The sequence below is a fragment of the Umboniibacter marinipuniceus genome (assembly GCF_003688415.1).
Classification (GTDB): Bacteria; Pseudomonadota; Gammaproteobacteria; order Pseudomonadales; family DSM-25080; genus Umboniibacter; species Umboniibacter marinipuniceus.
The window spans coordinates 230,687-346,029 of record NZ_REFJ01000003.1 but is presented as its reverse complement, the minus strand read 5'-3'; the positions used below and the strand labels follow the sequence as shown (position 1 = coordinate 346,029).

Here is a 115,343-nt window from a genome sequence, read left to right as displayed (position 1 = left end):
GAATCGCTGATCTACGTGACAACATGACTGACCCACGCTTAACGATTGCCGAGCGTTTCCGTCAGGTCTTGGAAGCTTACAAGATTGAAAACGAGTACGGTCGTAAGATTGATCATTACTCGGAAGTTATTGACTTCGGTCAAGGTCCTAAGGAAATGAACGTCCTACAGATTGGCCGTGTCGCCCTTATGGCTCAGTCTTCAGATCAGAAGACTTCTATCGCATTCAACAGCAACTCGGGTCAGTGGGAAGTTCTAACGGACGACGCATACCGTTCTGCAATTATTCAAGGTCTACGTATTGCTAAGAAGCAGGCTCCTGCAGATCTTATGACAATCCCGGCTATCGCACCGGAGGCAGCACAATGAAAAAGAACTTCCTAGTATCAGCTGCGCTAGCCGTAGCAACGACATTTGGTGCCAACGCGATCGCGCAGGACAATGAAACTGCGGTAACGTTTGACCAGCTACTTAACGATATTCGCAACAACCGCTATGCGTTGACTCAAGAGCACCAAGAGCGTGAAGCTCGTTTTGCTCGTGAACGTAACAATCAGCAAGCGCTTCTTCGTCAAGCTCGTGCTGAAGAGACACGTCAGCAGCAGATTCTTACTCAGTTAGAAGCTGAATACGAAGAGAATACTCAGAAAATCCGTGATGCACGTTCACGCTTGAACGAAGCAAAAGGTGATCTTGGTGAACTTTTCGGCCACCTACAGGGTTTCGCTGGTGATTCACGTGAGATCTTCAAGAACTCAATCACTTCGGTTCAGTATGGTCAGCGCGAGCAGGCAATTACTGACATGATCGCTAAGTTGGATACAACTTCTGATCAGCTCCCAACTATCGCCGAGATCGAAGCACTTTGGTTCGAAGTTCAGCGTGAAATGGTTGCTACGGGCGAAGTAGTAAGCTTCAACGCAGACGTTACTAACCCGAACGGTGAATCAAACAACCAAACGGTTACTCGAGTTGGTGTTTTCAACTTGGTATCGGAAGGTAAGTACCTTTCGTTCAACCCTACAACTGGTATCGTCTCTGAGCTACCACGTCAGCGTGATGACGCGCTAGCCGGTGCAGAGAATCTAGCTACTGCATCAGCTGGCTTAACCGCGTTCAAGGTAGATCCAACCGGTCCTACTGGTGGTACCTTGCTGAACGCATTGATCGATACGCCAACTATCGAAGAGCGTATCGCTCAAGGTAAAGAAGTTGGTTACATCATTATCTCTATTGGTGTGATTGGTGTGTTGATTGCACTGCTACGCATGATCGTACTTGTTGGTATGTCAGCGAAGGTTAATGCACAGGCTAAGTCTGAGACTATTGATACTAAGAACCCACTAGGCCGTATCCTACAGGTTGCTGCCGACAATGGTTCTGCTGATCTAGAAACGCTTGAACTTAAGATTTCTGAGCAAATCTTGAAAGAGCGTCCAGCGATTGAGAAGGGTGTAAACATCATCAAGATTATCGGTGCAGTGGCTCCGCTACTGGGTCTTCTTGGTACCGTAACGGGTATGATTATTACCTTCCAGGCAATTACTATCTTCGGTGCGGGTGACCCAACAGCAATGGCTGGTGGTATCTCTGCAGCATTGATGACCACAGTACTAGGTTTGTGTGTAGCGATCCCAATGGTTCTTCTTCACACTATCGTAGCAGGCCGCTCTAAGTCGGTACTTGCAGTACTTGAAGAGCAAGCGACTGGTATCGTTGCGACGCGCTCTGAGGCGAAGTAATTATGTTTTGGTTACAGATGCAAATGGAGGCACTAGGCGGCTTCATCGACAAGGGCGGTCCAATGCTCTTGGCGTTGGGAGTACTAGTGTTCATCCTGTGGACTTTGGTCTTTGAGCGCATCTGGTACTTCCAGACTGGTGTCAAAAAAGACATCAAAGCAGCTGTCGATGCTTGGGAAGAGCGTGCTGAACGCACTTCCTGGGCCGCTCACCAGGTTCGTGAGATGTTAATCTCGCGCGCCCGCCAACGCATTGAAGCGTTGTTACCAATGGTAGCAACCTTGGTTGCCCTAGCGCCGTTACTCGGTCTTCTCGGTACTGTTACCGGTATGATTGAAGTATTCCACGTGCTAGCCGTAACAGGCGGTGTTGCGAAAGCAACACTACCAACAATGTCTGGGATGGTGATTGCGATTTCTGGCTTATTTGCTAAAACGTACCTTGAGCAGAAGGCTGAAGTTACAAGCAAGATGTTGGAAGACCATCTGACCATGGATCATTAACATAGTTGCCGCTCTCGGGCGGCTCTATGACCTAACGAGGTATTACCATGCGCAGAAATAGCTTATCGAAAGCGACCAAAGATGAAGAGCAACAGATTGATTTAACACCGATGCTAGACGTCGTGTTCATTATGCTGATCTTCTTCATTGTTACGGCGCAGTTCGTCAAAGAGCCAGGCGTGGATATTGAACGTCCCGCAGCACTGACGGCAATTTCGAAAGATAATGCGAACATTCTGATTGGTGTTTCTAAGGAAAACCAAATCTGGATGGATAAAAAAACAGTAGAAGAAGACGCACTACGTCTTACTATCGAACGCATGCTAGTAGATAACCCGGATTCGCAAGTCGTGATCCAGGCCGACGCTACTTCAGACGTCCGCTTGTTGGCTTTAGTCCAAGATGCGGCGAAAGAGGCAGGCGCAGTCGATATTTCCGTTTCAACGTTACATAATTGAGGAGAATGCGATGAATTTACGATTGTTACCGTCCGTTGCGCTATCCGTTGTAGTGGCGTTTGGTCTGTTTATGCTTATGGCTAAGCTGATTGACCAAGAAATTGAAATGGACGACAAAAAACGTATGGCTATCCCCGATATCATGATGACCGAACCGGAAATCAATGACATTGTGGAAGAAGAAAAGCCAGAGAAACCAGAAGAGCCAGACCAGCCACCACCAGACCTTCCAGAGCCTGAGTTTCAGGATCCGGATCTCGATGCGGGTTTAAATACCAGCGGTGCCGGTACAGGTATTGAGCTTGGTTTTGATGCCGGCGGTTTAAACGTCTCCGATGGCGAGTACTTGCCAATCGTTAAGGTAGCTCCACAGTACCCACGTCGAGCTCAGTCTCGCGGTATTGAAGGCTACGCGATTGCTCAGTACACGGTTACCGAGGCGGGTACGACTGAAGATTGTGTGGTGATCGAGGCGGCAACGACTTCGGGCAATCCTACCACTATCTTCAACAGTGCAGCGTGTCGTGCGGCGGCGAAGTTTAAGTATCGTCCGCGGGTAGTTGATGGCGTAGCCATTAAGGTACCAAACGTACGCAACCGTTTTACGTTTGAATTCGGCGACGACTAAGGAGTAAAAAATGACAACATTAGTTACAAAAATGTTTCGTGTTACCGCTCTAGCGTCGGCGATGTTCGTTGGTCCAGTGGTGCTGTCTCAGTTGCCCCAGACTACCGTAGTAGGCTTTTCAGCTATTGCTCAGGATGACGAGCAGCAGGAAACACGTCGCGTTCCGGCTATGTCTCCTCGAGTAGGACGCTACTTTGAGCCAGTACTCGAAGTCTTTGAAATGGAGAACCCAACGACTGCTGATTATGAAGCGGCGTTAGAGCTTCTTCAGAGCTACGACATCGAACGTTGGAATGGCTACGAGAAAGCGATGTTCTGGCGCTACCAGGCAGGCATCTACGCCACAATGGAAGATTATAGTAACGCTAAGCGTTGTTATGTCGAGATGATGAATCACCGTACTGATATTCAGCCGCGTATGGAGCAAGAGACGTTGTTGATGCTCTCTAAGCTTGAAGCAGTTGATGAGAATTGGGATGGTGCACTCGGATTCATTGATGAGTGGTGGCAATTGATTCCAACGCCTACGATGGAAGGTTACAAGCTTCGAGGTACGTTTAAGTATCAGAAGCAGGACTTCCGTGGTGCGTTAGATGATATGAAAGTCGTTATTGCTGACTCTGAAGAAAAGCAGGGTAAAGCGAAGGAAGGCGATTACAACATGGAGTTTGCTATTTACTCCGAGTTGGGGCAGCCGAACGAAATGCTTCGTGTAGCGGAAGTGATGGTTCGCCATTACCCATCTGCAACCAGCTGGAAGCGCCTCTATTCCATGTACTTAGATCGCGAGCGCATTCCAGAAGCGCTTGCAGCTATGCAGGTTTGTTACGACCAAGGTTACTTTGATCGTGAGAGTCAGATCTCTACATTCGCTTCGCTTTGGAACTCTGAAGCTAACCCATACTTGGCTGCAAAGTACTTCCAAGAGGGAATTGACGCAGGCATTGTTGAAGAGAACCAGAAGAACTTCGAGTATCTTGCTAGCTGGTGGTATCAAGCACGTGAGTACATGAAGTCTATCGAGTCGCGTCGTAAAGCGGCAGAGCTCTCTGATGACGGCGAAAACTGGTCGTTACTGGCTCGCGCAGAACTTCAGGAGAGCATGTACGAAGAGACTATTTCTTCGGCACGTAAAGCTATCCAAGGTGGCGGTCTCCGTGACGTTGCACAGGTTCATATCCTTCAAGGTCAGGCTTATATGGCTCTGAAGCGTTTTGAGGAAGCGAAAGCGGCCTTTGAACGTGCTAAGAACTCAAGTGGTACGAGTCAGCGTTATGCTGACGGTTACATCAACTACGTTCAGCAGAAGATTGACCTACTGGCTTCATTGCAAAGCTAAACGCGCTTAGCATACCTAGAAACCCAGCCTTCGAGCTGGGTTTTTTTATGCCTTCCGAACTTGAGTTCCTCGATTTTATGAAGTGCTTCTTTTGATGTCGCAGCTGGTTGAGAGAATGAGCATCGATTAATAATTAGTTGACTTGACGATATATAAGTACTAATTTAAGTGAATGATAATTATTATCATTCACACTTTCTTTACCGCTTTACCGCTTTACCGCTTTACCGCTTTACCGCTTTACCGCTTTACCGCTTTACCGCTTTACCGAGGCTAGTTGAGAGCCGTTTAGGCCCTCTATAAATGGATCACTAAAAGGAATTTTTATGGATATATTACGTATTAGCTCAGTAGCTGTTTTAGCCGTCGCGTTGGTTTCAACGACACTATCAACGCAGGCACTCGATGAGGCGCTAAGTGTTGAGCCTTCAACGCAGTTTGTTTACTCACACCGTTCAGAAAAAACTGATATGCAATTTCAGCCGATGACTCCGCGGGTTGGGAGGATTTTTGAGCCCGTGCTTGAGCTGTTTCAGGCTGAATCTTCACAGCAACAGTTTGAAGCCGCTGTCGTTGAGATGAAAGGCTGGGATATTGACCGCTGGAACGCCTATGAAAAAGCGATGTATTGGCGTTACTTGGGTGGTATCCAGGCATCACTTGGCGACTATCAGGGAGCGGCAATTTCCTATCAGCAATTGTTAGCTCATAACGCTGCCATTCCTGTAGAGCTTGAGAAGGCAACATTATTAGCTCTTGCGAAGTTCGAAGTCAGTGCTGCTAATTGGGATACCGCTCTCGAATATTTAAGGTATTCAACCGAGTTGGGAATTGAGCCAACTGTCGACGAATTGCAGCTAGAGGCTGTAGCGAACTATCAGGTAGGGGACTTTAGCGAGGCGATTGATGCTATCTCTCAAGTTATATCAATGCGCGAAGTTGAAGCTGGACGAGCGCAAGAAAACAACTATAACATGCAGGTTTCGGCATACATGGCTGTAGAGAGCAATGAGTTAGCATTGGTTGCAGCACAACGACTTGTTGAGTTCTACCCTAGCGACAGAAGCTGTAGAATCGTGGAGCAGCTTAGTAAGGCGACCGAAACGACTATCGAGCCCGTGGAAGCCTGTGTTACAACGCAAGTTGACGCGTAGCTAGTAAACAAGTCGTCAGGAGGTTGGCTGGATTTTGCTAACTTTCGGAGTGCTTAGCAAGCCTCCTTACTTCCAGCGGCGAAAAAAAGCGATACAGCTAGCTGTATCGCTTTTCTATGTGCTGTCCAAAAACTCTGGGCTTAGAAATCAAGCTTACTAAGGTCCCGAACGGCTCCCTTGTCCGCACTAGTAGCCAGCATTGCGTAAGCCTTTAGCGCTGCACTCACTTTACGTGGGCGAGCTTTGGCAGGCTTGAAACCGGTTATTGCTTGAATCGCTCGGCGCTCAGCGAGTTCAGGCTCTGAAACCATCAGGTTAATGGAGCGATTAGGGATATCAATAATAATCTTATCGCCACTGTTAACTAGAGCAATTGTTCCGCCAGCAGCGGCCTCAGGAGAGCAGTGACCTATGGATAGACCAGAGGTCCCGCCCGAAAAACGACCGTCAGTTAGGAGCGCGCAGCTAGCTCCAAGCCCTTTCGACTTCAAATAACTCGTTGGGTAAAGCATCTCTTGCATGCCAGGACCGCCACGAGGCCCCTCATAGCGGACGATAACTACCGCTCCCGGTTTTACCCGATCATTGAGAATGTCATCTACCGCATCATCTTGAGATTCAACAACATGGGCGGTTCCTTCGAAATACCAAATCGATTCGTCAACACCGCTTGTTTTGACTACGCAGCCGTCTTCGGCGAGATTACCGTAGAGTACGGCTAATCCGCCCTCGTCACTGAAGGCATGGTTGTGGTGGCGAATACAGCCGTTTTCACGATCGGCATCCAAGCTTGTCCAACGGCAACTTTGGGAGAAAGCCGTTTGGGTAGGGATGCCAGCAGGCCCGGCTTTATAGAAGGTCTTAATTGCTTCATCGGCGGTAGTCATGATGTCGTACTGACTAATGGCGTCGCCAATCGTGTTAGCGTGCACACACGGGACTTGATCGTCGATCAACCCAGCTCGGCGCAGCTCAGCCAAGATGCCCATAATACCGCCAGCACGGTGTACGTCTTCGATATGATATTTTGGCGTATTAGGGGCTACTTTACAGAGCTGTGGCACCTGTCGACTTAGGGCATCAATGTCGCTGAGGTCGAAGTCCAACTCAGCTTCCTGTGCGGCGGCGAGTAAGTGGAGAATGGTGTTGGTGGACCCGCCCATGGCGATATCAAGGACCATCGAATTATTAAATGCGGCCTTCGAGGCAATATTGCGTGGTAAGGCGCTGGCGTCGTCTTCCTCATAGTAACGTTTCGCTAGCTTAACGATGGTTCTGCCAGCTTCTAGGAATAGTTCCTCACGATCGGCGTGGGTAGCCAGAACAGTGCCATTTCCCGGTAACGCTAAGCCTAATGCCTCCATTAAGCAGTTCATAGAGTTGGCGGTAAACATTCCAGAACAAGACCCACAGGTTGGGCAGGCTGAACGCTCATACTCGGCAACTTTTTCATCGCTAGCGCTGTCATCCGCGGCAATCACCATAGCGTCGACGAGATCGAGTTTGTTCTCAGACAGCTTGGTCTTGCCAGCCTCCATGGGGCCGCCGGAGACGAAGATTACGGGAATGTTGAGACGCAGAGCGGCGTTTAACATCCCCGGCGTGATTTTATCGCAGTTTGAGATACATACTAGGGCGTCGGCACAGTGCGCATTGACCATGTACTCAACGCTGTCAGAGATGATATCTCGTGACGGGAGTGAATAGAGCATGCCATCGTGACCCATGGCAATGCCATCATCTACGGCAATAGTGTTGAACTCCTTGGCCACACCGCCTGCGCGCTCAATTTCTCGAGCGACGAGCTGTCCCATATCCTTTAGGTGAACGTGTCCCGGCACAAATTGTGTGAACGAGTTTGCAACAGCAATTATGGGCTTGTGGAAGTCCGCATCTTTCATGCCAGTAGCACGCCAGAGTGCGCGAGCGCCGGCCATATTGCGGCCTTCAGTAGTAGTTTTCGAACGATAACGTGGCATATGTTAACTCACCCAGTAGCTGTTAAGAATGCTTGAAGATTACCACAGTACGTGGGCTTTAGCCGTATTTTTGCGACTGGGAGCTATGCGGATTGTTTATCTTAGAGGTGAACAACTGGCTATAGCTAAACGCCGTGAGGCGCTGAGCTAATCGCGACACCGGAGGCATTAAATTCAGCGCGGACGTTCATGGCGCGAGTTTACCGCTATAGCGTTTTAGCCATCAGTTTGGAATTACGCTGGTAGTTATACATATCGCGGCGTGAAGCCGGCAAATCGTCAAGCTGTGACGGCGAAAAACCCTGTTCCAAGAACCAATGCATACTTCCAGTGGTAAGGAGGAAAAGACGTTTAAGTTGCGCCTTCTTCGCTTCTATTTCAATATGCTTAAGTAGTTGAATGGTTACGCCCGTGCCGCGATATTCGGGGGCAGTGGCTACGCAAGCGATTTCAGCGCTTTGATCCTCAAAGGGGTATAGCGCGCAACAACTAATGATCATTCCATCCTTTTCAACCAGCGTGAAGTAGGGTAATTCAACTTCCAGCCGTTCGCGTGACCGACGAACCAGCGCTCCAGATTGCTCTAGAGGGCGAATGAGGTTAATGATAGCGTTGAGGTCATCAACACGCGCCGCGCGAATTATCCAATCAGGACAACTGGAAATCATTACCCCTTGACCATCGCGGGTATATAACTCCGATAGGAGGCTCCCATCAATATTAATATCAACCAGGTGAGCACGTTCAACACCTAAGCCAACCGCTCTTGATAAACTGGATATAAGCTGAGCTAATTCATGGGTGATTGTCTGATCAGTAGCGAGTTGCTCAGCCTCAGCGATACTCAGGCTGGATGAAATACTAGTTGGAACTTGATCGTAAACACTCACTAACTTCTCAGCCTTCAGTGACGATGCCAGCTGAACAGCGAGATCATCAGCCTCCAAATTAAAGCTCTCACCACTTGGGGAGTGACCAATTGGACTGATCAGAACAATGTTACCGCTATCTAACTGCTGCTTAATGGCTGGCGCATTGATCTTGCGAAGTTCACCTGTATGTAAATAGTCTATCCCGTCAACCACGCCTAAGGGTTTTGCAACCACGAAGTTACCGCTGACAACGGTGATGTTCGCCTGGTGCATGGGTGAGTTAATGAGTCCCATAGAGAGCTTCGCTTCCACATAGTTTCGAAGTCTACCCACTTCCGCCGCAATGACTTCCATTAGCTCATTTGATGTAAGGCGTTTACCAAGATGGAACTCGCTGGCGATACCCTGTTGTTGCAGCACCTTATCAATAGCCTGACGAGCGCCTAAAACCATCACAATTTTTACACCGAGGTTATGAGCAATGGCAAGATCATGCAGAAAGCCGCGAAAATGATCGTGACTGATGACTTCGCTTCGCAGATTGATCACCACCGTAGTTTGACGATGGAGGTTGATGTATGGAGACGACTGTCGGAACCATTGAACGAGTTCGTGTTGTTTCATAGCGGTGCAATACAATAGTGATGAATAAGTTTGCTAATTAAAGCGTATGCGGGCTCAAGTTGCGAGAGTTCTATGTACTCATTGGGCTGGTGCGCCACATCTATTGATCCAGGTCCCATCACAACAGTATCCATGCCCATGGCTTGTAAATACGGCGCTTCGGTGCCAAAGGCGACGGTTTCTGCGGTGTTCTCGGTGAGCTGTTCGCAGAGCGCTACAAGTTCACTAATACCCGCATCAAAAGATGGCACCGAGTTAATGAGAGGCCTGAGATGAATAATAGCGCCAGTCTTGCTCGCCAGCTTTGCGCAATACTCGGCAATTTCATTCCGAAGTTGGTCTTGGGTGAGATCAGGTAGCGTCCGAACGTCGAAGTGAAGATTTACTTCGCCGCAGATTCTATTTGGGCTGTCACCGCCGTGAATGCAGCCAAAATTCATGGTTGGATAGGAAATAGCAAAACGATTGTCCTGATAGCGAGCACGTAAACTTCGTTTCAAACGCTTTAGATAGTTAAGAAGCGTTGTTGCAATATCCATAGCATTCACACCAAGCTCAGGATTGGACGAGTGTCCCGACTGGCCAATAATGCGAATGGACTCCATCATCACGCCCTTGTGAGCGCGAATAGGAGTAAGGCCAGTAGGTTCGCCAATCACGGCGGCTCGGCTAATAGGATAGCTTTGATCGCGCAGTGCCATAGCGCCAGACATCGAAGATTCTTCATCGGCGGTAGCAAGAAGAATAAGAGGAGCTTGATATTGTTCAATTTTGAAGCGCTGCGCAGCGGCCAAAGCGAGTGGAAAGAAGCCCTTCATATCCGTGGCGCCTAAGCCAAAGAGAGCATTGTCACGTTGAGTGAGCTGCCAAGGGTCTTGCTGCCATTTTTCGGGGTTACAGGGGACGGTGTCTGAGTGGCCAGAGAGAATCAGTCCGCCGCTTCCAGTGCCTAGTGTAGCAACGAGATTAAACTTTCCGGGGTGGTTAGGTACCGGCAATTTCTCTACGCGAAAACCCAGCGCATGCGTCCACGATGCGAGTAGATCGATCACCCCTTCATTGGACTGATCATACTGGCTACTTGTGGATGACACGGATGGGATAGCCACCAGTTGGGCTAGTCGCTGTGTATAGTGTGCTAAATCCATAAGTTAATGATCCTTGCGGCGAACTCAGAGGGGCGATTAAGTGACTAATTTAACATGGAACTCGCTAGGAATCAGGTATCTGTTTCTGCGAAACCGCGCTGGTTGGGTAGGCGAGGCTATTGAGCACAAAAAAGGGCCTCCTAAGAGACCCTTTTGACGTTGAATTGCGTTGGCTGTGTTGTTAGCCAAACATACCTTTCAAGGTGTAGAAGAACAAAATTGATAAGCCTGCCCCAGCTGGGAGGGTGACAACCCAGCTAATACCAATGGTGCCAACAACACGTAGATCGAGTGCGCCAATACCACGGGCAAGACCTACGCCTAGAACCGCGCCCACCAAGCAGTGAGTGGTAGAGACTGGCAAGCCAGTACCCGACGCTAGCACGACGGTTCCGGCGGCACCAAGTTCTGCAGCGAAGCCGCGGCTTGGGGTTAGTTCAGTGATTCGCTTACCAATGGTTGCCATGACTTTGTAGCCATAGGTGGCTAGACCAATGATGATACCGACACCACCAATTAGCAGAATCCATGGTGGAACACCGGCTTTGCTAGCAATCACACCACCACTTTGAATGGTGCTGTATACCGCCGCCAAGGGGCCGATAGCGTTGGCAACATCGTTCGAGCCGTGCGCGAACGCCATTGCTGAAGCCGTAAAAATCATCAATACCGCAAAGATTTTTTCCACTCCGTCGAAGCGATGACCGGCTTCAAACTTAGGCTCCTGAACATTGCGCATGAGGAACTTACCCGTGGCCGCAATGGCTAGGCCAACTAGCGCTGCGTACAATGCCGCCTCGCCGTAACTCAGATCCAAGCCAACGTGTTTAAGACCTTTCACCATGGTCACCATCGAGATTAAAAATCCCGTAAGGAACATGTAAATTGGAATGTAACGCTTAGCATTTTGGAACGGCTTATCGGTGTTTAGAATGAATTTATGGGCCGAGAGGAATAGCAAAAACGCCATGGTGCCAGATAGCACGGGTGATACAACCCAAGAGGCAACGATACCTCCTACTTTACCCCAAGCAACCGCTTCAGCGGAAACACCCACTGCGGCGAAACCTACGATTGCGCCCACGATAGAGTGCGTTGTTGATACCGGCCAACCGAAACGACTGGCAATAAGTAGCCAAGTTCCCGCCGCTAAAAGGGCTGCTGACATACCGTAGACCAACCACTCAGGGTTATCTTCGAACACTAGCGGGTCAATAATGCCCTTGCGAATGGTTGACGTTACCTCACCACCGGCGAGGTAGGCACCAGCAAATTCCATCACTGCGGCGATAATAATCGCTTGTTTGAGTGTTAAAGCGCGCGAACCAACCGAGGTTCCCATCGCATTCGCGACGTCATTTGCACCAATACCCCAAGCCATAAATAGGCCGAAAGCACCCGCTAATAGTAAGAGGGTAAAACCGTGATTTGCAATAATATCCATGTATTAGACTCTTTTTAAGCGGTTAACGAGCGGTGAGGATTTGTAATCGAGATCCAACGCTTTGAGCGCGATCAGACAAATCACCAACACTTTCAATTGTGCGATAGAGGAAAATAACATCTACAGGAGGTAGATCTTTTTCGATTTCGAAGAGCTCGTAACGAAGATCACGCTGAAGTGCATCGGCATCGTCTTCGAGCTGGTGAATTCGTTCCACAATCTTGTCAACAATGGCCAGCTCGCGACCACGGAAGCCAGACTCTAACAAATCGCCTAATTCATCAATGGCTTTGCGGGTCTCGTTGACGCTCTCTACGGAAACCGCTACAAAGGCTTTGAACTTAGCCTGAAGCGGAGCTGGAATCTGCATACGACGACCAATGATGACGCCGGTTAAATCCTTCGCACAGTTGGCAATCTTATCCTGGCTGTGCAACATCTCTAAGATGTCTGAACGCGCTACTGGTAAAAACAGTGACTTGGGTAGGTTGTTGCGAATGTCCGCCTTCAACTTATCCGCTTCTTTTTCGGAGTCAGAGATGAAAGTCCGTGTTTTGGTTGCCGCATCCCAGTCTTCGTTAATCACTTGATCAAAAAACGAATCGGTTGCAGAAACACATTTGTCCACTTCAACCATGTGGTTGCGGAGAATGTGCAGCGGTGACCTGGTAAATAGGTTACCTAGTGCTTGACCAATAGCCATAGAAGGAAAAGTCCTCATCTATTAATAGTAGTTACCGAAGATTCGTTATCATTCGGAAGTTCGGCGCGATTGTTACAGGTTTGTGCCTTAACGTCACTTATTTTCAACACTGATTATAGTCGGTCATTGATAATCGAATGGTAAATAAGCAGTGCCTAAAGAGAATTGTGACAAGCTCAACGCAAATTGCAAATCTTTAGCGGCTTAACCCTTAGAGGATGGTGGTGGCTGATGCACGAAACTGCTACATTAAAGATAAGATTAAAATAAGAGAATTAGCTATGAGCAGTGCAGCAATAGCCCCGCCTAATCGGCCCGTTGCGGATCTCGAATGGTTGGTGAGTAGTTTAACGGCAGCGGGTATCTTTGATGAGTTATCACTCCTTCGGTTGCGTTCGCGTACTCGCGATACCGGTTGTGCGCGTTCAGACGTAGGCTATCTCGCAAGCGCCGATATTTTAGGCGCCGGTGGTGAAGTGTTAAGTGGTGAGAAACTTGCCCAATGGTTGGCGGAGATCGCGCAGCTTCCTAGCCAGCAGATTAACCCCCTAAAGGTTGATGTGGATCAAGTAACTGCCGTGATGTCGAAGGCCTATGCGTTAAATCATGAGGTTCTCTGTTTAGAGGTGTCGGCGGATGAGCTGCTCATCGCGGTAGCAGATCCGTTTCGTGAGGACTGGCAGGAGGGATTGCTTCACACTTCGCGCAAACGCATCCGTGTGGTTGTTGCCGATGCTACGGCACTGCAGCGCTACACCGAGGAATTCTATGCCTTGGCGCGTTCGGTAGCCGGAGCGGGTGCTCAGGCAAAGCAGGAGAATCGTCGGAGCGCACCTAAAGGGCTTGAACAGCTTGTTGATCTGAAGTCGCTGCAGTCGCCCGAGGCTAACGATCAGCATATCGTTAATATTGTGGATTGGTTACTTCAGTACGCCTTCGAACAACGCGCGTCCGATATCCATATTGAACCCAAGCGAGAACAGTCGCGAGTCCGCTTTCGCATTGATGGCGAACTACAGACAGTTTACGACTTGCCGAGTGAGGTAAATGCTGCCGTTACATCGCGTTTCAAAGTATTGGCGCGTATGGACGTAGCTGAAAAGAGGCGGCCGCAGGATGGGCGAATTAAGACCCGAACACCCAAGCAGCTTGAGGTTGAATTACGCCTTTCAACTTTACCCACTGCCTTCGGCGAGAAACTGGTAATACGAATTTTTGATCCAGAGGTTCTGTTAAGAACTTTCAGTAGTTTAGGCCTTCGTGGTGGTGATTTACGATCATGGGAAACCATGACTGCCAAACCTCATGGCATTGTTCTTGTGACTGGACCAACCGGATCAGGGAAGACCACAACACTCTATTCATCGCTCAAGAAGCTGTCAGTGGAGTCCGTCAATGTCTCTACCATTGAAGACCCCATCGAGATGGTTGAAGAAAGTTTTAATCAGATGCAGGTGCAAAACAATATTGGTTTGGACTTCGCCGCCGGGGTCCGTACGCTACTTCGCCAGGATCCCGATATTATTATGATTGGTGAGATTCGCGATCGTGAGACGGCAGAGATGGCGGTTCAAGCCGCCTTGACCGGGCATCTAGTGCTATCAACACTGCATACCAATGATGCGCCTTCATCCATTACTCGGCTGATGGAGTTTGGTGTACCGCACTATCTAATTAAATCTACTTTAATTGGCGTCATGGCGCAGCGCTTAGTCCGAGTGCTCTGCAGCGAATGTAAAACGTCGGCATCGGTGAGCGACGAAGCTTGGCAGACATTGTGTCAGCCCTTCAGAATTAAGAAGCCCACCGAAGTGTTCGAACCAAACGGCTGTAAATCCTGTCGACACACCGGTTTCCACGGGCGAGAGGGGATCTACGAAGTGTTGGAGTGGGAGGCTAATTTAACCAGCCTAGTCGGCTCAGATGGGGCCACCGAAGCACTTAGGACAGCGGCGTATAAGAACGGGATGAAATCGCTTCGCGCGGCAGGTGCGCTGAAGGTTGCGGCGGGCATCACTACGTTGGATGAGGTCTATCGCGTCACGCCAGCAGAGTCATGATAACAACCATGCAAACATTTGATCTAGCTCGAAGTGAAAAACTGGCTGAACAGCTACCCGAGCTCCAACACTGGCAAGCGTCTTCGCCCCAACTTCAGCTTGTATTGATGGGCTCGGACTATGTCTCCGGCTTGCTAGCTGCCGGGCGAGTTGAGCTCAGTCTGCTCAGTGCCATACTCGATGAATCTCTAACGCTGTCTGAGTTGTGTAGTGAGCAAGCTCGCGCAGAACTCATGGCGCTTAGTGATGAAGCCGAGTTTAATTGTGCGCTCCGCCAGCTTCGCCAAAGAACGCAAACACTTCTCATAGCGCGCGACTTAGCTAGGCTGTCGAATACCCAGCAAACCTGCCGGGAAATTAGTGAGTGTGCAGACTTCTTTATTGAAATTGCTCGTGATTGGCATCAGCAGCAGTTGAGCCAACAATTTGGTGAAGCTCGGTCAATTTCAGGCGAACCCTTGTCACTCGCCATTCTGGCCATGGGAAAGCTTGGCGGGCGTGAGCTAAATCTGTCCTCTGACATCGACTTGGTTTTCTGTTTTCGTGAGGCAGGTTATACCCAAAGCGAAAAGCAGATCGATCACCAACGCTACTTTACTAAAATTGGTCAGGGCATCATCCGTAGCCTAGATCAAACCACGGCTGAAGGCTTTGTCTACCGAGTTGATATGCGGCTTCGTCCGTACGGCTCGAGTGGCGCATTGGTGAGTAACTTCGATTCATTCGAACAGTATTTGCAATCGCAGGGAAGGCCTTGGGAGCGTTATGCCATGGCGAAAGCTCGCGTCATATCCTCCAGCGCTCAAGACCAGCAAATACTGCGTCAGCAGTTATCTTCCTTTGCGTTCCGGCGCTATATCGACTTTAGCGTTATCGATTCGCTGCGCGAAATCAAATCCCTCATTAAGAGCGAGAACAAACGCCTGAATCGTGTGGATAACGTGAAGTTGGGGAGAGGGGGGATTCGTGAGATCGAATTCATTTTTCAGAGCTTTCAAGTGGTTCGCGGCGGACGAGAGATTCGCTTGCAGTCGCCGAGTCTATTTGCGGTAGCGCCTCAGCTTGTTGAACTTGGCCTAATGGATGGGGAGACGGTTGATGCGTTGCTAAACGCCTACTGCTTCCTCCGCGATGTAGAGCATCGCATTCAAGCTTGGCAGGATGAGCAATCCCAGACGCTACCGGGTGATGAACGGGGTAGAGGGAGGATTGCTTGGTTGATGGGCTTCAGCGAGCTCTCTGAGTTTGAAACTGAGCTCGCTCGGCACCGGGAGCTGGCTAGTACCGTATTTAGTCAAACCATCACCGACGAGCCTAGAGATCAATCTTCACGCTTCAAACTCAGTCCCATCTGGTATTCGTTATGGAAAATGGATATTGCTGAGGCGGATTTAGATGCCTTTGGTTACCAGTCTATTCAAACGGTAGTGGAGCAGATTCACGCCGTTCGTAGTAGCCGAGTGATTGAACAGCTAACTCCTGAGTCTCGGCAGCGCTTAGATGAATTTGCGCCACGTCTGTTGGCGGCGTGTGCGGCAGCGGATAAACCCGATGAGACGCTGGAGCGAACTTGGCCGCTGTTGAAGTCCATTATTCGCCGCTCTGCCTACATGGTAATGATGTTAGAGCACCCGCAGGTGATGGGAGAGCTAATCAAGCTGGCGGCACTCAGCCCTTGGATTGCGGAGCAGTTTGTTCGTCATCCGGCGCTACTTGATGAGCTAATGAACGCGCAGCGACTCTATTCGCCGCCAACTCGCGAGAGCCTGCAGAGTGAGATTCGCGAACAGCTCATGCGCCTCAACTGGGATGACCTTGAAGGTCATATGGAGGTCCTAAGGTATTACCGTAGGGCGCATATTCTAAGGGTGGCGGCCTGTGAACTAACCGGGCGATTGCCGTTAACTCAAGTGAGCGATTATCTCACTTGGCTTGCTGAAGTGATTTTGGAGCAAGTGGTTTCGATTGCCTGGGCCCAGATGACCGCGAAACACGGGGCGCCAGTTGTTGACGGTGCGGAGATCTTAGAGGGCGATCATTTTTGTGTACTCGCCTATGGCAAGCTCGGTGGTATCGAGTTGGGCTACAGTTCGGATTTGGATATTGTGTTTATCCATGATACGGACGCTTTCTCCTCCACTCAGGGCGCCAAGCCTATTGACCACCAAACTTTCTTTAGCCGCCTGGGGCAGCGAATCATTCACATTCTGGCTACCGAAATGCCATCGGGTAGGTTGTATGAAATTGATACAAGGCTTCGTCCGTCAGGTAACTCAGGACCGTTGACGAGTAGCTATGTTGCCTTTGAAAAATACCAACTTAAGTCCGCTTGGGTATGGGAGCATCAAGCACTTGTGCGAGCTCGCCCAGTTGCTGGGTCGGGAGCATTGGCGAAGAAGGTCAACCGGCTACGGCATCAGATTCTTGGTATGAACCGTGATCGCGCTACGCTGCGCAGTGAAGTGGTGGGCATGAGAGATAAAATGAAAGCCCATTTAAGCAACAAGGACCCGCAATTATTTCACCTTAAACATGATAAAGGGGGGATGGTTGATATCGAATTTATGGTACAGTTCTTGGTACTCGCTTACGCGCAACAGCATGTAGAGATGGCACGATACACGGACAACATCCGTCTTATCGAGTCTTTTGTGGTAACTGGGATTTTATCCGAGACGCAAGCCGAGCAGTTAATTAGCGCTTACAAAGCCTATCGATCTGCGGGGCACCGATTGGCGTTGCAACAACATAGCCTGCAAGTATCTGCGCAGGAGTTTGCGGCGTCGCGGGAAGTAGTAACTGCGCTATGGCAGCAGTATTTGGATAACGAATAATTATTTTTTTGGAGTGAAGTATGTCGTTTAGCGACCGCGATGGCGTTATATGGTTTAACGGCGAGCTAGTTGATTGGCGAGAAGCCAAAGTTCATGTATTAACGCACACGCTTCATTACGGCATGGGCTGTTTTGAAGGCGTTCGAGCGTACCAAACTGATGAAGGTCCCTGTATTTTCCGGCTCAAAGAACACACCGATCGTTTATTCCGCTCGGCGAAGATTCTTGGGATGCCAATGCCCTACACGCATGAGCAGATAAACGAAGCGTGCCTTCAGGTTGTGCGCGAGAATAACTTGGAGGAAGCGTATCTTCGTCCAATGGTATTCTTTGGTGATGAAGGTATGGGTTTACGAGCTGAAAGCTTGTCAACGAATGTGATTGTTGCGGCGTGGCACTGGCCCAGTTATATGAGCCCTGAAGCGCTTACTGCCGGCATTAAAGTCCGCACCAGCTCGTTTACTCGCCACCATGTCAATATCACTATGTGTAAGGCGAAGGCTAATGGCAACTATATCAATTCAATGCTTGCGTTGCGTGAAGCCTTGTCGGGTGGTGCTGAAGAAGCACTCCTACTGGATCCTGAAGGTTACGTAGCGGAAGGAAGTGGCGAGAATATTTTTGTGGTGCGCGATGGTGTTGTTTACACGCCGGAGCTTACGTCCTGTTTAGACGGCATTACTCGTGCAACCATCATGCAATTCTGTCGTGACTTAGATATCCCTGTTGTCGAAAAGCGGATTTCGCGTGACGAAGTGTATATTGCAGACGAAGCTTTCTTCACCGGTACTGCAGCAGAAGTTTTGCCAATTCGAGAGCTGGATGATCGCGATATTGGTGCAGGCAAAGCAGGGCCGATTACCTTGAAGCTTCAACAGATGTACTTCGACCAGGTAAAGGGGCGTAGGGCTGAATACCCTGAGTGGCTGCACAACGTTAAGGCTTAAGCTAAGCTTGGGCGACCCTAAGTTGTCCGTTGCTGTCATGAACACAACGGACAACTTTGTTTTGATGAGCAAAATTCTTAAAGAGCACTGTTTCCTATGGACAGCGTCGCGCACGCAGAATCCACCAATTTTGATTTAGGCTCGCCAGAGAGTGGTCCCGCTATTACCTCTACGCCGTTGAAGATTTGCCTGCTTGGCTATCGAAGCGCGCCATTAAGTGGTGGTCAGGGTATCTATCTTAAGTACCTTTCCCAGGCACTGGTAGAGCGCGGGCATCAAGTTGATGTAATCTCTGGAGAGCCCTATCCTGAGCTTGACCCCCGGGTGAATCTCATCAAGCTTCCGGGGCTTAATTTATTTCAATATTATCCCAAACAATGGCAAGCTTTCCGCTGGAATTACTTACGCTCGCTTACGGATCTAAGTGAATATCTCTCGGTGGCAACCGGCGGCTTTCCCGAACCCAGAACCTTTGGCCGGCGCCTGGCCAAATACTTTCGTCAAAATAAACCACGTTACGACGTCATTCATGATAACCAAAGTCTATGTTATGGGCTTCTAGCCTTGGCAAAGCAGGGTTATCCATTGGTGGCAACCTTTCATCATCCAATTACTCGAGACCTCAAGCTAGCGCTTGCTGCCGAGGACGACTGGCGGATACGGCTGCTAATTCGTCGCTGGCATAGCTTTCTGCGGATGCAAAAGCGGGTAGTGCCGAAACTACGAAACGTGGTAGCCGTCTCCCAAGTATCTAGGGAGGATATCTGTAGCGATTTTAAGCTGACAGCGGATCATCTAGGTTTGGTTTATAACGGTATTGATACGGTAGTGTTTTCTCCCGATGAAACTAAGTCTCGTTTCGTTAATACTCTCGTCTGCACGGCGAGTGCGGATGCGCCGCTGAAGGGGTTGAAATACTTACTTCAGGCGCTCGCCAAGCTCCGCCACAGCAACCCAGATATTCGTTTGATTCTAGTGGGGCGGCCGAAGCCAGATGGCGATAATGCCAAGCTTATCAACCAGCTTGGGCTGACAGATATTATCGATATTCGCTCCCGGATTTCTACCGAGGAACTCGTAGGTCTGTATCAACAGGCAACAATAGTGGTATGTCCCTCGCTGTATGAAGGCTTTGGTTTGCCAGCAGGTGAAGCAATGGCCTGCGGAACGCCCGTAGTCAGTGCTCGCGGCGGTGCCTTGCCGGAGGTTGTTGGCGACGCGGGCGTATTAGTCCCCACGGCAGATGCCGAGGCTTTGGCAAGCGCGATTGAGTCGCTGCTCGCGGATCCAGTGCGACGAGATCGCCTGGGTGCGGCGGGACGACTTCGCATTGAACAGCAGTTCAGCTGGCAGGTGGCAGCGAGCCAATTCGAACAGTTATATGTAAGAGCGATGAACGATGCTAACAGTTGATTTTAAAACGATGGGGCTATCGGCTGGAGATCGGGTGTTAGATCTGGGTTGCGGCGAAGGGCGCCACGTCATTTCGCTCGCTTGCGAAGCCGAGATTGAAGCGGTGGGCATCGACCTAGGTTTCGGTGATTTGACCACGGCGAAATCACGCATGCAAGATTGTGCAGCGTTTCGTCATCCTCAATCGCAGTTTTTGATTAGTCAGGCTAACGGCCTGTCTCTGCCCTTTGCTGACGCATCGTTTGATCACGTCATCTGTTCGGAAGTGTTAGAGCATATCCCAGATTGGGAAGGCGTCTTGGCAGAGATTATTCGGGTATTGAAACCGTCGGGCTCTTTTGCTGTCAGTGTTCCTCGGGCTTGGCCGGAACGTTTTTGCTGGTGGCTATCATCGGCGTACCATGAAGTACCCGGAGGTCATATTCGAATATTCAAGGCGAGAGATTTGAATAGTCGTATTCAAGCAGAAGGGCTTCGTAGGTATGCCAAACATTGGGCTCACGCGCTACACGTGCCATACTGGTGGCTGCAGTGCTGGCGCTGGGATAAGCGAGAAACCAGTCGCTTAGTTAAGTACTATCATCGCCTGCTAGTTTGGGATTTAATGAAACGCCCTAGGGTGACTCGCTGGGCTGAGAAATTGCTAAACCCGCTAATGGGTAAGAGCGTCGTTATGTATTACACCAAGGATCAATGATCATGTCGCATGCGTTAATGGGCGAGTCGGTGGCCAATTTAGTGGCTGAATCATGTGAGTATATTCTAGCTAATCAACTTCCCGACGGTTCAATCCCCTGGTTTGAAGGCGGCCATTTGGACCCTTGGGATCATATTGAAGCGGCGATGGCGCTAAGCGTTGGCGGATACAAGAAGGAAGCAGAGCTAGCCTATCGCTGGTTGCGAGATCAACAGCTTGAAGATGGTAGCTGGGGCATTCGTTATGAGAACGGCGTTCTGGTTGATACCAGCAGGCGCGAGACCAACTTTTGCGCCTACATAGCCACCGGGATTTGGCATCATTTCAAGGTAACCCATGACTTTGGCTTCGTTGAAGCAATGTGGCCCTGTGTTCAGCGAGCACTGGATTTTGTGGTAGCACAGCAATCGGGTTTCGGTGACATCAGCTGGGCAGTGAATGAGCAATCCGAGGCGCTAGATGACGCGCTGGTTACCGGTTGCAGTTCAATCTATAAATCGCTTGAATGCGGTATTCGATTGGGTGAACTCCTTGCCGAGAATTGTGGTGACTATCGTAGCGCTTACTTTGCCCTGGGTGACGCTTTGAGAGAAATGCCGGAGCGATTCGATCGCAACTGGGAGAGCAAGGCGCGTTTCTCGATGGACTGGTTCTACCCGGTACTGTGTGGCGTGTTTGATAAGGCATCAGCCAAGGAACGGATTGCTGCGCGCTGGGATGAGTTTGTGGTGGATGGGATTGGCTGTCGCTGTGTGGCCGATGAGCCTTGGGCAACTGTTGCCGAAAGCTGCGAGCTAGTCATGGCGCTGCACTCGGCAGGTTTAACCGAGCAAGCCGAGCAACTTTTAGGCTGGCTACTTCAGTGGCGTGATGATGACGGAGTTCATTGGACGGGATGGCAGTTTGTGGACAAGGCCTACTGGCCGCTTGAAAAGCCAACCTGGACTGCGGCGGCTTTTGTCTTAGCCCTCGATACCACTTATCAGCTTACCGATGCCTCAGTGCTATTCTGTTCTACGCTTTCATCTAACGAGCACCTGTCACCGCTTGAATATCACGAATAGGAGCAGAATGTGGCGAATATAGTGGTTGTTGACCTAGAGGCCACCTGCAGCGAATCTCCCGATGAGATTGCGCTAGAGGCCATGGAAATTATTGAGATTGGCGCTGTTCGCTTAGCTGACAATTTGCAGGCCACTTCTGACACCTTTAGTTGCTTTGTTAAGCCGAAGCAGAATCCGCAATTAACGTCATTTTGCCGGCAGCTTACCAAAATTGAACAGCGAGATGTCGACGCCGCCGAGCACTTCGATGTGGCCGGCGAGGCGTTCTTTCAATGGTTAGGTGCTGATCCCATCATCCTGAGCTGGGGAGATTGGGATGCCGATCAATTGGCGAAGGAAGCCATGGCGAATCAGTTAGCATCGCCAATTGCCCAGAGTATTAATCTCAAGCGCGAGTTCTATCGGCTGCGGAAGATGCGTGAGGGTGGTTTGCGCGCCGCGATTGAACGTGCTGGCTTGTCGTTCATCGGTCAGCCACATAGAGCGTTGTCGGATGCGCTAACCACGGCGCAATTAGCCCCCTTAAGTGGCCTAAGCGATTACGACCCTCTATGGCAAAAACTCATGATGATTTCTGGAAAGACGGCGCTGCAACTTCGACCCTGGTTGCGAGAAAAGCACCCGCTACTAAATGGCCAGACGCCCATGCATTTAATGCTTAATGTAGCGGGGCGAAAGAAAGTTGCAAATATCTTGGCGGCTATCGATCTTGAGTTCGGACTGAGTTGAGCTTATCCGCGCTAACTTAGAAGTGGTTACCGCACTCAAAGTAATTGGTTTGGTCTACTTCGGAGAAAATGATGGCTCGATCGCCGCTATAGCCACGCTGTTTCAGCGCTTCGTCAAGAATTCGGGCGATCTTGTTTTTTACCTCCTGTCCGCGATCAAACCAGAGAAATTCCACGATCGGATAGCCGCCGTCTGGCGCGCCATCAACAATGAATTGCGTTTGAGTCACCTCCCAGCTCAAGTCCGAGACACTGCACTTACATAGTTCACTAATCTCGGCGCTAGTTATTCGGGAGAGTGTCTTAACATCATCAACAGTGGTACCGCGAGCACGAATATGAGGCATAGTATGTCTTTCCTTTCTACTGATATTAAGATGGGCGATACCCACAAAGTGACTTTGCTTTATTCGCCGTTATTAACGTAAGTTCAGTGTAGTTGGAAATTTGCGATAGACTCAAGGAAAAGCTTGAAGGGTTAAAATGAAATTATTCGATACCCATACACATTTTGACTTCCGTTGTTTTGACTCAGACCGATCTCAGGTCTGGTCTCGCTTTCAAGCGCTAGGTGGTCAGCGATTGTTAATGGCTGGGGTGAGTCAGAGTCAGTGGCAGCGTGCCGCTCAGCTGTGTGAAAGTAACCCAGCTTGGAGCATGTCGGTAGGCTACCACCCGTTGTTCTTAAGTGCTGAACCACACTCAACCTCTTACGATGATAGTGCCTCGGCTGACGCGACGACAGGAGTGCCTGCGCGAAGTCTAGCTGACGTTGATACTGTGCAGCTAAGCGCTCAATTAACGGAGGCGCTGTCGAGGTATGACGAGTATGTCGTTGCGATTGGCGAGTGCGGTTTAGATCGCTTTGCGGCTACTGCGATGCAGGAACAACAGCGGGTGCTGCAGATCCAACTAGCGATTGCTAAGTCAGTGCAACGTCCGGTTATTCTCCACTGCCGTGGCGCGCATAATGAACTTCTCCAGGCTATTGATCAGACCGGCGTTTCCTCAGGGGTGATTCATGCTTTTTCAGGGTCAGTTGAATTAGCGAGAGAGTACATTCGAAGAGGCTTTAAAGTAGGAGTAGGAGGCACTATTAGCTACGCGCGGGCAGCTAAGACGCAGCGCACCATCGCGCAACTTCCACTAACTGAGCTGTTGTTAGAGACCGATTCACCAGATATGCCCCATTCTGGGCATCAGGGCCAACGGAATGAACCTTCCTACTGTCGCAATACCATTGCGCAGCTGACGATGCTGCGAGAAGAAGATGAAGAGACCATTGCTGAGCAGCTGTGGCAGAATGCCCTAATACTTTTTGGAAAATAGCTATGAGTCAAGTTGAAGCCAATTTCAATGTTGCCAAATTAAGACGCGAGTTCCCTCAGCTTCGCAAGCGTATTGGTAATCTACCTCTCTGTTATTTTGATAGTGCAGCGACGGTGCAGAAACCACGAATAGTTGTGGACGAGCTAAACCATTGTTTACAGAAGAGCTATGCGAATGTTCATCGCGCCGCGCATTCACTTGCGACCGAAGCGACCAGCAGGTTTGAAGCGGCGCGAGCCGAGGTTGCTGAATTCATCCGTGGTGAGGCCAAGGAATGCATATTCACTAAAGGAACCACGGACGCGATTAATCTGGTTGCCCAATCCTGGGGGAATCTGCATGTACAAGAGGGCGACGAGATTCTGTTAACACAGGCCGAGCATCACGCCAATATTGTGCCTTGGCAACTGCTGGCGCAGAGAACCGGCGCCAAGATAGTGTTCGCCAAGGTGGATGAATGGGGTTGCTTAGATGTTGCCGATTGGCTGTCGAAGCTAGGTGCTAACACCAAGCTAGTTGCATTTGGCCACGCCAGTAATGTTACCGGCGCAGTGAACCCCGTAGCCGCGCTTACTGAAGCAGCAAAGTCCAATGGCAGCAAAGTGCTTATAGATGGCGCGCAAGCTGTCGCTCATCTCAGTGTTGACGTTCACGCGATTGGTTGCGATTTCTACGTTTTCTCTGGGCACAAGCTCTATGGGCCCAATGGCATAGGTGTGCTCTGGGGTAGGTACCCAGTGTTATGCGAAATGCCAGCGGTTAATGGAGGTGGCGAGATGATTAGTGAGGTTACTGAGGATGGCTTCACAACACAGCTGCCACCGTTACGTTTTGAGCCGGGTACTCCAGCATGGCCAGAGGCCTGTGCGCTAGCAGTGGCAATTCAATGGCTTAATATCCAGCGTTCGGAGGGGTTGGCAAGCTATGAATTCGAGCTGTATGGCTATCTTCGTCTTCGTTTAGCTGAACTTAGCGGTTTTCGAGTTCTGGGCGCTGATCAACCCAACGTGGGTATTGCTTCGCTCGTGAGTGATGATGCGGTACAGGATCTAGGATTTTTCTTAGATCAACAGGGCATTGCGGTCAGGGTTGGCCATCATTGTGCCATGCCATTGATGAAGGCGCTCGGCGTTCCCGGAACCCTCCGTATTTCCTTAGCCGCCTATAATACGCGGGCTGAAATTGATCATCTAATTGAGTGCCTAGCGCAGTGGGAACAGCAAGTTAGCCGCGCAAGAAGCCGGGTCTTCTCGCTGACAGAATTAACCGCAGCAAAAGCGTTGAATGCCGAAGCTATTGCTGAATATCAAGGCCTTATTGGGGATAGCTCAGAGGAATCCTTCCGAGCATTGATACACTTAGGACAAAGCAGTTCGCGCTTTGATGAAACAGTGCGGGCAACGAAGTATTTAGTTCCTGGCTGTGAAACGCGACTTTGGTTAGCGGTGGTCACCACGGTACCCACCTTGCAGTTTGCAGTAGATGCCGAGAGTGACACCATGCGGGGATTGCTTTCGTTACTTAGCCACGAATTACAGGGAAAAACAGGTCGAGATCTAGCCGATTTTCACTTGGATCAGTGGGTAGAAAGACTAGCTTTGTCGCGTTTCGTTACGGCAACGCGAGGCAATGGTGTCAATGCGGTTGTTGCGGCACTAAGCGCCCTATATGCGGCGGGCGACAAAGGCTAGCGCCGGTTGTATCGCGGTTTGCAGGGCGGCGGGATTTAAGGCTCGCGTAGGCCGCGCGCTGAAACTCAAGTGTCGTCAGGAACTTGAGGGCAAAAAAAATCCCCACCGAATGGTGAGGATTTCCTCTAGCGTGCTAACAAGGCTTACGCTTTCTTCGCTTTGTCGTCACGGCGACGCTCGTTTTCTTTGAGCTTCTTCTTACGAATACGAATGCTCTCAGGTGTTACTTCTACTAGCTCGTCATCATCGATGAAGTCTAGTGCCTGCTCAAGCGTATGGCGAACAGGTGGAGTAAGTGTCAAGGCTTCGTCTGTACCCGATGCACGAACGTTGGTTAACTGCTTACCCTTGGTTGGGTTAACGGTTAGATCGTTACTGCGAGAGTGCAAGCCAATGATCTGACCTTCGTAAACTTCAACGTTTGGATCAATGAACAAACGGCCGCGATCCTGAAGACCGAATAAACCGAAGGCCAAGGCTTTACCCTTAACCATTGATACCAATACGCCGTTGTTACGCTGAACTTTGTAACCTGCGTTAACAACACCATAGTGGTCAAAGATTGAAGTGAGGATACCTGAACCTGAGGTTAAGGTCATAAACTGGCTTCGGAAGCCGATAAGGCCGCGCGCTGGAATAACGTACTCAAGACGGATACGCCCTTTACCGTCTGGCTCCATGTTGGCAATCTGGCCACCACGGTTACCGAACTCTTCCATTACCGCACCTTGGTGATCGAGTTCGATATCTAGGACCACGCGCTCGAATGGTTCTTGTGTCTCGCCGTCAATTTCGCGGGTGACAACCTCAGGACGTGATACGCCCATTTCGAAGCCTTCACGACGCATTGACTCAATCAGTACTGAAAGGTGAAGTTCACCACGGCCAGAAACGCGGAACTTGTCAGGCGAGTCACCTGGTTCAACGCGCAGCGCTACGTTGTGAATCAATTCGCGGTCAAGACGCTCAGAGATGTTACGTGAAGTAACGAACTTGCCTTCAAGGCCAGCGAAAGGAGAAGTGTTAACCTGGAAGGTCATGGATACGGTTGGCTCGTCTACCGTAAGTGCCGGAAGCGCTTCAACATTGTTTGGATCACAGAGAGTATCGGAGATATTCAGTGGATCGATACCCGTGATACAAATGATGTCACCCGCTGAGGCTTCTGTTACTTCAACGCGGTCAAGACCGTGGTAACCCATTACCTGAAGTACTTTACCCTTGCGTGCGTGACCGTTGTGATCAGACACCACGATTTGCTGGTTAGGCTTAACCGAGCCGCGAGTGACACGTCCAATACCGATAACACCGGTGAAGTTGTTGTAATCCAGTGCAGAAATCTGCATTTGGAACGGACCTTCTGCATCAACTTGAGGTGCGTCAACTTTATCAACGATCATCTGCAGTAGCGGCGTCATGTCTTCGCTAAGCTCGTCAGGTTCAAGACCTGCTACACCGTTAAGCGCTGAAGCGTATACCACTGGGAAGTCTAGCTGCTCTTCGGTCGCGCCAAGGTTATCAAACAGATCAAAAACTTGATCTAGTACCCAGTCAGGACGAGCGCCAGGACGGTCTACTTTGTTGATAACAACAATTGGCTTCAGGCCACGTTCGAAGGCTTTTTGCGTCACGAAACGAGTCTGCGGCATTGGGCCGTCTTGGGCGTCAACCAAAAGACATACACAGTCAACCATAGACATAACGCGCTCAACCTCACCACCGAAGTCGGCGTGTCCCGGCGTGTCTACGATGTTGATTCGGTAGTCATTCCACTTAATCGCGGTGTTCTTAGCAAGAATGGTAATGCCGCGCTCACGTTCCTGATCATTAGAATCCATGATACGATCGGTGCCCACGTCTTTACGATCGAGTGTACCAGACTGCTCAAGCAGCTTGTCTACAAGAGTAGTTTTGCCGTGGTCAACGTGCGCAATAATTGCGATGTTACGTAAGTTACTGATATCCAAGGTTTTTTTCCTTTTAAGGTGCCGCGTAATGCTATCCTGATTACCCGTTGGGTATGTCATTCGAACGGCGATGCGACGCTTCGCTGAGTGTAGTTGCGCGACAGTGTATAGCAAATGACTAATTTGTGCATTCGCGTTTGTACCAACACCCCTACGAAAGTGAATAATACTCATGCTGATTAGCCGTCACCAGGCAAGCTTCGTGCGATCATCTCTCTCCTTCGCCTATTCCTTAGTTGCGTGCTTAGCGAAAGCAAGTAGACTCGTCCATTAGTTAAAAGCTAGCAAAATGCTTAGCTATCCAAGTCATTGCAAACCACAGGGACGGGTACCCACTCCACATGGCGCTAATAGAGTTAAGTAAGATCGACAAATATTTCAGCATGGGTGACCAACAGTTACACGTGCTTCGCGCTCTTGACCTGTCCATTGAGGAAGGAGAGTTCGTTGCCATTATGGGGCCCTCGGGCTCGGGAAAATCTACCCTAATGAATATTTTAGGTGGTCTAGACACGCCTAGCTCCGGAAGCTACCAGCTGGCGGGTGAAGCTATTGCGGATTACTCGGACGACACCCTGTCTGCGGTGCGCAACCGCTCTTTTGGTTTTGTCTTCCAGAGTTTTCATCTCATGCCGCGTTTATCGGCGTTGGACAACGTGCTACTTCCTATCCAGTACAGCAAAGATCCAGATTGGCCGGCAGCAACCGAACGAGCCACCAATTTACTCGGCTCGCTAGGGCTTGAAGAGCGGATACATTTTCGACCCAACCAAATGTCTGGCGGCCAGCGTCAGCGGGTAGCGATAGCGCGCGCACTTGTCAATGAGCCTAAAATCCTCTTTGCCGATGAACCAACCGGGGCGCTGGACTCGAAAACCGCGGTTGAAATTATGGCGCTGCTTACTCGTCTGAATAGCGAGGGGCAAACCATCATTTTGGTCACACACGAGCTCGAAATTGCCGAGCTAGCAAAACGGATTATCTTCCTGCGCGACGGCGTTATTCAGCGGGAGGATTTACGATGAAATATTTAGCGGTGTTGTGTTTATCATTGCTTGGCGTTTCGGCGTCGGCGGAGCGATTGTTATTGACCGCTGAAGTCACCTCCCTTCAACAGTCCATTGTTTCAACCCCTCGGCATCTTTATGCCGGTTGGTCGCGAAAGATTGTTTGGATGGCAGATGAAGGTGCGGTGGTAAAAGCTGGTGAGCCCTTAGTGAGTTTCGATACCGAAGCTCTGCAATCACGTTTTGATCAATTCGAAGAGCAACTCATTGCCGCCGAAGATAACGTTGCGGTTCAAGCGCGCACTGAAGCGCTAGCGAGTCTCTCGGCTCAGCGCCGTATTGACGTGGCGCGTTTGGAGTTGGAAAAAGCGAGGTTAATCGCGGAGCGCCAAACTAGTTTTTCAAGCCGCAAAGAGATAGCGGATGCCGAATTCGCCGTGCTTAGCGCTGAGCTTGAGTTGGAGAAAGCGCTTGAAGCAGCTGAATTTACTGCTGAGCGTAATCGTAGCCAAGCTCAGACGCGCGCGCTCAATATTGAGCGCCTGCGTGCCGAGTACGCGTTTGCTCAGGGTGAAATTGAGCGCAGTACCATCTTCGCGAACGAGGATGTGTTGGTCATTTATCAGCGCTCGCGATTCCAAGAAAGGGATGTTCAAATTGGAGATAGTCTTGATCCCGGCTCGAGTGTGCTAAAACTGCTTCCACTCGGTGGTTCGTCACTCCGAGCGTGGGTCAGCGAGGTTGACGCCAACTCAGTTGATACCGGCGTCAGCGTTGACATTCGTTTTGATAAAGATCCATCACAAACAGTTGAAGGCACCATTACTTCAGTGGGCGATGCGGGTGTTGAGCTCGAACGAAGAGGACTTGGCCGCTGGGTGCCGGTTCATATTGAATTCACCGGTCAAAGCACCATGGAATTAAGCCCTGGAATGAGTGCTCGCGTGGAGGTAGCTCAATGAACCGTCTTAGTATTTTAGTGGTCGGGATGCTATTAGCGGCCTGCGATAACTCGGCAATTCAATCTGGTGTTTCACGTGATGAAGGTTTGCGTTATACCGGCGAGCTGCGTTCCTTCAGAGAAACATTTATTACACCGCCGGCGATTGAACGCGTTTGGCAGTTTAAAGTGTTGCGGATGGCTCCAGAGGGCTCGCTGGTGAGTCAGGGGGATCCGGTGGTTTGGTTTGACCCAAGTGAACCAAGGCGTCGGCTTCAGGAACAGCAATCGCAGCTGGCTCAGCGCCAACAGAGTATTCAAGACAAAGCGCTGCAATTGGACCAGACCCTTCAGGAGCTTCGCCTTAACCTCGCTGAAGCGGAAATGAATCGTGATAAAGCGCAGCTCAAAGCTTCTATCAATGACCCTGTAATGCCTGAGGTTGAGCGCCGAATCTATCAGTTGGATGCGCAAATTGCCGCCGAGAAGGTACGAGAAATAGAGTCTTCAATCGAACAACAGGAAACGTCTGCAGCGGCTGAGCAAACGGTAGACGAAGCCGAGTTAGTCCGTTTACAAGCTCGGGTAGCATCGATGTCACAGGGTATCTCCCAGATGTCTTTAACCGCGCCTCAGGATGGCATCCTCCTTTATCAAAGTGGATTTGGGGGCGAGAAGTTTGCGGCCGGTTCGGACGTCTATCGAGCGCTTGCGGTGGTATCCATTTCTGATCTTAACTTTATCGAAGTAAGGGTGGCCGTGCCGGAGCGTGATCTCAGGGCGATTAATCTAGAAGAGCCGGTCAGTTTAAAGATTGATTCGGTTGATGATCGAAGTTGGCAAGGTAGAGTCAAGTCTGTATCTACGGTATACAGACAGCAAAATAGCGCGGTGTATGCCGACGTTGTGGTGGAAGTGGTTGATCCTGACCCTCAAGTGATGAGACCAGGTTTGAAGGCTCAGATTCGGTTTGAGGAGATAGGGCAATGACCAGGTTGACGAAGCTCAGTGAAGCGACGGGTGAGCGTTCCTATTTGTTGGGGGCAAGAAGTGTGCTATTGAGCATGGCTATGCTGGTTCTACTAGGCGGATGCACTGACTCCTCGCCCTCAGTACTCACACAGCCAGCTGTGCGAGGTGAATTAGCCCATACGGTCACCGCCGCGGGAGAAATCGTTAGTGCTCAGGCTACCAGATTGTCATTGCAGCCAGGCAATATACACACCATTGACTGGGTGGTAGAGGACGGTACTGAAGTTAAAGCCGGTGATGTAGTAGCTAGGTTGAACGGGGAGATTGCAGAGTTTCAATTCAATACCAACAAATTGAATGTAGCGAGTGAGTCTTCGCGAGGTGTCGCCGATAGTTCTGACTATGCCAAGCGGGATATCGAGATTGGCTATGATTTGCAGGTGGTGGAAGACGAGGTAGCGCTAATTGAAACCTTTAGCTCTGACTTGGACACGGTCTACTCGCGTATCGAGCAGATCGACAACGGGCGAAACTTAGCTTACACCCAAGCACGAGGAAGTTATCTTGAATGGGACCGCGACTCGAATGGTGAACGTCGAAGTTCAAAGGAGCGCCTAACTCAGATTCAGGTTGAACGCTTCGAGCGGGACGTAAATCGTTTTCAAGCACTGTTGGCGGATACTGAGATTCTTGCGCCGCACGATGGTGTAGTTAAACTGCTTCGCTCATCACGAAGTGGCGAGCCGGTTACCAGTGGTTCAGTGGAGTGGGGTGGTACTGCTATCGCCGAGATGCCCGACTTAAGCCAATTAGAGGGCGAGGTTCATGTTTTGGCCGGAGACTCGGCTGGAATTGTGGTTGGTACGCCGGTAAGCCTTCGCCTTGATGCCTATCCTGATGTGCAGTTAGCCGCCAAGGTAACCAGTATTGCTCAGCTCGCGGCAGAGCGAGAGAATCGTCGCGGTAAGTGGTTCAGTATTAAAGTGGGGTTTGATGAAATTCCTGCCGCCATTGCAGGCCGAATTAACCTTAGTTTTCAGGCCACGTTTATGATTGCTAATGTTAGCGATGCGCTGCAAATACCGCTCACCGCACTCACGCGCGAACAAGGTGTAAGTGTCGCCTATGTCAACAATAATGGTACTCGCGAACGGCGCGAGCTTGAGTTGGGCTTGCGTACCTTAAGTCGGGTTCAGGTTTTAAGTGGTTTAAACGAGGGCGATGAGGTGATTATCCTGCCATGATGATTCAACTAAATGAAATTAAGCAGGCGGTTGAGCAGATGCTACATCACCGCCTACGAACCTCGTTAACACTTCTTGGGATGATTTTCGGTGTTGGTGCGGTAGTGGCCATGCAAAACATAGGTGTTGGTGCCGAACGAGCAGCGCTCAAGGCGATTGAGACGTTGGGTCTTCATAGCGTGGTGGTGGATTACGTTGACCAGTCCGCTAGCGATGCAGACGCCCGCGAGCTAAGTGTTGGGCTGAGTCATCAGGACGTGTTGGCTGTGGCCGAGAGCTTTGATTTTGTTGAGGGTTTTTCCGCCTCATCAACGCTGGAGTTAGAGCAAGTATTCACTGACTTTGCGAAGGCCTCCCCGCAGGTGCTTGGGGTGACGGAGGCGTTTTTAGAGAACGCATCACTTGATGTTGATCAGGGCAGGACCTTTGATATTGAAGATTTTCAACGCTATCGGCAGGTAGCTGTGATTACCGATGAAGCGGCTCAGGCTCTGTTTCGTGATCAGCCCGTAATTGGGGGCTTAGTGAAGGTCAACCATCTGTGGTTCGAAGTAGTTGGGATTATCGCCTCAAAAACCGAATCAACACAGCGTATTGAGGGGCTTTCAACTGGTGGTGAGCGTTTTAGAATCTATCTACCATTTAGTACTTATCACACCAAGCTTCAGGTCTCCACTGACGCTAGCCCCTACACCCAGTTAAAGTTTCACATTGTACCAGGAACCGACCAAACTCAAGTTGCAGCGTTACTTGAACAGTTTCTCATGGCACGACATGGGGGGCTAAAGGACTTTAGCATCACCGTCCCAGCCGAACTGCTAGAACAGCACCGTCAAACTCAACGCGTCTTTAATTGGGTGATGTCAGCCGTGGCAGGTATTTCATTGCTGGTGGGCGGTATCGGTATTATGAATATCATGTTGGCTACGGTTCTTGAACGAACTCAGGAAATTGGTCTGCGGCGTGCAATAGGGGCTACACAAGCGGATATCACCCGTCAGTTTTTAGTCGAAACGGTTGTTATCACTTTGGTGGGCGCGCTAATGGGCGTGGTATTCGGCGTTATTCTTTCATGGGTGATTGCCTTTATGGCAGAGTGGGAGGTTGCCTTCTCCTTCATGGCAATTATTGGCGCGGTGGCAATCTGCTCCCTGGTAGGGTTGGGTTTCGGCATCTATCCCGCCAAACAAGCCGCTCGCCTCAATCCCATTGAGGCGCTACAACACGTTTAAGCGATGGCGGCTAAACTTGAGGTAGGCCATGGCGGCAAGTTTCGCCGCTGAGAGCGTTGCAGCAGAGAGTGAGTAGAAAGAGATGTTGAGAATTTCGTTTTTGATAGTGCTATGGGCGTTGGCGGGTTGTGAAGAAGCAATATCTCCGCTTGAGCAGGGCCAACCTGAGGCGCAGTATGAGGAAGCGTTATCATTGTATGAGTCCAAAGATCTCAATGATCGCCAGCGTGGCTTCTACTACCTCGAACAGTGTGCCGAGGTGCTGCCGGAATGCGCTCATTCATTAGCCACGGTCTTTCTTCACGGAATAGATATGGAACCTAATCCCACAAGAGCAACCGCCTGGCTACAGCGGGCGGCCGTAGCGGATTACAAACCTGCCATTAATGACTTAGCTTGGTTTTTGGTCACCACACCTGACGACCACTGGTATGATCCCCGCGAGGCCTTCCGGTGGCTACAGACTATGCTTCGCCTTGGCGAGCTAACCGCCGCTGAGCAAGACACTGCCGCCGCGATCTTTGCGGCGAACGGCGACTTCAGAATGGCGGTTCGTTATCAGACCGAGGCGATTGAATTAGCCAGAAATGATGATTTCGATGCCAGAGAGTTACGCGGCTTCGAACTTCGTCTAGAGGCATATCAACGAAGCCAGTGCTTTCGCGCTAATCGCGAGTGTACGCCCATCCGAAATTCGCATAATAATTCCGTTTACCTTTAGGTACACTTTGATCTCATCTGGTCATAGCGTTTAGGCCGCGGTCACAGAGTTTAGGCCGAGGTCATAGCGTTTAGGCCGCGCTAGTTTTTCCTCTATTCACTAGGCGGCGCACTGCGTTGTTACGTCGAATGAGTAATCTCGAATACGGCGTTCTCGGGTGAAATTTGATTGGCCTCAAATGAGTATTTATCAGGCTAAGGTCGTACGTACTTTAAGGTAGGCTTTGATATACTCAATATAATTTTAATAACAACGATAAGAGCTTCATGACTTCACTACTCTGGCAACCAAGTGCGGAAGCACTCGAAAATTCAGCGATGGCTAAACTGGCACAGCAGTTGGGGCCGTTCAATAACTATGCAGACTTCCATGACTGGAGCATTAATAACCTTGAAGACTTTTGGTCGGCAGTATGGGATAGCACCGGGATTGTGGGCACCAAAGGTGAAAAACCTTATTTGAGTTCGCACAAGGAAATGTTTAAGGCCCGATTTTTTCCTCAAGCACGCCTTAACTATGCTGAAAACTTGCTTCAAGGCAAGGACGAAGATCTTGCCATTATAGCGCTCTGGGAAGATGGCCGTGAACATAGCTTGAGCTTTGCTCAATTACGTGAGCAAGTGGCTTCGGCAAGCGAATTTCTTGCCCAGCAAGGCGTTGGTCAGGGTGATGTGGTCGCTGGCTTTGTGCCACATGGTATAACGGCTGTAGTAGGGTTGCTGGCAACTGCTTCATTGGGTGCGGTGTGGACCAGTTGTTCACCTGACTTTGGCGTAGCCGGCTTAGTTGATCGTTTTGGTCAGGTGGCTCCTAAAGCGCTCTTTACTATTAATGCTTATCACTACAACACGAAATTAGTCCCAATGAAGTCAAAGGTGGATGAAATCGTAGCAGCGTTACCATCACTCCAAGCGGTGATTGTTGAAGATTACGTAAGCTGCGAAGATAATTTTTCAGCTTACTACTCAATGGCCGAAGTGGTTGCCACCCCACACCAAGGTTTAAACTTCATTCAAGTGGGATTTAATGATCCCTTGTTTGTGCTCTATTCTTCCGGGACTACAGGTAAACCTAAGTGCATTCAACACAGTGTGGGTGGCGCGCTTATTCAGCATCGCAAGGAGCACGCGTTTCACGGTGATATGAAGGCCGGTGACCGACTCATGTACTTTACCACCTGCGGTTGGATGATGTGGAACTGGCAGGTTAGTGCTTTGGCCTGCGGTACAACCTTAGTCTGTTATGACGGATCGCCATTTGTAGGCGGGCCTAACAGGATGTGGGAGCTAAGCGAGCGCTATGACGTCACGCATTTTGGCACCTCCGCCAAATACCTCGCGGCGATCGAAAAGGCAGGCTACCATCCTCGTGAACATTTTCATCTTAAACCGCTTAGAGTGCTCTTCTCCACGGGTTCACCCCTAGCGCCTGAGGGCTTTGACTTTGTCTATCAGCATATTAAGGCAGATGTCTGCCTAGCCTCCATTATCGGCGGAACGGACCTGCTAGGCTGTTTTGCCTGTGGAAATCCCACAATACCGGTGTTTAAAGGTGAGATTCAGTGTCTTGCGCTAGGAATGGCGACTAACGTTTGGGATGACGAGGCCAATGCGCTTGTTGGTCAGAAGGGGGAGTTAGTGTGTACTCAGCCGTTTCCTTCAATGCCTCTGAACTTCGTGGGTGATGACGGTGATAAAAAGTATCATGCTGCGTATTTCGAACACTTTGAAAATACTTGGTCACATGGCGACTACGCGGAGATTACGCGGCAGGGCGGTCTTATTATCTTCGGGCGTTCAGATGCATTACTGAATCCGGGTGGGGTTCGAATAGGTACTGCGGAAATCTATAGGGAAGTCGAGAGTTTTTCCGAGGTAGAGGAGTCCATCTGTATTGGTCAGCAATGGGAAGATGATACCCGTGTGGTACTGTTTGTTCGTATGAAAGCAGGTGCAGTGCTTGATGATTCACTTAAGCAAGCTATAGCGAAGCGAATTCGAGAGCAGAACACGCCCCGACATGTACCAGCAAAAATCATTGCGGTAGCGGACATTCCTAGAACCCTTAGTGGAAAAATTACAGAGGTAGCAGTGCGTCAGGTGGTGCATGGTGAAGCGGTCAAAAATACCGATGCACTGGCAAATCCTGAGTCGCTCTCACTCTTTAAAGATTTACCGGCGTTGCAGAGCTAAGCAGCCAGATTAGTTGCCAACAGAGCATTTTTGCTAGTTATTCTAAGATTGTGACATACCCTATTGGGCATTCCGCTTCCAAGCTAATGCCCAATACGGGTAGCCTACCCCTTAAAGATTAAGCGTTAATACCAACACATCGTCCGCGTTTAGTTGTCGCTGGCCACGTATTTCAAAACCTCCACCACCTGTTCTGGCGATGTCGCCCAAGCAAGTGCGGCGGCATCTACCTCCTTCAACGGGTGAATAATATCTTCACTATGAAGGGTAATATAGGGTTTGCCCAGCGCGGCGCAGTATCCTGCATCAAAGGCCGCATTCCACTGTTTGTACTGATCGCCAAAGCGAATAATAGCGACATCACACTTCTCGATGAGGTTTTTAGTGCGAATCGCATTCACCTTCGCTGATTTGTGATCACGCCAAAAACTCTTCGCTTCGTCACCGAGGACATCTCCAGCGGCATCACTAGCTTCGTGGTTAGTTACTGCTGAACTAAAGCTGAAATCGAAGTCGCGACAGCCTTCGATAATACGCTGACGCCAGTCCGTATGAATTTCACCAGAAAGATAAATTGTTAAGCTCATGAAGGTGCTCCTAAGTCAGCGATGATTTTAATAGGAGTACAGCCTATCAGGTGGCGAGCACAGTTAAAATCGGTGACGCAGATAGTACTGATAAATGAGGTGAATTCTTGAAAGGTCCGCTGTTTGTGCTGAGTTGAGCTGAGTTGTGCTGAGTTGTGCTGAGTTGTGCTGAGTTGTGCTGAGTTGTGCTGAGTTGCGCCCACATTTCGGTAGACGAAATGTGGGCGTGTTAAGCGTCCTAAAACTGAGCTAGGCGCTTGGTGCGACGGTTAGATATCGAACTCAAAGCCAAGCGTAGCGCCATCGAAGTCCTGATCTGCAGTGATGAGGTCATCAAAGCCATCGTACTCGTAAGAAGTGAAACGGTATCCAGCCATTAAATGAAGGTCAATGGCTGAAAGCGAGAATGAATAGCTCAAGCCGGCCTGGATATCAGTCATCTTAATGTCGCTGAGTGACGCGGCAACGCCTTCGGCATAGAAACCTAGACCTTCGTCTCGATCAAAAAATGGAATTCGCGTGGCGGCATAAACTTCGGGCAGCGCGCCTTCAAATTCAACTCCGCCAATTTCACCTGAGCGGATGTGATGAGCACCTATACCTAGGTCCAGAGTGATAGCAGGATTGTCTAAAAGCTCGTAGTAAAGCAAGTAGTCTGCAGTTTCCAAGACCAGTGAGTTGTCTGCTGAGTCAAAGTTGTAAGCGCGAACTTTGACGTTTGGGATGATGGGGATTGGATGCTCAAAAGCGGCCCAGACAGCGACGCTTGTCTCGTCTGCTTCGAAGCTCCCGCTTTCAGCGCTAGCCAACCAACCTTGTCCGCCAAATTTTAGTGCTAACGCATCAGCCTGTACGCCGGTAGACGCTAAACCAAGCATTGCAGTGAGCAAAAGAGTCTTTTTCATATCAACCTCGATAAATCATTTTAGTTATGGAGGCAGATTATCATGATGTGCGCAAGCTGCGAACGATTAAATGGGAATAACTGCTATTTACTCATCGATATGGTGAATAAGTAATCAATTATGTGATCGAAAGCACGGTGTGTCCGCTGCTTGGAGCAAGCGGTGATGGCTATCCTGACGTAGCAGTTCACCAACGGACGGCACGTAGATTTCTGATGAAATGAACTAACTAGTCTGCTGTGAACCCTATTCTAGGGGCAAAAAAAATCCCAAACCGAAGGGGGGGTGGTTTGGGATCAAGATTCTCGTAGAGAGAATTGCTACTGCTTGCGGTATTAATAATGGCAAAGAGTGGGAAATAAAAATATCCGAAAAACTGCGTGATTAGGTAAGGGATACTGCCGAGTCACATTTATCGGTAAATATCTTGGAGCAATACAAATCCAACGTCTAAAGTTAAATAAGACGAATACGCTTATCTAGCACTGTGTCGACTGCGTCCAACTAGTGCACGCTTTAAGAGGGAAGCCATGTCAAATCACCACCACTTCGACCTTCATCGAGTCAGCGAAATCTACCGAACCTTGCCCGCTAGGCCTGAGGTTGTTAAGCCAGCCTTAGTTCTCGAAGGCGGAGGTCAGCGAAGTATTTTTTCGGCTGGAGTGGTAGACGCGTTTATGGATCATCAATTTGCGCCGTTTGTGCAGGTGTTGGGGGTCTCCGGCGGCGCCCACGTTGGCACTACTTATGCCATGGACCGAAAGGGAATGGCTAAGCGAATCATTGAGGAAGTGTCTACAAATGACCGATTCTATCGGCGACTTAATTGGTTTAGATCGGCACCAGTGATGGACCTTGATTGGTACTTTGAGGTCACCCAATCACATCCCGCCTACCGAATGGACGTGAGCGAACTAGCTAATACTGATATGCAGCTGCAACTGATGGCCACCCATGCCGATTGCTTCTCCCCAAGAAGATTCCACCACGATGACCACGATCTAGCCTTGCTACTTAAAGCTTCAAGTGCCATTCCCTATTTCTATGATGATGGCGTGGAGATTCATGGACATCACTTTGTTGATGGTGGCCTAGGTCATCCTATTCCAGTTCGTGAGGTGGTTGAACAGGGAGCAAACTATGTGGTGGCTATTCGCGTGGCACCCAAAGAGAGAGAGCCCGACCCCATATTTTCCCGAGGCTTACACCAATTTTTTAAGCGGACTAACGCCAACCCTCGTATCGGTGCAATGATGGATACCCATCAGGCAAACTATCAGCGCGACGAACAGTATATTAAGTCTCCTCCGCCCGGCGTGACGACGGTACAAATCGCGCCGCATCGAGCACTAGAGTCCGTCGTTCTCGGCAGTACTCCTGAGGCGCTGATCAAGGACTATAAGCTCGGCTACGAAACCGGGGTTTTGTTTGTTAATACTTGGGGAGCTGAATTGGTTCGTGGTTTGGGTAATCCAGCTCAGCAATCCGTGGCATGAAGGCCTATCCAACTATACATAACGGATTACACTAGCGCAGGCATACTGGCGCTAAAGCTTAGCAAAGAGGTGAAAAAAGCCCCGATCTATGTCGGGGCTTTTCTATTGAAAGATCCATTGCGCTCAGCGAGAAAGGCTGAGTGCGATCAGTCTAGGGCGTTAGCTGATTGGCAAACGCGTTGGCGCTGGGCTTAGCCGCTTCGCACAGGGAAATTCGCTCACTGGTTTGTGCCAGCGCGCGCTCGTATCCAGGCGTGAGTTCGCCGTACTCGTTAAATAAGGCCTGCAGCGCGGCGTTTTCCGATGCACTGCAGAAATCAGTCCCTAACAACGGCATACGACGGCGCCATTGTGCGGGAATCTTTTTGCTAATGGCTTCAAAGTTATTTTGCACAAAATGCCAATGGTCGGCGCGTAACTCAGGCACGGACATTGCTCCCGCGATCATTGACCACGCTTCGCGAGACTCAGTTGCGGCAGCTAAGACGAATGTATGCTGGGTTGTTACGAACTCCGCTGAGGTACTTGCCGACAGCGCAGTTACGGCCGCTGCCCGGAAACGGGAGTCGTCAAAGTTATCCGCAAAGCTAAGTAGGTGATTACTGAAGTCATCGCCAAGGTCTTCCACAGCCACCGTAAGCGCCATCTGATACTCATCGGTAGTAAGGGCTGAGCTATCCGATGAACCCCCCATATAGCCCGTGAAGGAAGCGGCTTGTTGAGCTAACTCGGCACGAAGTTCAAGGTTATCGAAGTGCTGGGCCAAGCTGCTGCGCAATTGATTGGTCAAGATCATCGAATCCTCATCACTTCCCTGAGCCCAAGTTTCAAGTAATGGTGAATACAGGGCATTGGCCCAACTTGCTAATCGCACTTTGCTCGCGTCATCACTTACGGCGAGTAAATTTCGCAAACGGCTGATTGCGGCGGCAACAACATGGCGATTGTTTGACTTAGTAGACGCTTCAACGAGCGATTTTAACGCTTCGGCAGAAAGCGTTTCCTGTCCGTAGGCGGCAAAGCCACTGTCAATCAACACCATGGCCTCGGGGGCTGAAAAGTCGCTGAAGTTAGCAATCAGGGCTGACCAGTTAGTGGAGTTGGTGTTGAATCGATAGTAACCCGCGCCGTTAGCATTGGGGAAAACCCAAGCTGGGCAAGTGCCTTCCCACTGCCAAGACGTTGTCTTTTGGCTGAGAATGTCGCAGTGCTGATGGCCATTTGCATCGGTGAAGCACATTGGGATATCCCATTGCTGAGCTTGAGTGTTTATCTCTGAACCAGGCGGTGCATAACGCTGCTGCTGAATGTTTACGGTCACCTGATCATTCGCGCAGCTAACTTGAGTGTCTATTTGCGGGAGTCCAGGTTGTTCAACAAAGCTGCGGAATGCTGCTACAAGACGGGGCTCGCCACTTTGTGTTGCGATTTCATCGTAGAATTCAGCCGCGTCAGCACGCCCTTCAGCGAAGCGAGCAACATATCGCCCTAGGGCGGGGCGGAATAGCTCAGGACCGAAGTAACTATCCATCATATGAATCACCCCAGTGCTCTTTGCGTAGGTGATGGCATCATAGGCATTACGGATGTCTTCATTCCGATCAATCGGTTCGCGAATCGCTCGGGTACTGGCTAAGGAATCCAAAGACATCGCACGAAGACCGTCTACGGTTGTGCCAATTTCGTGACCTGCTTTAGGTTCGAATTCTGCCATAGCGACGGGTTCCATCCAGCTTGAGAAGCCTTCTTTTAGCCAAAGATCATCCCACCAAGTAGGTGTTACTAAGTTGCCAAACCACATGTGAGCTAACTCATGCGCATGAATTGATAGCAGACCCAACCGTGCCTGCGGGGCAGGATTGGGACCAAGTAGGATACGACTCTCACGGTAGGTAATAGCGGCTGATAGCTCGGTGGCACCGCTAGGCCACGCGGGTGCGGCGATAATGTCTAGCTTGCGAAATGGGTATGGACTTTCCAGCTCGCGCTCGAAAATCGCAACGAACTCTGGAGTAATAGACAGGATATAGTCTAATTCAGCGCCGCGTCCTGCACGAGCGTATCCCACTAGCGGAATATTATTCTCTCGGAACTCGTTGGCGGGAATAGTAGGGCCTTCTACTCGATCAAAGGGACCTACCGCTAAGCTGAGAAGATAGGTAGGCATCGCAGGGGTAGGTAAATAAGTGACCTGCTTCATACCATTATCGAGCTGGATAACGCTAGCTTCAGGGGTATTGGTAATGGCGTGCATATCCGCAGGCACGGTGAGTGTAAATTCGAAGGGTGCTTTTAGACCCGGTTCGTCAAAGCCGGGGAGGAACTTCCGAGCTTGAACGGATTCAGACTTAGCCAAAGCGTAGTTTAGCCCTTGTTCCTCAACTTTGAATAATCCACTTAAGTTCAGATCAAATGCCGCACGATAGTGAATAACCACTTGGTAGTCGCCAGCTTCAAGCTTGGTAGGGAATCCAATTTTCGCTACACCGCTGGCAAGTACTTGCTCATAGGTTGCTGTATAGCTTTGTTCGCCGTTGATCAGCTCAACACGTTCAACCTGTAAGTTGTTGCCATGAAGCCAAAAATGCTCAGACGGACGATTTAAGCGAAATGAGAGCGCTACTGTACCGTAAAACTCGTCCGCGCGCGGATCAACCGTCAAATCGATGTCGTAATAGAGCGGCTCGGAGAGGTCTCCCAACAGACCGATTGGCGCAATACTGTCGTCAAACGTGGACGTGTTTGAGGCGGACGGCTCAGTGTTGCAGGCGCTGAGCAAGAATAACAAGGCGGGTATTGCTAGGATGTTTAGTAAACGCTTCATTGAGTGTTCTCTCGTTGTAGAGTTTGTAGATTGTAGCTGATGCTAATCTCAGTTACCCACGTTGCCTGTTAACTTTTTGAGTTGAGGGCACTGGGTAACCGCTGGATAATGGATGACCGAAGATAATTAATCTGCCAGAACTATAGCCGACGCAAAAGACCTAATGTTTTAGTCATACTGACAAGTTCAAATTGCCCTGATTTAAGGGCTAGTTGGTAAATGTTGTAAGGCGCTTGGCCGCCATCTTCAGGGTTTGGGAAGATATCATGGATTGCCAGTAAACCCCCCTTTCGTATGAATGGCGTCCAGCATCGATAATCGTCCAGTGCCGCTTGCTCGCTGTGCCCACCGTCAATGAATAACATCCCTAGCGGCGTTGCCCAGTACTTCGAGGCTACCCGAGTAGCCGCCACGATGGGGACAACAACATTCATTAATTTGGCGCGGTCTACCGTTTGACGGAACAGTTTGAAGGTGTCAACGGCGTTGATGTCAGTATCGTAGACGTCGCTATCAAAATACTCCTCGCCAAACTGGTGTTCTTCGCTACCACGATGATGATCCACCGCATAGATGATATTGTCTGAGTGTTGTGCAGCAGTTCCAAGGTAAACCGTTGATTTGCCGCAGTAACTACCGATCTCCATTATTGGCCCGAGTTGGGCAACACTTATAGCTGCGGTGAGGAGGGCTTGCCCTTCAGCGGGGTCTAAAAACCCTTTAACGGAATCGATATCAAGTGGAAGTGGTGGTGTGGTCACGTTGTCTCCGGACTAGCTAAGGTTTGAATGAGCTTATTTACTTCTAAATCAAGTGTGTGCTCAATAGGAGGTGAAAATTGGCTCACGATACGTAGCGAAGGATGCTCGCGATAAGTGAGACCGTTGGGTAAGTTCTCGCCAGTATGTTGGCCGAAGATAATATCTCCCGGCTGACCTGACTTCAGTAACATACCGGTATTACGATTCAACTGTGCTCGGCGATGGTTGTTGATGAGCGAACCATTCAAATTCAGCGAGGGAGCGTTTTGCACCGCAATACGTCGGTTAATGGAAACGCCTTGCTCGGCGGCCCAGAAGTTGGTTAAACGCTTTAACAGCAATGCCGCAGTGGTAGCGCGCTTTGAATGATCTTCGGAAAAGAACAAACCGCGCAGTACTGGACCTTGAGCTAGGTAGAGTTGGCCTCCTAGCGAATCGAACAGTGCTTCCACTTGGTTTTGCAGCTCACCGTATAAATTATTGATAGTATGGGTACTTAACTGATCCGCAAGGCCGGGTAGATCACCAAGCTCCAAGGTAACCAACGTACCGGAGTCTGGCTCAACTTTAATCTTAGGTTGTTGGCGGATGGTTGAGAAATACCCAGCTACGCTCAAGATCATCATCACCAGCGAGATGATTAGCAATGCCAGCACTGAGACAACCTGACTAGCTGGTTTAACGTATACCGTGACCTGACCGTATTCATCACCGGAAATAATTACCGAACTGGACACCGGAGTCCCCACTAGCTCGCCGCTAGCGCTCACGACCTCGAGGGCAGAATTAACGAAACTTGCTCCCGCTATTTTTTCGAGTTGCTCATAACTTGCCAGCGTTGCATTCAGAGCCAGCTCATCGTCGGCCAGAATGGCTTCTACGCTGTCATTAGCGAGCCGCTCTGCAAGCCCTTCGCCAAATCGTAGGTCTATCTCATGTTGTTGAGCGCTGAACAACCCGAAGAGCGTAGGGACTACGATCAGTATGGCAGCGGAACCAAGCAGGAGAAAGCGCAGCGCTAGTCGATCAATTTTTAACACGGGAATTACCTTAGTCGGAAACGCGGTTCTAGTTTACAAAGATTGGCCGTAGATTGGCAGCATTCATTTTTTTGGTATTGTTGCCAATACAACGGTTAGTGAATCACAATTTGTATAATCCTAAAAATACTAATTTAACCTGTTCAATGAGTAAATGGAGTCGCTATGCAGCGTTTGGTTTCAGTTTTTGCCTCCTCGTTTAGCACGATGGAACTCGCCGAGTTTAGCCAAGTTTTTGTTGCAGCACCGGAGGTTTCTACCCAGGCGGACGGTAGTCAACTCGCGCAATGGAAGACGAATACGGTTATGGGGCAGGATACGCTTAAGCAGATCAAGCCTGAGGCGGATATTTTTATGTTTGCCAGTCAGGAATTACTCAAGCTGGCCTGCTTTGATATGGATTCAACCTTGATTCAAGCAGAAGTGATTGATGAACTCGCTGCCGAACTCGGGATCAAGGATCAAGTAGCGACTATCACCGAGCGAGCAATGCGCGGGGAGTTGGACTTTAAAGCCAGCTTTCGTGAGCGCCTAGCGCTTCTCAATGGCCTATCCGCCGAGAAATTAGATGGGATTTTCAATCGTATTCAAATTATGCCTGGCGCTGAACTACTCATTGCAAAACTCCGTGCCGAGGGAGTGAAAACCGTGATCCTCAGTGGCGGCTTTGAACTTTTTGCTGCACGTTTAGCGGCCAAGTTAGGTATCGACGAGGTGTATTCTAATGTTCTGGATATTGTTGATGGTAAGTTAACGGGTACAGCGATTGAGCCCATCGTTGACGCCGAATTTAAAGCGCGACAGCTGGTAAAAATGGCAACCGAATTGGATTTGGCTAGCAGCCAAGTTCTCGCGGTTGGTGACGGCGCAAATGACCTGCCAATGTTAGCCGCAGCGGGTATTGGTATTGCCTATAAAGCCAAGCCCAAGGTGCAAGAACTCGCTCCGCTTACCCTTAATTATGGCGGTTTGGACGGTATTGCCAAAGCGCTCTACGGCGACGTTTAAACTGAACAACTTAACTAATCACTTATTTTCCACTAGAAAGTGTTATTGAAGTAGTGCAGAACCACCGTAGTTCGGTTTAAACTGGCTCAACGCATTAATTAACGCTCGCAAAATAAGGAACAAGATGAGTGAGTTAACTCTTTCGAATGATGGTATTGAACGAGTAGCGCTAAAGGACTACACCGAAAAAGCCTACCTCGACTATTCTATGTACGTCATCCTAGACCGCGCCTTGCCAAATATTGGTGACGGTCTAAAGCCGGTCCAAAGGCGCATCATTTATGCCATGAGCGAATTGGGTTTGCGCAACTCGGCGAAACCCAAGAAATCGGCTCGTACCGTTGGTGATGTGATTGGTAAGTTTCACCCCCATGGTGATTCTGCAGCCTATGAAGCGATGGTACTCATGGCGCAGGACTTTTCCTATCGATACCCTACAGTAGAAGGTCAGGGTAACTGGGGTTCTCCTGATGACCCGAAGAGTTTCGCAGCAATGCGATACACTGAGGCCAAGCTTGCCAAGTACGCGAATGTTTTACTCAGTGAATTAGGGCAGGGTACGGCTGACTGGATTGATAACTTTGATGGCACCATGACGGAGCCTCTTGTTCTACCCGCCCGATTACCAAATATCCTTCTCAATGGCGGTACCGGTATTGCTGTAGGTATGGCAACGGATATTCCACCGCACAATATCCGTGAGATTGTCGCCGCATCGATTGCTTGCTTAGAGCGAAGCTCAACTAGCCTCGAAGAAATTTTGGAGCATGTAAAGGGCCCTGACTATCCTACCGATGCGGAGATTATTACCCCAAAGTCGGAACTTCATAAGCTCTATAAAACGGGGCGTGGAAGCGTTCGTATGCGGGCTGTTTGGCAGGAGGAACAGGGCGAGATTGTCATTACGGCGTTACCTCACCAGACCTCTGGCGCAAAAGTTTTAGAACAAATTGCGGCGCAGATGCAGGCGAAAAAGTTACCGATGGTCTCGGACCTCAAAGATGAGTCGGACCACGTGAATCCCACTCGCTTTGTTATTGTTCCACGCTCTAATCGTGTGGACGTAGATCAACTCATGAACCATCTTTTTGCCACGACGGACCTTGAAAAGACGTACCGAGTGAATTTCAACATGATCGGTAACGACGGTCGGCCGGGTGTTAAGTCCCTCGATCAAATCATTAAAGAATGGTTACATTTCCGCGTTGAAACAGTTAGAAAGCGCCTCAACTTCCGTCTAGAGAAAGTGCTCGCTCGCTTACATATTCTCGATGGTTTAATGGTTGCCTTTCTCAATATTGACGAAGTTATTGCTATTATCCGAGAAGAGGACAAGCCGAAGCCCGTTTTAATGGAGCGCTTTGGTATTTCCGATATTCAAGCCGAAGCCATATTGGAGCTAAAACTTCGCCACTTAGCTAAGTTGGAAGAAGTCAAAATCCGCGGTGAGCAGGACGAATTGAACGAGGAACGGAAGAAGCTAGAGTTACTGCTGTCTTCGGAACGCCGTCTTAAAACACTTGTTAAAAACGAGTTGCAAGAAGCCGCGGATGAATTTGGTGACGATCGACGTTCGCCAATCATCGAGCGTGCCGAAGCTCAGGCTCTCTCAGAGATGGATTTGGTGAGTGTCGAAAACACCACGGTGGTGTTATCGCAAATGGGCTGGATTCGCGCTGCTCGGGGTCATGAGGTTGATCCTTCATCACTCAATTATAAGTCCGGAGATAGGTTTAAGCTCGCGGCAAAGGGCCGCACCAACGAATCCGTCTACCTATTAGATTCAACGGGCAGGTCCTATGTATTTCCTGCGCATGGCTTGCCTTCAGCCCGAGGGCAGGGCGAGCCAGTAACGGGTAAAGTGAATCCACCATCGGGCGCAAGCTTTGAAGGCTTGTTATTGGGTAAAGGTAGCGAACGACTGTTACTCGCCTCCGACGCGGGTTACGGTTTCGTCACGCAAATCGACAACTTGAGTTCACGAAATAAGGCCGGTAAGGCCATTATTAGCCTTCCTAAGGGTTCTCAAGTACTGCCGCCAATTGTCCTTCCTGAAGGCGAACAGCTTTGGGTGGCGGCAATTAGTAACGAGGGACGGATGTTAGTGTTCCCGTTAAGTGAACTTCCCGTGCTGGGCAAAGGTAAGGGCAATAAGATTATGAATATTTCTGCCGTCCGTGCCGCGGCGCGAGAGGAACTGATGCTAACCGCTGCTGTATTCCGCGAAGATCAGCGCGTGGTCATTAGCTCAGGAAAGCGTCATGTGAGCTTTAAGTTTAGTGAGCTTGAACATTATTTTGGTGAGCGTGGTCGACGCGGGCATAAACTTCCTCGCGGTTTCCAGAATGTTGATTCGGTGGAAATTGTTGATAGTTAAAGGCTTTGGTTAGCCAGTAGTTAGGTAAGCGGGCTAGTTCGTCTTTGCTTGTCTACGACTGGTTAGCCGATAGTTGTTTTTAGTGGTTAGCCGATAGTTGCTGGTTAGTCACTAGCAATGCAGGTTACTCGTTTAATAGTAAACGCGTAACCGCATCGCTCATCTCCTCAATTTGCTTGTAATCCACGTACACCCCGTCTATTAAGAGTCGTGCTAAACCATGGAGCATTCCCCAGCTAACTTGGGCGAGTTGCAAGCTGGGGATGGCTGCCTCAATGGCTCCGCTATCCTGCCAACGTTTAATTAGAATAACGTAATTTTGAAAACTGGTGCGCGAGATTTCGGTAAGACTTTCACTGGGCTCGCCGCTCTTCCAAATGGGCTTGCCGAACATCAGGTTATAGTGCGCAGGTCGCGCCGTGGCGCCCAGAAGATACTGCTTCGCGAAGGCTTTGATTTGTGTTTGCACAGGTGCTTGATCATCAAGCACATCAGTGAGCTGCTTTCCCCAGTGATTAAATTGCGCTTCAGTGATGGCTGACAACAATGCGTTCTTGTCACGAAAATGGTGATAGAGCGCAGTTCTTGATACTCCAACACTCTCTGCCAGTTTTCTCACTGACAGCGCATCAATACCTTCCGTTTCAATAATGTGGTCAGCTTCCAATAATAATGCTTGGCGTAAGTTGCCGTGGTGGTAAACGCTAGCCATAATTCAGTACACCTAGTTTAATCTTGACACTGTCAACATAGAGGCATAAGGTTCAACTGTAAAGTGATTTTTTAGAGGCTCACAATTATGTCGAATGCACATTTTCCCCACGTACTAGCTCCGTTGGACCTAGGTTTCACCCAGTTACGAAACCGCGTATTAATGGGTTCAATGCACACGGGGCTTGAAGAGGCGCCAAATGGATTTGAACGAATGGCTGCTTTCTATGCAGAGCGCGCTGAAGGCGGCGTAGGGCTTATAGTAACCGGTGGCATCGGTCCGAATAAGCGTGCTGCTACGGCCGCTCACGCCGCGTGTATGGAGAATCAGCAGGATGTTGATAATCATCGCATCATCACCAGCGCAGTTCACAAGGCGGGCGGTAAAATTGCTATGCAGATTTTGCATACGGGCCGATACGCCTTTAATGAATCACCCTTAGCACCTTCGGCAATTCAAGCCCCTATCAACCCATTTATGCCTCACGAAGTGACGGCGGAAGAGATTGAAGAGGAGATTCAATCTTTCGTAAATGCCACGGTTCTAGCCAAAGAAGCTGGCTACGACGGTGTTGAAATCATGGGGTCAGAGGGCTATTTCCTCAATCAATTTATTGCCGCACGCACTAATCAACGAACAGATGAATGGGGCGGAAGCTACGAGAACCGGATTCGCCTGCCAATTGAAGTGGTTCGTCGTTGTCGTGAAGCCGTTGGTGAGGCGTTCATTCTCATCTACCGACTGTCGATGCTGGATCTCGTAGAGGGCGGTTCAACGAAGGAAGAGATCGTTCAGTTGGGTAAAGCGGTTGAGGTAGCGGGAGCAACTATCATCAATACGGGTATCGGTTGGCACGAAGCGCGAATCCCTACCATTGCAACCAAAGTACCGCGCGCCGCTTTTACGTGGGTGACTGCTGAATTTAAGAAGGAATTATCGGTGCCGGTAGTGACTTCAAATCGTATTAATACGCCCGAAGTCGCTGAGGCGGTATTAGCTGAAGGTCATGCGGACATGGTTTCCATGGCGCGCCCATTTCTGGCTGATTCTCACTTCGTTGTTAAAGCTGAAGAGAACCGCTCTGACGAGATTAATACCTGTATCGGTTGTAATCAGGCTTGTTTAGATCATGTATTCGAGTTGAAGGAAGCAAGCTGTTTAGTGAACCCTCGCGCCTGTCATGAGACGGAGCTCGTGATAGAGCCAACAACGACTGCCAAGCGCATTGCAGTGGTTGGAGCCGGTCCAGCGGGTTTAGCTTTCGCAACTACGGCGGCCACCCGTGGCCATTCTGTTGATTTGTTCGATGTTGCAGAGGAAATCGGCGGACAGTTCAACATCGCCAAGCGCATTCCGGGTAAGGAAGAGTTTTATGAGACAATTCGCTACTTTGCGAAGCAGATTGAACTCACTGGTGTAAATCTTCACCTCGGTACCTTCATAACCGGTGACGAGCTTCGTGAGGCGAACTACGACGAAATTATTCTGGCTACCGGAATCTTGCCGCGGACTCCGCCTATCGAGGGTATCGATCACCCGAAGGTCCTGAGCTACCTTGATGTGATGTCGGGTGCCAAAGTGGGTAACGCTGTTGCGGTGATAGGCGCGGGTGGCATTGGTTTTGATATTAGTGAATATCTCGCACACGAAGGTCAGGCTACCAGCCAAGATATCGCCGCATTTATGAACGAGTGGGGCGTAGATATGACCATGGAAGCGCGAGGAGGTATTGAAAACGTGAAGGCAGGTCATTCGCCTTCGCCACGTGAAATTTGGCTGCTGCAGCGAAAGGCTTCCAAGGTGGGCAAAAACTTGGGTAAGACCACGGGTTGGATCCATCGCACGGGCTTGCAAAAGAAGGGTATTCAGATGGTACCTGGCTGTGAGTACACCAAGATTGATGATGCTGGACTTCATCTTTTGGTCAATGGCGAGTCGAAGGTGTTGGCTGTAGATAATGTCATCATTTGCGCCGGGCAGGAGCCTAACAACCTGTTGATGGATCCACTAGCTGGCCTTAGTGTGCATAAGATTGGGGGGGCGGATGTGGCGTCGGAATTGGACGCTAAACGCGCCATTGATCAAGGAACTCGATTAGCCGCTCAGCTTTAAGGCTAGTTAGGCTTGAAGTTCATCGTGAAGCGTCTGCGCTTTACGGTGGGCTTCAAGCGCATTTAATAATGCCTGCTTTTCATGGTAGTCGTAAGATTTCCAATGACGACCATCCAGTGCACCGGCTAGGGCCCAAAGCAGATTCTCGGTAGGTTTGCGTTCAGCATGAAACCAAACTCTATGAAACGCTTGAACAGCGCCTAATTGACGTAAGTCATGGGCGGTCACAATATCAACGCGCTCTAATTCATGAGCACTATAGGCGCCAATATTTGGCAAATCGATAAGGCGATGGTCCGTCATTTCACTAATTGCCTAAGCTACGTTTAACTGAATATAACAACAGATTCACGCTTTCGCAAAGAAATTGAATAAAAAATGACCGATCAGTTCAGGCTTTTTCCCGACGTTAGCTCTAATTTGTGATGTGTTAGCAGGTTTTTTTTGGTTTTTCGCCAGTAGTTAATTATGAACTATTAGGGAGGAGATCCTAAAACTCCAGTTGGAAAGTCACTGGCCCATCGTTAATTAGCGCAACTTTCATGTCGGCGGCAAACTGACCAGTAGCCACCTTTACGCCGCTTTCTTTGATGGCCTGTGATAATGATAGATACAGTTCCTGGGCAAGCTCCGGCGATGCGGCTGAAGAGAAGCTAGGCCGCAATCCTCGTTTAGTATCGGCGGCTAGGGTGAATTGAGAGACAACTAAAATACCACCCTCAATATCTTTCACGCTCAAGTTCATTTTTCCGTTCTCATCTGAAAACACCCGATACTTCGTGAGTCGCTGTGCCGCTCGCTGGACCGTTTCCTCGGTATCGTGAGCCTCGATGCCAACGAGTGCGAGTAAGCCTTTGTTGATCTTGCCTACCACCGAACCGTCAACCGTCACTGAAGCTTCAGAGACGCGCTGAATCAATACCTGCATTTAAAGTCGCTCTTCGCCAATGATTTTAAAGCTCGACTTACCCTCGTCAGAGAGTGATTCTGCCAGGCTTTTTAGCCATTCTTCACCCTCCTGAACAAGCGAATAGCTGGGATTAATGATTAACATACCGGAGCCATACATTCCGCGTTCACCTTCGGGATCGCGGACTGAAATCTCGCTTCTGATCATGGGTGGTAGGTCTGGCTTACTCAGTTCATCAATCATTTTGAGATGGTTATTGGCAGGAAGCAGCGGGTACCAAATTAGACAAACCGCTTTTTGCCACCTTCGGTATGCGCCTTTGACGCATTTAGCCACCCACTGATACTCCTCTTTTTGTTCATAGGACGGATCAATGAGGATCATCCCACGAGGCGTTGGTGGTGGGAACAACCCCTTGACCATCTCAAAACCGTCACGCTCATGAATATGAATAGGATCAATGTTCTTCAATAACTGGCGCAGTTGTTCAAACTCACCAGGGTGAGCCTCAGCAAGGTGAAGTTCATCTTGATCACGTAGTTGATCGGCAACTAACATTGGTGAACCAGGATAGGAATCGCCGGCACCTCCCGTGATATCTCGCACCAAATTCAAATAGCGTTCAATGGCTTCGGGATGATTGTGATCTATGTTGAGGCGGTTAATTCCCTCCAGATACTCGCCCGTCTTGTTGGCGTCCACGCCATCGAGGTCATACCAACCCCTACCAGCATGTGTATCGTAAAAGGTGATGGCCGAATTTTTACGTTGGAGATAACGGACGACATCCAATAAAATGGTGTGCTTATGGACGTCGGCGAAATTACCGGCGTGAAAACTGTGTTGATAACTTAACATAGGAAACTCTCGTAAGCGGAACACCGAGTATAACACTAGGCTTAGTTTTTGCGGATAGTTGAAACGGAGAAAAAGTTTGTCTGATAAGCAGCGCTTTGGCGGGATAGACCGTCTCTACGGAGGTGGTGTCACAGATTTGTTGGCGAAGCAGCATGTCATCGTTGCCGGTATTGGTGGCGTGGGCACGTGGGCGGCTGAGGCATTGGCACGCTCAGGCGTTGGCAAACTAACCTTGATTGACTTGGATGAGGTCTGCGAGACGAATATTAATAGGCAGTTACATGCCTTAGACAACACCATTGGTCAGAGTAAAATTGAGCTAATGGCCGACCGTATTGCTCTGATCAATCCTGATTGTGAGGTAGAGTTGGTCCATGACTTTATTACGCCGCATAACCTAAGCGAAGTCATAGATCTTAAGGCCGACTTAATGTTAGATGCCATTGATGCAGCAATGGTCAAGGCAGGCCTGATTGCGCACTGTAAACGGAACAAGTTGCCGATTATTACGGTGGGGTCAGCAGGCGGAAAGAGCGACCCTCGCTTGATTACTTCGGGGGACTTGAGTAAGACCATTAATGATCCCCTAGCGGCGAAGGTGCGGGGTACACTTCGTAACCGTTTTAATTTCAGTCGCAACTTATCACGGCGTTTCGGGGTGGAATGTATTTACTCAACAGAGCAGATTGCCTATCCCAAACCAGACGGCTCAGTGAACGGTAAGAAATATTTGCCCGAGGGTATAACCAAGATGGATTGCAGTGCTGGATTTGGCGCCTCAACAATGGTGACCGGAACCTTTGGCTTTATTGCCGCAAGCCGAACCATTGACAAGCTCATTGCTCGCGCGACGAATCGTCAAGCTTGAAGTTAATATCGTTAATGTCTTTTTAAGACAGGAGGAGTGATGATGACAACTTGGATTATCGTAGTAGTGGCTGTTAGCTGGGCGAGCTTGATGATTCGTTCAAGTCTTGCTGAATGGCGATACTATCGCTCCATTCAGACTAACGCCCCCGAAATTTGGAACCAGCTAGGCACTAAATACTACCCATGGATACCGTTCGTTTTAATTACCAAAGCGCGTAAACAACTATTGGAAAAAATTGATACCCCAGAAGTAGTGGCCAAAGCTCGGATGTACCAACGCGCAGGTAGGCAGTTCATCGCCTTCGTTATGGCGGTAATACTGGTTGCCGTTGGATACTTTAGCCTGGCTTCGTTTTAGGGGGCAAGTATTGCCCGAAGTTGAGCAGCTGAGGCCGGTAATGCAGCGTGGTTAGATGGGGTGTATTGACACATGCAAGGCAACTGCAGCGCATTAGTAACCCGACTATCTTAGTAACCCGACTATCCTAGTAAGATGATTTCGTCAGATGAAAAAAAACACCGCCAACAGAGCTGGCGGTGTTCTATTCACCCAAGGCTAAATGGGCGCAAAAAAATACTCAGAAGAAAGCTTGGAGGCCAGTTTGTGCACGGCCCATAATCAAGGCGTGGACATCGTGGGTACCTTCGTAGGTATTGACGGCTTCAAGGTTCATGGCATGGCGAATGACATGGAACTCATCAGAGATACCGTTACCACCGTGCATATCACGGGCGGTGCGGGCAATTTCCAAGGCTTTACCACAGGAGTTGCGTTTCACCATAGAGATCATAGTAGGATCCCAATCGCCAGTGTCAATTAGGCGGCCAACTCGAAGAGATCCTTGCAGGCCTAAGGTAATCTCAGTTTGCATATCGGCCAATTTTTTCTGAATAAGCTGTGTTTGCGCTAGCGGACGACCGAATTGAATGCGGTCAAGTGTGTACTGGCGAGCTGCATGCCAACAGAACTCGGCTGCGCCCAATGCTCCCCAGCTAATGCCATAGCGAGCTCGATTTAAACAGGAAAATGGTCCCGACAGGCCCTTGGCCTTTGGCAGCTGGTTCTCCGCTGGAACAAAGACGCGGTCCATGACAATTTCGCCTGTAACCGATGCGCGCAGGCTAAACTTGCCTTCAATTTTTGGTGCTGATAGACCTTTCCAATCCTTCTCAAGAATAAAGCCGCGGACGTCACCGGCTTCGTCTTTAGCCCAGACTACAAATACATCGGCTACCGGGGAGTTGGTAATCCACATTTTCGCACCCGTTAGCTCAAAACCGCCATCAACCTTTTTGGCTCGCGTTTTCATTCCGTTTGGATCAGAGCCCACGTCAGGCTCAGTCAGACCAAAACATCCAATCCATTCACCGGTTGCGAGCTTTGGCAGATACTTTTCCTTCTGCGCTTCGCTGCCCCATTCGTTGATAGGGTGCATCACCAGCGAAGATTGCACGGACAGCGCCGAGCGATAGCCTGAATCCACACGCTCAACTTCGCGGGCAACCAGACCATAGGCAACGTAGTTAACACCAGCACAGCCATAGCCTTGAATCGTAGATCCTAAAAGTCCTAACTCGCCCATTTCTCGCATGATATTGGTATCGAATGTTTCATGGCGATTTGCTTCGAGTACCCGAGGCTGAAGGTGGTTCTGAGCATAGTCGCGAGCGGTGTCACGAACCAAAATTTCTTCTTCGCTCAACTGTTGATCCAAAAGTAGGATGTCGTCCCAATTCTGTAAGATATGTTTACTGCTCATAACGTGTCCTAAAGTCATTGTTATTGTGGTGCGTAAAAGACGCGGCGCTATTTGATAGAAGTAATTATTCAAGCGACAAGTCGTTCGGTTGCTAGTGGCGAACTCGTGCGCTTTGTTCTCTATTCAGTTGGTTATATAGCATTGATACTAACCTTGCTGAATAATCAGTCAACGGCAAATTAGTTAGATTCGGTCAATTTGCATAATTCAGTAATTAATTCGAAAAAAAATGGTCTAAACGCGTCGTCTTTTGTTCCGTTAGTAGTCGGCTAGATAGTCTATAACTATAGAGCTAGTGGTAACTCTTTATTGGCGTAGCTACCTGTTCAAGGGGATAATAGGGCTATCAACCGTTAATTGAGAGTTAGGAAGCTATGGAAACGTTTACTATTTTTGGCCGTAAGGGATGTGGTTTTTGTGTTCGAGCAAAGGAATTGTGCGAGTTACGCGGCTTCCCATTTCGTTACATTGATATTCATGAGGAAGGGATTACTAAAGCTGACCTAGAAAAAACCATAGGTAAGCCAGTACTCACTGTTCCGCAGGTTTTTCATGGTGAAACGCATATCGGCGGCTTCACTGAGCTAGATGCCTACGTGAAAGATCAAGGTCTTTAAGCCTCTAGATTTGTAATGCTGTGTGAGGTTAGGACTTTGCTAACCTCGCACTAATTTGTTGTAATTGCTGAGCTTTAATCGCCAACCCCAGCTCTGGGCCACTATATCCTTCGGCTATCAGGCCTTTGCTACTCACTGTAGCCGCGCCAGCTAAACAGTCCATCAAGACTTCTGCGTTTGCTTGCCATTCCGGCATTAGCGAAATTTGATAATCTAGCCAACACCGCAATTTTGTCTCGTCTTTCAGCGCGCGGAAATACTGTAGCGCTTCCATGACCTGATCGGCAGACAATGTTGAAGTGCTAAACAGAGCATTCATGGTGACCACATCCACAGCAAAGTCGCGATAGCGATGGCTGGCACCGAGTAGTTGGTGCGCGGATTGAATCTGTTCTTTGGTTGAGCTGCTTAACATCAACGCCCATCGTTGTTCGCTGCGTGGTAGGGTGCGAGTGTGTTCTTTCAATACCCGCCAATCCAAAAGCTGAGATGCAGCAAAAAAGCAGTCTTCTAGTGCACCGATTCGCTGTAAAACCTCGAAGAAGATCGCTGGATTTTGCTCATTCAAGGCTTTTTCCGTTTCCCCCCATACTCGCTCTTTACTCAGTGTTTGTAATTCGCCAGACGCTGCGATCTCAGCCAGTAGTGATTCGGTCTCAGGGGCAATGGTGAAGTCCAGATGATGATATCTGGCGGCAAATCGAGCAACGCGAAGTACTCTTAAAGGGTCTTCAGTAAAGGCGTTCGATACATGCCGTAAGCACCTACGATTAATATCCTCAACGCCACCAAATGGGTCAATGAGCCGCCCAGCACTATCTTGAGCAATCGCGTTAACGGTGAGATCTCTCCGGCTGAGGTCCTCTTCGAGTGTTACGGAGGGTGCGGTGTTAAAGATAAAACCATGATAGCCCACGCCGTACTTTTTTTCGGTCCTGGCCAGCGCGTATTCTTCTTTGGTCTCAGGATGAAGAAAGACAGGGAAATCTCGTCCCACGGGCGTGAACCCAGCGGCCAACATCTCTTCAGGCGAGGTCCCAGTCACCACCCAGTCTCGTTCGTGGAATGGGTAGTTCATAAGTTGATCGCGGACTGCGCCGCCAACCAAATAGGTAGGCATAGGGTGATACTCGTGGTGGAATGATTAACTAAGTCTAAGCCATTGCTTTAAGGCTCACAATCACTGTTAATCTGAAGAAAGATCACTTCGTTCACGTTTAGCATAAAACGCGATCACATTCTCCGCCTGTGTTTACTGCTAATCTTTACCACCTCAATAGAGGTACGAATTGATGAACTTCTCCAGTATTACGCCGCGCTTTGTTGAGTGCAGCGAAGGAGCTCTGTTAAGAGCAAGCAGTCTGGTGGATGCCATAGGCAGCCGCCGGTGTTTTATTCTGACGGATAAAACAGCCGTCGCCATGGGCTATCATAAGCAGCTAGTGGACCATCTTGCCCAGGCGGGTGTTTATGCCGATAGCTTGACGATAGATCCTAATGAGAGCGTGGAAGGCTCGCTCAACTCTGTTAAGCAACATTATTTGAGGGCAAAGGCGGATCTACTTATCGCCTTCGGCTCCTCACAAACCCTTGTAAGGGCCAAGGTTACAAGGCATCTAATGTTCTATCGCGGTGAGAGCTCAGACTTAGCTCGTCCAAACGAGGTTTCGGGAAGTCGCGTACCGCTGCTGTTAATTCCGTCAACACCTTCTGCGGCCATTGAAATTGCTAAGCCAAGTGCGCTGAATACAGAGGCGGGAGTGCTAGAGTTTCAAGGCCATGGGCTCATGCCAACGGCGGTGCTGATCGACGCGAAGCTGTTTGCTAACCTAAGCCAAGCCAAGCTCGTTGAGTCAGGCATTGCCGCGTTAGCGCTCGCCATCGAGGCATTTCTTTCACGCCGTTCCTCGCTCGTTAGCGACTTGTATTCGCTAGAGGTAGTGAGTTACCTCTATGGCTTGCTAAAGAAATTGGCGCATCAGGATGGCATTAAGCTGAGCATTCAGGAGCGTTCACAGTTCCTGAACAGCTGCTATTGGTCTGGCTTAGCAATTACCAACTCATCACCTGCACTATTAACTGGCATGAGTACGGCATTGGTACAGCAGTTCAACCTGGGCTTTAGCTGGAGCGTGGGGGCGTTACTGCCGGGTGTGCTTCAATTTAGCTTGAGTAGCGCAACAGCAAGGTTGGAAAGACTCTGTGTGGCGGCGGGGCTTGCTATGAGTGGAGAATCTCGTAATCGCAGCGCGATGCGCTTTGTGCAAGAGATAACGAAGTTGGTTGATTCCATCTCGCTCCCCAGTTTGGCTGAGCAACGTTTAGATCGAACCGAAGTGCTGTCTCTTTCCTCACGGCTAACTCAAGCGGTGCAACACTCAGGTTTTCTTGCGAATCATCCGCGCTTGGCAACAAATACCGAGTTAACGCAGATCTATCGTTCACTCGCTTAGTAAAGAGCCTCTGATCGATGCTACTCATACTAAGTTGCATCGATCAATTTTCGGCTAGAGTATTAAGCAAGCAGTGAGAGAACACCGGCCAAGAGAGCAATCGTCAATCCAATAATTACTGCTGCGGCAAGAAGCAACAGTACTGAGATAATCAGTACGCCCAATCCTTTCCAAGCAGAAAAACCATTTACTTCACCAATCATCTTACACAGGATAACAAGTTGCCAGATTCCAAAGAACGAGGTGATGAGTGCTACCAAAAGCTCGATAGCGTCCATGTCAGTGGACTTAGTCACGAAGGTGTAGCAAATCAGAATAAGAATGCCTGCAACAAGTGATGGTACATTTCCCCACGCGGCCACGGTACGCAGGTTTCGCGCTGGCGCTTCGCCGCCTAGCCATTTACTGACCACCGAATAGAGCCAGCCAGTGAGGTAAAGCACCAAAACGAATACCACTGCGCCGATCAGCGCGCCAACGATCTTCATCATCATTTGATTTTCGGAAATTTCACCGGAAACGATTAGCTCCGTAACGCCCTGAAGGCCACTGATAGCACCGATAGCTAAGGCAAGAATAAGTACCATATAGCTTGGGTCAGTATCGACTAATTTACGGATTGTGGCGCGTGGTGCTGTCCAGAGGGAGAGCCAAGGGTTGAAGGTGTCGCTCATAGAGGAATTCCTTTACTTCAGGTGATTGAAGCAACAACTATAAGGAAATTTGGCGGCCTAGACAATTCCAGCGGCTGCCCAGCGCACATGGATTTCATTATTTGGGTGTCTGAGTTAGACTTTGGACTACTAGCTTAACGGGATAAATAGTGTGAAACGTGAAAAATCGGCCTTCTTAAAGTGGTTTTCAATGAGCCGTCATCAGCGTAAGCGTGGAGGTGAAAGCCTCACTCAGCAATTCGATGATAATGATTTCGCTCAGCTAAAGTTTGCCGTTATTCAGGGCGCTGCACCTACTTACACCCACGGGGCTGATAAAGACCTTTTATCACACCTAGAAAACCTGAAAAACGAATTCATCGGCCAAAGCGAACTTTGCTATCGTCACGCGCAACTTATTGTGCTCATTCGCCGCGAAGTAGAACTCGATGTGAATCTAGCCCACTTCTTTCGGCTGTGGTCAGAAGAGGCTGACTACCTAGTAGAAAATTTAAACACTCGCTGGTTGGTGTCGGCCGCAGATACCTTCGCTGATTTTAGTGAGGAACCCTTGGAGCAAGCCTATGCGCTGGCTACGGCCGGACTGATTAATGCCGTTAAACTCGCTGAGACAGAGCGTTGGCTCCGAAAAATAGATGAACCGTTGCCAGCCGTTGAAGATTTAGATATGGGCAGCAAACGAGTGGCGCTTTGGGACGGTACGTCGGCCTTTGCAGTGGGAACGGATGATACCTTAAGAAATTTTCACTGGCGGCTACTGCGAGTACGACAGAAGTCACCGCATCAACCAGCCTGCTTAGCTATCTATCATAGTGTGTTCAAACGCCTTAGCGAACATGATTCGGTATTTAGGCGTTTTCGCGATGCCCACACAAGAGCTCGGACTCAGTGGTGGTAACTATGAAGATCACTGTCATTAATTTACCCAGCGCCGTCGATAGGCGCCAATTTCAACTCAAGCAAGCCCAGTCACTTGGTCTAGCGTTGAGCTTTAAGGACGCAGTTAACCGTGAGCAGGTTCCTAAGGCCGTTGCAGAGGCCCTATCCGTTCAGTGGGAACGAAAAATGAGCCCTACTGAGGTGGCCTGTTATCTCAGTCACTTTCAACTTTGGGAGCAAATTTCTGCAACTAGCGAACCCATGCTGATCTTGGAAGATGACGCATTACTTTCCGCTCAACTGCCGACATTTTTACAGGAAGTAGCGCAATTAGTTGATATTGATCACATTTCCCTTGAAGTCAGAGCGCGAAAGAAGCTAATTGGCGATAAAGTAATCTACACTATAGCGAACACTGAACTGAGACGACTGTACCTAGATCGCACGGGCGCCGCGGCTTATATTTTATGGCCATCTGGAGCGCGGAAATTGTTACAGCTACACCGGTTAAGTGGTGCTGCCTTAGCCGATGCTCAGATCTGTAGGGCGCACCAACTGAATAGTTTTCAGACGGAGCCGCCGCTGTCCATTCAGCTGGATTGCTGTGAGCACTATGGAATTGAACCACCCATCGAAACTCAATCAACAATCTTGAATACGCGTAGAGAGGTTGAAGATGATAGGGGTAAATGGCGTTATAAGATTCGCCGCATACTATCGCAATTGCGAATGGCTAGGCGTCAACTGTTGTACTCGGTAGTCGCCACACGCCGACAACTTACGCCGCGAGTTAAGGATTTTAACGAATGAATAAGCATGTTTTGCTCGCTATATTTACGCTGCGCGGTGGTGGCGCCGAGCGCAATGTAATTAGCTTGGCAAAGCTACTCGTGGATGCAGGTCACCACGTTGATATTGTGGTGTTTAAAAATCAGATTGAACATGACATTCCCCCTGGTATTACCGTTCACTATTTTCCCTACGCTAAATACCGCTCTATTCCCCGATTTTTACGCGGAACCTGGGTAGCTAAGCGATTTGATCGCTGGGTTAAACGGTTCATCGGTCAGCCTGACCTCATTTTGTCGAATCTCTTTCCCGTTGACCTAGTGTTGTCACGAAGCAAGTTGGCTAACGTGGTATTAGTGCTTCACGCGGCATTGTCGGACGAAGTGAAAACCACGCTAAAAGCCTGGGACCCGAACGAGGTGTTGAAGGTTTATCGAAGTAAGCCGGTAGCCGGTAATTGTGAGGACGTTGTTGAGGACTTTGTTCGTTTTACGGGGTCGAGATTTGCCACTTCTGTACTGCCCACGCCCATAATAACTGAAGATATTGATCTCAAGTCGCGTGCCTTTAATCCTGGCGTCGAGGGCTATCTGGTTAGTGTTGGTCGTTTTGAAGCGAGCAAACATCTTGACCACCTAATTAATGCCTACGTAAAAAGCGGTATTAGCGAGAAACTGGTCATTGTCGGATCAGGTAAGGAAGAGCCAGTAATACGCGAGCAAATTAAAGCGCTCGGACGGAGCAAGGATATTATTCTCACTGGATTTATTGCCAATCCTTATCCGTTTATCCGCCATGCAGTGGGCTTTGTGCTTTGTGCCGAAAATGAAGCTCAGGGCTTAGTTATCAGGGAGAGTGCGATATTGAATACTGGGTTCGTCGCGCAGGATTCGGGGCTGGCAACCAAAGCGCTACTCGCCGATCATCAACGGGTTCCCTTTGGCGATGAAGAGGCGCTTGCCAGTAAACTCCGCGTCTTAGTTGCTTCGCCAGAACAATTTTCCGTGCCAAAGCTTAACTTCGTCAGCGCTGAGCAAATCGTCGACGCTCACCTTGATCTAATCAAATAGTAATCAACATGTTGCAGTCGCCTCCCGAATAATCGAAGGAGGCACTACCAAAAGACGTTCGCAGCTACCTAAGCTTCAGCGGGCAGTCCCAAACAATACTCAATGATTTCAGCATGTCGAGCTCTGCTTGGGTGGAGACATTGTCGGCTTGCGCGAGTTTTTCAAGTAAGTTGAGCAAGTTACGCTTAATGAGCGGCGTGGCGCAATTTATGCGTTGAACTGCATGCAAAAAATGACTGAATTCGACCGGCGTCGCTTCGCGCTTTGCGATGTCAAAGCCGAGGGCGTTGCGAGCGAGCTCGGCGATATTATCCTGCAGCTGAGTTGATGTTTCACCCAGCGTAAAGAAACTCCAAATAACTAAGCTCAACGGTCCTTTCAACTTCCTCATTGATCGAATAGATGGTCGATGGGGTGGCTCTTGCTCGAGATAGAACTCTACTAACACAGCTAAACACCATTGGAAGGCTTGAGGTTGCTCTGCGTGTTCCAAAAGTTGCTTGAGCTTCTTTCGTAATTTCCGCTGCTCACTGGGCGGCAGTTGCTTAAGTGTTGGTAGGGTAATTTCTGTTAGCGCTAACAGCGATGAGGGGCCGGTTGTCTCGAGGTTTGCAGTCAACTCGTTTAGGCAGCTTAGGGCACTTTGATCAAGACCTTGTGTTAGGGCTTCAGGTGGAGAAACCTGACTACCATTCGAACTGGTCGCTCGCTGAATAACAATAGCGGGGATAAGTATCGCTGCCAAAGAGGGGTTGTGGGCGGCAGCAACCAGAGATGGAGATAGCCCAGCCAGACGTTGATGTGCTTCGTTCAACAACGATGAACTTGCCACTTTACCGTCGGAACGTGTTTTTTGGACGGGTGGTGAAACAAGCTTCTCTGCCAGCGCGTCCTGTAGCGCATCAAGTTGATAGCCTAATCGTGCCACCCGATCAGCCAAGGGCGGGTGGGTGCCTCTGCCACTCCAAGAACCAAGAGGCCGATAGAAAAAGAGGTGTGCCATGGCACTGGTATTTTCATGTAGTACGCGACCACCAGTGCGGTGCTGTGAAATCTTAGTGAGCGCGGTAGCAAGCGCTTCGGGGTAGCGAGTAAATTCTACGGCCGTTGCATCGGCCAAATACTCGCGCTGCCGATTAACCGCGAGCTTAATGAGCTTGGCCAAGTAGGCGCCGATACTTCCGAAGAGAAATAGGACACCGCCGATCACGGCGATCGCCAGTGTTCCCTTACCAGAGGATGAGTTACGACGGGGGCGAGAGCTACCCACGACCGCCATCGCATGGCGGCCGATCAATGCAATAAACTCAATCCCAAAAAGCAGAGCCATCATTTGGAAGTTAATCCGAATATCGCGATTCACAATATGACCAAATTCATGGGCGACGACAGCCTGAACCTGGTCGCGATTGAGGTTGTCAATGGCCCCTTGAGTTAGCGCGATCACAGCATTACTGGGCGTGCTGCCTGCGGCAAAGGCGTTAATCCCTTGCTCATTTTTTAGAATAAAGAGGCTGGGGGCTGGAGTTGTAGCGGCAACGGCCATTTCCTCGACAATATTCATTGCCTGGAGGTAGCGCTGGCCGTCATTGATATCCACAAGTTCACCGCCTAACTCTTGTGCAACGATGATGCCGCCACGGCGAAGTGTTAACCACCGATAAAAGGACGCCCCGGCGATGGTAATGAGTATCAGGGCGTCGGCCCACCAATATATAGCCACGCCTTGCTCAGAGGTATTAGCGTTGTCTACAAAGAGCATCATACCGTAGAACGCAAAGTGGGTAACGGCTAGCAGGGCGAGTACCGCTAGCGCAAAAAGGCTCAACAATAACCTAGATTGCCTCCGGCTGCGGTCCTGCTCGTCGAAAAACTGCATAACTAAACTTAGAAGCTAACTTTTGGTGCAGCCTGAATCTGGGCACTGTCATCAAACTCTAACCAAACACCATTCTGTACATGACCAAAGAAGCCGGCAACAAAGTTGTTCGGGAATGACTGCTTGTAAGTATTGTAGCTGTTGACATCGTCATTGTAGGCTTGACGTGCAAACGCAATACGGTTTTCCGTTGAACTCAGCTCTTCGGTCAAGCGCGCTACGGTTTGATCGGCCTTCAGTTCAGGGTAAGCCTCAATGGTAACGGATAGCTTATCCATGGCAGCCATTAGACCGCCCTCTGCAGCGCCAAGTTTACTCATTTGCACGCCTGAGGGGTTTGCAGCCATTGCTTTCAGCGCTGAGGCTGCGCTATTTCTTGCCGTAATTACCGCTTCGAGGGTCTCAGACTCATGAGAAAGATAGGCCTTGGTTGACTCCACCAAATTGGGGATCAGGTCGTAGCGGCGCTTAAGTTGGACTTCGATTTGTGCAAAGGCATTCAATAAGCGGTTCTTTAGTTTCACCAGCTTGTTGAAAATACCCACTACGTAGAAGACTATGGCCGCCAGAACGACTAGAATAATGATGGTTGAGATGTCCATATTGCAACTCCTTGTTAATCTTATTTAACTTATATTTGTTTTTTTAATCTAATGTGGGGAATTTGTCAAGTTGAAATCCAACTCAGAGACAGCCACTAAGTCGATAATTAATGGTGTACAGGCAAGCCGAGTCTTTCTTCCCCACCATGGTTCGGGCCTTGTCGTGGACTTCTTAGCTGAACGATTCCCCAACGTCAGTAGAGCTGAATGGCTTGACCGTATTGCTCGAGGTTTAGTTTTAAACTCGGCGCGCGTGCCGATATTAGTGGATCAATTATTTGAGCCTCAATTGGAGCTTCTCTATTATCGCGAGGTTCATAAAGAACCAACCATTCCACTAGATCTTAACATTGTGTTCGAAACGGAACACTGTTTGATCGTGAATAAACCCTCATTTTTACCGGTAAATCCTGGCGGGCAATTTATTACAGAGACCGTGGTTGGACGTTTGGTGGCGCGAGGCTACTCCTCTGAGCTAACCGCGGTCCATCAATTGGATCGGCTTACCGAGGGCTTGGTACTGCTCTGTAAACGAGCGGCGGATAGAGACCGATACCATCGTTTATTTCGCGATGGTCTTATTCGCAAGCGCTACGAAGCGCTTTCGATATACGCGCCAGAAAGTTCTGCAGGGCACATTGTTCACCACCGCTCAAAACTCGTTAGAGGTGAGCCGAGCTTTTGTTGGCGTGAAGACGAGGGTGAAGCGAATTCCTATAGTCGGATTCAATTTTTGGGACCGCTCGATGACGCCTATCGTTTTGAGTTAGAGCCTGTCACTGGCAAAACGCACCAGCTCCGCGTGCACATGGCTGCTCTTGGACATCCTATAATGAATGATCCCTTTTACCCAAAGCTGCGGGAGAAGAAGCCAGATCAATTGACAGCTCCGCTCAAGTTAAAAGCGCGGGCGTTAAGTTTTGAAGACCCGGTAGATGGGCAAACTATTAGCTGTGATATTGGGGTAATTGAAAGTGAGCGATGAATGCACTAACACTACAGCCTTTAATGCCTGAGTCTCTGAATGAAAAATAAGTTCACAGTTCAATGTTAAATTTGCGGTAGACTTACTAGTACAGTCATTAGACCGAGTCAACGTCGTGAGCTTGGCACAGGTGTAGTCCTGCTGCGGTGAGGAGCACATAATACTGTATTGGCAGAATAAAGTAGCTGTCTTAACTAAAGAAAACGGAGTGTTTCGGTGTTGCGAAGAAGAACCTGGTTGGGGTTATCACTGTTGTCATTGACTGCCTGTGTAGGGGTGGTTCAACAGTCTAAACAAGCATCGTTTGATGAAGCCTGGCGAACGGGAGATTCCGTTCAGTCGCTAGCGCTTGCTCAGGAGTACGCGGAGCTTAATTCACAGCAGCGGGCCAGCAACTTACTTTGGGCACTGCAGCTTGGCGCCGTTGAGCGAAGAGCAGGTAATCATCGTGCTGCCATTGCAGCGTTCGACGATGCTGAGCGTCGTATGCACTTCGAGGTCAACGAATCTGCGGTGGCTAAGGCCGGGGAGTCGGTCGGCGGGTTGCTGCTAAACGACGCCGCTTTAGATTATGAGGCGAAGTACGCAGATGGCGTCATGGCGAATACCTACAAAGCTTGGAGTTTTTGGCAGCTCGAGGATGTCGCCAATGCCCGAGTAGAATTTAATCGTGCCGAAGAGCGCCAACGTCTGGCGGTACGTTATTTCTCATCACAAATTGAAGCACAACAGAGCTTGGTTTCGCAGGCGGATGATCCCGCTTCGATTGATTTGGCTTATGACGCGTCGTTAAAGCAACTGCAGCGCCAGCAGGCGCAGCTATTCGAGCCCACCTGGCGAGCCTACGATGGCTACGTTAACCCGTTTACCACTTATTCCGCGGGACTGTTTAGGCTACTTTACGCAACTTCAGCCAACGACTACGAGTTGGCGGCGGATTCCTTTCGCCGGGTGTACTCGCTGACGGGGAGCGAATCGGCACAGCGGGACTTTAATATGGCGCGTGCTTTGGCGGCAGGAGATAGTAGTTTTCGACCCGATGGTGATGTTTGGGTCTTTATTGAATCAGGTTTGTCAGTGGCCAAACGTGAGTTTCGTTTTGGTATCCCTATCTACTTTGATCGTAGCTTCCACGACTACTTTACTATTGCATTACCAACACTTCAGCCACGACCTACCCACTTTCAGTCGGCCAGTGTGGGATCGGACCAAGCCCAACAAATTGCCGATATGGATCGTATCATTGGTGCAGAGTTCAAGGCTGAGTATCCTGTGATTCTTACTCGTGAAATTATCCGTGCTACGCTTAAAGCTATGGCGACACATGAAGTGGCTAAAAAGGACGACGACGGCTGGGCTACCGCACTGGCGATGATGGCTCAAATCGCTTCAACTAGCGCGGATACTAGAAGCTTTTCGGCGTTACCCGAGGAGTTCAATGTTATTCGCACAACACGCCGAAATAGAGATCTCTATCTAACATTAGCGAATGGTGTGAATAAGGTCCGGCTCGATACCAATGCGAGTGCACACGTAGTCTACGTACAACAGGTCGCGCCGGGTACTGAGCCGGTTATCGACGTAATAAATATCCCATAAGGAGCACATTACCATGTTGAGAATTGCTATTATTTTGAGTCTGTTTGTTGGCCTAGTGGGTTGCCAAACGCCAACGCACACTATTGATCCAACGGATCCAAATAGTAATCAGACCCCAGGCCTTAACTACGCAGATTTTCAGGCCGCGGCGAACGAGCTAACGGCAGAAATTATTGCCTCACCATTAATGGTTCACCCGGAAACGGCACAGGGCGAGCGTTATGTGATTCACATTTCGTCGGTAACGAATGACACGATGCAACGAATAGATACCGATCAGCTTGTTAAGGGGATGCGTGTTCAGTTGCTCAACTCGGGTCGATTTTTTGTAACCACAGCATTTGATGGTTCTGACAACGCAACCCGAGAAATGCGCGAATTACAAAATGACAAAATGGTGGACCAAAGTACCGTGCAAGAAAACGGCACGGTGATTGCACCTGATTTTTCGATGAGCGGCAAGATTCTTCAGCGCAACAACAACTTGGATAATAATGATACGCGTGTTGAGTACTACTTCCAGTTGACACTGACTGATCTAAAGACCGGTTTAGCTTACTGGGAAGGAGAGCGAGTTATCGCTAAAGTCACCGGTCAACGCGGTGCAAGTTGGTAATCTCACGCTGGTGAGTCTATCGAAATGAAGGCTACCTTTGCCAGCGTACTAAGTGGTAAAGGACCAGCAAAAAGCCCCTATAATTAGGGGCTTTTTTTCGTTCAGAGAACTATGGCAGGCTAGTAGTTAAGGGTTAGTGCTCAACTGTTCGCAGATTGCTGCATGGACACGTTCACTTGACTTATCATCGGTGACCGAGTGGATCAAAGCCTTTGACCTTTCCAATAGCGTGGTATCGAAACTGCCATCTAAGCAACTCGACATTGCGTTGAGTAAGTCATCGAACTCAGTAATGCTTTCGCTCGGCTTGACTTGCTCAAAGTCCAATCCAAAGTGGCGATTATTTTCATATTTCTCACGGTCCGGATGGTATAACAGGATAGGTTGACTAGTGAGCAAGTATTCGAACAATAGGCTTGAATAGTCGGTGATGAGTACATCGGCACCAACGAGCTCTTCATAGGCATCGTCCCAACTGCCAGACTGAGGTCTAGATTTTACGATGTGGCTATAATCCGTACCTAAATCATTAAGACTTTGATCGCTAGGGTGGGCTCTGATGAGCAGCATAGCGTTGTTGTCGGCTAAAAATTGGTTCAGCCTAAACAAATCCAGTTTGGTTTCCCATTTACCGTAATCGCGAAACGTTGGCATATAGACAAACACCTTCGCGGCGGTTTTGAAGCCGTGACCATAGCGCTCGATGAGATTATTGCGATTACCGCGATGCTTAATGAGGTAGTCATTGCGCGGTTCACCAACTATAGGCATCTCGCTAGGGGGCTTTGCAAAGCTCTTGCAGTAGAGAGCTTGACTCATCGGCGATGTAGCACAGAGGAAAGAGACTCGCTGATACTTTTTAGTTTGACGACGAAGATTTCGACGGCGCTTAAACTCGCTTTTCTTCCACGTTTTGGGATTATAATTCTCGAGGGCGATGGCTTTGATTGGCATCCCATGCCAAATGTTGAACCGCTTTACCCCTGCGGAGAGCCGATGATTTAACTCATTCGGTCGAGTGGTGCAAATGACCCAGACACCGGCTCGAATAGATAACCATTTGGCCTTTAGCGAGCTGGCGGCACAGGTTTCAATGCCAAGCTTATCCAAATTGGTAGCTTGCACAGAATTGTTACTAATGTAGACATGACGTCGCGAGTCCAGCCCCTTCGACTGAACTAAAAAGTGACTACAAGAACGTTGTTGGCCTTCTGCATAGAGCCAAATATCTCGATTTCGGGGGATGAAAAACTGTAGAATCGCGAAAAGCAGCGACACGATAGCTCCTTGATTTAGAGTGATGGCAGAGTCAAAGAGGGCGAAATTCTAAAGCCAGGACTCAATGACGATATAGGAGAGAATATTAACACTAATCCGGCGAAAGAATCCGACTTCAGGTTCGTGTTCAAATGTGATTTCCTCGCCGTTTTCAGTGGTTCGCCACCGCAACGCTTGGTTTTCATCCAGCTCTACCCTATAGGCCTTATTCAGAATTGATTCATCAAACTCTCTAGAGACTCGTTCTGCCAGCAGAGTGCTTTCGAAAAGAACGCCCATTTCGGTATTCAGATCCATCGAACGCGGATCCAAATTGAAGCTCCCGACAAACATATAGCGTTCATCAACGGTAAAGGTTTTGGCGTGGAGGCTGGCTCTGCTAGATCCAAACGAATGCTTTTGGGGGGTTGCTCGGTTTGCGTTGGGTTTGAATTCGTAAAGTTCAACCCCTGCCTCAACTAACGCCTCGCGGTAGTTCATGTAGCCGGCATGAACAATACCAACGTCGTTAGCAGCTAGAGAATTGGTTAGTATTCGCACCCGAACCCCGCTTTCTACTAGTATCTTCATTCCCTGGACAAAGTGGTCAGTTGGGACAAAGTACGCTGAAATAATGAGGATGTCTCGGTTGGCTATTCGGAGCAGGTTAGCCAAGTTAGCGCCTACGTGAGTGGCGGTATCTGCGCTATCTGTCTCAGCTTTGTTAGGTGCGTCATAGAGCACCTCGGCCTTACCCCAGTACAGGGGGAACTGATCGTAATATTCGGATGTTAAAAGTTTGGATTCGGAGGCCGCCTGGGCATAATTACTCTCACTCTCTCGTTCGACCGTTGCGGTGAGCTCTGCTTGTAATCCAGCTAAGGTGTCCTGATCAACGTTATTAGCGATCAATTCAAACGGATAAACCCACGGACTGTTCCAGTAGCTATCGAAGGCGTCACTGACCTTTGCAACAACGGGACCGATACTCAAAACATCAAGGTCTGCGAAGGCGGCATGGCCTTCGGCATTAAAGTATTCGTTGCCAATGTTCCGGCCACCTACAATGGTTACTTGACCGTCGGCAGTAAGTGATTTGTTATGCATTCGATGGTTAACACGATTAAGCTGGCTAACACTCTCAAATAGCCTAAATGAACGATTGGCGAACGGGTTGTATACACGGACCTCGATGTTCGGGTGCTGGTTTATGGCACTTAAGCCTAAATCTTTCCCCGAAGTGTCTAGATCGTCCAAGAGCAGTCGGACACGGACACCTCTATCGGCAGCGTCAATCAGTGCATTGGCTAAAACTAGCCCGGTAGAGTCGCTATGCCAAATATAGTATTGAACGTCGAGCGAAATCTCCGCGCTTTCAATTAGCTTCATTCTTGCTACGAACGAATCGACCCCACCGGCGAGGACCATAAATCCAGACTGATCCGGCCTTGCTGCGACCGCTTCGCTAACGTGCTCTGAGAGAGAAGATGCACGGTCACTGCCAATGGCGAAACTCTCGGTACGATTCATTTGGTCGGCGGGTGGCAAGCTGCGGCAGCTCGTCAAGCAAACGAATCCGCTGAGAAACAGGATGTACGAGAATAGCTTAAACAATTGTGTCGCCTGCATGAGCGCCTGAGAACCTAGTTTAATGAATGGAAAAGTGACTCGAATTAAATAATCCTAGCATAGAGAACCGATGCTCTGTAGTAATGGGCGTCATCAGCCAGTGGAAAAACCGAGTTTCTCTTCCATACTCTGAGTACGATTATCAGTCATAGGGGTATCAATCGTCATGTTCACTGCCGTCTTCCGTTTAAGCCAGTTCACTTTGTTAGCGCTCATATTAACGGGCTGTGGTAACAGTGATGAGACTAAGGAGGTGATTGACGAAGTGGCCTCACTGCTACCGAATACCTCTAGCTTGCAAGTTCACGTTAGGGAAGGTGTCGCACTGGAGCAAGGAGAACGTTTTACGATAGACGTTACCTTTGTAGACAGTCTGGGGTTAAAATTCGACGCTAACGACGAAGCCACCTTCAGCATCTCGGATACGTCGTTGGTGACTACTACGGCGGCCAATAATAGCTTTGAAGCCACTGGTGGCGGTACCGTGACGGTAGATGTTGCCTATCGAGACTTACAAGAGCAGATTGAACTGACGATTGCGCCCTCAGAAATTACCCATGTTGTAATTGAACTTGATGGCTTTGATAGCTTCGCCGTGTCTCAGCGCGCCAGTGTTCGCGCCACCGCCTTCCACTCCAATGGTGGACACGAAGATGTCAGTACAAAAGTAAACTGGAGTTCGTCCGATACGAGTATTCTTAACTTTGATGCGAACTCCAATCAATTCAGCGCGCTAAAAGATGGGAGTGTTGAGATTACGGCGACACTACCTAATAGCTTGACCAATACCACGACCATCACCACGGCAAAATCTGGAGGTGCTGAGTCGAACACGCCTATTGTTGACGCCGGAGACGCAAACAGCTATTCAATCAGCGTGACGATTAATTCGGATGATCTGGCTGAACTTCAGCTTCATTCAGAGAAAGGGTCTGTGCTGCGCGAAGGCATGAGCTCGAAAATGAGTGTTACGGCAGTGCATACTAACGGAAAACACTTTGACTTTGGCGATTCGGTTACTTGGTCGACGAGTGATGAATCCGTGCTTCGTATTAGTGAAAATGGTGTCGTTGAGGCAATTTCATCTGGATTCGCGACGGTCTCGGCTGCACATAACGGTTTAGTCGATAGCTATCGGATACGAGTTAGCGATGTCGAGGTACGCTTACAGGAGTTAGTGTTAACGAGCGCCACTGGCACGTCCTTAGCCCTTGGAAGAACACAGTTAAATGTTGTTGGGGTCTATTCAGACGGAACGCGTTATGATCTGAGTAATGAAGCAACCTGGTCAGTGTCTGATAATTCCATTGCGTCAGTAGGAAGCACTGCTTCATTCAGCGCCGGGGAGGTGAATGGTCTGCGCGCGGGTACGACGACGATCTCCGCCGCTTTTGGTGATCAATCTGGCAGTCTGGAACTCACTTTCCTCGCTGCGACTCCCACAGGAATTACCCTCTACGCACCAAGTGATCCTGCCTTTGTAGGCTCTGATTTACAGTTTGTTGCCAAGGCTTACTATGATGACGGCACTGAAAAGGATGTCTCCAATCAAGTAACTTGGAGTAGTTCCGAGGCGAAGGTTGTTAATATATCCAACGCAAAATCTCGTCACGGTTTAGCGCATTTACTTCAGCCGGGGTCCGCGACGATCACTGCTAGCTATGGTCGTTTCAGTGATACGTCAATTGTTACAGTCCAAGCCGTTCCTGTGAGCTCCATTACGATTCAGCCCACCAGTGCCAGTGTACGAGAATCCAAAGATGTTCGTTTTAAGGTTATGGCCACCTTTCAGGACGGAACTCAGCATGATGTGTCTAGCACGGCAGGGTGGAAATCTTCCGACACCTCAATTGTAACGGTCAAGCACGGCTTAGTTCACGGCGTGAATGCAGGGCAGGCTGACGTCACTGCAACCTTCGACGGTAAACGTTCAACCGTACCGGTCACCGTTACCTCAGCCCAGCTGTCGACATTGGTGATAACCACTGCAGTTTCGAGTGTTGATATAGGTGACTCAACGCAGCTTACTGCGAACGGTACTTTGGATGATAGTAGTACCGTGGATGATACCGCTAGTGCTCATTGGAGCAGCTCCGATCAAACAATTATGAGCGTTTCGGCGCAGGGGCTCGCGACGGGCCATGCAGCTGGTACTGTAACCATTTCAGCGTCCTTAGATGGCGTAGATTCGAACAGCATTCAAATTACTGTAACAACGCCCCCACCATTAACAGGTGCGGGTTCGGGTTCGGGTTCAGGTTCAGGTTCAGGTTCAGGTTCAGGTTCAGGTTCAGGTTCAGGTTCAGGTTCAGGTTCAGGTTCAGGTTCAGGGCAACCTCCCGGTTCTGTGACAAACCCTCAAACACCAACAGGAGCGATTACCGCTACGACGTTGCCTACGGTGAAGCAATTCTCCTACACGGAAACGAGTACTAAGACGGTTCCGGGTACCAGTGCTGAGATGGACTCAACGGCGAATAACTGCGACGGGAATATTAAAGCGGCGGATACACTCGGCGCTATTGCGATTGTGGCGCGCAAGCAAACAGGTGTCTCTAGTCCAAGCTGCTGGACCGATGGAAACTACAATTATTCTGATTTTCCAGTTTCCCAAGGTACCCTAAGCGATAGCTCAGGAGACAGCTTCGATGCGTACCATGTAGGGGTCCCCACCAAACCGGTAAACTTTGCGGCAAGTGGTCACTATTTAGCCTTTAAACCTGCGGCGGCCGGCACTTACGTGTTGTACGCCTTTGATGGTCATTTCTCTAAACTCGAAACCTTGACGGCGAGTTCCTCCGACTGGTTGGTGACAAACACTGAGGTGAGCCAGCTCACTGCGACCACCACCTATCTTATTCTTCCAGACGGCACGGAGCCGAGTGTTCTTCATTCAATTTCCGCTGATTTAGTAGGTGCTGAAATCGCCGATAATGGCTTGGGAAAGGTCTATCATTACGAACTTTCTATTGCTGGTGGACGCACGCCGATAGACCGTGCTGACTTCACGGCGGGTCCGGCCGATGCGAGTAACCGCTACGGTCAGAATCGTTATTTTCATCCCGTAGCGCTCAGTGACGGGAAGCTTGGAATCGTCTGGCAGGACAGAGCGAGCTACCAGGTCTATCTGACGAAGTTCGATAGACGTGGTACGAGTGAAACTTTAGATCTACCACTGGGTGCGGGGCCAAGCAGAATGTTGGGCGCGGCTGGCTCCGATGCATCAGGTACCATCTTCACCCTACTGTTCGAGGCGGGGAACCCCGACCCGAACTACAACTCGAGTAGCGATGCGGACAAGGTCCTCTCAGTGTTAGCTGTTAAGTCAGATGAGAATGGCACTTTGCTAGCGAGTAAAGAATTGAATGACAGCTCGAATAGTCTAAACGCCACCACCTTCGGTGATATTGCGAGCTCGATGACGGCAACTGACGGACAATACGGTAATACGGTCAGCCTGCATGTAGCTGGTGGTGAAGTTGGTATCATTTATTCCCGTCTTCATGCTCAAACCAGTGATGGCTTAAACCATCAGGGCGCGGATGCCATTGTACTAGATGCTGGTTCCCTCGCGATTAAAGTTAATCACGGGCAGACTTCAGGACATTCTTTCTCGAATGTGATGAGCACGACAGCGAGTAATCAGTTCATTGCTATTGACCTTGGTGACAACTATCCCCGGGGTATCAACTTCCATCGCTTCGATGGTAGCGGTAAGGATAGTCGTGTGGTTTATACCTTCAAAACTCACCATGGGTACGTAGCAAGTCATGATGGCAGAGGACCGTTTGATCCCTACGCAGTAGATGTTTCGGGTAGACAGATGTACAAGTGGAGTAATGATAACAACACCTACACCGAAATTGGTGGGGTGGAAGAGTCAAATTCCGGCTATTTAGTGCTGTTCGCCTCGGAACACGATGCCAATAACAGGGTGCTGAATAATAGCGCGACAGGGGATAACCTGAACCTCGTTGATGCGCGAAATATCGGCTTGGTAAAAGTTAGCCCTTCCTTCGAGTCCGCTTCGGGGTCCCGAAATGAGGTCTCGGATGATTTAGTCATTACTCAAAGTGGCAGCGCGCCAGAGACCGGAGAGTTCTATACCTTTGACGGATTGAAGCGTGGGCAGCGAGTGACTGGTATTCGCTGGTTGACACAATATACCGATAAAACGGCTGAAAATGCGTCGCGGGTGCGTTTTCATTCTAGAGGTGATGGCAACTTCACGGTGATGTGGGAAGTTTGGCGTCCTGCTCAGTATGTGGAAACGCGCGCAATGGTCATAGATAGTGAGGGTGCGGTCGTGACGCCGTCAGTAGTGCTTAATGGTGTCAGGCTAAACCGTCGTGATGATCTCTTTAGGGTAGGCGACAAAACCTATACTTTAGTGGGTAACAAGGCCGCCGGAACCTTAGAAATTACGGAGATTGTTGAGTAGCGAAATTGAGCTATTCTCAAGTTTACTGGGTAATGTGGCGAGTGTTAGTTGAATAAAGGGAGTTGTTCGGTAACACCGCTAGGTTTTAATGGGGTCAAGCCACAGTGGACCCCAATAAGGCGGACGCCAAGGCCATTGCCACGGAGATAGGCGGCAGAGAGTAATTGTAAAAGAACCTCATGATTAAGTTGCCCGATCGCTTGCTCTCTTGTGGTTTGACTAAAATCCGCGAACTTGAGTTTAATGCCAATCCGAGCCACTTGATTCGCCTCAAAATAGCGTTTGCTCCGCTGAGTGAACTCGGGAAGAAGCGTTTCCTGATAGTTGAGAATGACGGCTTCTAGTGAGTTTAGATCAACGCCGAACGTCCGTTCAACACCTACTGATTTTCGCTCACGATATGGCGAAATAGTGCGTTCGTCGATACCTTGGCAGCGATGCCAAAGGACGCGACCAAACTTCCCCAAGAGGGTGTTTAACGCATGTTCGCTGCTCGCGCGAATATCGCCGCCGGATCTGAATCCAAGTGACTGAAGGCGCTTCCAAGTTACAGCGCCAACCCCTGGGACTTTATTGAGTTCCAGCTGCTCGATAAAACGCTCTACCTCATTGGGCTGAATGACCGTTAAGCCGTCTGGTTTATTTATATCTGAGGCAATTTTTGCGAGAAACTTGAGTGGCGCAACGCCAGCGGAAGCCGTAAGCCCAAGCTCAGATTTAATGTCCCAGCGAATGGCTTCCGCGATGTGGGTCGCGGACCCGCGGAAATGTGGCGATTCGCTAACGTCTAGAAATGCTTCATCCAACGAAAGTGGCTCAATAACATCCGTGTAACGAGCTAGGATCTCACGCATTCGCCGACTGACTTCACGATAACGATCCATTCTTCCGGGCACTACGGTAAGATTCGGGCAAAGACGAAGTGCTTTAGCCGTCGGCATAGCCGAGCGAACACCAAATTTTCGCGCCTGATAATTACAGGTAGAGATGACTCCTCTACGATCAGTAGAGCCACCCACAGCTAAGGGAATGTTGGCCAGGGTGGGATTGTCCTGCATTTCAACCGCAGCAAAGAAGGCATCCATGTCGACATGAATGATTTTACGAGTGGGCAATGTCGACATAGATACGATTTTTTGCGAGGTAGCTTAGAAGCCTTTAGGGTTAGACGCTAATTGACTAATAACTGCAAGGCCGCCTAGACCGAGGAAAAGTACCATGAAAATAAGTCCGATGAGCATTAGTACGCCAGTAATGGTGAAATAGGTTTTTAACTTCGTCTGCGACTTGAGAAACTCGGCTTCGCTCTGAGTAAGAAATGCTTGTTCGGCTGCGCTGGCAATCTGAAACAGGAGGATACCAAGCCAAATAGGAACCCACGCAATAAGGATTCCAAAAATTGAAAGCGCGGTTAGAACGCCATTGATAATAAACATTACGCCGATAAATTTTAGCCAACCACGAGCGCTGTATAGTGGGCTACTAAGAGCTTGTAAGTCCATTTAATTAGTCCTTGTTAACGTTGTTTGATATGTGAATTAGTAGTCTATAACGAAAATGAGTGGAGGCAAACAACGAAAACTCGCCGTGGTGTAATGATCATTGTTATCGGATCTGCTATCGATGCCAAGCTACGCCCGACAATAAATTATCAGCGGCTTGATCGGCGTTCACTATACTGTAGAGGATGATCATTAGAGCTGCCTACGGTTTAATCAAAGGTTGCCAATAGACTTGCTGGAAAATAGACGTGAACACTGCTGCTGTTGTTCTATACATATTCCTCTTTCTATCGATGTGCGTGAGCGCAGCGGGGGTGTGGCTTGCACGTGACGGAAGTAGAGATTCAAGGGGTACGGTACTCTGTACCATGTCTTATGTGGTGTTGGCGTTAGCGGCGCTGTTGGCAACGCTGAGTTACATCATGCCGCCCCCGGTGGTCTTTTTCTCACTTGATATACTTGGTCTAATTGATTATCTCCGCGCGCTACTGATGCCCAGCGCCGCTGCGCTTTTCTACCTAGGCTTAAGGGTCCACGTTGAACGGCCTAACGATGATTTTCCCAGGGAGCAGATATTCTTTGCCGCGATATTTTTTACGGTGAGTTACGGCTTTTTCACCTCTCAACCCGAAGGTTGGCCAACGATAGTTGTTAATTTCTGGATTGGCGTTTCGGCCATGTTATGTATAAGGCTCATCGTTACCGGGCGGCGGCTAACGGTTGCCGATAAATTTATGAACGGAGCTTTAGCGCTGCTATTAACCTTTTCTTGGCTACAAGTTGTTTGGGGGTTTAGTGATCTCCATCGTGATCCGACGACACCCATTGATATCTTTCTCTTAGTTGGGGCAACCAACTGTGTACTGGCCATCGCCATAGCGCTAATCGTCCGTATTAATCATCGCGTAGTTCGCAGATTGCGCAGTCAAGCCGCTACGGATTCCTTAACTGGAGCGCTTACGCGGAGGGCGTTTACTGAACAGGGAGAATTTGCCATCTCCCTGTGCAAACGGCAGAAAGTTCCCTGCACAGTGGCCTACATTGATATTGACAACTTTAAGCGCTTGAATGATGACTTTGGCCATCAGATAGGTGATCGCGTACTGTATTCCTTTTGCGAGGAATTAAAGTCAACAATTCGAAGTGTTGATGTGCTTGGTCGCCTAGGTGGAGATGAATTTGTAATCATCTTCCCTAGCGCAACAATTGGCGATGTTGACCGTTGCATCAATCGTGTGCGAGAGCAACTTGATCGTAACGTTATCACCGAATTTCTTCAGTTTAGTTGTGGAATAGTTGATGCGTTATCGGCTGAAATCGATCTCGATGAGGTCGTATCGAGGGCTGACCAGGCGCTCTATCAAGCTAAGAGCAGTGGTCGGCATCGAAATTTCATTTGGCGGCCAACCTAAGCCTAAGCGCTATCAACCGCACTCATTAGTTTCGGCTGATGAAGCCGCAACATACTTTCCGATGGATCAGGGTGAGGAAGGCCTCAGCGACAAAAGTGCTATCCTAATTCGCGTGGGCGCGGCTCGTTACCATAGATCAAGCTTCAGCTGATTATCACAACAAAAGTGCTATCCTAATTCGCGTGGGCGCGGCTCGTTACCATAGATCAAGCTTCAGCTGATTATCACAACAAAAGTGCTATCCTAATTCGCGTGGGCGCGGCTCGTTACCATAGATCAAACTTCAGCTGATTATCACAACAAGATCGTTTAAACTAATTATCATTTCTAGCTAGTGAGCGAAAGCAATGCCTAGTACATCAACTAAATCTAGCGTATCAAGGGTACTTGCTTTCGCATCTTTACTATTACTCCCTGGCGCGACATTCGGCTATAACAACAGCAAAGCAATGGATCCCGAGGATCGATCGGGAACTTGGTCTATTGGCGCTTACTTCAATTGGCAAGAATCACCCTACGCGGGAGAAGACTGGCGCTCAGACTTTATGCCTCAGTTTGTCTACACCGGTGAAAATATCTATTTAGATACCACACAGATGGGTTGGCACGCTATTGATAATGATGATTGGCAGCTAGACACCTATGTCAATTACTACCTCAATGGTTATAACGATCACACCTTTTACTCCGATACTGGAGAGGTTCGCGATGAAGATGATCCGCTTAAGGGTATGGAACGAAGTAGCTCCTTTGAACTCGGTGCCGCGTTGACACGTAAGACCGAGTACGGACGCTGGTCTATTGCTGCAAGCCATGATGTTAATGGCACGCATAATGGCGGCAGAATGGAGCTTGAGTGGAGTAAGACTTGGCGTGGCGAGAACTGGCAAGTGCAGCCATGGCTGCGAACTAATTACTACTCTCGTGAAACGGCAAACTATTACTTTGGTGTCAACGCTGATGAGGTGTTAGTGGACCGCCCAGAGTACGCACTGGAGGCAACGGGTAGTGTGTCAGCTGGGGCATCTCTGAGAGTGACAGCATGGCAGCGACATAACTTGAGCTTGAATGCCGGTTACACCGTTTTTAATGACGAAATCACCGAGAGCCCAATTGTCAGTGAAAATGCCGTTTTTAATGCCTCATTGAGCTACCGCTATGAGATTGATGATTTAAACCGTTCCTCATCGGGTGACTATAACTTCTTTACTAACAATCCCAATCCTTGGTCCTATCGCATTGCCTATGGTTGTACGTCGGATACATCGCTAAATAAGATCTTGCGCCTCCAGATTGATTGCCAAGGAGATGGTACTCATTTAGGTAGCTTCTTTTTAAGTAGGCAGCTCTCGGAAACCTTGATGACTCTTCCAATTGAAGCATGGGTAACCACTGGTGTTGCACGACGGTTTGAGAGTGAGTATCAAGGGAATTTTTGGGAAGGTGTTTTAGCCTTTAAAGCGGTATTTCGTCAATTTCCTTGGTCCGATACCATCGAAACCCGTTTTGGTGTTGCCGAGGGGATTTCCTATGCTCAAAAGGTACCCAACATTGAATCTGAGCGAGCTGCTGAGCGCGACCGGCGTAATAGTAAGTTTTTGAACTATCTAGACTTCAGTTTGGACGTGAGTCTCGGGGACGTGATTGGCAATAAAAAACTGCAGTCCTGCTTTGTTGGGTTTTCAGTACATCATCGCTCCGGAATCTTTGGCGCATCCAATCTCTACGGAAACGTATATGGTGGTTCCAACGTCAATACCATGTATATCGAATGCGAACAGCGCTAAGCGCGCACATGAGGAAGTAAAATGTTGAAAAAACTACTACCGGCATTGGCTATCGGTGCACTAGCAACGCCAGCTCTGGCTAATGAAATGAGTCTTCACTACGGCTATGTAGGAAGCGACTCCATTCGAGTCTATCAGGCTGGCATAACACCTCGTACAGTAACGATTGATGATCTCGACGATTTTGCTCTGACATTAAACTTCGATTACCAGCATAATCAGTTACTGGGGATCTACTACAGTCAGCAGGACACTCGCATGCGTGGGGCGCCAGTGGGTGATAATCCGGGCCTTGGCATTCAGCATTTTCAAATACTCGGTACCACGCTCTATCCTCAGGGTAAGTGGACACACCGGGTGAGTGCAGGGCTCGGTGGTAGTTATCTGTCACCGGATGCATCGCGCTACAGCAGTAACACGCGATTTTCTGGTCAACTTGCTATCGGTACTCGCTATGCGCTTACGCCGAATCTTGAGGTGGGTATTGAGGCACGGTGGCTACCTATCTTTATGAGCAACAGCAGCTATATCTTCTGTAGTAATGGCTGTTCCGTAGGCTTCGGTTCAGAAAATATCTGGAATCAGTTTGGCGCAGGTATGATGTTGTCGCTTAAGTTCTAGCTGGCCGCTAGAACCTTTTCGCACAAGCGTTTTAATTGCTTCAGCTCGTCCAGTTCTAAGCCCAGCTGGCATGCCACAAGCTTCGGCATGTCAGCAACAGCATCACGCATCTGCTCGCCTTTTTCTGTGGTTGAGATAAGTCTAACGCGCTCGTCATCGCTTCCTCGTTTTCGCAACACGAAACCCTTAGCCTCCATGCGCTTTAAGAGCGGGCTTAATGTTCCCGAATCCAAATTCAACCTTTGTCCCAGAGCTTTGACTTCCAACTCCTGAGCGTCCCATAACACCATGAGAACGAGATATTGCAGGTAGCTCAGGTCATGAGCTGCAAGGAAAGGGCGGTAGGCGCGAACAACCTCGTTCGCGGCGCTATATAATGGAAAGCATACTTGGTTCTCTAGTTTAAGTTGCTCGGGGGTTTCGCTCTGCTTAACGTCCTGCATTGGTTGCTACTTTGCTTTAGTCTTTAGCCATACCAGTTGGCTTACGAGGCCAATCAGCCAGACCACGAGTATTACTAAGAATACTTTCTGAAGAAGTGGGTCCTGAAGGCTAGAAACAACGGGTGCGTCCATTGGAAAGCGAGTTAGTATTTCAGTAGCGGTGGGCAATGCGTGAAATAATAGCGTGGCCGTATAGCAGATGTTACGCAGGTATTTATTCCATCCGCCAAACCATTTCGTGGATTCCAGAATAACGCCGGTGACGGTTGCCGCTAAGGTTAGAATTGCCAGAGCATGAGCTGTGTTGAAGCCGCCGTGTTTGAAGATCGTAAGGGCAGAGACAGCAGTTAACACGGTGGCGGCTAAGTAGATTTTACCTGAACTAGTCTTTGCAAGAATCTGTTTATGAGTCCAAATCTGTTGAACCGCAGTGATAATGGCGATTAAACCAACGAGTGTATGGAAAATCCCCATGGCGCTTAATGGCATTTTGAAACCTCAAGATCAAATTTAAAGTTAAGTAAATTGTACGCAATTTAATTGTGCATAATATAGGTGATTGTCGAAAATAGGATTCGAGCAATATGCGAAAGCGTACCCAAGTTTAGCTAATGAGAGATGTACATGGGGAAATAGTGGTGGGCCCGCCCAGACTTGAACTGGGGACCTGCCGATTATGAGTCGGATGCTCTAACCAACTGAGCTACGGGCCCGCTGAATTGAATTCAACAGCGGCAATTATAAAGAAAATTCTGGGATTTAAAATAGCTAACAGGGTCTTTCTAAAAATAAATCTTTTTAGGACAAGGAGTTAGGGGTTTTAGGTGTATGAATTAGTATCGAGTATGACAAGATAAACAACAGGCGAAAAAAAAGCACCTACCGAAGTGGGTGCTTTTTTTGCTTTAGCCGCTACTTTTCGTCAATGAACGAGCGAAGATGCTCGGAACGAGAAGGGTGGCGAAGCTTACGAAGGGCTTTCGCTTCGATCTGACGAATACGCTCTCGCGTTACATCAAACTGCTTACCTACTTCTTCAAGCGTGTGATCGGTATTCATGTTGATGCCGAAACGCATACGTAAAACTTTAGCTTCTCTAGCGGTTAAACCAGCGAGAACGTCTTTGGTTGCATTTTTTAGGCTTTCACCCGTTGCCGAATCAACTGGCGAATCAAGCGTGGTATCTTCGATAAAATCACCAAGGTGCGAATCTTCGTCATCACCAATAGGGGTTTCCATTGAGATAGGTTCTTTCGCAATCTTAAGGACCTTACGGACCTTGTCTTCAGGCATTTCAAGACGTTCGCCAAGCTCTTCAGGGGTAGGCTCTCGGCCCATTTCCTGAAGCATCTGTCGAGACACGCGATTAAGTTTGTTGATCGTCTCGATCATGTGAACCGGAATTCGGATAGTTCGGGCCTGGTCAGCAATGGAACGAGTGATTGCCTGACGGATCCACCAAGTTGCGTAGGTAGAGAATTTATACCCTCGGCGATACTCGAACTTGTCAACAGCCTTCATCAAGCCGATGTTACCCTCTTGGATTAGATCCAAGAACTGAAGGCCACGATTGGTGTATTTCTTTGCAATGGAGATAACCAAACGAAGGTTTGCTTCAACCATCTCTTTCTTAGCGCGACGAGTGCGTGCTTCACCAAGACTCATTGCTCGGTTAATTTCTTTAATCGCATTGAGCTCTAGCTGAGCCTGAGCGACTACTGCAGTCAGACGACGCTGAGAGCGCTTAATATCTTCTTCGATGTGAACGATTTTATCGCTCCACGGCTTACCGGCAGTCTTTAATGAGTCAATCCAATCAGGGTTGGTCTCGTTACCCGGAAGTAGCTTAATGAATTCACCACGCGGCATTCGACATTGGCGGACAAGTAACTGCATCAGCTGCTTCTCTTCTGCACGAATGCGCTCAAGGCAATTGCGGACATCTGCAATGATTGGATCGTAAACGTCAGTAGTGAACTTGAAGAACTTGACGACTTCAGCCACTGCTTCAAATGCTTTACGAGTGGAAGGGGCGTCGCGTCCATCTTTTTCAAGAAGTGTTACCGCTGTATCGAAGAGCTCGCGAGCTGCACCGAAGCGCTCTGCTGCTTCCTCTGGATCAGGGCCACTCTTGATGTCTGCCGAATCATCATCGTCATCGCTATCTGCATCATCAGTGTCATCGTCGTCGTTATCAGCTTCGCTATCTGCCGCTTCGGCCGCGGCCGCGTTTTGACGAGCAATCTCGTTGGCGCTAGGCACGACTTCCATTGGGTCTAGGTAACCGAGTAAAACGTCGCCAATTTCGAGCTCGTCTTCTTCGTCGATGACGCGATCATAATGCGCGAACATAGTTGGTAGCATGCTAGGCCAGTGAACCAAGGCACTGGTAACATCGCGAACACCATCTTCGATGCGCTTGGCAATTTTAATCTCGCCTTCACGTGTGAGGAGTTCAACGCTACCCATTTCGCGCATGTACATGCGGACAGGATCAGTAGTTCGACCTGTTTCGTTCTCTACCGCAGCAAGCGCCGCTGCAGCTTCAGCTGCGGCGATTTCATCGGGGGAGCTATCGCCTTCGGCCATAATTAGCGTATCGGCATCTGGAGCAGTTTCAAAGACACGGATTCCCATGTCGTTGATCATTTGGATGATTTCTTCAACCTGCTCTGGTTCCGAAATGTCATCTGGAAGATGATCATTGACTTCAGAATAGGTGAGGTAACCTTGCTCTCGACCACGTGCGATGAGCTCTTTAATACGAGACTGTTTTTGCGAATGTGCGGACATTAAGAAAACGAACCTTCTACTTTTGAAAGTTAAGAGGAGAATTATAGACTGTATATGGGGGCAATGGCTATGTATTCAAGCTAATTTACTGAAATTATTCGCGATGAGTGCGAATTAGTTGGCGATATTCATTGCGTTGTTCATCTGTCATTTCATTTAGCGGAATTCGTTTTAGAATATTTAGCCGCTGAGACTTAGTTTGAGCGCGCGCTTTTTTGGCAAAATAAGCCTGGTATTCACCTAGTTCGGTGCTAATTGTGCTATCGCTTGTTGTCTGTGTTAACGCTATACAGTCCATTAGCTCCTGTGCCTGCACCGCCCCATGCTTGGCCAGCCAAACGCCGTAAAGTTGCGAAGCACTCATCTCCGGGCGCTTCCGTACTACCTCAATCAAGTCGATGAGGCTTAAGGTTGAAGGGGTGTCCGGCCAGCTGCATTCAACCTCTATGTTAGCTACCGCAGCCGGTTGACGACTGAGAAGTCCAATCACTCGCCGGATCATGTCATTGGTTCGTGAATGGGTTTGAATGGATGCCAATTTTGGCCGAATGCGTTCTGAGCTGGGCTCATAATCCTGTGGGTCAGCGGATTGAACCACCGGCTCCATTGCCACTTCTGGGGTAAGCAGGATTCGGTCAATAGTGGTGCGGTTAAGTCCGGTTCGTTTGGCTAATTCGTCGTTCATCAGTTCGTGAAAGATGCCTGGCGGCAATTTCGCAATCTGTGGGGCTACCCGTTTTGCGAGCTTCGCTCGACCATCCATACTGCTGAGATCAATGCCTTCAGAACTTTGTTCGAAGATATACTCTTCGAGTGGCATGGCGTGTGCAACAACCTTTAGAAATTGTTCAGTGCCTGTACGACGAACAAGGCTATCCGGGTCCTCGCCATCGGGAAGGAAGAGGAATCGCACCGAGCGGCCGTCTTCAACGTAGGGAAGCGTGTTTTGCAGTGCCCGTGCTGCGGCGCGACGGCCAGCGGCATCACCATCGAAGCAAAAGACCAACTCAGGTGCATGCTTAAACGCCAGTTGAATGTGATCTTCGGTTGCAGCAGTTCCGAGGGTAGCGACGGCAAAATGAATATCAAACTGACCAAGCGCTACCACGTCCATATAGCCCTCAACCAGCATCAAACGGTCGATTTGCTTGAGCTTTTGTTTGCACTCAAAGAGGCCGTAAAGCTCGCGACCCTTGTGGAATACGGGCGTTTCGGGTGAGTTCAGATACTTGGGTTTGCTATCATCGAGAACACGACCGCCGAAGGCAATAACCCGACCGCGACCGTCACGGATAGGAAACATAACTCGATTTCGAAATCGATCATAGCGCCGGTTGCTTTCTTCATTTTCAATTAGTAGGCCCGCTTCAATGAGTTGCTCATCGCGATAGCCTTTGCTACTCAAATGTTTTAGTAGTGCATCCCAGCTGCCAGGGGCATATCCAAGACCAAAATCGCGGGCAATTTGCGGCGACAGTTCGCGGCGCACAAGATAATTTCTGGGGGCTGCCTCATGTCTGAGTTGCGTGAAGAAAAATCGAGCGGCCTCTGTCAGCGCGTCGTAGAGCGTCTTTCGCGTCTTTTCTTGTTTTTTCTGTTGCGGAGTTCGCTCCTCGCGCGGCACCTCAATACCAGCTTTATTGGCCAGCTGCTCAACGGCCTCGGTGAACTCTAATCGTTCATATTCCATCAGAAACTTAATGGCGTCGCCGCTCGCCCCGCAACCAAAGCAATAATAAAACTGCTTGTTAGGGTTGACGCTAAAGGATGGGGATTTTTCGTTATGGAAAGGGCAGCAGGCCATAAAGTTGGCGCCAGTTTTCTTTAGTGGCACGCGCGCGTCTATCACTTCGACGATGTCGAGACGACTTACGAGATCTTCAATGAACGTACGAGGTATTAGGCCAGCCATAGTTGGCTATTGTTGACTGTAGAGAGGGGGGTTGTAAAGGCGTTTAAGCGCTCAGGGCAGCCTTAACGAGTTTACTAACGGCGCCCATGTCTGCACGACCTTGAACTTGCGGTTTAACTAGCGCCATCAGCTTGCCCATTTCTTGCATGCTGGCGGCTCCGGATTCGGTTTTGGCGGCAGCGACAATGGCAATGATTTCATCTTCTGAGAGGGCTGTTGGAAGGAATTCCTGAATGATAGCAAGCTCTGCCTCTTCAATATCAGCGAGATCTTGACGATCTGCGGACTTGTATTGGTCGAGCGCATCGCGACGCTGCTTCGACATTTTGTCGAGTACAGCTAAGCAACGGCTATCATCCAGTTCGATTCGCTCATCAACTTCAATGCGTTTAAATTCGGCATTGATCATTCGTAATACACCTAAGCGGGCTTTAGCGCGGTCGCGCATCGCCTGCTTCGTTGCAGTAGAAATAGCTTGTTGAACAGCAGAGCTCATCGGTGAATTCCTTATAGTCGGGTACTAGCCGAAGCTAGTAAGCCAACGATTAGTACATACGCTTCTTATTTCGAGAGTCACGAGAAACTTTCTTCAAGTGACGCTTGACTGCAGCCGCTGCAGCGCGTTGACGCGTAGTTGTTGGCTTTTCGTAAGTCTCACGACTACGAACTTCTGCCAAGATCCCTGCTTTTTCACAACCGCGCTTGAAACGGCGAAGAGCCACGTCAAATGGCTCGTTTTCACGTACTTTAACCGACGGCATTAAACCACCTACCTTAATAAATAATTAAAAGAAATTGCCCGTATCTAATACACGGGCGCGGCATTCTACTACGATTATTGGGTACTTTGCAAAGTTGTTTAAAAATCAAGCAGGCGTTTTTTGCCGTTTGAAGTGGAAAGGCGTATCATGCGCGCTATCAACATTTGACCGCTTTATGGGGAGAATTAACTTGCGCGTTCTAGGCATTGAAACATCCTGCGATGAGACCGGCATTGCGATCTATGATACCGAGCAAGGTATTATAGCCGACGCACTTCACAGTCAGGTAGCAGTGCACGCAGAGTATGGGGGTGTCGTCCCTGAATTAGCCTCTCGAGACCATATTAAAAAGACGTTGCCGCTAATTCGACAAGTTCTTGCTGAAGCTAAGCTGAGTTCCGAGGACATTGATGCCGTTGCCTATACCGCGGGACCTGGGTTAATTGGCGCCTTAATGGTTGGCGCTTGCTTAGGTAGAGCACTTGCTTATGGTTGGAACGTTCCTGCACTGGGGGTTCACCACATGGAGGGACACCTTTTAGCTCCGATGCTCGAAGAACAGCCGCCAGAGTTTCCCTTTGTCGCCTTACTAGTCTCTGGCGGGCATACCCAGCTCGTTGATGTTAAGGCTATTGGTTGCTATGAAGTCATTGGGGAATCGCTCGATGATGCCGCTGGTGAGGCCTTTGATAAGGCCGCCAAAATGCTAGACCTTGATTACCCCGGTGGCCCAGAAATCGCTAAATTGGCTGAATCCGGCGACCCACATCGCTTCAAGTTTCCCCGTCCAATGGTTGATCGTCCGGGGCTTGATTTCAGTTTTAGTGGCCTCAAGACCTTTACCTTGAATCTTATTCAGAAGCACACTGTGGATGGGCCACTTCCTGATCCGCAAACAATGGCTGACATTGCCGCTGGTTTCGAGCAGGCAGTGGTTGATACCGTTGCCATTAAATGTCGAAGGGCACTTGAGCAGACCGGCTATAAGCGTCTGGTCATGGCAGGTGGGGTCTCTGCTAATCGCAAGCTGCGCGCAGAGTTGGGTCAAAAGCTAGCCGCCGTTAAGGCAACGGTGTTCTATGCAAGGCCCGAATTTTGTACCGATAATGGCGCAATGATTGCCTATGCAGGAGCCTGCAGGCTGGCCGCTGGGCAGCACGCTGATTTGTCGGTAGTTGCCTACCCACGCTGGCCAATGGATCAACTCGAGGCGCTAGATCATGCAGGATAGTGTCATTATTGAAGGCTTGGCCGTAGAGGCGGTGATTGGCGTCTACGACTGGGAGCGGACCATCACTCAGCGTTTGGTGTTTGATTTGGAGATGGCTTGGGATAATTCGCCTGCTGCCGACGCCGACGATATTACGCTGGCCTTGGATTATGCCGAAGTCAGCTCAGCTATTCTTAGCTACGTGAGCGATACCAGTTTCGAGCTAATTGAAACGGTTGCGGAACGTGTTTGTGAGTTGATTATTACAAGATTCGGTGTCTCTGAGGTGATTCTGAAACTCTCTAAGCCCGGTGCTGTCCCAGAGGCAAACAATGTTGCGGTCAAGATACGTCGCAGGGCCGCAGCATGAGGGTTGTTTATCTGGGGTTTGGCAGTAATACCCAGCGCGAGTTTTTTTTGGCTAAGGGGTTGCGGCTTTTGCAGGAGCAGGTTGAGCTGGTAAGTGTTTCACCCGTCTACCGCAGTGACTCAGTTGGTTTCAATGGCGCCGCTTTTTTCAACTTTTGTGTCAGCATTAACACCAGCAAAAGTGTTAGCCATCTAAAGGCGATTTTGAAGCGAATTGAAGATATCTGTGGCCGTGATCGGAAGGCGCCAAAGTATTCTGGGCGAACACTTGATATTGATATTTTGTACGTAGAGGGCGAAGTCGGTGAGGTAGATGGCGTTCAGCTTCCTCGTCAGGAAGTTTCATTGAATGCCTTCGTGTTAAAGCCGTTGGTAGATATTGCGCCCCAGCTTATGGACCCTCGTGACGGCAGCTATTTCCGTGATCAGTGGTCGGACTACGATAAGACACGGCAGCCTTTGATTGAGGTGTCGGCGGATTTTCTAGGCATCACCGCGTCTACGATTGAGCGATAATATTTTTTACGATTGGTCGACAATATTTTTACGATTGGTCGATAAGATGTTTACGATTGGTCGATAAGATGTTTACGATTGGTCGATAAGATGTTTACGATTGGTCGATAAGATGTTTACGATTAGTCGATAAGATTTTTACGATTTCGTCCTGATTGTTACTGGCGAACTGATTGGATTTTGGACGCTAATACGCTCGCCAGTATCCAAGTTATAGGCGATTAAATGTCCTCCCCATACACAGCCACCATCTAACGCTTCGATATGGTCGACAGCACAGTTGCCTTCGAGTGCAGCCCAGTGTCCGAAGAGTAATTGATAGTGGTCCTTTCGCGGCCAGTTAAACCAAGCTTGAAAACGAGTGTCATTCGGTCCGGACAGATCGCTGCAACGAAATTCAAGCTCGCCTTCAGCGCTAATATAGCGCATCCGAGTGAAATAGTTGGTAATAGCGCGAAGTCGCGCGGAACCGCTAAGAGCATCGTCCCACGACGAAGGTTGGTTGCCGTACATGCTTGCAAAGAAAGTGCGTCGGCCGTGGTCGGTTTGCAGGGCGCAACTTACTTCGCTGGCCAAGTCAATTGCTTTGGTGGCCTCCCAAATATGAGGAACCCCGGCGTGCGAAAGAATGAAATGATCATCGATGAGGCGAATCAGTGGTTGTTGTACTAACCATTCGCAATATGATGCGATGTGCTGACTGGAGAGCAGTTTAGCAAAGGTATCTTTACTGCCAGCGGGCTTAGCTGAGTAATAAGTGGCTAAAAAGTGTAAATCATGGTTTCCCAGCACGGGGAAGACGACATCGCGATGGTGGTAGAGCCAACTTATGGTAGCTAAATCATCTTCACCGCGATTAATTAAGTCGCCACAGAGGTATAGCTGGTCGCTTTGAGGCTGAAAGTTAATTGCGCCGAGCAGCGTTTCGAAGGCGCTAAAACAACCCTGGATATCGCCAATTACCCAGCGAGTCATTAGTGCAGGACGCCCGGTCTTGAAAGTCTGAAGCAGGGGATTTCTACACGAAAATGTTCTTGAGAGTCGACGTCAATAAAGCCATAAAAACCATGCATAGTCCCAGCGTTAGTGCCGATCATCGCCCAGCTTGTGTAGGAAAATAGTTCGTTCTCGCCAAGAATAGGTAACTCGCCGACGACCCCTTCGCCTTCAACTCGGTCCTCGTGGCCATCGGCATCAATGATGGTCCATTCGCGAGTGAGAAGCTGGATGGTACGATTACTAATGTTAGTGATTTCTATGTGATACGCGAAGGCATGATGGAATGTCCGGCCACGCTCTTCAACGCCTACATACTCGGTGCGGACTCTCACTGTGACCTGTTCCGAGATCATCATTGTGCTTTATTGGCTTCAACGAGATGGTTGGCAAGCGCCACATATTCGGCGACAGAAATATTTTCAGGGCGCAGCGATAAATCAATGCCTAGGGATGCGACATCAACATTTTGTAGCAATGGTTTGAGCGAGTTGCGAAGCGTCTTGCGACGCTGGTTAAAGGCCGTTCGTACCACGGTGGCGAAGAACGATTCGTCGAGCAGCGTATCAACCTCGGTACGCGGCACGAGGCGAACAATCGCGCTGTCAACTTTCGGTGGTGGATCAAACGATTCGGGGGGAACGATGAACAGTGGAATGACTTGGCATAAATACTGGGTCATAACACTTAGGCGCCCATAGTTATTATCGCCCGGACCTGCAGCCATGCGATCGACCACTTCTTTTTGCAGCATAAAGTGCATGTCTTTAATCGCACCGGAGAAGCTCAATAGGTGGAAAATTAATGGCGTAGAAATGTTGTAGGGGAGGTTGCCAACAATACGCAGAGGTTCATCGTCCACGAAGGCGCCAAAGTCAGTCTTGAGCGCATCAGCGTTGACGATGTCGAAGTTAGTGTCTTTCTCGAACTTCACGACTAGCCAAGGGATTAGGTCTCGATCTAACTCAACGGCTGTGACCTTAGCCCCCGCGCCAACGAGGTCTTCGGTAATAGCGCCTTGACCGGGGCCGATCTCTACAATTCGATCGGTTTCCTTTGGGGAAACTGAGCGCGTAATCCGAGCGATGATGTTGCTATCATTGAGAAAATTCTGACCGAAACGCTTGCGCATTCGATGGCCATTAACGATCGATTTAGACGACATTCAAACTCCGAAAAAAGATTTAAAAAATGCTGTTAGCACTCATTGTAGCTGCATAGTTTAGCGCACACCGTAAACTGCCACAATTTGCTGAGCCGGTTCCGGCGATATCAAGTGCCGTGCCGTGATCAACACTGGTCCTAATGAAAGGTAAGCCAAGCGTGACATTCACCGCGTCACCAAAGCCGGCGTACTTGAGTACCGGGAGGCCTTGATCGTGATACATGGCGAGTACTGCGTCAATATTCGCTAGTGCGCGAGGCGTAAAGGCGGTGTCAGCAGGTAGCGGGCCTACTAGCGTGAGGCCAGCTTCACGAAGCTCATCAAGAGCAGGTTCGATGATCTGCTGTTCTTCGAGCCCCAGGTGGCCTCCTTCTCCCGCGTGCGGATTTAAGCCACAGACTGAGAGGCGCGGTTCGGCGATGCCAAACTGCTTTTGGAGACTGTCATGAATGATAGTGAGCGTTTGCTTCAGTTCTGGGCCATTGATGGCATTAGCGACATCTTTCAGGGGCAGATGAGTAGTTGCCAGGCAAACCCGTAGCTTTTCACAGGCTAGCATCATTACCACCTTTTCAACGCCAGCGCGATCGGCGAAAAACTCGGTGTGGCCGCTAAAGTTTATCCCTGAATCATTGAGAATGCCCTTATGAACCGGGCAGGTCACAATCGCGCCACGTGTGCTGTTAACAAACGCAACACTTTGTTCCAGCTGAGCAAGCACGTACTCAGCGTTAGCGACATCTAAGGTTCCCGCTGAGCAAGGAGCTCGCAATGGAATATGAAATACAGAGAGCGTGCCAGCGAGTTGCGTGGCCTTGTCACCTGGCACCCAGGGTAGGAGCTTACAGTTGAGTTGAAGCAGCTTGGCACGTTGTTCTAGTAACGATATATCTGCTAGAACGACAACCTGATGAGGTCGCTCAGTTTGGGAATATTGCAGGCATAAGTCTGGGCCTATGCCTGCGGGTTCACCAGATGTTAAAAAGAGATAGCTCACATCAACTCGTCGTAGGGCGCTTTATAGCTGATGTAAGCTTCGTCGCGGAGCTCTTGACGCCAGCGAGGCAGCTCGTCGTAGAACTTACGGCTGCGAATAAAGTTCTCTGCTTGCATTTCCAAATAACGCTCAGACATGTTCTGATCTCGGCGACCCGTCACCTCAAGGATGTGCCAGCCAAACTGTGAGAGGAAAGGTTCACTCAGTTCGCCCACTTCTAGACTGTTCATGGTGGCTTCAAATTGAGGAACGAAGCTACCAGGCATTGACCAACCTAGAGAGCCTTCTCGTCTCGCACTACCATGGTCCTCGGAAAACTCTGCGGCCAATTCACCGAAGTCTTCGCCGGCAAGAATGCGGTTACGAACTTCAACCAGCTGCTCGCGGGCCTGCTCTTCGCTGCGAATCGCATTGGGGCTAATAAGGATGTGACGAACTTCGGTTTGCTCAACGACCTGATCCTCGGCACCACGCTTGTTAATCAGTTTAACGATGTGGTAGCCGGCGCCCGAGCGGAATGGTTCGGTGACTTCGCCCACTTCCATGTTTTCAACATGCGTAGCGAATACCGAAGGTAGCTGCTCAATTCGGCGCCAACCTAATTGACCGCCTTCAAGTGCGTCAGGGGCCTTAGAATGAGTTCGAGCTAGACCTGCAAAATCATCGCCCGCTGAAGCTGCATTGAATACTTGCGTTGACTCTAACGCGACCGCATTCAACTCTTCGGTAGTGGCAGTGCTGGATACCGGTAATAGGATGTGAGCGACATTGTAGTTGGTGGCCGTTTGATTCTTGCCCTCATCGGACTCAAGGAAATTACGAATTTCCTGTTCGGTGACGTTAATTCGAGCCGACACCGCGCCTTGTTGAACTTGGTTTAAGAGTAATTCACGACGGATTTGCTCGCGGGCGGCATACCAGGATTCGCCAGATGCTTCAACGGTTGCGCGGAACTGATCGATGGTTTGGCCATTACCTGCAGCAATCCGAGCTAGCGTTTCTTCGAGCTCGCGTTCGCCGATATTGACCCCAGCGCGACGAGCTACCTCAAGCTCAAGCGCCTCTTCAACGAGTCGCTCAAGTAGCTGCTTTCGCAGTTCAGTCAGCGGTGGAAGCTGTTCAGCTGGATACTGAGAGGTAATTTGGCTCAAACGTGTTTCGAGCTGAGACTCCATGATCACATCGTCATTGACGATCGCAATCACACGGTCAAGCACTTGCGCCGCCAAAGCACTGGAGGTGAAGCTAATTAGTAGTGCTGAGAGGACGATCTTTTTAGTTATTTTCATCATAGTCGGTGTAGCCATATATACTGCTTATTAGTTTGTCGACAGGAGATTGACCACTGCCGATACCCTTTAGTTCAATTTGCAGTCGAATTGCACTGCGTTCGCTCAGTTGGTCAATTTCTGCCGCGGTGCCAGCCTCTACCCATTGTTGGTAGGCCAAGGCTACGCGCCAGCAGCAACTATCATATTCAATACCGGCCATGAAATCGATTCGACGGCTATAGGTAATGTCATGCGTCCAGCTACCGAAGGCTGACCAGTTAGTGTCAGCCAGTGGCGCATAAACCGATAGGTTACTTTGGTACGTGTTACGGTCAATTACTTTTCCAGTGATTGCATTAATGCCTTGCCCCCGGCGCTGATAGATTACGCCCAAATTGGCAAGGGCTTCACCGTACTTACTATACTGAAGGTAGCTAGCGGTTTGATTTATCTGATTGTCGGTGGCGTCCCAATTCAAACTGGAGGAAATCCACCATTCATCGAAAAGGTTTAACTGGCTATCAAACATGATATCCGACTTGTCGCGTCTTAGATACTCAAGTTCTAGTGCTTCTTCGTCCGTTAGATCCGGAAGTAAGCCCGGGTTGTCGATGACATCTTGAGTGAGCCTAGGTTGCAGGCTGACATAGCGATTTTCGAAATAGAAGGCCTGAGCGACTCCGATGGTTAACCATTCTTGTCCGCTCTCATTGTCGATGAAGCGCGACGTAAGGCCCAACGTGAGGCGATTGTTATCACCGATTCGGTCATTACCGGAAAAGCGCTGTGGGTTAAATAATTCTTGATAGGTTTGCAGCGGAAGGGTGGTGTCAAAAATCGGCTGATTACTCTGATCCTTATACGGGACGTAAGTGTAGAAAAGCCTTGGCTCAACTGACATAGCGGCAAAAGAGTTGTCTTGGTAGCGCTCGAAGAAAACACCGCCGTCTATATAGCTAACTGGTACTGAGGCCTGTGATTCAAGTGTGGCAATAGATCCTTGACCGAGCTTGCTGAGGTCATAGGACAGGGCATGGAGGGATGACCCCACCTTCAAATAGCCTGGTAGCCAGTCCTTCTGATAGCTGGCAAAGACGCTTCCGTTCGTTCTACGGCCTTCATCAATATCTAGGTTGTCATAGGCGCTAAAATTGGTGTTGTGAAGGTCAAAACCAACGTTCAGACCAGTGAAGAATGGATAGCTCGCCTCCACAAAAACGTGGGGCATTTGGCGATAACGATTTTGTGTAGTCACCGAGATAGCTTGGTATCTTCGGGTTTCGATGCCAACGTGAAAAATATCGGTTTGATAGCCAACTGCGGCATGCTGAGCAAGGTTGGTTTGCGCTTCGATATCTAAGCCATAGGTACCGAGGTCACGAAAATAATCAATGTCCGAAACCTGCTGATAATCAATTCGAGTGTACCAATTTCTATCTTCACCACCTACATGGTCAACGCCTACCAACCATCGGGAATCGTCAAATTCCTTATCGCGCTCCCAGTAGGCGCCACTTAGATCAGTTTGCTGATAGCGATTGAGATAGCGAGTTTCGACCTCAAGTCCCGCACCTCGGTCTGCGATATATCGCGGCGTAATAGTTGCGTCGTAGTTAGGCGCTAAATTCACATAGACGGGAACTGAAAAATCGACGCCGTCACTGCCAATTTTTAGTTCTGGGAATAGTATCCCCGTCATGCGACGGTCATCGATGGGGAATTGAACCCATGGTAAGTAGAGAACTGGCACGCCTAAGACTTCAAACTTGGCATTTGTGACCGTTCCCAAGCCGGTAGTGGTATCAAGCTCCACCGATTCCGATCGCAAATACCATTGCTCGTTGCCCGGTTCGCAACTCGTAAAGCCACCATCTTGCAGTTGCAAGGCGCTCGCTTCGCTTAGTTGAATGGCGCCTGCTCGTCCGCGGAGGCCAGATTCATGAATGACAAATTCTGCCCCTTCAATAATTGCCTCTCCTTCACTCATCGTTACCGAGGCTCTCTCGCCAACAAGCAACACGCCAGGCTCACGAAAGGTAACATTGCCGCTAAGTTCGGCACGATTCTCGCTTTGATTTATTCGCGCTAAGTCAGCGGTTAATTGGCGAGCACCTTGGCGAACAAAGACGTTACCTTCCATCACACTGGTATTACCTTCGTCTTCAAGCCGGCTGGTGTCCGAGCCTGCTAACAGCGGGGCATTATCACTATGATTTTTAGCCAGTTCAAGGTACTCGGCGGGAGGGATGTAGGTGCCGCAACAGCGGGACCTGACGGTGGCGAGTTGTTCCGGTGATAGTTCAGTAAGCGGCACCCAGTCAAGGCGTGAGGCATCAGCGCCGGGTTGGCAGGTAGCAACCGGTGGATCAATTACCTCGGCAGCGGAAATACCCGCGAGGGTTGTACCGACGATGATTAGCGCAATTCGTTTAAGTAACATGGGGTAATTAACGTGAGTCCCTGTGCTGCAGCAAGCAATTATTAGTGTGCTAATGATAAACGATGGTTACACCACATCCTAGAACAAATTCGTGATCGGGGGTGGATTTGATGATGTGGGCTACGCTTTAAAGGTGATGGGTGTTTTTGGCATTGACGCGGATTTTTCGGCATTTTTTGGTTATGCTTGTCTTAACAACTACTCGAGGCATAGTAATGAAAGATTTTTGGCTTGCACCTTCAATTTTATCCGCAAATTTCGCTCGCTTAGGTGACGAGGTTGATGCGGTGCTCGAAGCCGGCGCCGATGTGGTGCACTTCGACGTAATGGATAATCATTACGTACCCAACCTAACGATTGGTCCAATGGTGTGCAAAGCACTGCGTGATCATGGTGTAACGGCACCCATTGATGTTCACCTAATGGTAGAGCCGGTTGATGCCATGATTGCTCAGTTTATTGATGCGGGCGCAAGTTATATAACCTTTCACCCCGAGGCGAGTAAGCACGTGGATCGATCACTACAGATGATCCGGGACGGTGGTTGCAAAGCTGGTTTGGTGTTCAATCCGGCTACCTCATTAGATGTTCTTGAGTACACCTTGGAAAAGATTGATATGGTGCTGTTAATGAGCGTTAACCCTGGCTTCGGCGGTCAAAAATTTATCCCATCTACACTGGATAAACTTCGCCAGGCGCGTGCTCTTATTGATCAGTCTGGTCACGATATTCGCCTAGAAGTCGATGGCGGTGTTGGCCTAGGAAACATCCGTGAGGTAGCGGAAGCGGGTGCGGATACTTTTGTAGCGGGATCGGCGATCTACAACACCGAAGACTATGCGGCAACTATTGCGGCAATGCGTGCTGAGTTAGCACAGGCTAAGCGCTAAATAGCCTTCTTTTTATAACATTTGGAATGCCTTCTATAACCCACGGTTTTAGTGGTTTATAGGGGGTTTTTCTTTGTCAAAAGCTGGGGTACACTCGGAATTAAATAATGATATTGAGCTAAGCTCGGGCTGCTATGAATACCTCGCTTTATATGAACTCCTCTGCAAACCTTCGATGGCGAAGCTAAACGGACGCACTCTTTTTCCATTGCTTGTCGTTTAACTACTTTTGAGTTCCCTATGAAACCCGAAACCTTCTACCAATTTGGCCGTCAAGGTTACAACTATGTCCCCCTTGTTCGCGAAGTCGTCGCCGACCTTGATACACCTGTCTCCTGCTACTTAAAACTCGCCAACCATCCCTATAGCTTTCTATTTGAGTCCGTTGAGGGCGGCGAAAAATGGGGGCGCTACTCAATTATTGGTTTGCCTTGTGAACAGGTGTTAAAAGTTTATGAGCAGCGTGTGGAGATAACGCACAATGGAGTGCTTCAGGAGGCCTTTGAGGTCGCCAACCCGCTGGATTATATCGATGAATATCGACACCAATTCAAAGTGCCCGAGATAGAGGGTTTGCCAAGGTTTCACGGCGGTTTAGTTGGCTATTTTTCCTACGACACGGTGCGCTTTGTGGAGCCTAAATTACAGGGTGCAACACTCAAACGAGAAATTGATACCCCAGATGTATTAATGATGCTTGCCCGAGACGTTATTGTATTTGATAACCTGTCTGGCACGCTTAAGATTATTACGCATGCTAATCCTACTGAAGATGGGGCCTACGACAGCGCTCAGCAGCGCTTAAGAGCAATTGAGGCCAATTTGAAAGCGGCACAGACTTCAGTAGGGCACATCTCCCTTGATGACGATGCAACCATTGAAGATGAGGTTCGGCTTCATACCAGTGAAGCGGACTTTAAAGCGGCGGTGAATCAGGTGAAGGAATACGTCCTAGCTGGTGATACCATGCAAGTTGTTCTGTCTCAGCGGATGTCGATGGCATTTGAGCATACAGCCACGGATCTCTATCGCGCACTGCGACTGCTTAACCCATCCCCTTATATGTATTGCCTCAATTTGGCGGATCATCACGTCGTTGGCTCGTCACCCGAAATCCTAGCTCGATTGGAACAGGGTGAAGTGACCGTTCGACCTATTGCGGGAACGCGTAAACGCGGTAAGACCGAAGCTGACGATCAGGCTCTTGAGGCGGACTTGCTAGCCGATCCGAAAGAGATTGCTGAACATCTAATGCTAATTGATCTCGGTCGAAATGATGTGGGGAGAGTGGCCGAAAGCGGCACCGTTAAACTTACCGAGAAGATGGTCGTTGAGCGTTATTCTCATGTTATGCACATTACTTCAAACGTGACTGGTAAATTGCGAGCGGGTTTGGGTTGTATGGATGTGCTGAGAGCGGCGATGCCGGCGGGCACCCTAAGCGGCGCGCCAAAGGTCAGAGCGATGGAGATTATCGATGAGCTAGAGAGCAGTCATCGTGGAATCTATGGTGGTGCCGTGGGGTATATTGGCTGGAATGGGAATATGGATACCGCTATTGCCATCCGCACCGCGGTCCTAAAGGATGGACGACTTTATGTTCAGGCTGGTGCTGGGGTGGTCGCGGATTCGCAGCCAGATTTGGAGTGGCAAGAAACCCGAAATAAGGCGCGTGCTGTGCTTCGCGCCGCCTCGATGCTATCGGCTAAAAAGGAGCGGCAGCAATGATTTTGATGATCGACAACTATGACTCCTTTACCTACAACATTGTGCAGTATTTAGCCGAGTTGAAGGCGGATGTTAAGGTCATTCGTAATGATGAGTTATCGGTGGCACAGATTGAGGCGCTGAATCCAGCGAAGATTATTATTTCGCCAGGGCCGTGTACGCCTAATGAGGCCGGTGTCTCAATGGCCGTCATTGCGCACTTTATGGGAAAACTCCCAATTCTAGGCGTGTGTTTAGGCCATCAAAGTATTGGCCAAGTGTTTGGTGGGAAGATTGTTCGTGCTGCACAAGTGATGCATGGCAAGACCAGCCCCATCTTTCATCGCAATGTTGGTGTTTTTTCAGGCCTGCCGCAAGGCTTTACTGCCACCCGCTATCACAGTTTGGTGATTGATAAATCGTCGGTACCTGAGTGCCTAGAAATTACGGCATGGACCCAAGACGAAAACGGTGAAATTGAGGAGATCATGGGGGTTCGTCATCGTGAATTAGATATTGAAGGTGTGCAATACCACCCAGAGTCAATCCTGTCTGAGCATGGCCATGATCAGTTCGAACTATTTTTGAAGGGGACGCGCTAATGGCGGTACACGCAGCACTAGAGTGCTTACTTAATAATCAACCGCTAAGTAATGATCAGATGCGTGCGGCCATGCAATCGCTAATGAGCGGCGAAGTATCAAATGAATTAATTTCCGGTTTTTTGGTTGCCCTAAGACTAAGAGGTGAAACGCCGGGTCAGATTGCAGCGGCAGCGGACGTTATGCGTAGTCTTATGTCACCGGTAGTGATTAAGGCAGGCAATGCGGTAGATATCGTTGGCACCGGCGGTGATGGCGCTAATCTCTTCAATGTTTCTACAGCGGCCTCAGTCGTGGTTGCGGCAGCTGGATTAACCGTGGCTAAACACGGTAATCGGAGTGTATCAAGTAGCTCGGGCTCAGCCGATGTTTTGGAAGCGGCTGGTGTGAATCTAACGCTACAGGGCCCCGCACTGGCCAGATGTATTGATGAAGTCGGGTTGGGTTTCATGTTTGCCATTAACCATCACCCGTCTATGAAATATGCCATTCCCGCTCGAAAAGCATTGGGAGTGCGCACCGTCTTTAATCTTCTCGGTCCGTTGACCAATCCAGCCTCAGTTCGCCGTCAGTTAGTAGGCGTGTTTGATAAAGCTTGGGTGGTACCGGTTGCCCAGGCCCTTCAGGAGCTTGGATCAGAACACGCACTTGTGGTGCACTCAGGCGATGGGCTGGATGAATTCTCCTTAGCGGCCAACAACACGGTGGCAGAGCTTCGTAATGGCAAGATCTCTGAGTATGAAGTATCCGCGAGCGAAGTGGGGTTAGAGGCGCTGACTGATATCAGCGCGTTGTGTGTTAATGGGCCAACTGAGAGTTTGTCAATGTTACAGCAGGCATTGAAGGGCGATCATGAATCTGCTTCTCAGATGGTTGCGTTTAATGCTGGTGCGGCGCTCTATGTGGGCGGTGTTGCAGATTCCATTGCCGAGGGGGTTACCATCGCCTTAGATATCATTGCCTCGGGCGTTGCGAGTGAAAAATTAAAAGAATTAGCTGAGTTTAGTCAGTTGTTAGGGGAGTTTTCGTGAGCGTACCTACGGTATTAGAAAAAATTGTCGCGCATAAGTTGCTAGAAGTTGAAGAGCGTAAACGACTCTTGCCGCAAGATAAATTGGAGCCTATGCTGGTTGGGCTGCCACCGTGTCGCGGTTTTGTAACGCAGCTGAAGGATCGCGCGTCAGAACTTGGTGCTGGGATTATTGCCGAGGTAAAGAAGGCATCTCCCAGTAAGGGTGTTATTCGCGAACACTTCGTTCCGAAGGAGATCGCTAGAGCCTATGAGGATCACGGTGCCGCTTGTTTATCAGTACTCACCGACATCGCTTTCTTTAAAGGCTCAGATGACTACCTTAAGCAGGCTCGTGAAGAAGTTAGCTTGCCTATCCTTCGCAAAGATTTTGTGGTGGATGCCTACCAGATTTGGGAGTCAAGATTGCTTGGGGCAGACTGTATTTTGCTCATTGTTGCTATTCTTAGCGATGAGCAATTAGCTGAGTTTCATAATTTGGCGACAACGCTGGGTATGGATGTACTCATTGAAGTTCACGACGAGTATGAATTGGAATCTGCGTTGCGTGTTAATCCACGCTTAGTAGGGATTAATAATCGTAATCTGCACAACTTTGAGACCTCATTATCCACCACCACTTCATTGCTTGAACGCATTCCGGAAGACTGTACGGTGGTCACGGAAAGTGGTATTCACACGGCTGAAGACGTAGCATTGATGCGAGCGAATGACGTCTCCGCGTTCTTGGTTGGTGAGGCCTTTATGCGAGCAGAGAACCCAGGGCATCAGTTGGCGAAGTTATTCTTTCCTGCGGCTTAGCGCAGGAATTCATGGCTTCGGAGGCTTGGTTTAGAGCTTTGGTACAGCGCTTAGCAGCGATAAGCCAAGGTAGTCATCACTTTTGCCACTTCTGACATCCCGCGTTTAATTGGCGCAGGGAACTCATAGCCGCCGGCTGCCAATGCCGCTTCGCCATGACGAAGTTCGTCTTCATGCATTTGCTCCAATACCGCTCGAGTTCGTTTATCGTCTTCAGGAATTTTATCTAGGTGAGAACTCAGATGACCGCAGACTAGGTCTTCGGTTGCAGCAACGAAGCCCAGGCTTACCTTATCTGAGACGAGTCCAGCAGTGGCTCCAATGGCAAATGACATTCCATACCAAAGTGGATTGAGGATACTTGGCTTCGCGTCTAGCTCATTGAGGCGCTCTTCACACCAAACTAGGTGGTCAACTTCCTCAGCCGCAGCATGTTCCATTTCTAGGCGAACTTCCGGCAATTTTGCCGTGAGAGCCTGGCCCTGATAGAGCGCTTGAGCACAGACTTCACCTGCGTGGTTTACGCGCATCAGGCCGGCGACGTGAGCGCGCTCGGAGTCTGTCATTTCGCAATGAGGCTGTTGCCTCGCTGGAGACGGTCTATCGCTAGTCTGTTCGCCTGCCGCTATGGTTCGCAGCGCTCTATCACTTTGAGTAATGAACTTATCAATAACACTAAGGGCTATCATGCAGCGGGCTCCTTAATCACAATTTCGTGAGTAATGTTTACACCACCTCGCGCCAGCATAATTGAAGCCGAGCAATATTTTTCGGCGGAGAGTTTAACCGCGCGTTCTACTAGGGCAGCCTTAATGTTACGGCCAGTAACAATAAATGTTAAATGGATATCGGTGAACACGGCAGGCGTTTCGTCTGCTCGGTTGGCACTGACCTCAACATCTACGGCTTCCACATCTTGCTTTGCCTTCTTAAGAATTCCTACTACATCAAAGCTCGCACAGCCCGAAAGCCCCATGAGGATGAGTTCCATCGGGCGTGCGCCGGCATTTTCTCCACCGGCATTGGGGGCTCCATCCATAAGAACTTGATGACCACTTCCAGCAGTGGCCAAGAATTTGACACCACCTTGCCAACTTAGCTTCGATTCCATTTTTTTTGCTTCCAAATCAATAAATTAACTAACTTAAGCTAATATAACATAAAGAAAATTAGAGCCTAGTTCACAAACAAATCATTTAAGCGCTGAAACTAGTGGTCATGTTAGTTTGATTAATCTCATAATAGCGATAAGATAAACAATAATAACTTTAAACCTAGGAGCTATACGTATGGTCTCAAGTTTTCGGCCCATTATTTCGCCGGTAGACAAGTTTAGCGACTTCTTGAATCACTGCCATCGTCGCCGTTACCCTGCCAAGAGTACGGTCATTTATGCTGGTGATCGGCCCGACGCGCTGTACTTTATTATCAAAGGTTCCGTTACCGTATTGATAGAAGATGAGGACGAAGGTCGCGAGATGATCGTTGCTTACCTTAATTCTGGTGACTTCTTTGGTGAGATGGGCTTATTCAGCGAAGAGCCTACTCGCTCTGCATGGGTCCGTGCAAAAACTGAATGTGAAGTCGCCGAGATCAGTTTCGCTCGATTCCGCGAGGTGAGTCATCAACACCCAGAGGTTTTAGAGGCTCTGTGTCAGCAGATGGCGCATCGCCTTCGCGAAACTACTCAGAAAGTGGGTAATCTCGCTTTCTTAGACGTGACTGGTCGGGTAGCTCGAACCTTACTTGATTTAGCTAAGCAGCCAGATGCGATGACACATCCAGACGGTATGCAGATCAAGATTACACGTCAGGAGATTGGTCGGATTGTTGGTTGTTCGCGCGAAATGGTAGGTCGTGTACTGAAGAACCTAGAAGAGCAAGAGCTTGTTTCCGTTAGCGGTAAGACCATGGTAGTTTACGGTACACGCTGATTACCCTGTTACCTTCTAAGTTCCAATAAAAAAAGCAGCCATTGGCTGCTTTTTTATTGCTTTTGGCTTTCGCCTTTAACGAATGGCTTTGAAGCCGATATCAGTTCGGTGGTACTCATCTTCCCAACTGATTTTCGCTACGCCGTTGTAGGCGGCTTGCTGTGCCTCGGCAACGTTGTGGCCAAGTGCAACAACACACAGTACTCGCCCGCCAGAGGTCACGACATCATCGCCTTGCATAGCAGTGCCTGCATGGAAAACCTTGCTGACGGTGTCAGCCTCTTCGATACCTGAGATAACACGCGACTTGGCATAGCTAAACGGATATCCACCGGCGGCCATAACAACCCCTAGTGCATAGCGTTGGTCCCACTCAGCGGATTCGCTTGCTAGAGAACCTTGAGTTGCTGCTAAGCAGTGAGCCACAAGGTCACTCTTCATGCGAGACATGATAGGTTGGGTTTCAGGGTCACCAAAGCGAACGTTGAACTCCAAAACCTTAGGGACACCATCAGCATCAATCATCAAACCAGCATAAAGGAAGCCACGGAAGTAGTTACCCTCGGCATTCATACCTTTCACTGTTGGGTAGATGACCTCTTTCATTACTCGCTGGTGCATGGCTTCATCCACTAACGGTGCAGGTGAGTAGGCACCCATGCCGCCGGTATTCGGTCCTAAATCACCATTGTCACGTGCTTTATGATCTTGGCTGGTAGCCATGGGTAGCACATCTTCACCGTCGACCATGACGATGAACGAGGCCTCTTCACCAGCGAGAAACTCTTCGATGACTACTCGGCTTCCGGCATCGCCGAAGGCGTTGTCTTGGAGCATATCTGTGACGGCTTGCTTCGCTTCGTCGGCAGTCTGAGCTACTACCACGCCTTTTCCGGCTGCTAAACCATCGGCCTTCACAACAATTGGCGCGCCTTTCTCATCAATATAAGCATGCGCTGGGGCAACTTCTGTAAAGACTTCATAGAAAGCCGTTGGAATCTGGTGGCGAGCTAAGAAATCCTTGGCGAACTGTTTGGATCCTTCCAGCTGCGCTGCGCCTGCGCGCGGTCCAAAAATTGCGAGCCCCTCAGCTTCGAAGGCATCAACAATACCGTCAACCAAAGGCTGCTCAGGACCAACAATAGTTAGGCCAATCTTGTTTTCCTTGGCCCACCGAATGGCTTCAGCATGATTGCTGACGTCCAAGCTAACGTTGCTCAGCTGTGCGTCTAGTGCAGTACCCGCATTGCCGGGGGCAACGAATACGTTCTCTGCGAGTGGGCTTTGAGCACACTTCCATGCAAGGGCGTGCTCTCTACCGCCACTACCAATAACTAATATGTTCATTTTTAAACTCCTTAGTGGCGGAAGTGACGAACGCCAGTAAACACCATAGCGATGCCGTGTTCATCGGCGGCGGCGATAACTTCTTCATCGCGCATTGAACCGCCTGGTTGAATAATGGCTTTGATGCCAGCTGCAGCGGCTGCGTCAATACCATCTCTAAATGGGAAGAATGCGTCCGAGGCCATCACTGAGCCTTCAACCACCAAGTTTTCGTCAGCGGCTTTGATGGCCGCAATTTTAGCAGAGTAAACTCGGCTCATTTGTCCAGCACCCACGCCGATTGTCATTCCATCATTCACATACACAATGGCATTGGACTTGACGTAATTCGCCACGTTCCAAGCGAATAGTAAGTCACGAACCTGCTCCGCAGAGGGTGCAATTTTACTCACTACCTTAAGATCATCCGCGTTAATAGGCTTGAGATCACGGTCTTGGATGAGTAAGCCGCCGTTGACGCGTTTAAAGTCATACGCAGCGCCTTGCTCCGTTAAGTCTCCACAGCTCAAGAGGCGAACGTTGGCCTTCGTTGCCACGATCGCGGCAGCTTCCTCGCTCACACTCGGAGCGATGATGACTTCCACAAACTGACGGTCAATAATGGCCTTGGCGGTGTCAGCATCGAGTTCACGGTTGAACGCGATAATACCACCAAAGGCTGAAGTTGGATCAGTGCTAAAAGCGCGATCGTAGGCATTTAAGATATTTGAACCAATTGCTACACCACAGGGGTTAGCGTGCTTAACAATCACGCAGGCAGGCTCTTCGAAGCATTTAACGCATTCAAGGGCAGCGTCAGTATCGGCGATGTTATTGAATGACAGCGCTTTACCATTTAGCTGAACTGCGCTCGCAACACTGGCTTCCTTTAAGTCATGTTCGCGATAAAACGCGGCACGCTGATGTGGGTTTTCACCGTAGCGCAAGTCTTCAGTTTTAACGAACTGGCGGTTAAATGTGGTTGGGAAAGCGTCGCTGGGTGCATCGTTCTCGAGTGCACCCAAGTAGTTGGCGATAGCACCGTCGTAGTCTGCGGTATGGGCGAAGGCTTTGGCGGCCAATTCGCGCTTGAGTACTGAGCTAAGTCCTCCGTCAGACTTTAGTTCATCAATAATACGATCGTAGTCGCCCGCGTCCACAACAATGCCAACATACTTGTGGTTTTTTGCCGCAGCTCGAACCATTGTTGGGCCACCGATATCGATGTTCTCAATCGCATGGTCTAGCGAGCAATCAGCTTGGGCAATAGTTTCACGGAAAGGATAGAGATTGACAACGACCATATCGATGTAGCCAATACCATGAGTTGCTGCGGTTTCGTCATCTTGACCACGGCGCGCAAGAATACCGCCATGAATAGTGGGGTGTAGAGTCTTGACTCGGCCGTCCATGATTTCTGGGAAACCGGTGACTTTGGCGACCTCAGTAACAGCAATCCCCTCGTTGTTTAGTAGCTTAAACGTTCCGCCGGTGGATAGGATTTCAACACCTTGGGCGACTAGTTCACGAGCGAAATCGACGACACCTGATTTATCTGACACGCTAATTAGCGCGCGTTTAACAGCAGTTACTGACATGAGAGCCTCTAGTAGTGGTACATAGTAAACGTTGAATTTTACAAAAACGACGGCGACATGTCGCAGCAATTATTACCATTTAGAGGGGTAAGGCTCTGGGAGAGAAGATTGATGGAGGGAAGGGCGCTTTGGGGGCAAAGCACATAGCTTGATACCCCCCAACGAGAGGACTTTTAAAGCATATCGTAACGCTTTAGCTTCTTGCGAAGAGTTCCTCGGTTTAGTCCCATAATGCTGGCTGCACGAGATTGGTTATTCTTCGTAAACTTCATTACCGCTTCTAAAAGAGGTTCTTCAACTTCATTCATGACCATGTCATAGATTTCGTTTGGTTCCTGGCCTTCTAGGGCCATGAAATAATTGCGCATTGAACGGGCTACCGAGTCGCGTAATGTCGGGTAATCTTCAACGTTGGCCTCGGTGGCCTTTAACAGCTGTTCACTCATGCTCTGAGTTCCTCTCCTATTAGGTCTTTTTTCTAACTCAAAAAATTTGAAATGGTCTTTAGTTGATCTGCTTCACTTTCGATGCTGTTAAACATCTTTATAAATTCTCGATCCGCGCCAACGGGCTTCAGATACCAGTTGACATGCTTACGCGCAATTCTGTAACCCATGACTGGGCCATAGAATTCATGCAGCTGTTTAATATGATCGAGGAGAATCTCGGCTTGTTCTTTACGGTCAATAGTTGGTAAGTGTTCACCATTGGCCAAGTAATGATTAATCTCGCGAAATAGCCAGGGGCTACCTTGAGCGGCTCTGCCTATCATGACCGCTTTTGCGCCAGTGAATTCTATCACTTCTTTTGCTTTTTCTGGCGTCTCAATATCGCCGTTTGCGGCGACAGGGATATCAACGGCTTCAACAATCTGACGAATGGTTTCATATTCTGCTTCGCCTTGATATTTACAGGCGCGAGTCCGGCCGTGAACAGCTAGCGACTTAATACCAGCGTCTTCAGCAATTCTTGCAATGGTGACACCATTTCGTTGCTCTGGAGACCACCCGGTACGAATCTTCAGCGTCACGGGTACATCCACCGCGGCAACGACCGCATGGAGAATTTCGGTAACTAGCGCCTCATCTTTCAGTAATGCCGAGCCAGCAGCTTTCTTGCAGACCTTCTTGGCAGGGCAGCCCATATTAATGTCGATAATCTGTGCGCCAAGCTGCTGAGTCATCTGTGCGGCGTTGGCCAACATTTCAGCGTCGCCGCCGGCGATCTGAATGGCCTTTGGCGTAACTTCGTTATCGTGGCGAAGTCGATGCCTACTTTTCGTTGAATTCCAAAGTGAGATGTCTGACGTCAGCATTTCACCCACAACAAGCCCTGCACCCATGCGATGGCATAAGCGACGAAACGGTAAATCCGTTACGCCAGCCATGGGGGCAAGTATAGTGGGGTTCGATAACTGATAGGGACCTATGCGATACATCTCATTAGCCATTTGTTCTGGGCGAGCGATTCTAGCTTATGATGCCGCCAAGCTAAAGAAGTTTGAGTGAAAAAGGATCAATTTTTTACAATGTAAGCTTGGTAGCTGGTGGCGATGTCACCGGGGTCAACCACATAGAACTGAATCGTGATGACTTTTCCTGGCTCGAGTTGCTCCATTGGAGTGCTCGTCAGCAATTGGCGGATGTCGTAATTCAGCGTGGTGACTGGGATACCACTGGCACTGCTGAATTCGAGTTGAAGTGTTGGTAGGCGCTGGGCAAACGCTGCGGAGTTACGAATGCTGACGTTCACGTCAAGCAAGCCTTCGGTTTCGTCAGCTTGAATATTGAAATCTATGATCTCGATTGCCTCGATATTGTCGTAGCGAGGTATTTCGCAGTTGAGGAGCTCACATGCGCTTAGGTAATAGGGTCGGTACTGATCCTGCGTGGACCAACTAGCAAGATTTAGCCACGCTAGCTGTGCAGCGAAAATCAGCAATAAGATGAGCGAGAGCCCGCTCCAGGCTATGGTTGGTAATCTGCTAGTGTTCTGCAGTGCCAAATCCATTTCTGCCAAGTGAGGCTGATACGACTGGTCGTTATGGCCATCTTCAAACTCTTCAAGCTGTTCAGGTTCTTCAAGTTGCTCAGATTGCTCAGATGGTGCAATCTCCTCAGACTCTTCAGGCTCTTCAGGCTCTTCAGACTCTTCAGGCTCTTCAGGCTCTTCAGGCTCTTCAGGCTCTTCAAGCTCTTCAAGCTCTTCAAGCTCTTCAGGCTCTTCAGGCTCTTCAAGCTCTTCAAGCTCTTCAGGCTCTTCAGGCTCTTCAAGCTCTTCAAGCTCTTCAAGCTCTTCAAGCTCTTCAAGCTCTTCAAGCTCTTCAGGTTCTTCGAGTTCTCTAACATCATCATTGAAATCCGAGAATTCGCCCACTTCAAAGGGAGTCTCGTGCTGAGCATCGTCGTTGGCCGTTTTGCCTAGCACTGCTTCTTCGTCATCGAGCTGAACCGAGCTTATGTCGTTGAGCGCATCGTCGCTGGAGTGAGGTTCTTCTCTAGTTGCGACTTCAGTGCCGGTGTTCTCGGTGTCTTCTTGGAATGACTCTTCAGCGTCTGCGTTTTCAGTGTCTTCTTGGGATGATTCTTCAGCGTTTGCGTTTTCAGCGTCTTGTTGAGTTGCTATTTCGGGAGCTTCTTCTGGCGACACTTCTACACATTCTTCATCAATGTGCTTCGCACTCACAGCTATGTCTGCAGAGACGTTATCACCATCAACGCTCTCACCGATGGATTTATCGGCTTCTACCAAATCACTCTCCGCGTCGTAGCTACCTTCACTCGTTAAACTCTGTTTTTCATCGGGTGCTAGGACTGCATCATCGGTGGTATCGATAATTGGCATATGTTCGAAGCTTATTGTCTTCGCGTGGTCGTCTTCGGCTTCATTAGCACTCAGTGTAAGATCTGCGAAGAACTCCGAACTTATACTTGGCTCTCGATGCTCGTGACTCTGGGAGAGGTGCTCTTTTGTCTCGGTTTCGTCAGATGCTTCTGGTTCGTCAGATGCTTCTGGTTCGTCAGATGCTTCTGTTTCGGCTGATGTTTCTGTTTCGGCCGTTACTTCTGTTTCGGCCGTTACTTCTGATTCAGAAGCAATCTTCTCTAGCGAGGCTGCGTTGTTGTGTTGACCGATAGGCTGAGGGTTGCTGTCATTGTCGGACAATAACGAAGAATCTAGGTCAATACGAGCCTCAGGGTAATCATCCTCGTTATTGGCAATCTGATCGGCGAGCAGGGAATTGAGTTCATCGTCGATCTCACGAAAAATGTCGTCATCGATCTCGGGTAGTTCGTCGTCACTGAAAGAGCGTTCAGCATCAAGTTCTGCTAGCGCAATGAGTTCGTCGTCTAGCCAGTCCGCTGAATCAATCTGTCCAGGCTGGACTGGGGCGATGTCATCCACGGCATAGGCTAGGTCTTCGAAGTATCCCTCGAACTCAGCATTGTCAGCTACCGGGAATACCTGAGAGGCCGCACTAAATACCTTGCTGCAGGAACCACATCGCACGTGACTATTGGCTTGCGCTAACATCGGCTTAGTGACGTAAAAGCGAGCCTTGCAGGCGGGGCAAAAAACGATGTAGTTGTGTGACTTACTCATTCTTGGAGTGCTTATTTTATTCTTATACCGTCCAGTCTAGCCCATCCGTCTTGCAGGGTCACGGGATTCCAGTCAATAGCGTGTTCGTAGGACTTTGCAACAATTTCAGCTTGCCCTGCAAGGAGACCGCTGAGTACTATTCTGCCGCCGATCTTGGTCTGCTTAATCAGTTTATCGGATAGGGCTTCAAGTGGACCAGCGAGAATGTTGGCGATTGTGATGTCGGCCAGAACTTTTGGTGCGTTTTCAGGGAGGTAAACGCTAATTCGCTCAGGCTTGACTTGATTGCGGCTCGCGTTTTCGTAGGTGGCATCAACTGCCTGGGGGTCAATATCCACACCCACAGCTGTATCGGCGCCAAGCAAAAGTGCAGCAATAGCGAGAATTCCGCTACCGCAGCCAAAATCCAATACTAATTCACTATTCCAAGTCTGTTCATCTAGCCATTTTAAGCACAGTGAAGTGGTTGGGTGGGTTCCGGTGCCAAAGGCTAATCCCGGATCAAGCATAAGGTTAACGGCATTCGGGTTTGGCGCTTCTTTCCAGCTGGGGCAAATCCAAAGACGCTCACCAAATTGCATTGGATGGTAGTTGTCCATCCAGGCTCGCTCCCAATCTTTGTTTTCAAGAATCTCTGCTCGGTAGCTAGGTAACGCTCCAGTCCAGTGATCTTGAATAACGGAAATTAGGGCGTCAACATCAATATCAGCATCATACAATGCCGTGATTTGGGTATTTGACCAAAGCGGAGTTTCTCCAACGCCTGGCTCTAAGACTGGCTCATCTTCATTGTCGCGAAGTGTGATAGCATGAGATCCCGTTGCGAGTAGCAGGTCTTCAAATGCTTCAACATCGCTTCGTTGTAAATCGAACTTTATTTGCAGCCAGTTCATGGTTTAGCGTTCCTCGAATGGTAATAACCGAAGTTTAACAGTTCCAACAAAAAAGGCGCAGAACAATCTGCGCCTTTGATATCTTCAATGGGAAGCTTACATTCCTAATTTCTTCTCAAGATAGTGGATGTTGATACCGCCTTTCTTGAACTCTGGGTCGGTCACTAGATCAACCTGAAGCGGGATGTTGGTCTTGATTCCTTGAACTACTGTCTCGCCGAGCGCTCGCTCAGTTCGTTTCAAAGCTTCAGCGCGGGTATCACCCCAGCAAATCACCTTAGCGATTAACGAATCGTAGTTAGGTGGGACGGTATAGCCACTATAAAGATGTGAGTCAACGCGAACACCAAGGCCGCCTGGCGCATGGAAGACGTCCACTTTACCCGGGCTGGGTAGGAAGCGGACAGGATCCTCAGCGTTAATACGACATTCAAAGGCGTGGCCTTTGATCTCAATTTGATCTTGCGTATAGGAAAGTGGTAAACCAGCGGCAATAAGGAGCTGCTCCTTTACGATATCCACACCCGTCACCATCTCAGTGACAGGATGCTCAACCTGAACTCGGGTGTTCATTTCAATGAAATAGAACTTCCCGTTCTCATAGAGGAATTCAAAGGTGCCGGCACCGGCGTAACCAATCTTCTTACAGGCATCGGTACAGGCTTTTTGCACCTGTGCACGAGCTTCTTCATCGATGAACGGTGCTGGTGCTTCTTCCAGTACTTTTTGATGGCGACGCTGAAGTGAGCAATCACGATCACCAAGATGAATAGCGTTGCCATGTTTATCAGAGAGGACCTGAATCTCTACGTGGCGAGGAGTTTGTAAGAACTTCTCCATGTACACAGTGCCATCACCAAAGGCCGCGGCAGCTTCAGCTTTAGTCACGGCAATCGAATTGATGAGTTCAGATTTCTCATGGACAACACGCATCCCACGTCCACCGCCGCCAGCCGCGGCTTTAATGATGACTGGCAAACCGATTTCATCGGCGAGACGCTCATTTCGCGCAGGGTCATCATTAAGAGGGCCGTTAGAACCTGGGACTGTTGGGACCTGAGCTTCAATCATTGCCTCAATAGCTGCAACCTTGTCACCCATCTTGCGAATAACATCGGCGCTAGGGCCAATAAAGGTAAAGCCGCTATTTTCTACTTGTTCAGCAAAATCGGCATTTTCAGCCAAGAAGCCATAACCGGGGTGAACCGAGTCGGCCCCTGTTATTTCCATGGCCGCAATAATAGCTGGAATATTCAGGTAGCTCTGCGGTGAAGGGTTAGGGCCGATACATACGGATTCATCGGCAAGCCTTACGTGCTTGAGATCGCGATCCACAACGGAATGCACTGCGACGGTTTTGATGTCGAGCTCTTTACAGGCTCGTAAAACGCGAAGTGCAATCTCGCCGCGGTTTGCGATGAGAACTTTCTTCAACATAAGTGCAACCTCGAATTAAGCAATAACGATAAGTGGCTGGTCGAATTCAACCGGAGAGCCATCCTGAACAAGGATCGCCTCAACAACGCCAGATTTATCAGCTTCGATCTGGTTCATCATTTTCATTGCTTCAACGATGCAGACTACATCGCCGGCTTTAACGGTTTGTCCGACCGTTACGAAAGGTGCTGAGCCTGGGGCTGGTGCGCCGTAGAAAGTACCAACCATTGGCGACTTAAGGGCGTCGGCCGGAACTGCTGCTTCGGCTTCAACCGCAGCAACTGGAGCAGGCGCGGCGGCAGGAGCAGCGGCAGCAACTGGCGCAGGAGCTGGTGCAGCAACTGGAGCGTAAGCTACGCCACTACCACGGCTGATGCGAACCGATTCTTCGCCCTCTTTGATCTCAATTTCACCGATGTCTGATTCTTCGAGCAGTTCGATTAGTTTTTTAATTTTACGAATGTCCATGACTTTTTACTCTCTAATAGGGTGAGCGGAAACAAATGTATTTCGTTCAGTGTTATGCCAATGTGCTTAGGATGCCATTTAGGGCCACGTCGTAACTCTGTGGGCCAAAACCAACCACTACACCTTGGGCGATATCACTGAGGAATGAATGATGACGAAACTCCTCGCGACTATGAGGATTCGACAAATGAATTTCGGTAAATGGAATAGCCACTGCAAGCAAGGCATCGCGAATCGCGACGCTGGTATGGGTATAAGCAGCGGGATTGATCAGAATGTGGGAAACGCCTTCGCCAGCCGCTTGCTGGATGCGATCGACCAGAGCGCCTTCATGGTTGCTTTGAAAACTCAATAATTCATGACCTGAAGCGGTTGCCGTATCACGTAATCGAGTGTTGATATTCTCCAAGCTCTCTGAACCGTATATTTCAGGCTCTCGAGTTCCTAGAAGGTTGAGGTTGGGACCATGTAAAAGTAACAGCGTAGACATTTTTGTGACCAGTCAGTTCTGATTTCTGCTAATTTTGCAGTAAAACCAGAACATAGTCCAATAAAAAGTCTAACTTCGTTGCAGTTTGATGATATTTGTGACATTTAGCTACAATTTCAAACGCGCGTTTAAGGGATTAGCACCCTTTAGTGTGACTCAATTTGAATTAATAGTCTCTAAAATAACACGCTCAGTGAGTAACTGTGGCAGCACAATGCCTGCTTCTGAGTTAGCCGGATAGAAGACATAAAGCGGTACGCCAGCGCGGCCGTAAAGACTTAAATAGCGGCTAATATTTTCATCGGCAGAAGTCCAGTCGGCCTCAATAAGTGTCACATTATTGGCGGTGAACGCTGACTGTGTAGTCTCGGCGTTCAGTACTCGCTTATTGGCGAGGCAGGTAATACACCACGCAGCAGTAACATCCACAAATACCGGCCCTTCGCTGCGTGCTTGAGTAAGGGCTAGTGGTGAGTAGTCCACCCACTTGCTAATAGTTGGTTCGCTCGGCTGAGCGAGGTAAGCGGCGAGCGCAACCAGAATAACTCCCGACAGCTTTGCACCTTTCGATGGCATATTGATCAACCATAGTGCCAAGGCGATGAGGAGTGCGCCCAACGCAATCATAGTCAACCCCGTGACGCCAGTTTGCTGACCAACAACCCAAAGCAAGTAGAGGGCGGTAGCCAGGAGTGGAAATACCATAAATTCTCGAACCTTGACCATCCAGAGGCCTGGCTTTGGTAGGCGCTGAATGAGCCCTGGCCAATAGCTAAGTACGAGAATGGGGGCGGCCATACCGAAGCCGATAGCAATAAAGATGGCAAAAGTCGCGGTGGCAGATTGAGTTAGCGCCGCGCCCATCGCTGCGCCCATGAATGGAGCAGTGCACGGGCTGGCTACCACTACCGCGAGTAGTCCAGTAAAAAAGCTTGCTGACTTTGAATGCCCCTGTTGGAGTTCCGAGCCTGCTCCCATGAGTCGTTGTGCTAGCGGCATATCCAGGGCTAATACTAACGCCATGGCAACGAACAGATAAATTAGGATGGTTACCATAACAGGAGATTGGAGATGGAAGCCCCAGCCAACTTGTTGCCCCGCTAAGGCTAGCGCAACAATCACCACTGCGAAGAGCAAGAAACTTAGTACTACGCCTGCGGTATAGATCCATGCGTGTTGTTTCGCCGAAGCACCGGCGTTAATAAAGCTTGTTGCTTTGAGAGCAAGCACTGGAAACACGCACGGCATTGCGTTGAGGATCAGTCCGCCAAGAAAGGCAGAAAAAATCATTAACCATGAAAAGCTGGGGGTGGCGAGCGGCGCGACGTCCGAATTACTATACTCGGCTTGCTCACCCTCCGTTGATGAGAATGCGCCATTGCCTAGGTATTCGAAGTACCAAGTTTCGGGCGGATAGCACAAGCCCGCGTCGGCACAGCCTTGGAAACTCAGCATTAAGATGTCACCTACGCTGGGTTCTAGAGTGGTTGCCACCACGAAGGCATTGTCATAGAAAACAGACAGCTCTTGGTTGAAGAATTCATCAAACTTGATGATAGCCGTGTCAGGGTAGCTAACGTCCAACGGTTGGCCGTTGAGCTGGTGGGCGAACTGATGCTGATAGAGATAGTAGCCGGGCTTAGCGTCCCAGATGACGGAGAGTTCGCCGTCGCGCCACTCAGGGGATGCTTGGTAGGCTTCATCTACAGCGAGAAAGCTAGGCGCGGCAGGAAACGCCCCGTTGTCCGTAAACTGGGCAAAGGCGGCGGTGCTTACCAAGATAAGCAGCGTGGCTAGCGTGAGTGAAATTTTCTTAAACATGTTGGCTAGTACCTACCCTTACTGCATTTTTGTTCGTATGATGAAGACAGATATTGTCCTCTGAAATTTGTTAGGGAGTGTAAACTGTCAGATGAGATTTAGAAATTGGGTATTTACCGCGATGATGTTAATCAGCTCGACAGTTCAAGCCGAGCTTTCTGTCATCAGCGGAGAGGTTCGTCTGCCACCACCGGGCACATCGGTAGCCGCCGCCTATCTCGAATTGAGAAATACCAGTAGTGTTGAGCTTGTGTTAGCCTCGATATCATCGAGCGCAGCCCGGCACACGATGTTTCATCGAGTTGAGAACGTTGATGGTGTCATGAAGATGCGACACGCTGAGAATATCAAGCTGCCAGCGAATTCAACCATTAAGTTTTCGCCCGGAGCACTGCACATCATGATGATGGGCGTAAGCGATTTAGATAAAGACTCGGAAGTTGACTTTGAAATCTTATTCGAGTCAGGTGAAAGTATTAAGTTTCTATTGCCCGTTGTGGCGCAGTAGTTGGTAACACGGAAGGGGTACTAAAGTGACGATTAAAGAAAGGTGGACAAATTGGCGTACTGATCAAAGTGATCGTGTTGATGGCGGCTTTTGGCGCTGGATTGCGATACTTCTGGGTGTCTATCTCCTACTGATGGCAATTGTGGGTGTGGTAATCAGTTCCGAGCCTGAGCCCTTCGATGTTCGTCAGGCCTTTGCCGAGCGTTACCCAGGGCAAGAGCCGGTTATCGGCTCGCTAACTACACAATCTCTGATAGTGCAAACGGAAACACTATTGGACAAACCTTGGGGGTATATTGCCAACGATATCTCACCGCCTGGTGTATGGTTGGATAATATCCCAAATTGGGAGTACGGGGCGCTAGTTCAAATTCGCGACCTCGCTAAGGCAATGCGAGAGCAATTTTCTCGTTCACAAACTCAGTCTACTGAGGATGAAGCGCTGAAGAAGGCTGAGCCTAATCTCAATTACAATCATCGTTCTTGGTTGTTACCTGCTTCAGAGGGGCAGTATCGAGATAGTATTAGGTATCTAGAGGACTACCTTGAACGCCTAAATGATGAATCCAACCAAAGTGCACAATTCTTTGCCAGAGCCGATAATCTTAACGCGTGGTTGACCACCGTGGGCTCTCGCCTAGGCTCTTACTCCCAGCGCTTAGCCGCGTCGGTAGGAGAAGCTCGAGTGAATACCGACTTGGCCGGAGACACAGCGGCTCAGCAGTCAACTGCATCGGCTCAATTAGTGTATGTTGGAACACCGTGGTTAGAAATTGATGATGTATTCTACGAGGCTCGTGGATATTGCTGGGGACTGGCGCAAACGCTCAAGGCCATTGAGTTTGATTTCGCGGACGTGTTGGAAAAGAAGCGAGCGCAAGCCAGCTTAGAGCAGATCATCAGAGAATTAGAGGGTACTCAACGACAAATCTGGAGCCCGATGATTCTCAATGGAAGTGGGTATGGGATGTTGGCCAATCACTCATTGGTGCTATCCAACTATATCTCACGTGCCAATGCTGCCTTGATCGACCTCCGAGATCTCCTTAATAACGGATGAGCCAGGGACTTCTCCTCAGTAGAAATTGGCGTGATGTTGGCGGCTATCTGGTCTTGGAATTCTGGTTTGCCACCCAAGACCAAGCTCAATCTATCCAAGTACGGGGCGAACGCCCCGTTTTCTTTCTCAGCGATGCTGACTATCAGCAATCTGGTACTGCGCTAAGGTATGCGGCTGAGTGTAAACAACTCAAGTTAAAAACCTATTCCCAAGAAGCTGTTTGGGCTGTGTACTTCAACGCCTGGGCACGTCACCAATCAGCCGCTTATGAGTTAATTGACCGAGGTCTGTATCCATTAGAGTACGATGTTAAGCCGCCGGATCGTTTTTTGATGGAGCGATTCATCTGCGGCGAAGCGAGTTGGAGCGGCGGTGCTAAGGATTCAAGTGGGACCATCAGAAATCCTGAGCTAAGACCTGCAAGCGTGGACGTGCCGCTCTCGCTGCTTAGTTTCGATATTGAAACCAATGCCTATCAAAATACCATCATTTCCATTGCCGCGGTTACGCCGTTAGAACGAGCCGTTTGGGTCGTGGGTCACGAAAGTAGTGATCAGTTTGAGGGTGTAGTGGATGAGCGGTCTTGCATTGAGGCATTTTTAGCGTGGGTACGCCGAGTTGATCCCGATATCCTGACGGGTTGGAATTGTATTCAGTTCGACATGTGGGTGATTCAGCAGCGATGTGAAGCGCTCGGCATCGCCTTTCGGATTGGTCGTGACAACGAAGTAGTCGCATGGCGCGAGGATCGTGACGAAAGGCGCTATTGCAGGGTTCAGGGGCGCAGTATTGTAGACGCCATGGACGGAATAAAGTCAGCGGGTTGGCACTTTAGCTCGCATAGTTTGGAGTTTGTGTCGCAGCAATTGCTAGGTGATGGGAAGCTAATTGGCGCGAGTCATGGGATTGATGAAATCATTGCTTGGCATCAAGATGATCCCGGTCAATTAGCCAATTACAATCTGATTGATTGCGAGTTAGTGCTCCGTATTCTCGAGAGAACTGGACTTATTTCTTACCTAGTAGAACGCGCACGCTTGACCGGTGCGGAGTTAGACCGAGTTGGCGGTTCGGTGGCTCAATTTGAGTTCCTATACCTGCCAAGATTACATCGAGCTGGTTACGTTGCCCCGCTCCAAGGTCAGCGAATGTTTAGCTTTGAGTCCCCTGGTGGTTTCGTCATGGATTCGGTGCCGGGCTTGTTTGAGCATGTGCTGGTGCTGGACTTCAAAAGTCTCTACCCCAGTATTATTCGAACTTTCTTCGTCGACCCGTGCGCACTGTGGGAGGCTGAAGCTAACCCCAGTGCCGGTGCAGTACCGGGTTTTGACGGAGCGATGTTTCGGCGTGAGGCGAGTATCCTGCCTGGTATTATCGAGTCGCTGTGGCGAGCCCGAGATGAGGCGAAGAGTGCTGGAGATTCGGCACGTTCCAGCGCGTTGAAGATTATTATGAACAGCTGCTACGGAGTGCTTGGCTCATCCGTCTGTCGTTTTTTTGATCCAAGACTGGCCTCGAGTATAACGCGTCGAGGTCATGAGATTCTGCAGGAGAGTGCTCGATGGATTGAGGAGCAAGGTCATCGGGTAATTTATGGCGATACGGATTCGGTGTTTGTTGAGCTCGTTGGCGAGGCGCT

Annotated in this window: 102 protein-coding genes and 1 tRNA gene (2 of these 103 running past the window's edge); 53 read left to right on the top strand and 50 right to left on the bottom strand. The window is 49.4% G+C overall.

Features of this window, described 5'->3' with window-relative positions; all coding sequences use genetic code 11:
• The 7 genes from DFR27_RS07785 to DFR27_RS07755 form a co-directional block, all read left to right on the top strand.
• Nucleotides 1-368 carry the final stretch of a DUF3450 domain-containing protein gene (locus DFR27_RS07785; protein ID WP_121876886.1) on the top strand. 415 nt of this gene lie to the left of the window's left edge, so 368 of the gene's 783 nt are visible here — the last part of the coding sequence; the start codon falls outside the window, past its left edge; the stop codon is at nucleotides 366-368.
• A complete protein-coding gene (locus DFR27_RS07780; RefSeq protein WP_121876885.1) occupies nucleotides 365-1,741 on the top strand; it encodes a MotA/TolQ/ExbB proton channel family protein in 1,377 nt (458 codons plus the stop codon). The genes DFR27_RS07785 and DFR27_RS07780 overlap by 4 nt, the downstream gene beginning before the upstream one ends.
• 2 nt (nucleotides 1,742-1,743) lie before the next feature.
• On the top strand, nucleotides 1,744-2,244 hold the full coding sequence (locus DFR27_RS07775; protein WP_121876884.1) for a MotA/TolQ/ExbB proton channel family protein: 501 nt from the start codon (nucleotides 1,744-1,746) through the stop codon (nucleotides 2,242-2,244).
• A 47-nt stretch (nucleotides 2,245-2,291) separates the two neighbouring features.
• Nucleotides 2,292-2,702 carry an ExbD/TolR family protein gene (locus DFR27_RS07770; protein WP_121876883.1) on the top strand — a complete coding sequence of 137 codons (411 nt, stop codon included), beginning with the start codon at nucleotides 2,292-2,294 and terminating at the stop codon, nucleotides 2,700-2,702.
• Between the two features lie 10 nt (nucleotides 2,703-2,712).
• Nucleotides 2,713-3,330, top strand: a complete 618-nt coding sequence (locus tag DFR27_RS07765) for an energy transducer TonB (protein WP_121876882.1) — start codon at nucleotides 2,713-2,715, stop codon at nucleotides 3,328-3,330.
• Between the two features lie 10 nt (nucleotides 3,331-3,340).
• Nucleotides 3,341-4,669 (top strand): tetratricopeptide repeat protein, encoded by a 1,329-nt coding sequence (locus DFR27_RS07760; protein ID WP_121876881.1) that lies wholly within the window; start codon nucleotides 3,341-3,343, stop codon nucleotides 4,667-4,669.
• Nucleotides 4,670-4,995: 326 nt separating this feature from the next.
• Complete coding sequence (locus DFR27_RS07755) at nucleotides 4,996-5,823, top strand: tetratricopeptide repeat protein (protein WP_121876880.1); 828 nt, start codon at nucleotides 4,996-4,998, stop codon at nucleotides 5,821-5,823.
• A 140-nt stretch (nucleotides 5,824-5,963) separates the two neighbouring features.
• On the opposite strand, the gene ilvD is transcribed toward DFR27_RS07755, so the two are convergent.
• From ilvD to DFR27_RS07730, 5 genes are all read right to left on the bottom strand, one after another.
• Nucleotides 5,964-7,802: a dihydroxy-acid dehydratase gene (gene ilvD, locus DFR27_RS07750; RefSeq protein WP_121876879.1), complete on the bottom strand. Its 1,839-nt coding sequence runs from the start codon at nucleotides 7,800-7,802 to the stop codon at nucleotides 5,964-5,966.
• A gap of 206 nt (nucleotides 7,803-8,008) precedes the next feature.
• Nucleotides 8,009-9,298 carry an amino-acid N-acetyltransferase gene (gene argA / locus DFR27_RS07745; protein WP_121876878.1) on the bottom strand — a complete coding sequence of 430 codons (1,290 nt, stop codon included), beginning with the start codon at nucleotides 9,296-9,298 and terminating at the stop codon, nucleotides 8,009-8,011.
• Entirely contained in the window at nucleotides 9,295-10,446 is a 1,152-nt protein-coding gene (gene argE, locus DFR27_RS07740) for an acetylornithine deacetylase (RefSeq protein WP_121876877.1), read from the bottom strand. The genes argA and argE overlap by 4 nt, the downstream gene beginning before the upstream one ends.
• Before the next feature lie 181 nt (nucleotides 10,447-10,627).
• Nucleotides 10,628-11,890, bottom strand: coding sequence for an inorganic phosphate transporter (locus tag DFR27_RS07735; protein ID WP_121876876.1), 1,263 nt, complete (start codon nucleotides 11,888-11,890; stop codon nucleotides 10,628-10,630).
• Nucleotides 11,891-11,912: 22 nt separating this feature from the next.
• Nucleotides 11,913-12,593: a TIGR00153 family protein gene (locus DFR27_RS07730; RefSeq protein ID WP_121876875.1), complete on the bottom strand. Its 681-nt coding sequence runs from the start codon at nucleotides 12,591-12,593 to the stop codon at nucleotides 11,913-11,915.
• Between the two features lie 281 nt (nucleotides 12,594-12,874).
• On the opposite strand from DFR27_RS07730, the gene DFR27_RS07725 reads away from it, so the two are divergent.
• From DFR27_RS07725 to DFR27_RS07695, 7 genes are all read left to right on the top strand, one after another.
• A complete protein-coding gene (locus DFR27_RS07725) occupies nucleotides 12,875-14,653 on the top strand; it encodes a GspE/PulE family protein (protein WP_121876992.1) in 1,779 nt (592 codons plus the stop codon).
• A gap of 8 nt (nucleotides 14,654-14,661) precedes the next feature.
• Nucleotides 14,662-17,487, top strand: coding sequence for a bifunctional [glutamate--ammonia ligase]-adenylyl-L-tyrosine phosphorylase/[glutamate--ammonia-ligase] adenylyltransferase (glnE, locus tag DFR27_RS07720; RefSeq protein WP_170150815.1), 2,826 nt, complete (start codon nucleotides 14,662-14,664; stop codon nucleotides 17,485-17,487).
• 20 nt (nucleotides 17,488-17,507) lie between these two features.
• Nucleotides 17,508-18,434, top strand: a complete 927-nt coding sequence (locus tag DFR27_RS07715) for a branched-chain amino acid transaminase (protein WP_121876873.1) — start codon at nucleotides 17,508-17,510, stop codon at nucleotides 18,432-18,434.
• Nucleotides 18,435-18,530: 96 nt separating this feature from the next.
• On the top strand, nucleotides 18,531-19,847 hold the full coding sequence (locus tag DFR27_RS07710) for a glycosyltransferase family 4 protein (RefSeq protein ID WP_121876872.1): 1,317 nt from the start codon (nucleotides 18,531-18,533) through the stop codon (nucleotides 19,845-19,847).
• Nucleotides 19,834-20,544 carry a class I SAM-dependent methyltransferase gene (locus tag DFR27_RS07705; RefSeq protein WP_121876871.1) on the top strand — a complete coding sequence of 237 codons (711 nt, stop codon included), beginning with the start codon at nucleotides 19,834-19,836 and terminating at the stop codon, nucleotides 20,542-20,544. Before DFR27_RS07710 ends, DFR27_RS07705 begins: the two co-directional genes overlap by 14 nt.
• Before the next feature lie 2 nt (nucleotides 20,545-20,546).
• On the top strand, nucleotides 20,547-21,608 hold the full coding sequence (locus DFR27_RS07700) for a prenyltransferase/squalene oxidase repeat-containing protein (RefSeq protein ID WP_245962630.1): 1,062 nt from the start codon (nucleotides 20,547-20,549) through the stop codon (nucleotides 21,606-21,608).
• Nucleotides 21,609-21,617: 9 nt separating this feature from the next.
• Nucleotides 21,618-22,337: an exonuclease domain-containing protein gene (locus DFR27_RS07695; RefSeq protein ID WP_121876870.1), complete on the top strand. Its 720-nt coding sequence runs from the start codon at nucleotides 21,618-21,620 to the stop codon at nucleotides 22,335-22,337.
• Between the two features lie 16 nt (nucleotides 22,338-22,353).
• Here DFR27_RS07695 and DFR27_RS07690 read toward each other — a convergent pair whose 3' ends face one another.
• Nucleotides 22,354-22,683 (bottom strand): DUF1904 family protein, encoded by a 330-nt coding sequence (locus DFR27_RS07690; protein ID WP_121876869.1) that lies wholly within the window; start codon nucleotides 22,681-22,683, stop codon nucleotides 22,354-22,356.
• A gap of 136 nt (nucleotides 22,684-22,819) precedes the next feature.
• On the opposite strand from DFR27_RS07690, the gene DFR27_RS07685 reads away from it, so the two are divergent.
• Nucleotides 22,820-23,665 (top strand): TatD family hydrolase, encoded by an 846-nt coding sequence (locus DFR27_RS07685; protein ID WP_121876868.1) that lies wholly within the window; start codon nucleotides 22,820-22,822, stop codon nucleotides 23,663-23,665.
• Nucleotides 23,666-23,667: 2 nt separating this feature from the next.
• Nucleotides 23,668-25,356 (top strand): aminotransferase class V-fold PLP-dependent enzyme, encoded by a 1,689-nt coding sequence (locus DFR27_RS07680; protein WP_121876867.1) that lies wholly within the window; start codon nucleotides 23,668-23,670, stop codon nucleotides 25,354-25,356.
• Between the two features lie 143 nt (nucleotides 25,357-25,499).
• On the opposite strand, the gene typA is transcribed toward DFR27_RS07680, so the two are convergent.
• The gene (gene typA, locus DFR27_RS07675; protein WP_245962629.1) at nucleotides 25,500-27,323 is read right to left on the bottom strand and encodes a translational GTPase TypA; all 1,824 of its coding nucleotides are present in this window, start codon (nucleotides 27,321-27,323) and stop codon (nucleotides 25,500-25,502) included.
• 341 nt (nucleotides 27,324-27,664) lie between these two features.
• Here typA and DFR27_RS07670 point away from each other — a divergent pair, with 341 nt between their 5' ends.
• The 7 genes from DFR27_RS07670 (at nucleotide 27,665) to DFR27_RS07640 (ending at nucleotide 35,631) form a co-directional block, all read left to right on the top strand.
• Nucleotides 27,665-28,348 (top strand): ABC transporter ATP-binding protein, encoded by a 684-nt coding sequence (locus tag DFR27_RS07670; RefSeq protein WP_121876866.1) that lies wholly within the window; start codon nucleotides 27,665-27,667, stop codon nucleotides 28,346-28,348.
• Nucleotides 28,345-29,292 (top strand): HlyD family secretion protein, encoded by a 948-nt coding sequence (locus DFR27_RS07665; protein ID WP_121876865.1) that lies wholly within the window; start codon nucleotides 28,345-28,347, stop codon nucleotides 29,290-29,292. Before DFR27_RS07670 ends, DFR27_RS07665 begins: the two co-directional genes overlap by 4 nt.
• Entirely contained in the window at nucleotides 29,289-30,260 is a 972-nt protein-coding gene (locus tag DFR27_RS07660; protein ID WP_121876864.1) for an HlyD family secretion protein, read from the top strand. Before DFR27_RS07665 ends, DFR27_RS07660 begins: the two co-directional genes overlap by 4 nt.
• On the top strand, nucleotides 30,257-31,486 hold the full coding sequence (locus DFR27_RS07655) for an efflux RND transporter periplasmic adaptor subunit (protein WP_121876863.1): 1,230 nt from the start codon (nucleotides 30,257-30,259) through the stop codon (nucleotides 31,484-31,486). The genes DFR27_RS07660 and DFR27_RS07655 overlap by 4 nt, the downstream gene beginning before the upstream one ends.
• Complete coding sequence (locus tag DFR27_RS07650) at nucleotides 31,483-32,718, top strand: ABC transporter permease (protein WP_121876862.1); 1,236 nt, start codon at nucleotides 31,483-31,485, stop codon at nucleotides 32,716-32,718. The genes DFR27_RS07655 and DFR27_RS07650 overlap by 4 nt, the downstream gene beginning before the upstream one ends.
• Nucleotides 32,719-32,800: 82 nt before the next feature.
• Nucleotides 32,801-33,439, top strand: coding sequence for an SEL1-like repeat protein (locus DFR27_RS07645; RefSeq protein WP_121876861.1), 639 nt, complete (start codon nucleotides 32,801-32,803; stop codon nucleotides 33,437-33,439).
• Between the two features lie 266 nt (nucleotides 33,440-33,705).
• Nucleotides 33,706-35,631, top strand: coding sequence for an acetoacetate--CoA ligase (locus DFR27_RS07640; RefSeq protein ID WP_121876860.1), 1,926 nt, complete (start codon nucleotides 33,706-33,708; stop codon nucleotides 35,629-35,631).
• 149 nt (nucleotides 35,632-35,780) lie between these two features.
• Here DFR27_RS07640 and DFR27_RS07635 read toward each other — a convergent pair whose 3' ends face one another.
• Entirely contained in the window at nucleotides 35,781-36,218 is a 438-nt protein-coding gene (locus tag DFR27_RS07635; RefSeq protein ID WP_121876859.1) for a YtoQ family protein, read from the bottom strand.
• A 269-nt stretch (nucleotides 36,219-36,487) separates the two neighbouring features.
• A complete protein-coding gene (locus DFR27_RS07630) occupies nucleotides 36,488-37,123 on the bottom strand; it encodes a TIGR04219 family outer membrane beta-barrel protein (protein ID WP_121876858.1) in 636 nt (211 codons plus the stop codon).
• A 530-nt stretch (nucleotides 37,124-37,653) separates the two neighbouring features.
• Here DFR27_RS07630 and DFR27_RS07625 point away from each other — a divergent pair.
• Nucleotides 37,654-38,619: a patatin-like phospholipase family protein gene (locus DFR27_RS07625; protein ID WP_121876857.1), complete on the top strand. Its 966-nt coding sequence runs from the start codon at nucleotides 37,654-37,656 to the stop codon at nucleotides 38,617-38,619.
• A gap of 151 nt (nucleotides 38,620-38,770) precedes the next feature.
• On the opposite strand, the gene DFR27_RS07620 is transcribed toward DFR27_RS07625, so the two are convergent.
• The 3 genes from DFR27_RS07620 to DFR27_RS07610 all read right to left on the bottom strand — a co-directional run bounded on the left by DFR27_RS07620 (nucleotide 38,771) and on the right by DFR27_RS07610 (nucleotide 43,244).
• A complete protein-coding gene (locus DFR27_RS07620) occupies nucleotides 38,771-41,443 on the bottom strand; it encodes a M1 family metallopeptidase (protein ID WP_121876856.1) in 2,673 nt (890 codons plus the stop codon).
• Nucleotides 41,444-41,583: 140 nt separating this feature from the next.
• Nucleotides 41,584-42,204, bottom strand: coding sequence for a class I SAM-dependent methyltransferase (locus DFR27_RS07615; RefSeq protein ID WP_121876855.1), 621 nt, complete (start codon nucleotides 42,202-42,204; stop codon nucleotides 41,584-41,586).
• Nucleotides 42,201-43,244 (bottom strand): hypothetical protein, encoded by a 1,044-nt coding sequence (locus tag DFR27_RS07610; protein WP_121876854.1) that lies wholly within the window; start codon nucleotides 43,242-43,244, stop codon nucleotides 42,201-42,203. Before DFR27_RS07610 ends, DFR27_RS07615 begins: the two co-directional genes overlap by 4 nt.
• A gap of 165 nt (nucleotides 43,245-43,409) precedes the next feature.
• Here DFR27_RS07610 and serB point away from each other — a divergent pair, with 165 nt between their 5' ends.
• The gene (gene serB, locus DFR27_RS07605; protein ID WP_121876853.1) at nucleotides 43,410-44,252 is read left to right on the top strand and encodes a phosphoserine phosphatase SerB; all 843 of its coding nucleotides are present in this window, start codon (nucleotides 43,410-43,412) and stop codon (nucleotides 44,250-44,252) included.
• A 124-nt stretch (nucleotides 44,253-44,376) separates the two neighbouring features.
• On the top strand, nucleotides 44,377-46,629 hold the full coding sequence (gene parC, locus DFR27_RS07600; RefSeq protein ID WP_121876852.1) for a DNA topoisomerase IV subunit A: 2,253 nt from the start codon (nucleotides 44,377-44,379) through the stop codon (nucleotides 46,627-46,629).
• Between the two features lie 124 nt (nucleotides 46,630-46,753).
• Here the strand turns inward: parC and DFR27_RS07595 are convergent, their stop codons facing one another.
• Complete coding sequence (locus DFR27_RS07595) at nucleotides 46,754-47,341, bottom strand: TetR/AcrR family transcriptional regulator (RefSeq protein WP_121876851.1); 588 nt, start codon at nucleotides 47,339-47,341, stop codon at nucleotides 46,754-46,756.
• Nucleotides 47,342-47,428: 87 nt separating this feature from the next.
• On the opposite strand from DFR27_RS07595, the gene DFR27_RS07590 reads away from it, so the two are divergent.
• Entirely contained in the window at nucleotides 47,429-49,453 is a 2,025-nt protein-coding gene (locus tag DFR27_RS07590) for an NADPH-dependent 2,4-dienoyl-CoA reductase (RefSeq protein WP_121876850.1), read from the top strand.
• A 6-nt stretch (nucleotides 49,454-49,459) separates the two neighbouring features.
• Here the strand turns inward: DFR27_RS07590 and DFR27_RS07585 are convergent, their stop codons facing one another.
• From DFR27_RS07585 to DFR27_RS07575, 3 genes are all read right to left on the bottom strand, one after another.
• A complete protein-coding gene (locus tag DFR27_RS07585) occupies nucleotides 49,460-49,756 on the bottom strand; it encodes a TfoX/Sxy family DNA transformation protein (RefSeq protein WP_121876849.1) in 297 nt (98 codons plus the stop codon).
• A gap of 187 nt (nucleotides 49,757-49,943) precedes the next feature.
• Nucleotides 49,944-50,381 (bottom strand): D-aminoacyl-tRNA deacylase, encoded by a 438-nt coding sequence (gene dtd / locus DFR27_RS07580; protein ID WP_121876848.1) that lies wholly within the window; start codon nucleotides 50,379-50,381, stop codon nucleotides 49,944-49,946.
• Entirely contained in the window at nucleotides 50,382-51,221 is an 840-nt protein-coding gene (locus tag DFR27_RS07575) for a 23S rRNA (adenine(2030)-N(6))-methyltransferase RlmJ (RefSeq protein ID WP_121876847.1), read from the bottom strand.
• A 76-nt stretch (nucleotides 51,222-51,297) separates the two neighbouring features.
• On the opposite strand from DFR27_RS07575, the gene tcdA reads away from it, so the two are divergent.
• Entirely contained in the window at nucleotides 51,298-52,089 is a 792-nt protein-coding gene (gene tcdA, locus DFR27_RS07570; protein WP_121876846.1) for a tRNA cyclic N6-threonylcarbamoyladenosine(37) synthase TcdA, read from the top strand.
• A gap of 42 nt (nucleotides 52,090-52,131) precedes the next feature.
• Nucleotides 52,132-52,449: a hypothetical protein gene (locus DFR27_RS07565; protein ID WP_121876845.1), complete on the top strand. Its 318-nt coding sequence runs from the start codon at nucleotides 52,132-52,134 to the stop codon at nucleotides 52,447-52,449.
• Nucleotides 52,450-52,669: 220 nt separating this feature from the next.
• Here the strand turns inward: DFR27_RS07565 and DFR27_RS07560 are convergent, their stop codons facing one another.
• Nucleotides 52,670-53,851, bottom strand: coding sequence for an acyl-CoA dehydrogenase (locus tag DFR27_RS07560; protein ID WP_121876844.1), 1,182 nt, complete (start codon nucleotides 53,849-53,851; stop codon nucleotides 52,670-52,672).
• 374 nt (nucleotides 53,852-54,225) lie between these two features.
• Between DFR27_RS07560 and DFR27_RS07555 the strand changes: the two genes are divergently transcribed.
• Entirely contained in the window at nucleotides 54,226-54,468 is a 243-nt protein-coding gene (locus DFR27_RS07555) for a GrxA family glutaredoxin (RefSeq protein ID WP_121876843.1), read from the top strand.
• A gap of 28 nt (nucleotides 54,469-54,496) precedes the next feature.
• On the opposite strand, the gene DFR27_RS12725 is transcribed toward DFR27_RS07555, so the two are convergent.
• Nucleotides 54,497-55,588: a tRNA nucleotidyltransferase/poly(A) polymerase-related protein gene (locus tag DFR27_RS12725; RefSeq protein WP_121876842.1), complete on the bottom strand. Its 1,092-nt coding sequence runs from the start codon at nucleotides 55,586-55,588 to the stop codon at nucleotides 54,497-54,499.
• Nucleotides 55,589-55,760: 172 nt separating this feature from the next.
• Between DFR27_RS12725 and DFR27_RS07545 the strand changes: the two genes are divergently transcribed.
• A complete protein-coding gene (locus DFR27_RS07545; protein WP_121876841.1) occupies nucleotides 55,761-56,921 on the top strand; it encodes an iron-containing alcohol dehydrogenase in 1,161 nt (386 codons plus the stop codon).
• A 62-nt stretch (nucleotides 56,922-56,983) separates the two neighbouring features.
• On the opposite strand, the gene DFR27_RS07540 is transcribed toward DFR27_RS07545, so the two are convergent.
• Nucleotides 56,984-57,595, bottom strand: coding sequence for a Yip1 family protein (locus DFR27_RS07540; protein WP_121876840.1), 612 nt, complete (start codon nucleotides 57,593-57,595; stop codon nucleotides 56,984-56,986).
• Nucleotides 57,596-57,746: 151 nt separating this feature from the next.
• On the opposite strand from DFR27_RS07540, the gene DFR27_RS07535 reads away from it, so the two are divergent.
• From DFR27_RS07535 to DFR27_RS07525, 3 genes are read left to right on the top strand one after another with little or no spacing between them, the layout of a single operon-like run.
• Nucleotides 57,747-58,493, top strand: a complete 747-nt coding sequence (locus DFR27_RS07535; RefSeq protein ID WP_147434525.1) for a hypothetical protein — start codon at nucleotides 57,747-57,749, stop codon at nucleotides 58,491-58,493.
• A 2-nt stretch (nucleotides 58,494-58,495) separates the two neighbouring features.
• Complete coding sequence (locus tag DFR27_RS07530) at nucleotides 58,496-59,284, top strand: glycosyltransferase family 25 protein (RefSeq protein WP_121876838.1); 789 nt, start codon at nucleotides 58,496-58,498, stop codon at nucleotides 59,282-59,284.
• A complete protein-coding gene (locus DFR27_RS07525) occupies nucleotides 59,281-60,333 on the top strand; it encodes a glycosyltransferase (protein ID WP_121876837.1) in 1,053 nt (350 codons plus the stop codon). Before DFR27_RS07530 ends, DFR27_RS07525 begins: the two co-directional genes overlap by 4 nt.
• A gap of 64 nt (nucleotides 60,334-60,397) precedes the next feature.
• Here the strand turns inward: DFR27_RS07525 and DFR27_RS07520 are convergent, their stop codons facing one another.
• A complete protein-coding gene (locus tag DFR27_RS07520) occupies nucleotides 60,398-62,212 on the bottom strand; it encodes a M48 family metallopeptidase (RefSeq protein WP_121876836.1) in 1,815 nt (604 codons plus the stop codon).
• Nucleotides 62,213-62,220: 8 nt separating this feature from the next.
• Nucleotides 62,221-62,814 carry a LemA family protein gene (locus DFR27_RS07515; protein ID WP_121876835.1) on the bottom strand — a complete coding sequence of 198 codons (594 nt, stop codon included), beginning with the start codon at nucleotides 62,812-62,814 and terminating at the stop codon, nucleotides 62,221-62,223.
• Nucleotides 62,815-62,884: 70 nt separating this feature from the next.
• On the opposite strand from DFR27_RS07515, the gene DFR27_RS07510 reads away from it, so the two are divergent.
• The 3 genes from DFR27_RS07510 to lpoB all read left to right on the top strand — a co-directional run bounded on the left by DFR27_RS07510 (nucleotide 62,885) and on the right by lpoB (nucleotide 66,014).
• Entirely contained in the window at nucleotides 62,885-63,799 is a 915-nt protein-coding gene (locus DFR27_RS07510) for a pseudouridine synthase (RefSeq protein WP_121876834.1), read from the top strand.
• A 216-nt stretch (nucleotides 63,800-64,015) separates the two neighbouring features.
• Complete coding sequence (locus DFR27_RS07505; RefSeq protein WP_121876833.1) at nucleotides 64,016-65,398, top strand: COG3014 family protein; 1,383 nt, start codon at nucleotides 64,016-64,018, stop codon at nucleotides 65,396-65,398.
• 13 nt (nucleotides 65,399-65,411) lie between these two features.
• Nucleotides 65,412-66,014 carry a penicillin-binding protein activator LpoB gene (gene lpoB / locus DFR27_RS07500; protein ID WP_121876832.1) on the top strand — a complete coding sequence of 201 codons (603 nt, stop codon included), beginning with the start codon at nucleotides 65,412-65,414 and terminating at the stop codon, nucleotides 66,012-66,014.
• Nucleotides 66,015-66,140: 126 nt separating this feature from the next.
• Here lpoB and DFR27_RS07495 read toward each other — a convergent pair whose 3' ends face one another.
• Together DFR27_RS07495 and DFR27_RS07490 are read right to left on the bottom strand one after the other, a co-directional pair.
• A complete protein-coding gene (locus DFR27_RS07495) occupies nucleotides 66,141-67,292 on the bottom strand; it encodes a CDP-glycerol glycerophosphotransferase family protein (RefSeq protein ID WP_170150814.1) in 1,152 nt (383 codons plus the stop codon).
• A 48-nt stretch (nucleotides 67,293-67,340) separates the two neighbouring features.
• The gene (locus tag DFR27_RS07490) at nucleotides 67,341-68,900 is read right to left on the bottom strand and encodes a phospholipase D family protein (protein ID WP_121876830.1); all 1,560 of its coding nucleotides are present in this window, start codon (nucleotides 68,898-68,900) and stop codon (nucleotides 67,341-67,343) included.
• A gap of 166 nt (nucleotides 68,901-69,066) precedes the next feature.
• Here DFR27_RS07490 and DFR27_RS07485 point away from each other — a divergent pair, with 166 nt between their 5' ends.
• On the top strand, nucleotides 69,067-73,341 hold the full coding sequence (locus DFR27_RS07485) for an Ig-like domain-containing protein (protein WP_121876829.1): 4,275 nt from the start codon (nucleotides 69,067-69,069) through the stop codon (nucleotides 73,339-73,341).
• 44 nt (nucleotides 73,342-73,385) lie between these two features.
• Here DFR27_RS07485 and dinB read toward each other — a convergent pair whose 3' ends face one another.
• Nucleotides 73,386-74,465 (bottom strand): DNA polymerase IV, encoded by a 1,080-nt coding sequence (gene dinB, locus DFR27_RS07480; protein ID WP_121876828.1) that lies wholly within the window; start codon nucleotides 74,463-74,465, stop codon nucleotides 73,386-73,388.
• A 24-nt stretch (nucleotides 74,466-74,489) separates the two neighbouring features.
• Nucleotides 74,490-74,843, bottom strand: a complete 354-nt coding sequence (locus DFR27_RS07475; protein WP_121876827.1) for a DUF5362 family protein — start codon at nucleotides 74,841-74,843, stop codon at nucleotides 74,490-74,492.
• 248 nt (nucleotides 74,844-75,091) lie between these two features.
• Here DFR27_RS07475 and DFR27_RS07470 point away from each other — a divergent pair, with 248 nt between their 5' ends.
• The 3 genes from DFR27_RS07470 to DFR27_RS07455 all read left to right on the top strand — a co-directional run bounded on the left by DFR27_RS07470 (nucleotide 75,092) and on the right by DFR27_RS07455 (nucleotide 78,663).
• Complete coding sequence (locus DFR27_RS07470; RefSeq protein WP_121876826.1) at nucleotides 75,092-76,255, top strand: GGDEF domain-containing protein; 1,164 nt, start codon at nucleotides 75,092-75,094, stop codon at nucleotides 76,253-76,255.
• A 347-nt stretch (nucleotides 76,256-76,602) separates the two neighbouring features.
• Nucleotides 76,603-78,042: a MipA/OmpV family protein gene (locus tag DFR27_RS07460; protein ID WP_121876824.1), complete on the top strand. Its 1,440-nt coding sequence runs from the start codon at nucleotides 76,603-76,605 to the stop codon at nucleotides 78,040-78,042.
• A gap of 21 nt (nucleotides 78,043-78,063) precedes the next feature.
• On the top strand, nucleotides 78,064-78,663 hold the full coding sequence (locus DFR27_RS07455; RefSeq protein WP_121876823.1) for a porin family protein: 600 nt from the start codon (nucleotides 78,064-78,066) through the stop codon (nucleotides 78,661-78,663).
• Here DFR27_RS07455 and ohrR read toward each other — a convergent pair.
• The 7 genes from ohrR to rpsU form a co-directional block, all read right to left on the bottom strand.
• Nucleotides 78,660-79,106 (bottom strand): transcriptional regulator OhrR, encoded by a 447-nt coding sequence (ohrR, locus tag DFR27_RS07450; RefSeq protein ID WP_121876822.1) that lies wholly within the window; start codon nucleotides 79,104-79,106, stop codon nucleotides 78,660-78,662. The genes DFR27_RS07455 and ohrR overlap by 4 nt on opposite strands.
• A gap of 6 nt (nucleotides 79,107-79,112) precedes the next feature.
• Nucleotides 79,113-79,595, bottom strand: a complete 483-nt coding sequence (locus tag DFR27_RS07445) for a DUF2306 domain-containing protein (protein WP_121876821.1) — start codon at nucleotides 79,593-79,595, stop codon at nucleotides 79,113-79,115.
• A gap of 147 nt (nucleotides 79,596-79,742) precedes the next feature.
• Nucleotides 79,743-79,819 (bottom strand) — tRNA-Ile (locus tag DFR27_RS07440).
• Nucleotides 79,820-80,018: 199 nt separating this feature from the next.
• Complete coding sequence (gene rpoD / locus DFR27_RS07435; protein ID WP_121876820.1) at nucleotides 80,019-81,899, bottom strand: RNA polymerase sigma factor RpoD; 1,881 nt, start codon at nucleotides 81,897-81,899, stop codon at nucleotides 80,019-80,021.
• Between the two features lie 94 nt (nucleotides 81,900-81,993).
• Nucleotides 81,994-83,811, bottom strand: a complete 1,818-nt coding sequence (dnaG, locus tag DFR27_RS07430; protein WP_121876819.1) for a DNA primase — start codon at nucleotides 83,809-83,811, stop codon at nucleotides 81,994-81,996.
• A gap of 43 nt (nucleotides 83,812-83,854) precedes the next feature.
• The gene (locus tag DFR27_RS07425; RefSeq protein WP_121876818.1) at nucleotides 83,855-84,307 is read right to left on the bottom strand and encodes a GatB/YqeY domain-containing protein; all 453 of its coding nucleotides are present in this window, start codon (nucleotides 84,305-84,307) and stop codon (nucleotides 83,855-83,857) included.
• Nucleotides 84,308-84,356: 49 nt separating this feature from the next.
• Nucleotides 84,357-84,572 carry a 30S ribosomal protein S21 gene (rpsU, locus tag DFR27_RS07420; RefSeq protein WP_121876817.1) on the bottom strand — a complete coding sequence of 72 codons (216 nt, stop codon included), beginning with the start codon at nucleotides 84,570-84,572 and terminating at the stop codon, nucleotides 84,357-84,359.
• 190 nt (nucleotides 84,573-84,762) lie between these two features.
• On the opposite strand from rpsU, the gene tsaD reads away from it, so the two are divergent.
• Genes tsaD through folK form a run of 3 tightly spaced genes read left to right on the top strand, consistent with a single transcriptional unit; the run spans nucleotide 84,763 to nucleotide 86,667 of the window.
• Nucleotides 84,763-85,803 carry a tRNA (adenosine(37)-N6)-threonylcarbamoyltransferase complex transferase subunit TsaD gene (tsaD, locus tag DFR27_RS07415; RefSeq protein ID WP_121876989.1) on the top strand — a complete coding sequence of 347 codons (1,041 nt, stop codon included), beginning with the start codon at nucleotides 84,763-84,765 and terminating at the stop codon, nucleotides 85,801-85,803.
• The gene (folB, locus tag DFR27_RS07410) at nucleotides 85,793-86,152 is read left to right on the top strand and encodes a dihydroneopterin aldolase (protein WP_121876816.1); all 360 of its coding nucleotides are present in this window, start codon (nucleotides 85,793-85,795) and stop codon (nucleotides 86,150-86,152) included. Before tsaD ends, folB begins: the two co-directional genes overlap by 11 nt.
• Entirely contained in the window at nucleotides 86,149-86,667 is a 519-nt protein-coding gene (gene folK / locus DFR27_RS07405) for a 2-amino-4-hydroxy-6-hydroxymethyldihydropteridine diphosphokinase (RefSeq protein ID WP_121876815.1), read from the top strand. Before folB ends, folK begins: the two co-directional genes overlap by 4 nt.
• 138 nt (nucleotides 86,668-86,805) lie before the next feature.
• Here folK and DFR27_RS07400 read toward each other — a convergent pair whose 3' ends face one another.
• The 6 genes from DFR27_RS07400 to DFR27_RS07375 are packed head-to-tail and all read right to left on the bottom strand — an operon-like array spanning nucleotide 86,806 to nucleotide 93,536.
• Complete coding sequence (locus DFR27_RS07400; RefSeq protein WP_121876814.1) at nucleotides 86,806-87,642, bottom strand: symmetrical bis(5'-nucleosyl)-tetraphosphatase; 837 nt, start codon at nucleotides 87,640-87,642, stop codon at nucleotides 86,806-86,808.
• Complete coding sequence (gene apaG, locus DFR27_RS07395) at nucleotides 87,642-88,019, bottom strand: Co2+/Mg2+ efflux protein ApaG (RefSeq protein ID WP_281269017.1); 378 nt, start codon at nucleotides 88,017-88,019, stop codon at nucleotides 87,642-87,644. The genes DFR27_RS07400 and apaG overlap by 1 nt, the downstream gene beginning before the upstream one ends.
• Nucleotides 88,019-88,828: a 16S rRNA (adenine(1518)-N(6)/adenine(1519)-N(6))-dimethyltransferase RsmA gene (gene rsmA / locus DFR27_RS07390; protein ID WP_121876812.1), complete on the bottom strand. Its 810-nt coding sequence runs from the start codon at nucleotides 88,826-88,828 to the stop codon at nucleotides 88,019-88,021. The genes apaG and rsmA overlap by 1 nt, the downstream gene beginning before the upstream one ends.
• A 19-nt stretch (nucleotides 88,829-88,847) precedes the next feature.
• Nucleotides 88,848-89,825, bottom strand: a complete 978-nt coding sequence (pdxA, locus tag DFR27_RS07385) for a 4-hydroxythreonine-4-phosphate dehydrogenase PdxA (protein ID WP_121876811.1) — start codon at nucleotides 89,823-89,825, stop codon at nucleotides 88,848-88,850.
• On the bottom strand, nucleotides 89,822-91,117 hold the full coding sequence (locus tag DFR27_RS07380) for a peptidylprolyl isomerase (protein WP_170150812.1): 1,296 nt from the start codon (nucleotides 91,115-91,117) through the stop codon (nucleotides 89,822-89,824). The genes pdxA and DFR27_RS07380 overlap by 4 nt, the downstream gene beginning before the upstream one ends.
• Nucleotides 91,101-93,536, bottom strand: a complete 2,436-nt coding sequence (locus tag DFR27_RS07375; RefSeq protein ID WP_121876809.1) for an LPS-assembly protein LptD — start codon at nucleotides 93,534-93,536, stop codon at nucleotides 91,101-91,103. The genes DFR27_RS07380 and DFR27_RS07375 overlap by 17 nt, the downstream gene beginning before the upstream one ends.
• A gap of 215 nt (nucleotides 93,537-93,751) precedes the next feature.
• Between DFR27_RS07375 and rpe the strand changes: the two genes are divergently transcribed.
• From rpe to trpC, 5 genes are all read left to right on the top strand, one after another.
• Complete coding sequence (gene rpe, locus DFR27_RS07370) at nucleotides 93,752-94,426, top strand: ribulose-phosphate 3-epimerase (protein ID WP_121876808.1); 675 nt, start codon at nucleotides 93,752-93,754, stop codon at nucleotides 94,424-94,426.
• Nucleotides 94,427-94,666: 240 nt separating this feature from the next.
• Complete coding sequence (gene trpE, locus DFR27_RS07365; protein ID WP_121876807.1) at nucleotides 94,667-96,154, top strand: anthranilate synthase component I; 1,488 nt, start codon at nucleotides 94,667-94,669, stop codon at nucleotides 96,152-96,154.
• On the top strand, nucleotides 96,151-96,735 hold the full coding sequence (locus DFR27_RS07360) for an anthranilate synthase component II (protein WP_121876806.1): 585 nt from the start codon (nucleotides 96,151-96,153) through the stop codon (nucleotides 96,733-96,735). Before trpE ends, DFR27_RS07360 begins: the two co-directional genes overlap by 4 nt.
• Nucleotides 96,735-97,766 (top strand): anthranilate phosphoribosyltransferase, encoded by a 1,032-nt coding sequence (gene trpD / locus DFR27_RS07355; RefSeq protein ID WP_121876805.1) that lies wholly within the window; start codon nucleotides 96,735-96,737, stop codon nucleotides 97,764-97,766. The genes DFR27_RS07360 and trpD overlap by 1 nt, the downstream gene beginning before the upstream one ends.
• Nucleotides 97,763-98,566: an indole-3-glycerol phosphate synthase TrpC gene (gene trpC / locus DFR27_RS07350; RefSeq protein WP_121876804.1), complete on the top strand. Its 804-nt coding sequence runs from the start codon at nucleotides 97,763-97,765 to the stop codon at nucleotides 98,564-98,566. The genes trpD and trpC overlap by 4 nt, the downstream gene beginning before the upstream one ends.
• A 50-nt stretch (nucleotides 98,567-98,616) precedes the next feature.
• Here the strand turns inward: trpC and coq7 are convergent, their stop codons facing one another.
• Complete coding sequence (gene coq7 / locus DFR27_RS07345) at nucleotides 98,617-99,255, bottom strand: 2-polyprenyl-3-methyl-6-methoxy-1,4-benzoquinone monooxygenase (RefSeq protein ID WP_121876803.1); 639 nt, start codon at nucleotides 99,253-99,255, stop codon at nucleotides 98,617-98,619.
• On the bottom strand, nucleotides 99,252-99,677 hold the full coding sequence (locus DFR27_RS07340) for an OsmC family protein (protein ID WP_121876802.1): 426 nt from the start codon (nucleotides 99,675-99,677) through the stop codon (nucleotides 99,252-99,254). Before DFR27_RS07340 ends, coq7 begins: the two co-directional genes overlap by 4 nt.
• A 178-nt stretch (nucleotides 99,678-99,855) precedes the next feature.
• Here DFR27_RS07340 and crp point away from each other — a divergent pair, with 178 nt between their 5' ends.
• On the top strand, nucleotides 99,856-100,500 hold the full coding sequence (gene crp, locus DFR27_RS07335; RefSeq protein ID WP_121876801.1) for a cAMP-activated global transcriptional regulator CRP: 645 nt from the start codon (nucleotides 99,856-99,858) through the stop codon (nucleotides 100,498-100,500).
• A 75-nt stretch (nucleotides 100,501-100,575) separates the two neighbouring features.
• Here crp and purD read toward each other — a convergent pair whose 3' ends face one another.
• The 10 genes from purD to DFR27_RS07285 form a co-directional block, all read right to left on the bottom strand.
• Complete coding sequence (gene purD, locus DFR27_RS07330) at nucleotides 100,576-101,847, bottom strand: phosphoribosylamine--glycine ligase (protein WP_121876800.1); 1,272 nt, start codon at nucleotides 101,845-101,847, stop codon at nucleotides 100,576-100,578.
• Nucleotides 101,848-101,858: 11 nt separating this feature from the next.
• Nucleotides 101,859-103,424 carry a bifunctional phosphoribosylaminoimidazolecarboxamide formyltransferase/IMP cyclohydrolase gene (gene purH, locus DFR27_RS07325; protein WP_121876799.1) on the bottom strand — a complete coding sequence of 522 codons (1,566 nt, stop codon included), beginning with the start codon at nucleotides 103,422-103,424 and terminating at the stop codon, nucleotides 101,859-101,861.
• 173 nt (nucleotides 103,425-103,597) lie between these two features.
• On the bottom strand, nucleotides 103,598-103,870 hold the full coding sequence (gene fis / locus DFR27_RS07320) for a DNA-binding transcriptional regulator Fis (RefSeq protein WP_121876798.1): 273 nt from the start codon (nucleotides 103,868-103,870) through the stop codon (nucleotides 103,598-103,600).
• A gap of 32 nt (nucleotides 103,871-103,902) precedes the next feature.
• Entirely contained in the window at nucleotides 103,903-104,862 is a 960-nt protein-coding gene (gene dusB / locus DFR27_RS07315; RefSeq protein WP_121876797.1) for a tRNA dihydrouridine synthase DusB, read from the bottom strand.
• A 77-nt stretch (nucleotides 104,863-104,939) separates the two neighbouring features.
• Complete coding sequence (locus tag DFR27_RS07310; RefSeq protein WP_121876796.1) at nucleotides 104,940-107,027, bottom strand: zinc-ribbon and DUF3426 domain-containing protein; 2,088 nt, start codon at nucleotides 107,025-107,027, stop codon at nucleotides 104,940-104,942.
• Nucleotides 107,028-107,038: 11 nt separating this feature from the next.
• Complete coding sequence (prmA, locus tag DFR27_RS07305) at nucleotides 107,039-107,920, bottom strand: 50S ribosomal protein L11 methyltransferase (protein WP_121876795.1); 882 nt, start codon at nucleotides 107,918-107,920, stop codon at nucleotides 107,039-107,041.
• Nucleotides 107,921-108,016: 96 nt separating this feature from the next.
• Nucleotides 108,017-109,357, bottom strand: a complete 1,341-nt coding sequence (gene accC / locus DFR27_RS07300; RefSeq protein ID WP_121876794.1) for an acetyl-CoA carboxylase biotin carboxylase subunit — start codon at nucleotides 109,355-109,357, stop codon at nucleotides 108,017-108,019.
• A 15-nt stretch (nucleotides 109,358-109,372) separates the two neighbouring features.
• Nucleotides 109,373-109,825: an acetyl-CoA carboxylase biotin carboxyl carrier protein gene (gene accB, locus DFR27_RS07295; RefSeq protein ID WP_121876793.1), complete on the bottom strand. Its 453-nt coding sequence runs from the start codon at nucleotides 109,823-109,825 to the stop codon at nucleotides 109,373-109,375.
• Between the two features lie 52 nt (nucleotides 109,826-109,877).
• On the bottom strand, nucleotides 109,878-110,315 hold the full coding sequence (aroQ, locus tag DFR27_RS07290) for a type II 3-dehydroquinate dehydratase (RefSeq protein ID WP_121876792.1): 438 nt from the start codon (nucleotides 110,313-110,315) through the stop codon (nucleotides 109,878-109,880).
• 156 nt (nucleotides 110,316-110,471) lie between these two features.
• Entirely contained in the window at nucleotides 110,472-112,136 is a 1,665-nt protein-coding gene (locus tag DFR27_RS07285) for a protein-disulfide reductase DsbD family protein (protein WP_121876791.1), read from the bottom strand.
• A 91-nt stretch (nucleotides 112,137-112,227) separates the two neighbouring features.
• Between DFR27_RS07285 and DFR27_RS07280 the strand changes: the two genes are divergently transcribed.
• The 3 genes in view from DFR27_RS07280 to DFR27_RS07270 are tightly spaced (at most 31 nt apart) and all read left to right on the top strand, a layout consistent with a single transcriptional unit that may run on beyond the window.
• Nucleotides 112,228-112,644 carry a copper chaperone PCu(A)C gene (locus DFR27_RS07280; protein WP_121876790.1) on the top strand — a complete coding sequence of 139 codons (417 nt, stop codon included), beginning with the start codon at nucleotides 112,228-112,230 and terminating at the stop codon, nucleotides 112,642-112,644.
• 31 nt (nucleotides 112,645-112,675) lie between these two features.
• On the top strand, nucleotides 112,676-113,704 hold the full coding sequence (locus DFR27_RS07275; protein ID WP_211327605.1) for a DUF2333 family protein: 1,029 nt from the start codon (nucleotides 112,676-112,678) through the stop codon (nucleotides 113,702-113,704).
• Nucleotides 113,701-115,343, top strand: partial view of a DNA polymerase II gene (locus tag DFR27_RS07270; protein WP_121876788.1) — the 5' portion only. It continues 649 nt past the right edge of the window; the window shows 1,643 of its 2,292 coding nt (coding positions 1-1,643); it begins with the start codon at nucleotides 113,701-113,703; the stop codon falls past the right edge of the window. The genes DFR27_RS07275 and DFR27_RS07270 overlap by 4 nt, the downstream gene beginning before the upstream one ends.

Coding starts and splice junctions, on each gene's coding strand:
- DFR27_RS07425 (WP_121876818.1), bottom strand. CDS start 84,307: ATGAGCTCTGCTGTTCAACAAGCTATTTCTACTGCAACGAAGCAGGCG.
- DFR27_RS07705 (WP_121876871.1), top strand. CDS start 19,834: ATGCTAACAGTTGATTTTAAAACGATGGGGCTATCGGCTGGAGATCGG.
- DFR27_RS07715 (WP_121876873.1), top strand. CDS start 17,508: ATGTCGTTTAGCGACCGCGATGGCGTTATATGGTTTAACGGCGAGCTA.
- fis (WP_121876798.1), bottom strand. CDS start 103,870: ATGAGTGAACAGCTGTTAAAGGCCACCGAGGCCAACGTTGAAGATTAC.
- DFR27_RS07585 (WP_121876849.1), bottom strand. CDS start 49,756: ATGACGGACCATCGCCTTATCGATTTGCCAAATATTGGCGCCTATAGT.
- dusB (WP_121876797.1), bottom strand. CDS start 104,862: ATGTATCGCATAGGTCCCTATCAGTTATCGAACCCCACTATACTTGCC.
- DFR27_RS07755 (WP_121876880.1), top strand. CDS start 4,996: ATGGATATATTACGTATTAGCTCAGTAGCTGTTTTAGCCGTCGCGTTG.
- argE (WP_121876877.1), bottom strand. CDS start 10,446: ATGGATTTAGCACACTATACACAGCGACTAGCCCAACTGGTGGCTATC.
- ohrR (WP_121876822.1), bottom strand. CDS start 79,106: ATGCAGGACGTTAAGCAGAGCGAAACCCCCGAGCAACTTAAACTAGAG.
- DFR27_RS07635 (WP_121876859.1), bottom strand. CDS start 36,218: ATGAGCTTAACAATTTATCTTTCTGGTGAAATTCATACGGACTGGCGT.
- rpe (WP_121876808.1), top strand. CDS start 93,752: ATGAAAGATTTTTGGCTTGCACCTTCAATTTTATCCGCAAATTTCGCT.
- rsmA (WP_121876812.1), bottom strand. CDS start 88,828: ATGTCGTCTAAATCGATCGTTAATGGCCATCGAATGCGCAAGCGTTTC.
- DFR27_RS07640 (WP_121876860.1), top strand. CDS start 33,706: ATGACTTCACTACTCTGGCAACCAAGTGCGGAAGCACTCGAAAATTCA.
- DFR27_RS07555 (WP_121876843.1), top strand. CDS start 54,226: ATGGAAACGTTTACTATTTTTGGCCGTAAGGGATGTGGTTTTTGTGTT.
- DFR27_RS07625 (WP_121876857.1), top strand. CDS start 37,654: ATGTCAAATCACCACCACTTCGACCTTCATCGAGTCAGCGAAATCTAC.
- DFR27_RS07490 (WP_121876830.1), bottom strand. CDS start 68,900: ATGCAGGCGACACAATTGTTTAAGCTATTCTCGTACATCCTGTTTCTC.
- glnE (WP_170150815.1), top strand. CDS start 14,662: ATGCAAACATTTGATCTAGCTCGAAGTGAAAAACTGGCTGAACAGCTA.
- DFR27_RS07525 (WP_121876837.1), top strand. CDS start 59,281: ATGAATAAGCATGTTTTGCTCGCTATATTTACGCTGCGCGGTGGTGGC.
- DFR27_RS07725 (WP_121876992.1), top strand. CDS start 12,875: ATGAGCAGTGCAGCAATAGCCCCGCCTAATCGGCCCGTTGCGGATCTC.
- ilvD (WP_121876879.1), bottom strand. CDS start 7,802: ATGCCACGTTATCGTTCGAAAACTACTACTGAAGGCCGCAATATGGCC.
- DFR27_RS07515 (WP_121876835.1), bottom strand. CDS start 62,814: ATGGACATCTCAACCATCATTATTCTAGTCGTTCTGGCGGCCATAGTC.
- DFR27_RS07340 (WP_121876802.1), bottom strand. CDS start 99,677: ATGGAATCGAAGCTAAGTTGGCAAGGTGGTGTCAAATTCTTGGCCACT.
- DFR27_RS07540 (WP_121876840.1), bottom strand. CDS start 57,595: ATGAGCGACACCTTCAACCCTTGGCTCTCCCTCTGGACAGCACCACGC.
- DFR27_RS07735 (WP_121876876.1), bottom strand. CDS start 11,890: ATGGATATTATTGCAAATCACGGTTTTACCCTCTTACTATTAGCGGGT.
- rpsU (WP_121876817.1), bottom strand. CDS start 84,572: ATGCCGTCGGTTAAAGTACGTGAAAACGAGCCATTTGACGTGGCTCTT.
- DFR27_RS07360 (WP_121876806.1), top strand. CDS start 96,151: ATGATTTTGATGATCGACAACTATGACTCCTTTACCTACAACATTGTG.
- DFR27_RS07710 (WP_121876872.1), top strand. CDS start 18,531: ATGGACAGCGTCGCGCACGCAGAATCCACCAATTTTGATTTAGGCTCG.
- DFR27_RS07285 (WP_121876791.1), bottom strand. CDS start 112,136: ATGTTTAAGAAAATTTCACTCACGCTAGCCACGCTGCTTATCTTGGTA.
- DFR27_RS07680 (WP_121876867.1), top strand. CDS start 23,668: ATGAGTCAAGTTGAAGCCAATTTCAATGTTGCCAAATTAAGACGCGAG.
- parC (WP_121876852.1), top strand. CDS start 44,377: ATGAGTGAGTTAACTCTTTCGAATGATGGTATTGAACGAGTAGCGCTA.
- rpoD (WP_121876820.1), bottom strand. CDS start 81,899: ATGTCCGCACATTCGCAAAAACAGTCTCGTATTAAAGAGCTCATCGCA.
- DFR27_RS07775 (WP_121876884.1), top strand. CDS start 1,744: ATGTTTTGGTTACAGATGCAAATGGAGGCACTAGGCGGCTTCATCGAC.
- purD (WP_121876800.1), bottom strand. CDS start 101,847: ATGAACATATTAGTTATTGGTAGTGGCGGTAGAGAGCACGCCCTTGCA.
- DFR27_RS07280 (WP_121876790.1), top strand. CDS start 112,228: ATGAGATTTAGAAATTGGGTATTTACCGCGATGATGTTAATCAGCTCG.
- argA (WP_121876878.1), bottom strand. CDS start 9,298: ATGAAACAACACGAACTCGTTCAATGGTTCCGACAGTCGTCTCCATAC.
- trpD (WP_121876805.1), top strand. CDS start 96,735: ATGGCGGTACACGCAGCACTAGAGTGCTTACTTAATAATCAACCGCTA.
- crp (WP_121876801.1), top strand. CDS start 99,856: ATGGTCTCAAGTTTTCGGCCCATTATTTCGCCGGTAGACAAGTTTAGC.
- DFR27_RS07685 (WP_121876868.1), top strand. CDS start 22,820: ATGAAATTATTCGATACCCATACACATTTTGACTTCCGTTGTTTTGAC.
- DFR27_RS07380 (WP_170150812.1), bottom strand. CDS start 91,117: ATGATGAAAATAACTAAAAAGATCGTCCTCTCAGCACTACTAATTAGC.
- accC (WP_121876794.1), bottom strand. CDS start 109,357: ATGTTGAAGAAAGTTCTCATCGCAAACCGCGGCGAGATTGCACTTCGC.
- DFR27_RS07670 (WP_121876866.1), top strand. CDS start 27,665: ATGGCGCTAATAGAGTTAAGTAAGATCGACAAATATTTCAGCATGGGT.
- DFR27_RS07375 (WP_121876809.1), bottom strand. CDS start 93,536: ATGTTACTTAAACGAATTGCGCTAATCATCGTCGGTACAACCCTCGCG.
- DFR27_RS07770 (WP_121876883.1), top strand. CDS start 2,292: ATGCGCAGAAATAGCTTATCGAAAGCGACCAAAGATGAAGAGCAACAG.
- apaG (WP_281269017.1), bottom strand. CDS start 88,019: ATGATCTCGGAACAGGTCACAGTGAGAGTCCGCACCGAGTATGTAGGC.
- dtd (WP_121876848.1), bottom strand. CDS start 50,381: ATGCAGGTATTGATTCAGCGCGTCTCTGAAGCTTCAGTGACGGTTGAC.
- DFR27_RS07400 (WP_121876814.1), bottom strand. CDS start 87,642: ATGACTCGCTGGGTAATTGGCGATATCCAGGGTTGTTTTAGCGCCTTC.
- DFR27_RS07565 (WP_121876845.1), top strand. CDS start 52,132: ATGACAACTTGGATTATCGTAGTAGTGGCTGTTAGCTGGGCGAGCTTG.
- aroQ (WP_121876792.1), bottom strand. CDS start 110,315: ATGTCTACGCTGTTACTTTTACATGGTCCCAACCTCAACCTTCTAGGA.
- DFR27_RS07760 (WP_121876881.1), top strand. CDS start 3,341: ATGACAACATTAGTTACAAAAATGTTTCGTGTTACCGCTCTAGCGTCG.
- prmA (WP_121876795.1), bottom strand. CDS start 107,920: ATGAACTGGCTGCAAATAAAGTTCGATTTACAACGAAGCGATGTTGAA.
- DFR27_RS07620 (WP_121876856.1), bottom strand. CDS start 41,443: ATGAAGCGTTTACTAAACATCCTAGCAATACCCGCCTTGTTATTCTTG.
- DFR27_RS07575 (WP_121876847.1), bottom strand. CDS start 51,221: ATGTTAAGTTATCAACACAGTTTTCACGCCGGTAATTTCGCCGACGTC.
- DFR27_RS07530 (WP_121876838.1), top strand. CDS start 58,496: ATGAAGATCACTGTCATTAATTTACCCAGCGCCGTCGATAGGCGCCAA.
- DFR27_RS07455 (WP_121876823.1), top strand. CDS start 78,064: ATGTTGAAAAAACTACTACCGGCATTGGCTATCGGTGCACTAGCAACG.
- accB (WP_121876793.1), bottom strand. CDS start 109,825: ATGGACATTCGTAAAATTAAAAAACTAATCGAACTGCTCGAAGAATCA.
- lpoB (WP_121876832.1), top strand. CDS start 65,412: ATGTTGAGAATTGCTATTATTTTGAGTCTGTTTGTTGGCCTAGTGGGT.
- folB (WP_121876816.1), top strand. CDS start 85,793: ATGCAGGATAGTGTCATTATTGAAGGCTTGGCCGTAGAGGCGGTGATT.
- DFR27_RS07700 (WP_245962630.1), top strand. CDS start 20,547: ATGTCGCATGCGTTAATGGGCGAGTCGGTGGCCAATTTAGTGGCTGAA.
- DFR27_RS07780 (WP_121876885.1), top strand. CDS start 365: ATGAAAAAGAACTTCCTAGTATCAGCTGCGCTAGCCGTAGCAACGACA.
- DFR27_RS07665 (WP_121876865.1), top strand. CDS start 28,345: ATGAAATATTTAGCGGTGTTGTGTTTATCATTGCTTGGCGTTTCGGCG.
- DFR27_RS07595 (WP_121876851.1), bottom strand. CDS start 47,341: ATGGCTAGCGTTTACCACCACGGCAACTTACGCCAAGCATTATTATTG.
- purH (WP_121876799.1), bottom strand. CDS start 103,424: ATGTCAGTAACTGCTGTTAAACGCGCGCTAATTAGCGTGTCAGATAAA.
- DFR27_RS07460 (WP_121876824.1), top strand. CDS start 76,603: ATGCCTAGTACATCAACTAAATCTAGCGTATCAAGGGTACTTGCTTTC.
- DFR27_RS07655 (WP_121876863.1), top strand. CDS start 30,257: ATGACCAGGTTGACGAAGCTCAGTGAAGCGACGGGTGAGCGTTCCTAT.
- DFR27_RS07310 (WP_121876796.1), bottom strand. CDS start 107,027: ATGAGTAAGTCACACAACTACATCGTTTTTTGCCCCGCCTGCAAGGCT.
- DFR27_RS07545 (WP_121876841.1), top strand. CDS start 55,761: ATGAACTTCTCCAGTATTACGCCGCGCTTTGTTGAGTGCAGCGAAGGA.
- DFR27_RS07630 (WP_121876858.1), bottom strand. CDS start 37,123: ATGAAAAAGACTCTTTTGCTCACTGCAATGCTTGGTTTAGCGTCTACC.
- DFR27_RS07560 (WP_121876844.1), bottom strand. CDS start 53,851: ATGAGCAGTAAACATATCTTACAGAATTGGGACGACATCCTACTTTTG.
- DFR27_RS07520 (WP_121876836.1), bottom strand. CDS start 62,212: ATGCAGTTTTTCGACGAGCAGGACCGCAGCCGGAGGCAATCTAGGTTA.
- DFR27_RS07485 (WP_121876829.1), top strand. CDS start 69,067: ATGTTCACTGCCGTCTTCCGTTTAAGCCAGTTCACTTTGTTAGCGCTC.
- DFR27_RS07730 (WP_121876875.1), bottom strand. CDS start 12,593: ATGGCTATTGGTCAAGCACTAGGTAACCTATTTACCAGGTCACCGCTG.
- DFR27_RS12725 (WP_121876842.1), bottom strand. CDS start 55,588: ATGCCTACCTATTTGGTTGGCGGCGCAGTCCGCGATCAACTTATGAAC.
- coq7 (WP_121876803.1), bottom strand. CDS start 99,255: ATGATAGCCCTTAGTGTTATTGATAAGTTCATTACTCAAAGTGATAGA.
- folK (WP_121876815.1), top strand. CDS start 86,149: ATGAGGGTTGTTTATCTGGGGTTTGGCAGTAATACCCAGCGCGAGTTT.
- DFR27_RS07650 (WP_121876862.1), top strand. CDS start 31,483: ATGATGATTCAACTAAATGAAATTAAGCAGGCGGTTGAGCAGATGCTA.
- trpE (WP_121876807.1), top strand. CDS start 94,667: ATGAAACCCGAAACCTTCTACCAATTTGGCCGTCAAGGTTACAACTAT.
- DFR27_RS07445 (WP_121876821.1), bottom strand. CDS start 79,595: ATGCCATTAAGCGCCATGGGGATTTTCCATACACTCGTTGGTTTAATC.
- DFR27_RS07590 (WP_121876850.1), top strand. CDS start 47,429: ATGTCGAATGCACATTTTCCCCACGTACTAGCTCCGTTGGACCTAGGT.
- DFR27_RS07475 (WP_121876827.1), bottom strand. CDS start 74,843: ATGGACTTACAAGCTCTTAGTAGCCCACTATACAGCGCTCGTGGTTGG.
- DFR27_RS07645 (WP_121876861.1), top strand. CDS start 32,801: ATGTTGAGAATTTCGTTTTTGATAGTGCTATGGGCGTTGGCGGGTTGT.
- dinB (WP_121876828.1), bottom strand. CDS start 74,465: ATGTCGACATTGCCCACTCGTAAAATCATTCATGTCGACATGGATGCC.
- DFR27_RS07690 (WP_121876869.1), bottom strand. CDS start 22,683: ATGCCTCATATTCGTGCTCGCGGTACCACTGTTGATGATGTTAAGACA.
- serB (WP_121876853.1), top strand. CDS start 43,410: ATGCAGCGTTTGGTTTCAGTTTTTGCCTCCTCGTTTAGCACGATGGAA.
- DFR27_RS07765 (WP_121876882.1), top strand. CDS start 2,713: ATGAATTTACGATTGTTACCGTCCGTTGCGCTATCCGTTGTAGTGGCG.
- dnaG (WP_121876819.1), bottom strand. CDS start 83,811: ATGGCTGGCCTAATACCTCGTACGTTCATTGAAGATCTCGTAAGTCGT.
- DFR27_RS07660 (WP_121876864.1), top strand. CDS start 29,289: ATGAACCGTCTTAGTATTTTAGTGGTCGGGATGCTATTAGCGGCCTGC.